This is a genomic window from Raoultibacter timonensis (genome assembly GCF_022845715.1).
Taxonomy (GTDB): domain Bacteria; phylum Actinomycetota; class Coriobacteriia; order Coriobacteriales; family Eggerthellaceae; genus Raoultibacter; species Raoultibacter timonensis.
The window spans coordinates 1,441,785-1,557,127 of sequence record NZ_AP025564.1 but is presented as its reverse complement, the minus strand read 5'-3'; the positions used below and the strand labels follow the sequence as shown (position 1 = coordinate 1,557,127).

Annotated in this window: 107 protein-coding genes and 1 tRNA gene (2 of these 108 cut by a window edge); 19 read left to right on the top strand and 89 right to left on the bottom strand. The window is 61.9% G+C overall.

What is annotated here, in order from left to right:
* The 12 genes from MWL89_RS06215 to MWL89_RS06160 form a co-directional block, all read right to left on the bottom strand.
* Positions 1–299: the start of an MFS transporter gene (locus MWL89_RS06215; protein WP_244412190.1), read on the bottom strand. Its footprint begins 958 nt before the window's first position; only the first 299 of its 1,257 coding nucleotides appear in the window; it begins with the start codon at positions 297–299; its stop codon lies beyond the left edge, outside the window.
* A 93-nt stretch (positions 300–392) separates the two neighbouring features.
* Complete coding sequence (locus MWL89_RS06210) at positions 393–1,622, bottom strand: MFS transporter (protein ID WP_244412188.1); 1,230 nt, start codon at positions 1,620–1,622, stop codon at positions 393–395.
* A gap of 46 nt (positions 1,623–1,668) precedes the next feature.
* Positions 1,669–1,965, bottom strand: a complete 297-nt coding sequence (locus tag MWL89_RS06205) for a zinc-ribbon domain-containing protein (RefSeq protein WP_102378514.1) — start codon at positions 1,963–1,965, stop codon at positions 1,669–1,671.
* 81 nt (positions 1,966–2,046) lie between these two features.
* Positions 2,047–2,388: an oxidoreductase gene (locus tag MWL89_RS06200; protein ID WP_102378515.1), complete on the bottom strand. Its 342-nt coding sequence runs from the start codon at positions 2,386–2,388 to the stop codon at positions 2,047–2,049.
* Between the two features lie 12 nt (positions 2,389–2,400).
* Positions 2,401–4,902, bottom strand: coding sequence for a molybdopterin-dependent oxidoreductase (locus tag MWL89_RS06195; protein WP_244412186.1), 2,502 nt, complete (start codon positions 4,900–4,902; stop codon positions 2,401–2,403).
* A 234-nt stretch (positions 4,903–5,136) separates the two neighbouring features.
* The gene (locus MWL89_RS06190; protein WP_244412184.1) at positions 5,137–5,586 is read right to left on the bottom strand and encodes a hypothetical protein; all 450 of its coding nucleotides are present in this window, start codon (positions 5,584–5,586) and stop codon (positions 5,137–5,139) included.
* A 130-nt stretch (positions 5,587–5,716) separates the two neighbouring features.
* Positions 5,717–7,219 carry an MFS transporter gene (locus MWL89_RS06185; protein WP_244412182.1) on the bottom strand — a complete coding sequence of 501 codons (1,503 nt, stop codon included), beginning with the start codon at positions 7,217–7,219 and terminating at the stop codon, positions 5,717–5,719.
* 160 nt (positions 7,220–7,379) lie between these two features.
* Positions 7,380–8,687 (bottom strand): trigger factor, encoded by a 1,308-nt coding sequence (locus tag MWL89_RS06180; protein WP_244412181.1) that lies wholly within the window; start codon positions 8,685–8,687, stop codon positions 7,380–7,382.
* Positions 8,688–9,057: 370 nt separating this feature from the next.
* Entirely contained in the window at positions 9,058–9,297 is a 240-nt protein-coding gene (locus tag MWL89_RS06175) for a hypothetical protein (protein WP_102378520.1), read from the bottom strand.
* Between the two features lie 114 nt (positions 9,298–9,411).
* Positions 9,412–9,639: a hypothetical protein gene (locus MWL89_RS06170; protein ID WP_102378521.1), complete on the bottom strand. Its 228-nt coding sequence runs from the start codon at positions 9,637–9,639 to the stop codon at positions 9,412–9,414.
* A gap of 8 nt (positions 9,640–9,647) precedes the next feature.
* Positions 9,648–9,983 (bottom strand): 4Fe-4S dicluster domain-containing protein, encoded by a 336-nt coding sequence (locus MWL89_RS06165; RefSeq protein WP_244412179.1) that lies wholly within the window; start codon positions 9,981–9,983, stop codon positions 9,648–9,650.
* Between the two features lie 15 nt (positions 9,984–9,998).
* Complete coding sequence (locus tag MWL89_RS06160; protein WP_244412177.1) at positions 9,999–12,323, bottom strand: molybdopterin-dependent oxidoreductase; 2,325 nt, start codon at positions 12,321–12,323, stop codon at positions 9,999–10,001.
* Positions 12,324–12,648: 325 nt separating this feature from the next.
* Here MWL89_RS06160 and MWL89_RS06155 point away from each other — a divergent pair.
* Positions 12,649–12,723, top strand: a tRNA-Thr gene (locus MWL89_RS06155).
* Positions 12,724–12,801: 78 nt separating this feature from the next.
* Here MWL89_RS06155 and MWL89_RS06150 read toward each other — a convergent pair.
* On the bottom strand, positions 12,802–13,536 hold the full coding sequence (locus tag MWL89_RS06150; RefSeq protein WP_244412176.1) for a hypothetical protein: 735 nt from the start codon (positions 13,534–13,536) through the stop codon (positions 12,802–12,804).
* A 594-nt stretch (positions 13,537–14,130) separates the two neighbouring features.
* On the opposite strand from MWL89_RS06150, the gene MWL89_RS06145 reads away from it, so the two are divergent.
* A complete protein-coding gene (locus MWL89_RS06145) occupies positions 14,131–15,258 on the top strand; it encodes a putative ABC transporter permease (RefSeq protein ID WP_244412589.1) in 1,128 nt (375 codons plus the stop codon).
* A gap of 79 nt (positions 15,259–15,337) precedes the next feature.
* Here the strand turns inward: MWL89_RS06145 and MWL89_RS06140 are convergent, their stop codons facing one another.
* From MWL89_RS06140 to MWL89_RS06110, 7 genes are all read right to left on the bottom strand, one after another.
* On the bottom strand, positions 15,338–15,547 hold the full coding sequence (locus MWL89_RS06140; RefSeq protein ID WP_102378526.1) for a helix-turn-helix transcriptional regulator: 210 nt from the start codon (positions 15,545–15,547) through the stop codon (positions 15,338–15,340).
* Positions 15,547–15,924, bottom strand: a complete 378-nt coding sequence (locus tag MWL89_RS06135) for a DUF6442 family protein (protein WP_244412175.1) — start codon at positions 15,922–15,924, stop codon at positions 15,547–15,549. The genes MWL89_RS06140 and MWL89_RS06135 overlap by 1 nt, the downstream gene beginning before the upstream one ends.
* A 248-nt stretch (positions 15,925–16,172) precedes the next feature.
* Positions 16,173–18,095, bottom strand: coding sequence for an FAD-dependent oxidoreductase (locus MWL89_RS06130; protein ID WP_244412173.1), 1,923 nt, complete (start codon positions 18,093–18,095; stop codon positions 16,173–16,175).
* Positions 18,096–18,320: 225 nt separating this feature from the next.
* Positions 18,321–19,217 carry a DMT family transporter gene (locus tag MWL89_RS06125; RefSeq protein WP_244412171.1) on the bottom strand — a complete coding sequence of 299 codons (897 nt, stop codon included), beginning with the start codon at positions 19,215–19,217 and terminating at the stop codon, positions 18,321–18,323.
* A 256-nt stretch (positions 19,218–19,473) separates the two neighbouring features.
* On the bottom strand, positions 19,474–19,929 hold the full coding sequence (locus MWL89_RS06120) for a DUF4624 family lipoprotein (protein ID WP_244412170.1): 456 nt from the start codon (positions 19,927–19,929) through the stop codon (positions 19,474–19,476).
* Positions 19,930–19,989: 60 nt separating this feature from the next.
* On the bottom strand, positions 19,990–20,427 hold the full coding sequence (locus tag MWL89_RS06115) for a hypothetical protein (protein WP_244412168.1): 438 nt from the start codon (positions 20,425–20,427) through the stop codon (positions 19,990–19,992).
* Positions 20,428–20,448: 21 nt separating this feature from the next.
* On the bottom strand, positions 20,449–20,889 hold the full coding sequence (locus MWL89_RS06110) for a LytTR family DNA-binding domain-containing protein (RefSeq protein WP_244412166.1): 441 nt from the start codon (positions 20,887–20,889) through the stop codon (positions 20,449–20,451).
* Positions 20,890–21,097: 208 nt separating this feature from the next.
* Between MWL89_RS06110 and MWL89_RS06105 the strand changes: the two genes are divergently transcribed.
* Positions 21,098–22,714, top strand: coding sequence for a putative DNA modification/repair radical SAM protein (locus MWL89_RS06105; RefSeq protein WP_244412164.1), 1,617 nt, complete (start codon positions 21,098–21,100; stop codon positions 22,712–22,714).
* Positions 22,711–23,562: a TIGR03915 family putative DNA repair protein gene (locus MWL89_RS06100; protein ID WP_244412162.1), complete on the top strand. Its 852-nt coding sequence runs from the start codon at positions 22,711–22,713 to the stop codon at positions 23,560–23,562. Before MWL89_RS06105 ends, MWL89_RS06100 begins: the two co-directional genes overlap by 4 nt.
* Before the next feature lie 4 nt (positions 23,563–23,566).
* Here the strand turns inward: MWL89_RS06100 and MWL89_RS06095 are convergent, their stop codons facing one another.
* From MWL89_RS06095 to MWL89_RS06040, 12 genes are all read right to left on the bottom strand, one after another.
* Complete coding sequence (locus MWL89_RS06095) at positions 23,567–24,733, bottom strand: radical SAM protein (RefSeq protein ID WP_341801949.1); 1,167 nt, start codon at positions 24,731–24,733, stop codon at positions 23,567–23,569.
* Positions 24,654–25,616: an NAD(P)-binding domain-containing protein gene (locus tag MWL89_RS06090; RefSeq protein WP_244412161.1), complete on the bottom strand. Its 963-nt coding sequence runs from the start codon at positions 25,614–25,616 to the stop codon at positions 24,654–24,656. The genes MWL89_RS06095 and MWL89_RS06090 overlap by 80 nt, the downstream gene beginning before the upstream one ends.
* Positions 25,617–25,653: 37 nt before the next feature.
* A complete protein-coding gene (locus MWL89_RS06085) occupies positions 25,654–26,580 on the bottom strand; it encodes a DegV family protein (protein ID WP_244412587.1) in 927 nt (308 codons plus the stop codon).
* A gap of 18 nt (positions 26,581–26,598) precedes the next feature.
* The gene (locus MWL89_RS06080; RefSeq protein ID WP_244412159.1) at positions 26,599–27,498 is read right to left on the bottom strand and encodes a DegV family protein; all 900 of its coding nucleotides are present in this window, start codon (positions 27,496–27,498) and stop codon (positions 26,599–26,601) included.
* Positions 27,499–27,582: 84 nt separating this feature from the next.
* Complete coding sequence (locus MWL89_RS06075) at positions 27,583–29,052, bottom strand: nicotinate phosphoribosyltransferase (RefSeq protein ID WP_244412158.1); 1,470 nt, start codon at positions 29,050–29,052, stop codon at positions 27,583–27,585.
* A complete protein-coding gene (locus MWL89_RS06070; protein ID WP_244412157.1) occupies positions 29,045–30,514 on the bottom strand; it encodes a regulatory iron-sulfur-containing complex subunit RicT in 1,470 nt (489 codons plus the stop codon). Before MWL89_RS06070 ends, MWL89_RS06075 begins: the two co-directional genes overlap by 8 nt.
* A complete protein-coding gene (locus tag MWL89_RS06065) occupies positions 30,480–31,622 on the bottom strand; it encodes a DNA polymerase III subunit (protein WP_244412155.1) in 1,143 nt (380 codons plus the stop codon). The genes MWL89_RS06070 and MWL89_RS06065 overlap by 35 nt, the downstream gene beginning before the upstream one ends.
* A gap of 6 nt (positions 31,623–31,628) precedes the next feature.
* Positions 31,629–32,408 carry a dTMP kinase gene (gene tmk / locus MWL89_RS06060; protein ID WP_244412153.1) on the bottom strand — a complete coding sequence of 260 codons (780 nt, stop codon included), beginning with the start codon at positions 32,406–32,408 and terminating at the stop codon, positions 31,629–31,631.
* A 27-nt stretch (positions 32,409–32,435) separates the two neighbouring features.
* A complete protein-coding gene (locus MWL89_RS06055) occupies positions 32,436–32,966 on the bottom strand; it encodes a fumarate hydratase C-terminal domain-containing protein (RefSeq protein WP_244412151.1) in 531 nt (176 codons plus the stop codon).
* Positions 32,967–33,091: 125 nt separating this feature from the next.
* Positions 33,092–33,940 carry a fumarate hydratase gene (locus tag MWL89_RS06050; protein ID WP_244412150.1) on the bottom strand — a complete coding sequence of 283 codons (849 nt, stop codon included), beginning with the start codon at positions 33,938–33,940 and terminating at the stop codon, positions 33,092–33,094.
* A 10-nt stretch (positions 33,941–33,950) separates the two neighbouring features.
* Positions 33,951–34,874 carry a malate dehydrogenase gene (gene mdh, locus MWL89_RS06045; protein WP_244412148.1) on the bottom strand — a complete coding sequence of 308 codons (924 nt, stop codon included), beginning with the start codon at positions 34,872–34,874 and terminating at the stop codon, positions 33,951–33,953.
* 119 nt (positions 34,875–34,993) lie between these two features.
* Positions 34,994–37,486 carry a DNA topoisomerase I gene (locus MWL89_RS06040; RefSeq protein WP_244412147.1) on the bottom strand — a complete coding sequence of 831 codons (2,493 nt, stop codon included), beginning with the start codon at positions 37,484–37,486 and terminating at the stop codon, positions 34,994–34,996.
* Positions 37,487–37,925: 439 nt separating this feature from the next.
* Here MWL89_RS06040 and MWL89_RS06035 point away from each other — a divergent pair, with 439 nt between their 5' ends.
* Complete coding sequence (locus MWL89_RS06035; protein ID WP_244412145.1) at positions 37,926–38,414, top strand: hypothetical protein; 489 nt, start codon at positions 37,926–37,928, stop codon at positions 38,412–38,414.
* Positions 38,415–38,798: 384 nt separating this feature from the next.
* Here MWL89_RS06035 and MWL89_RS06030 read toward each other — a convergent pair whose 3' ends face one another.
* From MWL89_RS06030 to MWL89_RS06015, 4 genes are read right to left on the bottom strand one after another with little or no spacing between them, the layout of a single operon-like run.
* A complete protein-coding gene (locus MWL89_RS06030; RefSeq protein ID WP_102379565.1) occupies positions 38,799–39,452 on the bottom strand; it encodes an amino acid ABC transporter permease in 654 nt (217 codons plus the stop codon).
* A gap of 2 nt (positions 39,453–39,454) precedes the next feature.
* A complete protein-coding gene (locus MWL89_RS06025; protein WP_244412143.1) occupies positions 39,455–41,146 on the bottom strand; it encodes an ABC transporter permease subunit in 1,692 nt (563 codons plus the stop codon).
* Complete coding sequence (locus tag MWL89_RS06020) at positions 41,139–41,912, bottom strand: transporter substrate-binding domain-containing protein (RefSeq protein ID WP_102379566.1); 774 nt, start codon at positions 41,910–41,912, stop codon at positions 41,139–41,141. Before MWL89_RS06020 ends, MWL89_RS06025 begins: the two co-directional genes overlap by 8 nt.
* Before the next feature lie 9 nt (positions 41,913–41,921).
* Positions 41,922–42,644 carry an amino acid ABC transporter ATP-binding protein gene (locus MWL89_RS06015; RefSeq protein WP_102378546.1) on the bottom strand — a complete coding sequence of 241 codons (723 nt, stop codon included), beginning with the start codon at positions 42,642–42,644 and terminating at the stop codon, positions 41,922–41,924.
* Between the two features lie 879 nt (positions 42,645–43,523).
* On the opposite strand from MWL89_RS06015, the gene MWL89_RS06010 reads away from it, so the two are divergent.
* Positions 43,524–44,189, top strand: coding sequence for an HAD family hydrolase (locus tag MWL89_RS06010; RefSeq protein WP_244412141.1), 666 nt, complete (start codon positions 43,524–43,526; stop codon positions 44,187–44,189).
* Positions 44,190–44,305: 116 nt separating this feature from the next.
* Here the strand turns inward: MWL89_RS06010 and MWL89_RS06005 are convergent, their stop codons facing one another.
* Together MWL89_RS06005 and thyX are read right to left on the bottom strand one after the other, a co-directional pair.
* A complete protein-coding gene (locus MWL89_RS06005) occupies positions 44,306–45,805 on the bottom strand; it encodes a DUF1385 domain-containing protein (RefSeq protein WP_244412139.1) in 1,500 nt (499 codons plus the stop codon).
* A gap of 1 nt (position 45,806) precedes the next feature.
* A complete protein-coding gene (gene thyX / locus MWL89_RS06000) occupies positions 45,807–46,487 on the bottom strand; it encodes an FAD-dependent thymidylate synthase (protein ID WP_244412137.1) in 681 nt (226 codons plus the stop codon).
* Positions 46,488–46,604: 117 nt separating this feature from the next.
* On the opposite strand from thyX, the gene MWL89_RS05995 reads away from it, so the two are divergent.
* Positions 46,605–47,504, top strand: coding sequence for a class I SAM-dependent methyltransferase (locus MWL89_RS05995; RefSeq protein WP_244412135.1), 900 nt, complete (start codon positions 46,605–46,607; stop codon positions 47,502–47,504).
* Positions 47,505–47,577: 73 nt separating this feature from the next.
* On the opposite strand, the gene MWL89_RS05990 is transcribed toward MWL89_RS05995, so the two are convergent.
* Positions 47,578–48,273, bottom strand: a complete 696-nt coding sequence (locus tag MWL89_RS05990; protein ID WP_244412133.1) for a flavin reductase — start codon at positions 48,271–48,273, stop codon at positions 47,578–47,580.
* Between the two features lie 10 nt (positions 48,274–48,283).
* Positions 48,284–48,982, bottom strand: a complete 699-nt coding sequence (locus MWL89_RS05985; protein WP_244412131.1) for an aspartate/glutamate racemase family protein — start codon at positions 48,980–48,982, stop codon at positions 48,284–48,286.
* Between the two features lie 227 nt (positions 48,983–49,209).
* Between MWL89_RS05985 and MWL89_RS05980 the strand changes: the two genes are divergently transcribed.
* Entirely contained in the window at positions 49,210–50,490 is a 1,281-nt protein-coding gene (locus MWL89_RS05980) for an MFS transporter (RefSeq protein WP_244412129.1), read from the top strand.
* An 8-nt stretch (positions 50,491–50,498) separates the two neighbouring features.
* Here MWL89_RS05980 and MWL89_RS05975 read toward each other — a convergent pair whose 3' ends face one another.
* On the bottom strand, positions 50,499–51,266 hold the full coding sequence (locus MWL89_RS05975; protein ID WP_244412127.1) for a hypothetical protein: 768 nt from the start codon (positions 51,264–51,266) through the stop codon (positions 50,499–50,501).
* A 103-nt stretch (positions 51,267–51,369) separates the two neighbouring features.
* Between MWL89_RS05975 and MWL89_RS05970 the strand changes: the two genes are divergently transcribed.
* A complete protein-coding gene (locus MWL89_RS05970; RefSeq protein WP_244412126.1) occupies positions 51,370–52,215 on the top strand; it encodes a DUF364 domain-containing protein in 846 nt (281 codons plus the stop codon).
* A 234-nt stretch (positions 52,216–52,449) separates the two neighbouring features.
* Here MWL89_RS05970 and rpmE read toward each other — a convergent pair whose 3' ends face one another.
* From rpmE to rpsB, 11 genes are all read right to left on the bottom strand, one after another.
* Positions 52,450–52,920 (bottom strand): 50S ribosomal protein L31, encoded by a 471-nt coding sequence (rpmE, locus tag MWL89_RS05965; RefSeq protein WP_244412124.1) that lies wholly within the window; start codon positions 52,918–52,920, stop codon positions 52,450–52,452.
* 280 nt (positions 52,921–53,200) lie between these two features.
* On the bottom strand, positions 53,201–53,581 hold the full coding sequence (locus tag MWL89_RS05960) for a desulfoferrodoxin family protein (protein ID WP_244412122.1): 381 nt from the start codon (positions 53,579–53,581) through the stop codon (positions 53,201–53,203).
* Positions 53,582–53,618: 37 nt separating this feature from the next.
* Positions 53,619–54,452, bottom strand: coding sequence for a prolipoprotein diacylglyceryl transferase (lgt, locus tag MWL89_RS05955; RefSeq protein WP_244412120.1), 834 nt, complete (start codon positions 54,450–54,452; stop codon positions 53,619–53,621).
* Positions 54,453–54,555: 103 nt separating this feature from the next.
* Entirely contained in the window at positions 54,556–54,777 is a 222-nt protein-coding gene (locus MWL89_RS05950) for a UDP-N-acetylmuramoylalanyl-D-glutamate--2,6-diaminopimelate ligase (protein ID WP_102378557.1), read from the bottom strand.
* A gap of 72 nt (positions 54,778–54,849) precedes the next feature.
* Positions 54,850–55,140, bottom strand: a complete 291-nt coding sequence (locus tag MWL89_RS05945) for a hypothetical protein (protein ID WP_102378558.1) — start codon at positions 55,138–55,140, stop codon at positions 54,850–54,852.
* Between the two features lie 46 nt (positions 55,141–55,186).
* Complete coding sequence (locus tag MWL89_RS05940) at positions 55,187–55,417, bottom strand: NifU family protein (protein ID WP_102378559.1); 231 nt, start codon at positions 55,415–55,417, stop codon at positions 55,187–55,189.
* An 81-nt stretch (positions 55,418–55,498) separates the two neighbouring features.
* Positions 55,499–56,998 carry an LCP family protein gene (locus MWL89_RS05935; protein ID WP_244412119.1) on the bottom strand — a complete coding sequence of 500 codons (1,500 nt, stop codon included), beginning with the start codon at positions 56,996–56,998 and terminating at the stop codon, positions 55,499–55,501.
* 33 nt (positions 56,999–57,031) lie between these two features.
* The gene (gene murA / locus MWL89_RS05930) at positions 57,032–58,303 is read right to left on the bottom strand and encodes a UDP-N-acetylglucosamine 1-carboxyvinyltransferase (RefSeq protein ID WP_244412118.1); all 1,272 of its coding nucleotides are present in this window, start codon (positions 58,301–58,303) and stop codon (positions 57,032–57,034) included.
* A 347-nt stretch (positions 58,304–58,650) separates the two neighbouring features.
* The gene (locus MWL89_RS05925; RefSeq protein ID WP_244412116.1) at positions 58,651–58,992 is read right to left on the bottom strand and encodes a hypothetical protein; all 342 of its coding nucleotides are present in this window, start codon (positions 58,990–58,992) and stop codon (positions 58,651–58,653) included.
* Between the two features lie 32 nt (positions 58,993–59,024).
* Positions 59,025–59,891: a translation elongation factor Ts gene (gene tsf / locus MWL89_RS05920; RefSeq protein ID WP_244412114.1), complete on the bottom strand. Its 867-nt coding sequence runs from the start codon at positions 59,889–59,891 to the stop codon at positions 59,025–59,027.
* A 79-nt stretch (positions 59,892–59,970) separates the two neighbouring features.
* Positions 59,971–60,852 (bottom strand): 30S ribosomal protein S2, encoded by an 882-nt coding sequence (gene rpsB / locus MWL89_RS05915; RefSeq protein ID WP_244412113.1) that lies wholly within the window; start codon positions 60,850–60,852, stop codon positions 59,971–59,973.
* 373 nt (positions 60,853–61,225) lie between these two features.
* Between rpsB and yihA the strand changes: the two genes are divergently transcribed.
* Positions 61,226–61,807: a ribosome biogenesis GTP-binding protein YihA/YsxC gene (yihA, locus tag MWL89_RS05910; RefSeq protein WP_102378564.1), complete on the top strand. Its 582-nt coding sequence runs from the start codon at positions 61,226–61,228 to the stop codon at positions 61,805–61,807.
* 135 nt (positions 61,808–61,942) lie between these two features.
* Here the strand turns inward: yihA and MWL89_RS05905 are convergent, their stop codons facing one another.
* A complete protein-coding gene (locus MWL89_RS05905; RefSeq protein ID WP_244412111.1) occupies positions 61,943–63,511 on the bottom strand; it encodes a response regulator transcription factor in 1,569 nt (522 codons plus the stop codon).
* A gap of 404 nt (positions 63,512–63,915) precedes the next feature.
* Here MWL89_RS05905 and MWL89_RS05900 point away from each other — a divergent pair, with 404 nt between their 5' ends.
* Together MWL89_RS05900 and MWL89_RS05895 are read left to right on the top strand one after the other, a co-directional pair.
* Positions 63,916–65,721, top strand: coding sequence for a molybdopterin-dependent oxidoreductase (locus tag MWL89_RS05900; RefSeq protein WP_244412109.1), 1,806 nt, complete (start codon positions 63,916–63,918; stop codon positions 65,719–65,721).
* Between the two features lie 11 nt (positions 65,722–65,732).
* A complete protein-coding gene (locus MWL89_RS05895) occupies positions 65,733–66,824 on the top strand; it encodes a molybdopterin-dependent oxidoreductase (RefSeq protein ID WP_244412107.1) in 1,092 nt (363 codons plus the stop codon).
* A gap of 62 nt (positions 66,825–66,886) precedes the next feature.
* Here MWL89_RS05895 and MWL89_RS05890 read toward each other — a convergent pair whose 3' ends face one another.
* The 13 genes from MWL89_RS05890 to hisZ form a co-directional block, all read right to left on the bottom strand.
* Entirely contained in the window at positions 66,887–68,194 is a 1,308-nt protein-coding gene (locus MWL89_RS05890) for an O-acetylhomoserine aminocarboxypropyltransferase/cysteine synthase family protein (protein ID WP_244412106.1), read from the bottom strand.
* A 1,045-nt stretch (positions 68,195–69,239) separates the two neighbouring features.
* On the bottom strand, positions 69,240–71,306 hold the full coding sequence (locus tag MWL89_RS05885) for a methionine--tRNA ligase (RefSeq protein ID WP_244412104.1): 2,067 nt from the start codon (positions 71,304–71,306) through the stop codon (positions 69,240–69,242).
* Positions 71,287–72,333, bottom strand: a complete 1,047-nt coding sequence (gene sppA, locus MWL89_RS05880) for a signal peptide peptidase SppA (protein WP_244412102.1) — start codon at positions 72,331–72,333, stop codon at positions 71,287–71,289. Before sppA ends, MWL89_RS05885 begins: the two co-directional genes overlap by 20 nt.
* Positions 72,334–72,462: 129 nt before the next feature.
* The gene (rho, locus tag MWL89_RS05875) at positions 72,463–74,394 is read right to left on the bottom strand and encodes a transcription termination factor Rho (protein WP_244412101.1); all 1,932 of its coding nucleotides are present in this window, start codon (positions 74,392–74,394) and stop codon (positions 72,463–72,465) included.
* Positions 74,391–75,071 (bottom strand): fructose-6-phosphate aldolase, encoded by a 681-nt coding sequence (gene fsa / locus MWL89_RS05870; RefSeq protein WP_244412100.1) that lies wholly within the window; start codon positions 75,069–75,071, stop codon positions 74,391–74,393. Before fsa ends, rho begins: the two co-directional genes overlap by 4 nt.
* 294 nt (positions 75,072–75,365) lie before the next feature.
* The gene (hisI, locus tag MWL89_RS05865; protein WP_244412098.1) at positions 75,366–75,680 is read right to left on the bottom strand and encodes a phosphoribosyl-AMP cyclohydrolase; all 315 of its coding nucleotides are present in this window, start codon (positions 75,678–75,680) and stop codon (positions 75,366–75,368) included.
* Between the two features lie 80 nt (positions 75,681–75,760).
* Positions 75,761–76,525: an imidazole glycerol phosphate synthase subunit HisF gene (hisF, locus tag MWL89_RS05860; RefSeq protein ID WP_244412097.1), complete on the bottom strand. Its 765-nt coding sequence runs from the start codon at positions 76,523–76,525 to the stop codon at positions 75,761–75,763.
* The gene (hisA, locus tag MWL89_RS05855; RefSeq protein ID WP_244412095.1) at positions 76,515–77,405 is read right to left on the bottom strand and encodes a 1-(5-phosphoribosyl)-5-[(5-phosphoribosylamino)methylideneamino]imidazole-4-carboxamide isomerase; all 891 of its coding nucleotides are present in this window, start codon (positions 77,403–77,405) and stop codon (positions 76,515–76,517) included. The genes hisF and hisA overlap by 11 nt, the downstream gene beginning before the upstream one ends.
* Before the next feature lie 4 nt (positions 77,406–77,409).
* A complete protein-coding gene (gene hisH, locus MWL89_RS05850; RefSeq protein ID WP_244412094.1) occupies positions 77,410–78,090 on the bottom strand; it encodes an imidazole glycerol phosphate synthase subunit HisH in 681 nt (226 codons plus the stop codon).
* Positions 78,090–78,683 carry an imidazoleglycerol-phosphate dehydratase HisB gene (gene hisB / locus MWL89_RS05845; protein WP_244412092.1) on the bottom strand — a complete coding sequence of 198 codons (594 nt, stop codon included), beginning with the start codon at positions 78,681–78,683 and terminating at the stop codon, positions 78,090–78,092. Before hisB ends, hisH begins: the two co-directional genes overlap by 1 nt.
* Complete coding sequence (gene hisC / locus MWL89_RS05840) at positions 78,680–79,756, bottom strand: histidinol-phosphate transaminase (protein ID WP_244452964.1); 1,077 nt, start codon at positions 79,754–79,756, stop codon at positions 78,680–78,682. Before hisC ends, hisB begins: the two co-directional genes overlap by 4 nt.
* Positions 79,749–81,071, bottom strand: a complete 1,323-nt coding sequence (gene hisD / locus MWL89_RS05835) for a histidinol dehydrogenase (protein ID WP_244412089.1) — start codon at positions 81,069–81,071, stop codon at positions 79,749–79,751. The genes hisC and hisD overlap by 8 nt, the downstream gene beginning before the upstream one ends.
* A 64-nt stretch (positions 81,072–81,135) precedes the next feature.
* Positions 81,136–82,830, bottom strand: a complete 1,695-nt coding sequence (gene hisZ / locus MWL89_RS05830) for an ATP phosphoribosyltransferase regulatory subunit (RefSeq protein ID WP_244412087.1) — start codon at positions 82,828–82,830, stop codon at positions 81,136–81,138.
* A gap of 955 nt (positions 82,831–83,785) precedes the next feature.
* On the opposite strand from hisZ, the gene MWL89_RS05825 reads away from it, so the two are divergent.
* The gene (locus MWL89_RS05825) at positions 83,786–84,427 is read left to right on the top strand and encodes a class I SAM-dependent methyltransferase (RefSeq protein ID WP_244412086.1); all 642 of its coding nucleotides are present in this window, start codon (positions 83,786–83,788) and stop codon (positions 84,425–84,427) included.
* A gap of 104 nt (positions 84,428–84,531) precedes the next feature.
* Here MWL89_RS05825 and MWL89_RS05820 read toward each other — a convergent pair whose 3' ends face one another.
* The 9 genes from MWL89_RS05820 to MWL89_RS05780 all read right to left on the bottom strand — a co-directional run bounded on the left by MWL89_RS05820 (position 84,532) and on the right by MWL89_RS05780 (position 93,260).
* On the bottom strand, positions 84,532–84,804 hold the full coding sequence (locus tag MWL89_RS05820) for a holotricin-3 (RefSeq protein ID WP_102379568.1): 273 nt from the start codon (positions 84,802–84,804) through the stop codon (positions 84,532–84,534).
* Positions 84,805–85,006: 202 nt separating this feature from the next.
* Positions 85,007–86,545 (bottom strand): Asp-tRNA(Asn)/Glu-tRNA(Gln) amidotransferase subunit GatB, encoded by a 1,539-nt coding sequence (gene gatB / locus MWL89_RS05815; RefSeq protein WP_244412085.1) that lies wholly within the window; start codon positions 86,543–86,545, stop codon positions 85,007–85,009.
* Entirely contained in the window at positions 86,546–88,036 is a 1,491-nt protein-coding gene (gene gatA / locus MWL89_RS05810; RefSeq protein ID WP_244412084.1) for an Asp-tRNA(Asn)/Glu-tRNA(Gln) amidotransferase subunit GatA, read from the bottom strand. It lies immediately after the preceding gene.
* The gene (gene gatC, locus MWL89_RS05805) at positions 88,036–88,347 is read right to left on the bottom strand and encodes an Asp-tRNA(Asn)/Glu-tRNA(Gln) amidotransferase subunit GatC (RefSeq protein ID WP_102378580.1); all 312 of its coding nucleotides are present in this window, start codon (positions 88,345–88,347) and stop codon (positions 88,036–88,038) included. Before gatC ends, gatA begins: the two co-directional genes overlap by 1 nt.
* Positions 88,348–88,518: 171 nt before the next feature.
* Complete coding sequence (locus tag MWL89_RS05800; RefSeq protein WP_244412083.1) at positions 88,519–88,824, bottom strand: type II toxin-antitoxin system RelE/ParE family toxin; 306 nt, start codon at positions 88,822–88,824, stop codon at positions 88,519–88,521.
* A gap of 8 nt (positions 88,825–88,832) precedes the next feature.
* Positions 88,833–89,255, bottom strand: a complete 423-nt coding sequence (locus MWL89_RS05795) for an AbrB/MazE/SpoVT family DNA-binding domain-containing protein (protein ID WP_244412082.1) — start codon at positions 89,253–89,255, stop codon at positions 88,833–88,835.
* 276 nt (positions 89,256–89,531) lie between these two features.
* Entirely contained in the window at positions 89,532–90,731 is a 1,200-nt protein-coding gene (locus MWL89_RS16305) for a response regulator transcription factor (RefSeq protein WP_279611961.1), read from the bottom strand.
* Positions 90,732–91,220: 489 nt separating this feature from the next.
* Positions 91,221–92,846, bottom strand: coding sequence for an FAD-dependent oxidoreductase (locus MWL89_RS05785; protein WP_244412081.1), 1,626 nt, complete (start codon positions 92,844–92,846; stop codon positions 91,221–91,223).
* A 207-nt stretch (positions 92,847–93,053) separates the two neighbouring features.
* Positions 93,054–93,260, bottom strand: a complete 207-nt coding sequence (locus MWL89_RS05780) for a P-loop NTPase family protein (RefSeq protein ID WP_244412080.1) — start codon at positions 93,258–93,260, stop codon at positions 93,054–93,056.
* A gap of 133 nt (positions 93,261–93,393) precedes the next feature.
* Here MWL89_RS05780 and MWL89_RS05775 point away from each other — a divergent pair, with 133 nt between their 5' ends.
* Complete coding sequence (locus MWL89_RS05775; protein WP_102378586.1) at positions 93,394–93,795, top strand: pyridoxamine 5'-phosphate oxidase family protein; 402 nt, start codon at positions 93,394–93,396, stop codon at positions 93,793–93,795.
* A gap of 40 nt (positions 93,796–93,835) precedes the next feature.
* Here the strand turns inward: MWL89_RS05775 and MWL89_RS05770 are convergent, their stop codons facing one another.
* Together MWL89_RS05770 and MWL89_RS05765 are read right to left on the bottom strand one after the other, a co-directional pair.
* Complete coding sequence (locus MWL89_RS05770) at positions 93,836–94,483, bottom strand: TetR/AcrR family transcriptional regulator (protein WP_102378587.1); 648 nt, start codon at positions 94,481–94,483, stop codon at positions 93,836–93,838.
* 112 nt (positions 94,484–94,595) lie between these two features.
* Complete coding sequence (locus MWL89_RS05765; RefSeq protein WP_102378588.1) at positions 94,596–95,558, bottom strand: DUF5692 family protein; 963 nt, start codon at positions 95,556–95,558, stop codon at positions 94,596–94,598.
* A gap of 193 nt (positions 95,559–95,751) precedes the next feature.
* Here MWL89_RS05765 and MWL89_RS05760 point away from each other — a divergent pair, with 193 nt between their 5' ends.
* From MWL89_RS05760 to MWL89_RS05750, 3 genes are read left to right on the top strand one after another with little or no spacing between them, the layout of a single operon-like run.
* Complete coding sequence (locus tag MWL89_RS05760; protein WP_102378589.1) at positions 95,752–96,066, top strand: PadR family transcriptional regulator; 315 nt, start codon at positions 95,752–95,754, stop codon at positions 96,064–96,066.
* The gene (locus MWL89_RS05755) at positions 96,063–96,728 is read left to right on the top strand and encodes a DUF1700 domain-containing protein (protein ID WP_102378590.1); all 666 of its coding nucleotides are present in this window, start codon (positions 96,063–96,065) and stop codon (positions 96,726–96,728) included. Before MWL89_RS05760 ends, MWL89_RS05755 begins: the two co-directional genes overlap by 4 nt.
* A complete protein-coding gene (locus MWL89_RS05750; protein WP_244412079.1) occupies positions 96,721–97,797 on the top strand; it encodes a DUF4097 family beta strand repeat-containing protein in 1,077 nt (358 codons plus the stop codon). Before MWL89_RS05755 ends, MWL89_RS05750 begins: the two co-directional genes overlap by 8 nt.
* A gap of 98 nt (positions 97,798–97,895) precedes the next feature.
* Here the strand turns inward: MWL89_RS05750 and MWL89_RS05745 are convergent, their stop codons facing one another.
* The 3 genes from MWL89_RS05745 to MWL89_RS05735 all read right to left on the bottom strand — a co-directional run bounded on the left by MWL89_RS05745 (position 97,896) and on the right by MWL89_RS05735 (position 101,585).
* Positions 97,896–99,020: an aldo/keto reductase gene (locus MWL89_RS05745; protein ID WP_244412078.1), complete on the bottom strand. Its 1,125-nt coding sequence runs from the start codon at positions 99,018–99,020 to the stop codon at positions 97,896–97,898.
* A 133-nt stretch (positions 99,021–99,153) separates the two neighbouring features.
* Entirely contained in the window at positions 99,154–100,902 is a 1,749-nt protein-coding gene (locus MWL89_RS05740) for an FAD-dependent oxidoreductase (RefSeq protein ID WP_244412077.1), read from the bottom strand.
* A 77-nt stretch (positions 100,903–100,979) separates the two neighbouring features.
* On the bottom strand, positions 100,980–101,585 hold the full coding sequence (locus tag MWL89_RS05735) for a cytochrome c3 family protein (protein ID WP_244412076.1): 606 nt from the start codon (positions 101,583–101,585) through the stop codon (positions 100,980–100,982).
* Positions 101,586–101,815: 230 nt separating this feature from the next.
* On the opposite strand from MWL89_RS05735, the gene MWL89_RS05730 reads away from it, so the two are divergent.
* Positions 101,816–102,022, top strand: a complete 207-nt coding sequence (locus tag MWL89_RS05730; protein WP_341801948.1) for a helix-turn-helix domain-containing protein — start codon at positions 101,816–101,818, stop codon at positions 102,020–102,022.
* Between the two features lie 72 nt (positions 102,023–102,094).
* On the opposite strand, the gene ychF is transcribed toward MWL89_RS05730, so the two are convergent.
* The 8 genes from ychF to MWL89_RS05690 form a co-directional block, all read right to left on the bottom strand.
* Positions 102,095–103,159 (bottom strand): redox-regulated ATPase YchF, encoded by a 1,065-nt coding sequence (gene ychF / locus MWL89_RS05725; protein WP_244412074.1) that lies wholly within the window; start codon positions 103,157–103,159, stop codon positions 102,095–102,097.
* A gap of 320 nt (positions 103,160–103,479) precedes the next feature.
* On the bottom strand, positions 103,480–104,214 hold the full coding sequence (locus MWL89_RS05720) for a response regulator transcription factor (RefSeq protein ID WP_244412073.1): 735 nt from the start codon (positions 104,212–104,214) through the stop codon (positions 103,480–103,482).
* Positions 104,189–105,883: an ATP-binding protein gene (locus tag MWL89_RS05715; RefSeq protein WP_244412072.1), complete on the bottom strand. Its 1,695-nt coding sequence runs from the start codon at positions 105,881–105,883 to the stop codon at positions 104,189–104,191. Before MWL89_RS05715 ends, MWL89_RS05720 begins: the two co-directional genes overlap by 26 nt.
* 91 nt (positions 105,884–105,974) lie before the next feature.
* Positions 105,975–106,685, bottom strand: a complete 711-nt coding sequence (locus MWL89_RS05710) for a TorD/DmsD family molecular chaperone (protein ID WP_244412071.1) — start codon at positions 106,683–106,685, stop codon at positions 105,975–105,977.
* Between the two features lie 207 nt (positions 106,686–106,892).
* A complete protein-coding gene (locus MWL89_RS05705) occupies positions 106,893–107,501 on the bottom strand; it encodes a 4Fe-4S dicluster domain-containing protein (RefSeq protein WP_244412070.1) in 609 nt (202 codons plus the stop codon).
* Positions 107,502–107,514: 13 nt separating this feature from the next.
* On the bottom strand, positions 107,515–110,142 hold the full coding sequence (locus MWL89_RS05700) for a DMSO/selenate family reductase complex A subunit (protein ID WP_244412069.1): 2,628 nt from the start codon (positions 110,140–110,142) through the stop codon (positions 107,515–107,517).
* Positions 110,143–110,817: 675 nt separating this feature from the next.
* Positions 110,818–112,200: a sodium-dependent transporter gene (locus MWL89_RS05695; RefSeq protein ID WP_102378601.1), complete on the bottom strand. Its 1,383-nt coding sequence runs from the start codon at positions 112,198–112,200 to the stop codon at positions 110,818–110,820.
* Positions 112,201–112,402: 202 nt separating this feature from the next.
* Positions 112,403–113,809, bottom strand: a complete 1,407-nt coding sequence (locus MWL89_RS05690; RefSeq protein ID WP_244412068.1) for a DHA2 family efflux MFS transporter permease subunit — start codon at positions 113,807–113,809, stop codon at positions 112,403–112,405.
* Positions 113,810–113,961: 152 nt separating this feature from the next.
* Between MWL89_RS05690 and MWL89_RS05685 the strand changes: the two genes are divergently transcribed.
* Entirely contained in the window at positions 113,962–114,855 is an 894-nt protein-coding gene (locus tag MWL89_RS05685; protein ID WP_244412067.1) for a LysR family transcriptional regulator, read from the top strand.
* Between the two features lie 125 nt (positions 114,856–114,980).
* On the opposite strand, the gene MWL89_RS05680 is transcribed toward MWL89_RS05685, so the two are convergent.
* On the bottom strand, positions 114,981–115,343 hold the end of the coding sequence (locus MWL89_RS05680) for an FAD-dependent oxidoreductase (RefSeq protein WP_244412066.1). The gene runs 1,347 nt beyond the window's last position; the window shows 363 of its 1,710 coding nt (coding positions 1,348–1,710); the start codon falls outside the window, past its right edge; it ends in the stop codon at positions 114,981–114,983.

The window sequence follows — 115,343 nt, the reverse complement described above, 5'->3', positions numbered from 1 at the left end:
GGGGCGAGACCGCCGACCAGGAGAAACGCCAAGGCGATTTCGGCGATGGTCTTCTTGTGCATGTACGACGTCAACACCCCCGCCAGCAACGTGGTGGGAATGCTGGCGAGCGAGGGAACGGCAAGGATCATCTGAATCCCTGCGCGGGGAACGTCCGGATACATCTCCCACAGCACGGCCAAGACGGAAGAAAACGCCGAGAACACGCTGTCGTATATGGCAAAAGCCCCAATAGGTATCAAGAAAAGCGCATGCTGAACCCGAAAATAGCCCGCAATGCTCCTCAGTAGCTCTTTCATTGCAGCCACCTCACTGACTAGGCAATCAAAATTGGATAATCGACTCGGCTCCCGCAAGCCGCATAAGCAAAGCGGTGCTTAGCGGGAGTGTTTTTAAGGGCGAGTCTCCCTCGTCCCGCTCGCTGTACCTCGGGAAGAGAAGGAGTCCGATCGTCTTTTCATGAACAGAAACAAAACCAGTGCGACGGAAACGAGTCCGAAGCAAACTATGTACATTGCAGCAACTCCCCAGGTCTGCATGATGAATCCCCCCGCAAACGGGCTCATGCCCATATTGATATCCGGCCCGATGTAAAACGTGTTGGACGCCCTTCCGAGCTCCTGGACCTCGGCGTTTCGCACCGCCTCGGCCTGCAGCGCCGAATACGCCGATCCCTGCCCGATGCCGACGAGCACCCCCGCAAGAGCGGCGGCGGCTACAGAATGCATAGCCACCAACACCGCACAGCCCACCAACTCGATGATCAGAACCGGTACAACCACGATACCGAACCCCTTCGTATCGCACAAGCGCCCCGCAAGCGGGCGGGCGACGAGCGCGGACAGGGCGTACAGCGTGAAGTACAGCGACACGCCCGCGATGCCCCGAGCATCCCCAACGGCGAGCAGCAGCGATACGTTGATGCCGTGGGGCACCCCGGACAGAGCGGCCATCACCGAATAGGGAATAGCCGGAACATACACGAAGTCGCGCAATCGAAACACGTGCGCGCCGACGCGCTTCCCCTGCTCCCGCATCGCCCGATGGTTCGTGCGAATGTCGCGCGGCAGTTTGAACAGCACCGCAAGCACAAGACCGACGGCGAACAGCACGCCTGCTATCATGAAGCAGTCGAAATACCCGACACGCGCCCCGATACCCGCAGCCACCGAGGGCGCGATGGCGCACGACGCCGTAGTGACGACGCCGACCCAGCCGACGGCTCGGCCGAGGAAGTCGTGCGATACCACCACGGTGACCAGCGAAACGACCACGGCTGATCGAAGGGCGAAGGCGACGCCCTGCAGAACGCGGAACAGGCCGATCCACCATACATCCGGCGCGAACGCGCACCCGAAGGAGGCGGCGGTAAACAGCGCCGCAGCCAGCACGAGCAAGCTAGTCTTGCTCAACCGGTCGGCGATCCATCCCGTAAACGGGCGCATAACCAGCGCCGAGGTTGCGACGAGACCCGCCACGAATCCCGCCGCGGCCAGCGATGCGCCCAGAAAAACCACGTAACTGGAGATGATCGGGTTCATCATATAGGTCGCAAACTGGAACACCGCTTCGATGAGCAGCAGATGCACGAATCGGATGTTCCACAGTTTGCCGGGATGCATGGTTGACGCCACCTCGCCTACGACCGCACCGAATGTTTCCGCAACGCTATTCCGAAGGGATCTTGGGAGCCGCGGGGGCACCCGGAGCCTTCGGGGCACCGGGCATCGCAGCGCTCGGGGCGGCGGGTGCGGGGGCCGCTCCCGCGACAGCGGAAAGATCGATTCCGCATTCGGAGCACTCCGTTGCACCCGCGATGTTCATCTCGCCGCAGTGCGGGCACTTGATGCGATCCTCGGGAAGTTCGACGCCGCATTTCACGCATTTCTCCGCCACAGCGGGATTGATCATGCCGCATGCGGGACACGTCTTCGGCGTCGATGCAGCTGCTGGTCTAAAACACATGGCAGTCCTTCTTTCTCTCGAACATGCGAGACTCGGCCGATGCCGGAGCAGCGGATAGCCCGCCACCCCGGCAAACCGACCCTAGGGAATAAGAAGCGTGGTCCTGCGATCGCGCTCGGCCATCTTGGCCGCCAGATCCTCGACCGGACCGTACTCGATGGCGCTCGCCAGGCAGTGGAGCTGGCAGGCGGGAATCTCGCCTGCGGCTACACGGTCGGCGCACAGGTCGCAGTACGACGTGATGAGCGGGTAGTACGTGTGCTCCCACGTGCCCTCCTCCATCAGCTCCCAAGGGCCCATGACGAGCATCTTGATGCCGAATTGGCCGATGGGGTAATCGTGTTCGTTCTTGCATGACACCTCGCACGAATGGCAGCCGGTGCACCAGTAGTTGTCAATGAGCAAGCCGTATTTCTGAGCCATGATTCCAGCCTCCTATTCGGCCATGAGATTCTGCAGGGCGGGATCGTTCTTGATGGAGCCGGGGAAGTTCTGAAGGCTCGGAAGGTCTTGCGGTGCGTGCTCGACGAGCGGCACGTGATCGGCCTTGCTGAGCCTGCCGATCATGCACTTCATCGGTGCGCCAAAGCCGTAGTGTCCGACGAGGTTGTTGGGGATGAGCTCGTTGATGTTCGACTTCCACACGCCGCCGATGTTCGGCTCGCTCATGTCCTCCTCGGGATACCACCAACCGTGGTCGGCCATGACCACGTTCGGCTTGATGATGGGCGTGATCTTGGCCTTCTCATAGCATTTGCCCCAGGGGTTCTCGATGCACACCCATTCGCCTTCGGTTACGCCGATCTCTTCGGCGAGATCGGGGTGCATGGCCACGACCGGATACGGCTTGATCTCGCGCAGCATCTTGGATTGGCGGTGCTCCGAATGGAACGACGCCCAGTTGCGCGCGCCCGTGGTGATGGTGATGGGGTACTCGTCTTTCCAGTTGGGATGCTCGTTCGTGTAATCGGCCATGAAGCGGGAGGCGGCGCAGGAATGCAGGTCGTCCGCATCGTCTTGCCAGTACTCGCTGAATATCGGCTCCTCGTAGTACGGAAGCGGATCGCCGCCGCACGCGGCGAACATGAGGCTGAACAGCTCGACTTTGCCCGTCGTGGTGTTGAAGCCGGGCTGCCCGTCGGGGCGCAGCATGCCGCGTTCGTACTTGCGGTATTCGGTCTTACGGCATACCTGCACGTGCTCTTTGAGGTACTCCCAATCGTGATCGAACCCGACCACCTTGGTGAGGTCCTCGGAGATGTAGCGCTCGATGCTTTCGACCTTGCTTTCGCCGTCCACGTAGAAGTTGTCGCGGAACGCCGGACGTTGAGCCAGGTCGTGAACGATCTCGAACTCGCTCTTGCAATCGCCCACCGGCTCGACCGCCTTCACCATGGCGGCCACGGGTCCGGGATGCTCGCCCATGAGCTGCGTGATGTAGCCGTCGTGCTCGAGCCAGGTGGCCAGAGGCAGGAACAGATCGCAGCACGAGGCGATGGTGGGATTCATGAAGATGTCCTGAGCCACCACGAAATCCATCCGCTTGAGCGCCTTGTGCCAACGGCTGGGCTGGGCGGTGTTGGTGGGTGCGACCGGATTGGTGTGCAGGATCCAGCAGAAGCGCACCGGATACGGCTCGTCGGTCTCGAGCGTGGGCAAGAACTCGTCGGGCACCGCCTTGCCGAGCAGGAGCTTGTAGATGGGATACACGTCGAGGCCGACGGTGCTGTCGCGCTGCTCCTGGGTTACCGGGTTGGGCGGCACGGTCTCGCGCTTCTTGCTGCCCGCCACGCCGTCGACGTTGTCGAACTGGTTTCCGCCGAAGTCGAGCGTGATGTTCCATCCGATGTTCGTGCCGCCGGGGATGTCGAGGTTGCCCGTGATGGCCACAAGGGCATACAGGCAGTGCACGCTCTGCACGCCGTTGGGGTTCTGGTCGTTGGCGAGGCCCATGTTGAGCCCCCACGGCTTTTCGGCCAGGCAGCGCGCGACCGCGCGGATGGTCTCGGCCGGAACCTCGGTCACCTCGGCCGCCCACTCCACCGTGTGCTCCATGACGCGCTCTTTGAACTCGTCGAAGCCGTAGCACCACTTCTCGACGAACTCGTGGTCGTAGAGATCCTCATCGATGAGCACCCGCAGAAGGCCGAAGGCGAGCGCCGTATCGGTGTTCGGGCGCAGCTGCATGTAGTGCAGCGCACGGGTCGACAGCCAGTTCACGCGCGGATCGACGTTGATGAGCTTGGTGCCCCGCTTCAGAAGCTCGATGATGGAGTGGCCCCAGGTTCCGTCGGGATTGGACCGCAGCGAGTCGCGGCCCCAGTTGAGCAGGTACTTCGGCTGCACGTACTCGGGATCGTCGTAGCGCCCGGGCAGGCCGTTGGCGAAGTCGTACTCGATGTAGCCCGCGCCGCCGATCATGGAGCATACCGTGTCGCGCGGAGCCATGCAGGAAAAGCCCGTCTGGGTATAGCACTGGTTCGTGGTCACGCAGATGCGGGCGGAGGTGTTCGTCATGTAGCGTCCCGCTTCGCGTCCGGTGCCGGTCAGCACCGTCAGGCTGTTCGGACCGTACTGCTCCTTGCATTTGTTGATCTCTTCCTCGATCTTATCGTAGGCCCAATCCCACGAAACGACCTTCCAGGCATCGGCGTTTCCGCGGTCCTTGGGGTCGCGGTACATCGGATGCACGACGCGATCGGGATGGTAGATCAGATCGAGCACACGCAGGCAGCGTACGCATAGGCGGCCCTTGGTAGTGGGATGATCGGGATCACCCTCGATTTTCACGCACTTGCCGTCTTTCACGTAGGCAAGCACGCCGCACCCCATGCCATGGCAGCCCGGAGGCGACCAGGGGGATGTACGGTGGACTTCGGTGCCGTCCTCGAGCACGCGTACCCGCGGAGCGGCATGTTCATCAATGTAAGTAGCCAACTCTGATACCTTCTTTCTGGTTTCTCGTCGTATTCGCATCGCCCCGAAAGACGACGCCCCTCGCCGAACACTCAGGCGGAGGCCTGAACTTTGCGCGCCTCCTGCGAAAGCGCTGCGTGCTCCAATGCCCGCGCATGCAATCCCCCTTACCCGATCGTTGGATCCGCCCCTCGTCCGGTACATGCCGCCTTGGCTGAACACGCACGCAAACGGTCGACGGCAGGTTTCAGATCATCAGAAAACGCCCATGGCGAACAGCAGCAGCATGATACCGACGACCGACACCGAGCAGCCGAGCAGGTGCATGAACGCAAACCGCTGCTCCCCCGATGTCACGTACATGGTCGGTTGCGCGGGATTGACGTATATGCAATAGGTCTTGCCATCGAGAAACGGTACGGCGAGCCGCCCGCGCCCCAGATAGAGATGGAAGAACACGTTCGCGCTCTTACCCTGGTAAGATCGGCCCTCGAATTCGTAGCGAAATTCGGGTACGGCAAGGACGAAAAAACCCGATAGCCTGTTCGACTCCGATTGGTCCCCCGGTTCCTTGCCGATATAGCGCGCAGGGGTCGCTTCCTGGCAAAAGTCGGTTTTCTTGGTAGCCACAACGTCCACGAACAAGATCGCACAACCCGCGAAGGTGACGATTACGGCGATTGCAAGGAGTATGGTGTCCATCATTTCGACCTGCTCTCATTCATCGATTGCCGCTGCAAACCGGATGCATCCTCGAATCGTCGGGATACTCCCGGCCGCCCGATCCGAATCCGGCAAAAAGGCGCTCAGCCGGATTCGGAAGTCGGGCACGAAGCTATTTGGCGTTGCGCTCAGCCAACGCCTCTTCCGCTTCTTTCATCTGAGCGGAGGTCAGACGATGCAGGAAGAAGAAGACGACGAAGCAGACGATCATGGCAATGGCCGGAACCATGAAGGTCATGAACGTGATGCCCTGGACCATGGCCTCGGATACCACCTCGACCGAAGCGCTGTATCCGATCGATGCCAGGCCGAAGCCGATGATGGCGCCCTGGAACATCTTGCCGATGTTCGGGCACCACTGGATCGTGCCCATGATGAACGCCTTGGCGCTTTCGCCCTTCTTGTACTCCTGGTAGGTGATGGCGTTGGCCATGCAGGAGAACTCGACGGCCATCATCATGTTGCCGCCGAAGAAGCTGACGACGATCGCAATCGTGAAGATCAACGTCGACGATGCGGCGCCGAAGTAGCCGAACACCATCGAAACGATGACGATGGCGATGCCGGTGAGGTACGTGATGCGGTTGCCGAGCTTGCGGGCTATCGCCTCGCCGCAGAACGTGCCGACCAGGCCCGCTGCGTTCGCAAGCGTCAGGCATCCGGCGTAGAGCATGGGCTGGTCGAACACCACGGTACAGTAGTACACGGCCATAGCGCCGAGCAGCATCGACCAGATGGCGCGACCGACTTCGCCGATGAACAGGCCCAATGCGGGAAGGTTCGTGAAAAAGTACTTGAGGCACTTCCAGATGGACACCTTCTCGATGTCGCTCTTGACCTCCTCGGTTTTCTCCCCGGCCTTCTTCGCCTCGTAGCGGCGCCGGCAGTACTCCTCGGTCGGATCCATGCCCTTGAACATCTTGAACAGGTAGACGTACGCGAGCACGAAAACGATGCCCCAGATGAAAGCCGTGATGGTGTAGCCGATAACCGTATCGGGGCGGGTGTTTGAGGCAACGTCGCCGCCGGCGAAGAAGATGATCATGGGCAGCGAAACCGCGGCGAACAGAAGCTTGATGATCAGGTTGCCCTGAGCTTTACGGGCGGACATCAGCGCACGGTCGGCCTCGGTCCTCGACGCGACCGTAATCATCGACGTCGCGGATATCATGAACAGGTTGATGAAGAACTGGCCGATAATGTAGCAGCCGCCGATCAATACGGCTTGGGCCACACTGCCGGTCTCGACACCGATCCAGGTCCAATCGGTCCAAGCGCCCATGATGAATATCAGAGCGCACACAGGTGCGAACAGCATGTAGGAGCGGTATTGGCCCCAGCGCAGCCACACGCGCTCGATGATGACGGCGGCAATGAACACGATGATCCATGCCATGAAACTCGATATGGTGGTCATGGTGCCCATCAGCGCAGGATCCATGCCCACCGCGTTCGTAAGGAAGTAGTTCCAATACGAACTCAGCATTTGATTCCACCCGGAGAAGAACATCATGCCGAGGCCATACATGAGTCCCATTTTCTGGGATATGGCGTTCGTGATCTTCCCCACAGCACCCCCCTGAGGCTCGGGAGCGGAAATCGTCGTATCGGTCATGTTTTAACCCCTTTTCCTCCTCGCACGCAAAGGTGCGATGCCTTCGATGTCAACTGCATCCTTTATGCGCACAGTCCCCGTAGCGCAAACCACCTCCCGTTTTGATGCCGAGATGCCCAGCGCCTCGAATGCGGCGGCTCGAACAAAACGCGGCATCGGATCAGTTTTCGACAATCATTGTTTCCATCAGCCAGGACAAGGCTTTCTTGCGGCGAATGCTCTCGCCGAGCGACGCCCTGAAACCGCGCCGCTCGAATTCCTCGTCTGACAGTTTGGCTAGAGCCTGGGGAAGTTCTGCCTTCGCTGCGGCGATCTCATCGTCCGTCTCCTCGATTCCCCGCTCGCGCGCCAACGCGTCGAGCGCCAGATTCTGACGGAGCGTCTCGGCCGCCTGCATGAACACGTGCATGGCGAACGCGTCTTTCGTGGTGCCGTGCTCGTCGCAGTATTCCTCGAGCGTCATGCCCTTGGCATCGATCGAATCGAGCGTCGATGCCATCAGCGAATCCTTCGCTTCCTGGTACATCTCGTCGGGAATAGTGCCGACGAGCCTCTTCTCGAGAGCCGACCGAACCCGAAGCACGAGCTCCTGCCGCTCGACTTTCCCCCTTTGCTGTTCCAGATCGGCACGAATATGGGAGCGGAAGCCCCCGAGATCGCCGAACTGGGGCAGCACGCGCTCGACCCACTCGTCGTCGACGACGGGAACGACCCGTTGCTGCACCTCGTACAGCCGAACCGAAGCCTCGTAGCGATCGCGTCCCCCGTCGGCGCTGCCGTCGGCCACGTCGAACGCGAATGCGCGCTCTTCGCCAACGGCCATACCGCAGACGTTGTCGACGAATCCCCGAGGTACGAGCCCTTCGGATATCTCAACGCGACGCCTCAAGCCCGAAAGGCTTTTGCAGGGCTCGTCGTTCTTCAGCATGTCGACGTCCATGAGCGCGAAATCGCCCTTGCGGACGTCCTCGTGATCGGCGCGCTGGAATTCGGCGCATTGCTGCGCGGAATAGGCTATCTGGGCATCGATGTCGCTCTCTTCTACCGCAACGACGGGGCGCTGTATCCTAACGGGCCCCGCATCGAGAAGCGAGAGTTCGGGTCGGGGGGTGAGATTGGCCGCGAAGGAAAAGGGGCAGCCGAAGGCGGGCGGCTCATCGGCATGAACGCCCGGTGCGAGCACGGTATCGATGCCGAGCTCGCGTACCGCTTCGGTCGTGAGCCGATTGAGAAGAAAGTCCCTGCTTGCGGCCTGAACCTCCTCGGCTCCGAGCGCCTCTTCGAGACCCGACGCCAAAGAGGTACGATCTTTTGCCATCGCGTCGATCCCCCTGACGCGCGCCATCAAACGGTAGAATTCATCGAGCAGTTCGTCGACCCGCGAGGCTTCGACTTCGATTGCTACCTCTATGCGCTGGCCGCCGTCCTTCTCCTCGGCAGCGAGCTTGGTGAACCCAGCTTGAACCATGATGACATCTCCCCTATCGATCCTCGCTCAACGCCCCGCGCGGCCGCACGCCCCTATGCGCACGGCCGATCCCGCCCATGTGCTACCTGGCGCCGGGAGCCTTCGGTGCGCCGGGTGCCGCAGGTGCGCCGGGCGCCTTCGGCGCTCCGGGGGCGCTGGGCGCGGGAGGGCGGCCGGGGGCGCCCATAGGGCGCGGCCCGCCCGAAGAGAGCTCGGTACCGCATTGCTTGCATTCCGTATCGAAGTAGCTGTTCTCAGCCCCGCACTTCGGGCACTGCTTCGTTGCTGTTTGCGCATCAGCCGGTCTAAAACACATAGAAGTTGCTCCTTACTCGCACCTGCTCGCACCGCTCTACGGCCTCTCGAGCATCTACTTGACTTTCTCCCCGTTTTTCTGGGCTTTGTAGTACCTGCCCAAAGGAACGATCTCTCCCCTCTCGGCGGGATCCTCATCGCCGACGAGGCGGTAGTACACGATCTCGGGCATCATCTCCACCTCGTTGAGCCACTCGTAGCGGTAGTACAATGCACCGTCGAGCAGATACGCCTCCACCGTCGATTCGGCGGCGAGCAGATCGGCGTACCTCTCCTTGATCTCCTGAAGCTCCATCACAGCCCCTTTCCCGCCTTGCCGGCTGGAGTCAACCGGCAAGGGCACTCGATCCAGCCATACCATCGGCGAAGCTGCGCCCTCGGCCGAAGGACTTCGGGCGCAACCCCTCGTCTACTTCAGCTTGTCGCCCTTTTGCGCCTCGTGGAACTCGACCGTGGTCACCTGAACGGGCTCGCCCGCGTCGTCGGTGATCTTGTTGAAGGTGATCTGCCCCGGCTCAGTGACCGGATCGGCCGCATCGTAGCGGTAGTACAGCGCACCGTCCTTGAGGTAGGCCTCAACGCAATACCAGTCGCTCACAAGCTCGCCGTACTTCTCTGCAACGTCTTCCCTGTTCATGTCTTCCCCTATTCCTCGCATGGAACGAACAACACCATGTGCGACGACGTCATCTGCTTCGCCAGCTCGTCCACCGGGCCGTATTGCATGCAGAGGCCCTGGCAGTGGTGCACGCACGTTGGCAGGCGGCCTTCCTTCACGCGGTCGGCGCACAAGTCGCAACGATCGGTCGGCGTGGGGATGAAGTTGAACTCCCAGGTGTCCTCCTTAACGAGGTCGGGACCCTGCTGGGTGAGCTTGATGCCCCATTCGCCCTCTTGGTATCCATGCTCCACCTTGCACGCCATCTCGCAGCTATGGCATCCCGTGCAAAAGTTGTAATTGATAAGCAAACCGTTCAACATGCCTCTTCCTCCCTTCTATCGATTCACGACTTCGAACTGGTTTCGTCCGATGTTTTCAGGCATATCGCCCTTGGGCTCGGTTCCGTCTTCGACCTTGTAGACCTTGCAGATCTGCGTCTTGTAGGACGATCCGTAGCCGGCTGTCGCCATATCGTTTTGGATGGTCAGGCAGTTGATGTTCGAATCGAACGCGCCGTACAAACCGTCTTCGAGCTTGCCGGAGCGCTCGGGGAACCACCATCCGTGCTCGGCCATGATCGTGCCGCGCAAGATGGCGTCCGACACCTCGGCCTTCTGCATGATCTTGCCCCATTGGTTCTCCAGATACACCCAGTCGCCGTCGCGGATGCCCAGCGCTTCGGCATCCTGGGTGTTGATCTCGCACAGAGGCCAGGGATGGAACTCGCGCATCGATTTGAGCTGACGGTGCTCGGAGTGGAAGAACTCCCAGCTGCGGCGGCCCGTCGTGAGCACGAAGGGGTATTCCTTCGCCTCCTCGGGTGCGGAGACGGGACTGCACGTAGGCTCCTTGAAGCTCGGCAGAGGATCGATGCCCGCCGAATCGTACATGGTGCAGTACAGCTCGATGCGCCCCGTGGTCGTGTTGAAGCCCGGCTGCTTGTCGAATCGCATGTCGCCCGTTTCGTACTTGCGGTACTGGAACTTCGGATACACGAGCGTCTTTTCCTGCAGCTCCTCCCACGTGATGTCGAACGGCATCGATGAGAGGTTCTTCATGACGTACTCGTTCATCTCGGGAACCGTGTCCCAGAAGAACATGTCGGGGTTCAGGATCTGACCGAGTTCGAGCATGATCTGCTCGTCGCCGCGCGCATCGCCCGCCTGGAGGATCTTGTTGATGGCCCGAAGCGGCGTGAACCAGGCGCGGATGCCCCAACGCTCGCAGCCCATGGCGATGGGCAGCACGATATCGGCGCAGCCCGCAGCCGTCGGCGTCATGAACAGATCGCATACGACCACGAAGGGAACCTTCTGCCACGCCTCGTAGACGCGCTTGGATTCTCCCGCCATGTTGATGAAGCTGTTGGTGGAGCAGAGAAAGCCCATCTTGATGGGATAGGGCTCGCCGGTCTCCATGGCCAGCAGGATGTCGTCGCCCATGGAGTGCGGGCCGAATCCGACCGTGCGCAGCGCGTACTTGCCGTCGCCGAGCCGCCCCTCGCGTACCTGCTTGCCCATGCCCTTGCAGATGTTCTCGCGGATGTCGGACTGCACGTGGCCGTACTTCACGTTCACGAAACCGCCGGGAACGTCGATGGAGCCCGTCAGGACCTCGACGGCCGCAACGGCGAGCGAGGCGCCTACGGCCCATTTCGTCTGATCGAGCGGCAGACCCCACTGCAGGGCTACCGTGCCGGCGCTGCCCAGATAGCGGGCTGCTTCGACGATCTTCTCCGCGGGCACCCACGAGATCTTCTCGACGACCTCGGGGGTGTAGGCGGCAGCGCGTTCGGCCAAAGCCTCCATGCCGTACACCCACCTGTCGCAGAACTCTTTATCGTAGAGATCCTCTTCGAGCATGACGTGGCAGATGCCAAGGGCCACAGCGGCATCGGTGCCGGGGCGAAGCTGCAAGAAGATGTCGGCGTGCGCAGCCATCCACGTGACACGCGTGTCGACGACGAACAGTTTCGTTCCGTGCTGCATGCAATCGACGATCCAGTGCCCGAAGAACCCGTCGGCGTTGGAAACGACGGGATTGCACGCCCAATTGAGAACCACGTCGGGCCGACGGTATTCGGGATCGTCGAAGCGCTCGGCGGAAAGCTGGGCGCAGTCGGCGATGAAATCGGAGCCGAAGATGGCGTTCATGGCCTGCAGGCGCGGCGTATAGCAGCAGTCTCCCGAAAGCATGCCCGCCGTATCGTTGGGGGTCTGGAATCCGGCGAATGCGAGCGAGGACGTCTGCCAGGTGGCGTTGCGTCCCGTGCCGATGCCGGTGACGATGGACTTCGGGCCGTATTCCTCGGTAACCTCGCGGGCCTTCTCGGCGATGATAGCGTACGCCTCGTCCATCGTGATCTCTTCCCACATGTTCTCGCCGCGCTCCCCCACGCGCCTGAGCGGATGGAGGATGCGGTCGGGATGATTGACCGCCTCGACCATGGCCAAGCAGCGCATGCACAGCCTGCCCTCGTTCACCGGTGAACGAGGATCGCCCTCGATCTTCACGAGCTTGTCGTCTTTCGTGTAGAACAAAACGTTGCACCCCTGATGGCAACCGGGGCCCGACCACTGGCAGCTGCGCGTGACGGTTACATCCCCCTCTTGCCATTGCCACTCTTCGCGATAGAGATCAGGATTCATTCCTTTTCTCATCAACACTCCCTTCTCTCGTCCCAAGCCGTCCTACCGCCTGCACGCATCTCGAAAAGCGCGGCGCCGACGGCCGATCAACCTCGCTGGGCAGCGATTGTATAGGGGAAGGGGGGCATACGAAAAAGTCAAATGTGCGCGCCCGATAGCGAAGGGGCGGCATAGGACGGCTTCCGATTCGCTTCGCCGCTCGAACCGGAACCCTATGGGAATCATTCCCAAACGGAATGGGTGCCATTCATGTGCGCAATCCCGCGCAGGCATCAGGCGTTTCCGCTTTTTCTTTCGGCCGGTTTGTCGTACAATACGCTTTCGCGTCCTCGGACGTGCCAGTGTGGCGCAACGGTAGCGCAGCAGTTTTGTAAACTGCGGGTTGCAGGTTCGAATCCTGTCACTGGCTCCACGGAGAAAAAGGCCAGCCGATCGATGCGGCTGGCCTTTGCTCGCACGGAGCCGATTGCTCCGAATGCGCCTTGCGGGCCTATGTCCAAGACTGGGCGAACACCTCGAACGTCTCGTACGCAGGGACCCCGTAGCCCAAAACGTCGAACGAGGTCGTGGATCCGGCGGCGAGGTTGTTCACGAAGCCGGAATACCCGCCCACGATCGCACCGGAGCCGTCGCGCAGCAAGACGCTCACCGCAACCATGCCGAGATCTTCATCCTCGAGAAGGCTCGTGATCTCACCGACGAAGTTGACCGTGCCGAAGCCGCTCTCCTGCGCCGTCGTCCCGCTGATCTCGAACGCATCCTCTGCGGCTTCGGCCTTCTGCCAGCTGCTTTCCGAAACGTTTACGCCGAACTCGACGGTTGCGGGAGCCGTGCCGGTACCGGCCTGCCCCGCCCATGCCACGCGCTGACCGGGCTTGAGCCCCATCAGTATCTGCTCGTCGGAAGAAACGACGTTGCCGTCGGCGTCTTTGCCGGTTATCTTGACGGCAGGGAACATCGCTGCCATATCTCCCTCGTTTTCGAGGACGATCCCGTAATGCACGTAGCCCTGATCGTCGACCGACCAGCCCGATTCGACGACGACCACCTCGTTTTTAGCTTCTTCCCGCTGTCCTGCGGATCCCTGGGCGGATTCCGTTTGCCCAGGGGCGCCCGCCGCATCGGACTGGCCTTCGGTTTCGCTTCCCGAGGAGCAGCCCGCAACCGCAAGAGCCAGCACGGCGGTGCAGCCGACCAGAGACGCTTTCTGAATTATTCCTTTCATGGGGTTTCCTCCAAAAGGTCATGCCGGGACGCATGATCGCTCGATCGTCTCCCGGCGAGATGTATCGGTACCGCCCGGCTCGTCCGGGCTGCTCATGGCTAAAAGCCCGATGCTTCAAAGACCAGAAACCCTCGAGTCCGAATCTCCCGCGGCGGCGTATCTTAATTCCTAGTTATTTACTAGTAATTTTGACAAGACACACCTTACCGTCGGGAAACCCATGATCTTCGCACGCGCCATGCGTTCCAGAGAACCTCCACCGATTCGCTCTTCCGTACTTCTGCCGAGGTACGATCCCACTGCGGAAGCGCGATCCGCGAGCTGCGCGGAGCATGCGCTTTGCCGTGTTTCGGTTGGCAAAACAGCACTGCCGTGATACAGTTTTCAGGATTTAAGTTACCTCTTGCAGAAAAGAACATACGCGACGAACGCAAAACGGTCGATCGGCCGTTTTGACTATGCAGCCATCGACAGGAGCACCGAATGCAGGATCACGACGCTCAACTTTCGAGCGAACACGACCTCGAGCCCGAAACCGACAACGTCCCGCCCGATCCCGATGCCCCGCTCGACAGCAAGAAGATCCCCATCCTGATGAAGGTGTTCGGCGTCCTCTGCCTTCTTGGCGGTATCGCGGTTCTGCCGATCATCGGCCTGGTCTGCTTCGTGATGGTCGAAGCGTTTCAAGAGGGCGCGTTCTCCGACGACTCCATCGTCTCGAACATCCTGTTCTTCGCCCAGATAGGTTTCATGGCGGCGCTTACCGTGCTGTTCATCGTGCTCGGAGCGAGGCTCCTGCGCAACAAGCGGCGCGGAGCGCGCCAGACCGCCGAAGCGCTCATCGTGCTCACGATCCTCATCGTACTGTGCGACATGATGCTCTTCGGCCTGAACGAAGACGATATCTTCTACGCCGTGGTCCTCGTCGTACTCATCGCGCTTTCGAGCTACGTCGACCCCTCGCTCGCCGAGGAGCGAGAGCTGCAGCGCAAACTCCGCCTCATGGAAGACCGCTCGCAGGCAGAGCTCGGCGACCAAGCCGGCCACGATCTTTCCGGCAAGGGCTTCATCACCCTGAACTTCTTCAACGTCTTCTGGATTTTCGTCGTGTGCTGCGTGCTCGGCCTCATCCTCGAAACGATCTACCACTTCATGCTGTTCGGCGGGTACGAAGACCGCGCAGGCCTTCTGTTCGGCCCGTTCTCGCCCATCTACGGGTTCGGCGCCGTGCTCATGACCGTCGCCCTGAACCGCTTCCACGATAAGCCGATCATCCTGATCTTCTTGGTGAGCGCGGTCATCGGCGGTGCGTTCGAGTATCTGACGAGCTGGTTCATGCAGTTCGCCTTCGGCATCGTCGCCTGGGATTACACGGGAAGCTGGCTTTCGATCGACGGCCGCACGAACGGCATGTTCATGATCATGTGGGGCATCCTCGGCGTGGCATGGATCAAGCTGCTGCTGCCGCAGATGCTCAAAGTCGTGAATCTGATTCCATGGAACTGGCGCTATGCGGTGACGACGGTGGCTGCGGCGCTCATGATCGTGGACGGAGCCATGACGCTCATGTCGCTCGACTGCTGGTACGAACGGGAAGCGGGCAGAACCCCCGACACCCCGATCGAGCAGTTCTTCGCCGATCATTTCGACAACAGCTTCATGGAGCACCGCTTCCAGAGCATGTCGATCGACCCCGACAACGCCACCCGTACCGACCGGTGATGCGCCGGACCCACCGCGATAAGAATGCAGGGAACGGCGACTTCGCGGGCCGCCGTTCTCACGTTTCGGGCACAGGGGATCAATCGAAGTAGAACAGCTCTTCGAACTTCTTGTCGAGCGCGATGCAGATGATGAGCGCGAGCTTGGCCGTCGGGTTGAACTGCCCCGTCTCGATCGAAGAGATCGTTTGGCGCGACACGCCGATGAGCCGGGCGAATTCGAGCTGCGAGTACCCCGCCTCCTTACGTGCGGCAGGCAGGTTGTTCTTGAGGATGAGCTTGTCGTCCATCAGATATCGATCCCGTTCAAACGCAGGATATAGGCAACCAGGAACAGCAGCCCGCCGAGGGCAAAGATAATTCCACCTGCCAGATGCGCGCGATAGCGCGAATAGCGGAAGTACATGAGAAACGTCGCCGAAGCGCCGAAAAACGCCAGGCCCATGATGTCGTTTGCAGGCTGGCCGAACAAAAACGATTTCACCTGAGCGTATACGACCGCAATCGCGAACGTGACCCACATACCGACCGATGCCGCCCGGGTCTCGTTCTGCCTCTCGCGCTCATCGGCAATGCCGTACTCCTTGCGGCTCTTCTCGAGGATCTCTTCCTTATCCATGAACGCCTCCGATCCCTGCACCGCGGGCTCGTGCTCGACCGGTGCCATTCTGCCAAGTTTTCTTGACATAATGGAGTATAGCTCGTGCCAAGTTTACTTGTCAACTAAAGGAGCTGCCGCGTGAGAAGCCCGGATTCTCAGGGTCGAAAACGCTTCGCGCAGAAAAACCCGGGGGTTCGGTGCGGTTTTTTCTGCACAGCCCACCGGTACGCGATCCGGCGCAGGAGGCCGCCCGCCGATGCCGCGCGCCCGTCGGGTGCGGACGGCCCGACGGGCGCAATGCTGCCGCCGATCAGCTATCGAGCGGCTATCGCCGTTCCCGCAGCGAATCCGTCGGCCATGCTGCCGACGCCGCAGATGTCCTGGCGCGTCTCTCCTGCCGCATACAGGCCGGGGATGGGCGATCCGGCCTCATCGAGAACCTCGTGCGTGCTCTCGTCGGTGGACAGGCCGCCGATCGTGATATGGGCGGCCCACGTTACCGGCGACGCAAAGAACGGCGGCTCCTCGACCGAGCTCAGTTCGGTGAAGAGGTAGCGGCCGAATTCCTCGTCCTCGCCCGCGTGCACGGCCTCGTTGAACGCCTCGATGGTCTTGACGAACGTCGCCTTGTCGCAGCCCATCTGCTCCGCCAGATCCTCGAGCGTGTCCGCCTTGTAGAGCAGGCCGCGGCGCAGCAGCGTTTCCTGCCGCTCTTCGGAAGGATAATCGCTGCACTTCTTATCGCAGACGAAGAATCCGAGGTTGTCGGTCTGTTCCATCATCGCCGCCGAGATCGTGAAGCGGTCGGTGGTTTCGTCGACGAAGCGGTTTCCGCTCTGGTTGACCACCGGGCTGTCGCCGAACGAGCCCATGATATCCTCGAACGAGAAGTTCACCGGATCGTTGAACGGGAAGAGCATCTGGTTGCCCATGTCCACCACGCCTGCGCCGAGCTTGGTCGCCATCGCGATGCCGTCGCCGGTGTGCCCGTTGACGTTGGTGGTCGGAATGGTGCTCTCGGGATAGGGCCACTCGGTATTGTATTCCTTGAGCATAGCGGAATTGCCCGAGAACCCGCCCGATGCAAGAAGCACGCTTTCCGCCTTGACGGTGTAGGTCGATCCGTCCTCGGCGGTCGCCTCTACCCCGACAACGGCGCCGTTCTCGACGATCAGGTCGGTTGCGGCCACGGCAAGGTATATCTCGACATCCATAGTGCCGTTCGAAATGACCTTGTCGTAGAAATCGAAGTAGCCTTCGCCGTTGACGCCCTCGGCAGGACCCGACCAACGCGGATACTGGTATCCCGTGATCGCGAACGTGGGGGTGATCCACTCGAATCCGTTTTCGGTCATCCACTCGTTGAGCGCCGAGATATTGCGCCCCACGGGAAGGTACGACTCGACGGGAAGACCTTCACCTGCCGTAACCGCGAAATCGAGCGCATAGTAGTTCGGCGAATCGAACAATTTCGTAGCGCCCGACGCCTGATGAGCCTCGAACTCGTCGCGTACGGCCTGCACCACTTCGGGGTTCGACGACGCCGCGATGTCGCTCGCTAGAACGTCGGCCACGTAACGCTCGAGCTCGGGCGTCATGTCGGGGCGAGCGCTATCGGGGGCCGCCAAATACTCGAGGTATCCGCCCGACACGAGGCAGTTGCCGCCGATGTTCGAATTCTTCTCCAGCACGACAACGCGCTTGCCGCCCTGCGCCGCCGCAATGGCGCCGCCCATGCCGGCGGCTCCCGCGCCGATGACGACGACATCGGTTTCAAGGTCGACGTGCTCGCTGCTCGGCTCGGGCGCCCCCTTTTTCTTGAGGGCGGATACGTTGCCGCCCGCCTGCTCTGCGCACGAGGCAACCGCACCCACGATGCCCATGCTCGTAAGCGTCGACCCCGTAACCGTATCGACTCCCAGCCCCTGGGCTTCGAGAATCCGCTCGGGCATCTTCTCGAGAGCGGGTTGCGCGATGCGCGCCGTATCGCCGTTTTTCACGATGCGGATTTCGGCGATGGAATCTTCAGTGAAATCGGTTTCGACGACGATGGCGTCGAACTTGCCTTCGGCTTCGCCCGTATACGTGCCCGCAGTGAATCCACCTGCCTTGCCGCTCTCCCCCTGGGCGCTCGGCGCGCAGCCGGCAAGGCCGAACACGGCGAATTGAACGCCCGCCACCGTTGCCGCACCGATAAACGCACGGCGGCTGATTCCCGTCGAAGCTTTTCCTCCCATTGCGATCACTCCTTTCGCGGCCGCATACCGCGGCTTGTGCATTGACGAAAAGAGCCTAGCCCTGCACGGGGAAAAGCAGTACACCCCTCTGGGGGGTATTTGCATATACGCTGGTCAATTGCCTGAATACGATTTTGAGCAACAATTGGCGGTGACGCATCGGTGCCGTCGCGAACGCGGTGATGCAAGCCGGCTGGCGGTTCGATATGAGCGAGGGAAGATATCCTACTTCGCAGAGCCGGCATCCGGCGCGGCGTCGATTCGCTTCTTCCTGCCAACGAGCTCGCCGAACGCCGCTCCCCCGAGGATGAGGGCGGCACCGACAACCTGCACGAGGGCGAGCTGCTCGCCGAGGAACACCGCCGAGAACGCAAGCGCCGACAAGGGCTCGAGGTACCCGAAAATCGAAACGGTCTGCGCGGACAGATGCTTGATGGAGGAGAAGTACCAATAGCAGCCGAGGCCGGTGTTCACCACTCCGAGAAACAGGATCGGTGCGATGCTCTCGGCAGGGATCGAGATCTCGCCCGTATGGTTCGCCACCGTGAACACGAAAACCGACACGCAGGCGAACACGAGCTGCCACAGGGAGTTCTCGATGCCGGTCACGCCTTCGGCCAGCTTGTTCGCTATCACCATGACGGCGTACATGATCGCCGAAAGGACGCCGCACGCAAAACCCCATGACGATTCCGCCGAAGGCGGCGCAAACCCGTTCACGCACACCATGCCTCCGAGCACGGCGGCGAACCCCGCAACCAGGGCAAGGCTCATCCGCTCTTTGAACACCACAGGGGCAAGCGCCATGACGATAACGGGGCCGCAGTAGTACAAAAGCGTCGAGACGCTCACGCCGACAAGCCGGTAGGCCTCGAACAGAAGCATCCAGCTCGCACCCATGGCAACGCCCGAAACCACAAGGCAGGCAACCTGCTTGCCGCCGACGCGCACGATCTGCATCTTCCTGCGGCTCACGGCGAACACGACCGCAAGGAACAAAGCGCCAACGAGCGTACGGGCGAGCACGATCTCGTAACTCGGCAGATCGATCATGCTCGCAACGATGCCGTTCGTGCCGAACAGCACGAGGGCGGCGAAATATGAGAGGTAGGCGCGATTCATCGGTTCCTTTCGGCTCCCGCTCGAAAACGGAATAACGCTGAACATGATACCCGACGAGGCGCGCGCGGAACGCAGATGCACCGGTTTTACTGCACCGCATCGAAACAACAGTCGCCAGACGGCGATATCTCCCCTATATGTTCCGCCCATATGAATCAGGCGCTTCTCGATCCTGCAAACAAAGCACGCAGCCTCACGGCTTTGCCGAGCCGGGTGCCGGGCGAATCCAAGCTGCGCTCGCCCGACACGCACGGGATTATCGCAGAGGCTTCGCTCTCTCCCGAACGAAGGCGCCGTCGAAGGCGATCCCCAGCGTAGCATGGTGCATCTCTCTCCCGATAAGGCAGACGACGTATTCGTCTGCCGCCCTGAGGTCTTCAAGCGTCACGGAAAAGGTTTCCGATTCAACGTCGCCCCGCCAGGCGTTGCTCCATAGGACTTCGTTCGTCCTGTTGTTCTTTATCTCTAAAACCACGCTGCCGCCATTCGCCTCCAACGTACCTTCGGCGGTTAAGGCATCGAGATCTTCAGAGACGCAGAACAGTTTTTCGTTAACGAAGGGATCGGCCTCGTCATAGTCCCGATCCAATTCCAGGGTGATGGTCTTTTCGTTTCCACCATTCGCATCGGGAGCATGGGGGCCCGCATCCGAGCATGCCGTCAGACAAGCTATGCTCATCAACACGCTGCAAAGAACTGCCATCTTCCTCATGCAACCAACCCCGTCTAGTTCGATGCGCCGACGCGTCTTTCTCGCCTAAGGCAGGCAAGCTCACCGCTTCTCATCCGCCGCCCGGCGCCGGTAGGCCTCGAGCGCCTCTTGGTAGCCCCCCGCGACTCTCTTGAAGTGGACAGTATAGCCTATCGATATCACCGCGAACAGGACGAGGAAGATGGCGAAAAACGATACCGCGTACTCGATATCCCGGGGAAACCAACCCGCGAACCACCCGCACAGATAGATCGCCGGTGCTGCAGTCAGGGCGAATCCCGCCAGCCGCACCGCATACCGCATCCGCTTGAGGATAAGGCCGCTGAACCAGAACCCCTGCAACAACGCTGCAGCGAACGCTGCAACCAGCATGCCGACGCTCATGTCGAGGCCTCCGCTCGGACCTGCGAACGCATAGGCGAACGGCAGGCTTGCAACCATGATCGCCGTGAACACCACGCAGGCGGTAACGACGACCCTCCCGAAAAACCGTTTCATTGCATTGCTCCTTTCACGCGGCTAGAATGCGCCGATCTTCCGCTTGATGGCACCCGAGTACTGGCGCGATACGATCACCGCTTCGCCGTTGTCCAGCACAAGCTGCAACCTCGCATTGAAGTCGGGCTTTATCGCGCGCACCTTCGAGAAGTTCACGATCGTCTGCTTGGAAATGCGCACGAAATCGAGCGCAGAAAGCCCGTCCTCGATCTCGTAGAGGCGCAGAGCCGTTTCGTACACGCCCTCGGCGGTATAGACGAACACCCGACGATCGACCGCTTCGGCGTAGAGGACCTGCGTCGCGTCGAGCAGATGGGTGCTTCCGTCGCGTTTTCCCACGAGCCGCCTGTCGAACGCCTCGAGGTTCGCGACGATGCGCCCGACGCGCTCGTCCACGCGCGGGCAGCGGATGTCGACATGGATGTCATCGAGTTCCCGCTCTTCGTTTATGGATACCTGCACGGTTTCCGCCTTTCGATCCGATCGCATGCGCCGTTCGAGCTCCGAGCGGCACAATCCAGTATCGCGGCCGACGCCGTACCGGGCAAGCGGATCTGCGCATCCTGCACGAAGACGCGCGCAAGTTGCATGAAAGCAGGCCGGGAAACCTTGACAACGAACATTCGTTTGCATACCATAACACGAACAAACATTCGTTTCAGGGAGCCGCATGGACATCGCAGACAAACTGGAGATCCTCGCCGATGCGGCGAAGTACGACGTCGCCTGCACTTCCTCGGGCATCGACCGCGATGCGCAGAGGGGCAAGCTCGGCAACACGCTGGCGGCGGGCATCTGCCACAGCTTCTCCGCCGACGGGCGCTGCATCACGCTTCTGAAGGTGCTCATGACCAACGTCTGCGTGTTCGATTGCGCCTACTGCGTGAACCGCTGTTCCAACGAAGTGGCCCGCGCCGCATTCAAGCCTCGCGAGCTGGCCGACCTCACGATAGGCTTCTACCGCCGCAACTACATCGAGGGCCTGTTCTTGAGTTCGGGTGTCATCAGAAGCCCCGATTACACGACCGAGCTCATGATCCAAACGCTTGAGATCCTGCGCTTCGAACACGGCTTTCGCGGCTACATCCACGCGAAGGCCGTGCCCGGCACCTCGCCCGAACTGGTCGACCAGCTGGGGCACCTCGCCGATCGCATGAGCGTCAACATGGAGTTGCCCTCAAGTCAGAGCCTGCAGCTTCTGGCCCCCGAGAAGAACAAGCAGAACATACTCGCCCCCATGAGGCAGATCAAGGAGAACATCGCCGAGGACAAGGATACGCGCGCCATCATGCGCAAATGCACCACCTATATGGCCGAGTGCAAGCCGAAGAAGAAGACCCGCGCGTTCGTGCCCGCCGGCCAGAGCACCCAGATGATCATCGGCGCCACCCCCGAAAGCGATTTCCACATCCTCAACCTTTCGGCATCGCTGTACCGCACGCTCTCGCTCAAGCGCGTGTTCTTCAGCGCGTACCTGCCTGTGAACGAAGACGCCCGCCTGCCCGCCAACGATGCGATCGAGCTCAACCGCGAGCATCGGCTCTACCAGGCCGATTGGCTTCTGCGCTTCTACCAGTTCGACGTGAACGAGATCATCGACGAAAAGCATCCGTTTCTTGATCCGCTGCTCGACCCCAAAGCGAACTGGGCTATCAACAACCTCGACAGCTTCCCCATCGAGGTGAACACCGCCCCCTTCGAGATGCTTCTGCGCGTTCCGGGCATCGGCGTGCGGGGTGCAAAGTCGATCGTTCGGGCCCGCAAGCGCTCGACTTTGCGCGAGCCCGAACTCCGCAAGCTCGGCATCGCCTACAAGCGGGCGCGCTACTTCATCACCTGCAACGGCAGCTACGCAGGCACCGGCGCCGATTTTTCGCGCGAGGGGCTGCGTGCGCAGTTGGCCGCACCCATCCAAGGGGGGCGTCACGGTCGCCGCGCCGACAAGGCGATCCCCGGACAGCTGAGCCTGTTCGAACAGGTCGACACGACGAAGCCGAAGATCATGCGACCGGGCGAGTGCCAAAGGTTCGCAGCGTCGACGGACGCGGCGAGCCTCGCCGACGCCCCGATGTCCGCAGCAAGCCCTGCAGAAGCACGGGCGCTCCCGCAGGCTTCGGCAGACCCCCTCGCCACCTCGATCCCGGAATGGTTCGCTCCGGCGGTATCGCGCCAGCCGAAGCCGGACGCATCGCCCTCCCGTATCGCCTCGCCTCGGTGGGATTCCGGCAGCATCGCCACGCAGGGTTTCGCCGGCCGCGAGCGCGCCGTCGCGAGCGTGCGCGCATGACCGATATCGCCTACACCTACGACGGGTCGCTCGAAGGCCTTTTGAGCGCCATCTTCACCGCATACGCAAGCAAGGAAGACCCGAGCGATATCGCCCGTGCCGAAAACCTCCAACCACGGCTCGGCCAAGAGGTGCGCGACGTGGAGACGAGCATGGAGCTCGCCCTGCGCGTGCAGAAGGGCATCTGCCGAACCTGCGGACCCATCGCGTTCGATGCCGTGAAGAGCACCTCGCTTTCCGACGATCCCGCTACGGGAAGCATCGTCTACCGCTTCGTACGCTACGCCATGGCCAAGCACAAGCCGCACGACTGCGCGGGATGCACACGGAGGATGCGCTGCGGGGGACTGTGCACGCGCGGGCAGAAGAACAGCGCCTTGAACGACATCGCCCATCCGTCGGTCGCGCCGTTTCACGAGCTCAACCGCACGGTCTACAACGAGCGGCACCGCATGATGCAGTTCTTGCGCTTCGAGCATATGGAAGGCGACGTATGGTTCGCGCAGTGCAACCCCCTGGCCTCGGTCGTGCCGCTTCTCATGGATTGGTTCGCAGGCAGGTTCAACACCCAGGCGTTCATGATCTACGACGAGGTGCACCGCATCGCGGGCGTCTACGAGGGAAAGGATTGGTACCTCGTCAAAACCGACGAGCTCGTGCTGCCCGAGCGCTCCGCCGAGGAACGCGCAATGCAGGCGGCCTGGAAGCGCTTCTACGACACCGTCGCCGTCGAAGCGCGCTACAACCCCGAGCTGCGCCGCCAGTTCATGCCCAAGCGCTTCTGGAGGAACATCACCGAGATGAAGGAAACGCTGCCGGGAAGGGAAATCGCGGGATCGCGGCGCTAGGGCCCTACACCCCGCTCCCGTCGAAAGCGGGAACGAAGCTCTCGAGGGCGGCTTCGCCTTCCTGCCAGAAATACTCCTCGATGCCGAGCTCGTCGGCGAAGTCGAGCAGCGCCTCGTAATCGGCATCGCCCACCCGCTCGTTCAACTCGGGATGATCGGGAAACGTGCGCAGGGGCGTATATTGGTTCATGAGGCTGAGTGCGATCGATGCGCCGTAGCGCTCGGCAAGAAACGCCACGAGATGCCGCGAATCGTCAAGAAGGCCGGGCAGCATCATGTGCCGCACCACCACCCCGCTCGCCAGAACGGGGCCGTCCTCCCCCGCAACCTCGCGGTATTCTGGCGCCCCCGCCTGCGCGACCATTTCGTCGAGGGCGGAAGCGGCGACATCGCGGTATTCGGGCGCATGGGAATAGGCGCGGGCCGCCCCGCTCGACCAGTACTTGAAATCGGTCAGATAGACGTCGACGTAACCGGCAAGCGACCGCACGGCGGCCACCGTTTCGTAGCCCGAGGTATTGTATACGATCGGAAGCGCGAGCCCCCGCTCGCGCGCCGCATCGATGGCGTGTTTGATCTGGGGAAGGTAGTGGGTCGGCGTAACCAGGTTGATGTTGAGCGCACCTTCGTCCTGAAGCTCGAGGAATATCCCGGCAAGCCGCTCGGCCGTGATGCGCTTGCCGGCCCTCCCAGCAGCGATCTCGTGATTTTGACAGTACACGCATCGAAGCGGGCAATGACTGAAGAACACGGTTCCGCTTCCCGCGTTTCCGCTGATCGGCGGCTCCTCCCAGAAATGGAGCGCCGCGCGCGCGACGACGAGGCCGTCCTCCGCCCCGCAGATCCCGCGCTCCCCCGAAGACCGCCGCGCTCCGCATGCGCGGGGACAGAGCATACAGCGCTCGGGAGCGCTCGGGGACGGATCGAACCCGTTATCGGCTTGACGGGCGATCGCCGACGAATCGAATTCGCCGTCGGCTTGACGGGCGATCGCCGGCGGTTCGGGGATGCGCGAGGAACCCGCGAGAAGACGATCGCCGCCGAATTCGTTGATATCGCCGTTTTCGGGCAAGGCTGCCGTACGCCGCAAGCTAGTTGGCCGAATACCCGCCGAAGCCGCCGGGATACTCGTCGTGATGATGGTGCTCTCCGCCGCAATCGCACTCGTCATCGTCTTCCATGTCGCCGTACGCCTGCTCGGCTCGCGTCCAGTCGAGGCCCTGCGCTGCGCAGGCCGCTTCCTCGCCGTACACGAGGCTGAGCGTCGAAACCGCCATATCGGTACCGCCGATGACCGCCAACAGCTCGAGCAGGTGCAAGCCGGCTTCGGCTCCCGGCAGGATAAGATCGATATCGTCGGCAGCCATGAGCGCGGCGGAAAGCTCCGCCATGCAGATGCGCACCGAATATTCGCCCATGAAGCGCTTCTCGACTACGGCGCCGTAGAGCCGCGCCGCCGCCTCGGTGATGAATCCCTGCTCTCGGGCGAAACGGAATGCGCCCGAGCTCTGCGCGCCCGAGGCGCGGCACAGCGCATCGGCCTCCATGACCGAAACGAGCTGGGATGCGGTATTGAGCGTGAGCGTCGCGCGGGCTAGCTGCGCCGACCCGGGCGTACCGGTCGGCTCGACCGTGCCGGCAAGCGCCTTGAGCATCGGTGTGATTTCGGCGATCTCCGCTTCGTCTTCGGATGCGACGAAGCAGATGAGGTTCGCGGCGTCGGAGTAGGCACGCTCGATAGTCGCATCGCGCACGGCGAGCGGCGCTTCGATGGCATGCAGTTCGCTCACGATGGCAACGGCGTTGAGCTCACGCGCGAAACCGGGCGTCGAGGGGCTCAAATCGACGAGCCAGGCCCCTTTCCCCGCGATCTGCACAAGTCCTTCGGAATCGAAGTACACGTCCTCGAGATCGGTCTGCGAAGCGCAGAACGTGAAAACCACGTCGGCGGAGGCGACATCGCAAGCGGCCTCGTATCCGGCTTTCACCAAGTTGTCGGCCAACACGGCCCCGATAGCGGTATCGCCCGCGAACACAAACGTCTTGCCCATCATCGCACCCCTTACATCGCTTCGACCCGATAGCCGAGCGTTAGTTTCCCTTAACCCTACGCGCGATCTTATCGGCAACCGACATTTCCTCGCGTTGATCGTATCCCCAGAATACCACGGCGATCATCCCCGGGCCGACATGACTGCCGATAACGGGGCCGATAAAGCTTTCCAGAAACAGGATGCTGTCGTCAACTTTGGATAGCATGTCTTTGAGCCGCTCGGCATCTTTTGGGCAGTCCGAATGCGCTATGACCACGCATTGGCCGGGGCTTTTCGATGCTACGCGCTTCTCATAGTAATCGACGAGCTGCTTGATGCCCTTCTTGCGCCCACGGGCGACGCCCGACAGGGTCAACTTGCCTTCGCAGTCGATGGTCAACAGCGGTTTCACGTCGAGCTTCGAGCCTGCATAGGCTACCGAACCCGGTATGCGCCCGCCGCGTCTGAGCGATTCGAGATCGTCGACCATGAACTCGGCATCCACGTAGTTCAAAGCCTCTTCGGCCCACTGGGCGAGCTCCTTGGCCGTCAGCCCCTTGTCGCGCTGCCGTATGGCTTCGTAGACGAGCAGACCCTCGGCAACCGAAGCGAGCCTCGTATCGACGATGTAGAGCTCGGCATCGGGATTTTCGGCCTTTACCTGATCCATCACCATAGCGGCAACGTCGAAGCTGCCCGAAAGACCGCTCGAGAAGCTCAAAAACACAGTCGGGATACCGCTTTCGACGGCGCGCCCGAACGCCTTCTGCAGCGTCGCCACGGATATCTGGGCAGTCGAGGGGGTTTCCCCGTCCCTCATCGCCTGGAAGAAATCGTGTGCGCTCGTGGTCTGGTACAGGTCGTCGGCATGCTCCCCGTCGCTCATGATGTAGGGAAACTCGATGAGGTCGATGCCTTCGCGGTTCACCACCTCGAAGGGAAGATCGCAGCATGAATCGATGATCAGATTGCACTGGTGCTGCATGCTACACATCGCATTCTCCTATTGTACGCACAGCGACTGGACGGAACCGTTGATTTTATTCTGCAAAGCCTGCTTGCATTCGTAGGCGATGCCTACGGCAGGACCCACATGCAATCCGATGACGGGACTCACGGGAAGCACGCGCACCGACGAGCCGACGAGCGGCTCGATAACGTTTTTCGCCCACTCCAAGGCAGGCGTTTTGTCGCCGATGTAGTGGACGACCACGTTCTTGAGCCCGTGCGCCTCGACATCGTCGAGAAACGTCTGGACGATCTTCTCGAGCGCCTTCTTACGCGTGCGCACCTTCGCGAACGTCGTGGCGCTCCCGTCGCGCACGGTAAGCACCGGCGAGAGCTGGATGAGGTTGCCGAGCAAAGCCGCCGCACCGCCGATGCGACCGCCCTTCTGCAAGAACGTAAGCGTTTCGGGAGTGAAGAGGAAGCGGCTCGCCTGCATCGATGAGAGCGCCGAAGCGGTGCACGCATCGAGATCCCCTCCCGCCGCCGCAGCGTCCGCTGCGGCGAGAACCGCCCAGCCTTCGTCGAAGCCGCACGAGGTGGAGTCCACGATGCGATAGGTGAAATCGATATTGCGCGCTTTGACGGCACGGGCGGCGCGCAGAGCGCCGTCGAACGTACCCGAAAGATGCGACGAGATGAAGATGCCCAAGACTTCGTCGCCCGCCGAAGCGGCGCGCTCGAACACCTCTTCGAGCGTGTGCTGCGAAGGCTGGCTCGAAGTGGGAATGCTGTCGATCATATCGTAGATGTCGGCGTAGAACTCGTCGAGGTCCATCGCGGCATCGGCGTACTCGACGCCGTCCCTGTTGACGTAGAGCGTCACAACCTCGACCGGCTTGCCAGCAAGCATGTCAGAGGGTATCGATGCTACCGAGTCGGTGATGATCTTGATCATGGTATCCTCTCGTCTTCGTCTGCAACCGCCCATCGAACCTCGGACCGGGGTCCGAGGTTCGATGCGCAAGCGCTTCCCCTAAAACTACTCAAAGCCCCGCAATTGCACAACCAGATTGTTTCGACGCTCAAAAAGACCACATTCCAGACCGACGGGGTAAGAATGCGGGTTGAGCATGCGCTTCTGACTCTCATCGAGCGTGGCCACTTGGGCGAACGCGCGCTCGCGAGCGCTCATGGCATCGCGGTCGCCCGCCTCGAGCACGGCCTTCCCCGAGCGCGCGAGAGGCGCAAGCAGCGTTTCAAAGCGCTTGCCCGAAAGAACCTTGCGTCGCAGGCTATCGGAGGGGTCGACGATGAGCTCCCGTTCGGAAACGCCATGGTTCGCGTCGAATACCATATCGCCCGCAAGGCGCCCGTCTTCATGGTAGTAGCGCCGTACGTCGAGTACGCCGGGAACGGTGAGCTTGGCCGCCTGTTCGGTGATCTTGATGCGATCGCGCCATACGGCCTCGCCTGCGTTCTTCGTAGCAGACAGCTTGTACACGCCCCCGAGCGTCGGTTGATCGTAGGCGGTCGCCAACTTGGTGCCCACGCCGTACGACGTAACACTCGCACCCTGGTCGCGCAGCGATTGGATCGTGTACTCGTCGAGATCGTTGGAAAGCACGATGCCGCAGTCGGACAGGCCCGCTTCGTCGAGGCGGGCGCGCGCCATCTTGGAAAGCCACGCAAGGTCGCCCGAATCGATGCGGATGCCGGCGAGCCTATCGCCTCGCTCCCGCATCTCGAGACCCACCGTTACGGCGTTTTCGATCCCTTGCTTCACATCGTAGGTATCCACGAGCAGCACGCAGTTCTCGGGCATCGCTTTCGCATAGGCTCGAAACGCCTCGAGCTCGGACGAGAACGACATGACCCACGAATGGGCGTGCGTACCCGAAACGGGGATGCCGTAGAGCTTGCCCGCAAGCACGTTGCTCGTCGAAGCGCAGCCGCCCACAACGGCAGCCCTGCTCGCCCAAAGGCCGCCGCCCGCACCTTGGGCGCGGCGCAGCCCGAACTCCGCCACCGGCGCATCGCCCGCCGCAAGGCAGACGCGAGCCGCTTTCGTTGCGATAAGCGTTTGGAAGTTCACGCAATTCAGCAGGGCCGTCTCGAGCAACTGGCAATGCATGATGGGACCCATGACGCGCACGAGCGGCTCGCCTGCGAACACGACCGTGCCCTCGTGCACCGCATCGATGTCCACATCGAGCTCGAGCGCGCGCACGTACTCGAGAAACGCGGGGTCGAAGAGCATCCCGGTGCCCGGAGCCGGCAGCGATGCGAGGTATTCGATATCGTCATCCGAAAACGAGAACGTCTCCACCATTTCGGCGAGCTGAGCCATACCGCACGCTATCGCGAACCCGCCCTTGAACGGGTTTTCGCGGAAGTACATATGGAAGCAGGCCATGTCGTCGGTTTTGCCGGACTCCCAGTAGCCCTGCGCCATCGTCAGCTGATAGAGGTCGGTCAGAAGCGCGTATTCGTAGGATTCGCCGCTATTCATTGCCGCCTCCCGCAGGGTTTCCTCCTTCGCCGCTTCCGGCCTTGTGGCTGCGCCGCCTCGTCTTGCGATGGGCTCCTTCGCCCCCGTCCGACTGAGTGCGCTGTTGCTGCTTGGGCGCATTCTTGGCCTGCGCGCCTTCGGCGTTGCGCAGGCCCGAGGACTTCTGCCCGGGACGGGGACCCTGACCCTGGCGCTGACCCTGCTTGTTCGCTTGGCGCTGGCCTTGCTTCTTGGGTTGCTGCCCCTTGTTCTGGCTTTGCCCTTGGCTCTGGTTCTGATTTTGGTTCTGGCTCTGGTTCTGTCCGCGCCCCTGGCCCTGCTTCTTTCTCTGACCCGAACGCTTCTTCTGCTGTCCCGATCCGCCCTGCTTCTTGGCTTCGCCCGCCGAAGATTCGCCATCGGCGCCCACCGTCGTCGAACGTCTGCGGCGCGGCTTGCGCGTTTCGGGTGCCGGCTCGGAACCCTTGCGTTGCTTCGATGCGCCCGAGCGGCTCTTGGAACCCTTCGACGATTTGCGCGCCTTCGCATCGCCGAGCTTGTCCTCGCCCGTGAAGTGCGGCGTGATGAGCAGCGAATCGGTAAGCGCATCGAGCACCGTGCGGTTCGCGTACGCGTCGAATACGTCGGCGCTCACCGAGTTGGGCCTCGTAGCGCCGTCGATCGTATCCATCTCGGCAAGCGGGATCTTGACGGTTTTACCCTCCTGGGTACGCAGGCTCACAAGTTCCTTGGGCATATCGAGCTCGACGACCTTCGCCGGCCCCTCGGGTGTTTCGATCATCGCGTTCTGTTTGGGAGCGCGCGACTTGAACTCCTTGTACGCATCGAACTCGTAGCGCAAACAGCACATGAGGCGGCCGCATACGCCGGATATCTTCTGGGGGTTCAGCGAGAGGTCCTGCTCCTTGGCCATGCGGATCGAGACGGGGCAGAACTCGCCGCCGAGCCGCTTGCAGCACAGCTCCTGGCCGCAATGGCCCAAGCCGCCCACCATGCGGGCTTCGTCGCGCACGCCGATCTGGCGCATGTCGACGCGCACATGAAAATGCGAGGCGAGCTTGCGCACGAGGTCGCGGAAGTCCACGCGTTCTTCGGCTTCGAAATAAAATACGGCCTTATCGCCGTCGAGCAGGTACTCGACCGACACCGGATGCATGTCCTCGCTCGCCTCGGCGGCCATCTCCTTGAACACGGGCAGGGCCTCGTCGGATTTCCGCTGCATCTCAGCGGCCTTCGACTCGTCTTCGGGGCTTGCGATTCTCACCACGGGCTTGAGCTCGCTTTTGAGCTTCTTGATATCGGCTTCGTCGACTTCGATGATGTCGTCGGCGGCATGGCCGAATTCGGTGCCGCGAGCCGTTTTCACAACGACCGGGTCGCCTTTGCCGATCTCGAGGTTCTGCGGATCGAACCACAGGGTCCTCGGATTATACTGCAGCTTTATGGGTGCTACCCGTACCATAGAGGGTACTCCTTATCTCGAACAGCAACGCATCGAGGCATGTTTCAGGTGATACATTATACGTCAACGCCCTGTCGGCTTCGACGCAGGCCGCAAGCGCCGCCGCAGCACGAGCCTCGTCGGTCCTCGCAGCGGCCTCTTCGATGCTTGCCCGCACGTCGGCGTTGATGACAAGTTCGGGCACGCCCGCGCATACCGCCAGCACATCGCGGAGCCACGAGCGTATGATGGCGGTCATCTGGCGGAGCGATTCGAAGCTCTTCGCGGTGAGGGCCCGCTTGTTGCGCGCTTCGATCTGCCGGATCGCCGATTTCGCAAGGAAGTCGGCGGATTCGGCGAGCTCCTCCTCCTGAGAGGCGCGCACCACGTCGAGCGGCGCCTTCGCACGGACCACAAGATCCTCGGCGTAGGTGAGAACGTCCCAATCGTCGGCAAGCGCAAGCGACGAGAGGACCTCGAGGATGCGGGACCGAAACGTCATGCGCTCGTTCGATTTCAGAAACTCGATCGCCTTGGTGATCGAGCCGTCGCAGGCCTGTATCGCGATCTCGGCGGCCATCTTCGTGGCCCCGGTGTTCTGCACGAGGATGCCCGCAGCCTCCGTTGCCGGAATGTGGCGAAACGGCACGACCTGGCAGCGCGACACGATGGTCGGAAGCACGCTTTCGCGCGTGCGGCCCAAGAGGATGAGCACCACGTCGTCGGGAGGCTCTTCGAGCGTTTTGAGGAACGCGTTGGCCGAGGAGGATCCCAGAAGATCGACGCGGTCGAGAATGTAGACCTTCTTGTGCGCGCGGATCGGCGCGAGCGACGTATCGGCCACGATGTCGCGAATCTGATCGACCAGGTAGCCGCCCGCACCTTCGGGGGCGAAGTAGCGCACGTCGGGGTGCTTCTTGCGCATGACCCGCTGGCAGCAGTCGCATTCGCCGCACCCCGTTTGGCTGCAGAGTATCGATTGGGCGAACGCATAGGCCGCAAGCGTCTTGTTCGATCCGGCGGGACCGGTGAACAGGTAGGCATGGCTCACCTTGCCGCCCGCTATCGTGGCGCGCAGAAACTCGCGCACCTGGGGCTGGCCGAGTATGTTCTCGAACGCGTCAGCCATATCCGATCACCGCCCGCAGGTCCGCTCGGCTTCGCGAGCAGGGGACGCGGATGCTTTCTTATTGCCGTAATAGCCCTTGTCGATTTTGCTGAAGAACGCCGCATCGGCCACTGCGGGATCGGCCATCCATGCAAAGATGTCGGACAGCTCCGAGAACACCTTGCGTGCCGTATCCGACTTCCTGTCAGCCGAAACCACGATGCGGATGCGATCGGGTTCGGAGGCGGCTATCTCCATGAAGCCCGCGTTGACCTCGGAGTGGAACGCTCCGCCTTCGAGCTCGAGTCGATCGGCTGCGCTTTGGTGCGTAGCGCGCTCCAAGCCCTTCTCGGCAGAATCCCCCACGGTGAGCAGGATGGTACGATCGGGATGGACGCCCTGGCAGGCGAACTCGTTGGCCGATTCCACAAACGAACGGTCGAGCCCACGGCCGAACACCTGGTAGGCGATCGTCGAATCGTAGAACCGATCGCACAGCACCACGGCGCCCCGCGCAAGCGCAGGCGCGATCACCTCCGAGACGATCTGGGCGCGAGCGGCCTCGTAGATCAGCAGCTCCGCCTCGTCTGACAACGCGGCGTTTTCGGGGTCGAGCACGATGGAGCGAAGCTGCTCCCCGACCGCCGTGCCGCCGGGTTCGCGCAGGCACAGCACTTCGCGGCCATGCTCCTCGAGCGCCTCGGCCAGAAAGCGGATGTGCGTCGATTTACCGGCGCCCTCGCCTCCCTCGAACGTTATGAAGATGCCGGGGGCATGCGCCCCGTCCTGTTGTTTCCCTTGTTCCACGAATGCGTTCCTCTTGTAAACCGCTGATTACAGCGAATAGATGTCGTTGCCGTGAACGTCGATGCCCACGAATACGGGAAAGTCCCTCACCACGATGCGGCGAAGCGCCTCCGTTCCAAGTTCATCATAGCTTATGGTTTCCGAACTTTCCACGCAGCGCGCCAGAAACGCGGCAGCGCCGCCGCACGCCACAAAATAAACGGAACCGGTCTCTTTGCAGGCTTCATGTACCGCTGCCGAGCGCACGCCCTTGCCAACGGTTGCCACGATTCCCGCCCGATGCAGGTCGGGAGCTGCAAAGTCCATACGCGAAGCGGTTGTCGGCCCCACGGCACCGAACGGCCTGCCCGCAGCCGGCGGCGTGGGGCCCGCATAGAAGATCGTCTGGCCGGAAAGCCCGTAGGGAAGCGATCCCCGTTCCTCGAGTTCGGCGATAAGGCGGATGTGGCCGGCGTCGCGCAGCGTGTACATCGGGCCGGACAGCTTGCAGGCATCGCCCGCGTTCAAGCTTGCAGCGTCTTCGCGAGCAAGCGGCAGCGTCAGGTTCCTATAATTCATACGCACCTCCGCATAACGGGCTTTTGACGATATGCGCGCCGCCGCATGGCAGGTTCCTACAGATCAACGGTGCACCTCCGCATAACGGGCTTTTGACGATATGCGCGCCGCCGCATGGCAGGTTCCTACAGATCAACGGTGCACCTCCGCATAGCCGAGCATCCCATGTTGATCGCAAGGGGCAGCGCTGCAATGTGGCAGGGAGCCGTCTCCACGCGTACGGCGAGCGCCGTATGCGATCCGCCGAGCGCGCCGGCTCCGATGCCGGTCGCGTTGACGGCGGCAAGCAGCTCCCCTTCGAGAGCCCTCGTCTCCTCGTCGGGGGCGTCCGCATCGATCGGCCTCATGAGCGCGCGCTTCGCGAGCCCCGCCACCTTGTCGAACGTCGCGCCGATGCCGATACCGATAACGAGCGGCGGGCAGGCGTTGGCCGCCTTCTCCCGCACGCAGTCCACAAGCGCGTCGACGATGCCCGCCCTGCCCGCCCCGGGAACGAGCATGACCACACGGCTCGCGTTGTCCGAACCGCCGCCCTTGAGCATGATGTGCAGCCGTGCGACGCCGGGTTCGGAAACCGGATGGATATCGGTGAACGCCGGGGTGTTGTCGCCCGAGTTCGTCCGATCGAAGATCGCGTTTCCGACAACCGACTTGCGAAGCAGGGCCTCGTCGTAGGCACGGGCGACCGCATCGTCGACACCCGCGAGCACGTCGCCCGCGACGAGCACGTCGGGGCCGATCTCAAGGCTCGCCCACACCGTCCCGGTGTCCTGGCAAAGGGGCACCTGGTCGCGCTCTGCAATGCGGGCGTTCTCCACGAGCTGGTCGAGCACGATGCGCCCGCGCGGATCGCCTTCCGCCTCCCGCGCGGCCTTAAGACCGGCGAGCACATCGGGCGGCAGCACGCACGCAAGGCGCGGGATGGCCGCGTATACCGCATCGGCCACCTCGTGCGCTGTGATGGTTCTGGCCACGTGCCGCTCCCTATTCGGGCAGGTTCGCAAGGCCCGCGCGCACGCTCTCGGCCGAAGCTTGCAGGCTCGCGAGCTCGTCGTCGGTCAGATCGAACTCGACGATCTCCTCAACGCCGTTTTTGCCGAGGCGGGTCGGGATGTTCATGTAGAGATCCTCGATGCCGTACTCACCGTCGATGTAGGAGCACACGCTCATGACCTCTTTGCTGTCCGTCAGGATGGCTTCGACCATCTTGGCGATAGAGGCGCCGGGCGCATAGTAGGCCGAGCCGGTCTTGAGATGCGCCACAACCTCGGCACCGCCCTTGACCGTGCGCTCGACGACGGCTTCCACGTCGTCTTCGCTCATGAGTTCGGTGATGGGCGTGCCCTCGACCGTCGTGTAGCGCGGCCAGCACACCATGCCCTCGCCGTGCGCGCCGAGCGCCCAGGCGACCACGTCTTCAGGCATGCAGCCGAGCTTCTCGCACACGGCGAACGAAAGACGCGAGGAGTCGAGCACGCCGCCCATGCCCATGAGGCGATTTACGGGCAAGCCCGACTTCTTGTACGCAAGGTACGTCATCACGTCGAGCGGGTTCGTCACGCAGATGTAGACGGCATCGGGAGACGCCTCGAGCGCAGCGTCGATGACCGAGGACATGATGCCGGCGTTCACGCCGAGCAGATCCTCGCGCGTCATGCCGGGCTTGCGGGCGATGCCTGCGGTGATGACCACCACGTCGGAATCCTTCGTGGCCTCGTAGTCGTTCGTGCCGGTAACGGAAACCGTGAACTTCTCGACACTGCGCATATGCATCATGTCGAGCGCCTTACCCTGGGGCAGGCCCTCCGCGACGTCGACGAGCACGACGTCGGCAAGGTTCTTCGACGCGATGATGTGGGCCGCCGTCGCTCCGACGTTGCCTGCTCCGACAATGGTTACCTTGGGCATATTGTATCGCTCCTCTGGGTTCGTGTTGCCAACAGCCGTCAGGGCGCATGCCCATGACGAGAAAGGCGGAAGCACCAAAGCATCCGCCTTTCGGTTCTTATCGATACAGAATTGTACCGCTATTTCTTCTTCGCGGTGCTCCTCTTCGTGCCCTTTTTCGCCGAAGCGCCCTTTTTCGCACCCTTGTCCTTGTCCTGCTCCTTGCCCGGGCAGTCGAAGTTCGGGCAGAGCTTCCAGGGGCCTCGGTTCGTCGTGACGATGACCATCGGCGCGCCGCAGTGCTCGCACACCTCGTCGGTGGCGGTGAGCTTGCCGTACTGCGGCAGCGGATAGCCCGTGTTGCACTCCTCGTAGTTCTCGCAGCGGATGAAGCGCTTCAGGGTGCGCGGGTTCTTCTGCGCGATGAGCTTCGCGGTCTTGCCCGCCGCCTTGCAGGCAGGGCACTCGCCCACCTCGACGTCGGGCTCCTGGTTGGTCTCGCACGCAGGATCGATGCAGAGCGTCCGCGGCTTCGAACGGAATGCGGTCACCTTGATCTGGGGCATGCCGCACGTCGGGCACGGCTCCTCGACCGACTCCACCTTGCCCTTGGGCACCGGGTAGGTCACGTCGCAATCGGGCCATCCCGAGCATCCGATGAACATCGAACGGGTCTTCTGCGATGCGCGCAGCTGCAGATCCTTGCCGCATTTCGGGCATTTCCCGATGTAGGCGTCGGCGGCCACCGCATCGGCGAGCGCCTCCTTGACCTCTTCCGAATGGGGAATCAGCTCGCCGAGCTGCTCGGAGAGGAGGTTACGCGAGTTGGTGACGACCACGTCTTTCGAGGTCGAGCCCGCTGCGATGTTGTCCATCTCGCTTTCGAGCTCAGCCGTCATCTCGGGATGCGTGATGTGCGGCGCGAACTTGTCGAGCGCGTCGCAGACCGCCATACCGAGCTGCGACGGCTCGATCGGATCGTTCATGATGTACTTGACGGCGTAGAGGCGCTCGATGATCGAGTGGCGGGTCGATTTGGTACCGAGCCCCAAGCGCTCCATCTCCTGGATGAGCTTGCCCTGGCTGTAGCGCGCGGGCGGCTCGGTCTGCTTCTTAGTGCATGTGGCGCCGCCGAACGCGATCGACTGGCCCTCCGCGAGCGCGGGCATCTGCTCGTCCTTCTTGAGGCCGTAGGGGTAGATGGCGCGGAAGCCCTGTTTCACGAGCACATCGCCGCGGCCGACGAACATCTCTCCCCCGACCTCGAGGCCCACCTTGGTACCCTCGACGACGGCGGCTTCGGACAGCGTGGCCAGAAAGCGCCGCGCGATGAGGTTGTAGAGCTTGTACTCCGCGGCCGGCAGATCGTCGGGCGTCGCCGAGTTCGTGGGGTAGATCGGCGGATGGTCGGTCGTTTCCTTCTTGCCGCGCGTCGCCGTGAGCTTGCCCTTGGCGAGCAGCTCCTTGCAGTACGGCGCGTAGGCGGGGTTGCCCACAAGGTTCTGCACCGTCTCAGCCAGATCGAGCGATGAGGGATACACCGTGTTGTCGACGCGGGGATAGGAAATGTAGCCGTCCATGTACAGGCTCTCGGCGATGCGCATCGTGCGCGCGGGCGAGAGCCCCTCGGCGGAGGCCGCCGCCATGAGCGAGGTGGTGTTGAAGGGAGCCGGGGGCGCAACCGTGCGCTTCTTCTTCTCGATGGACGCCACCACCGCCGAGGTCTTGCCCTCGATGTGGGCCATGACGGCCTGCGCCTCGGATTCCACCTTGAAGCGGGCGGTTTCATGGGGCGCCTCGAACGCATCGTCGCCTTCGCCGAACGCTCCCTTGATGACCCAGTAGTCTTCGGGGACGAACGCGAGCCGTTCCCGCTCCCTCGCCACGATGAGGGCGAGCGTGGGCGTTTGCACGCGGCCCGACGAGCGCACGTTGCCGTAGCCGGCGAACTTCACGAGCGTGAGGTAGCGCGTGAGCACGGCGCCCCAGATAAGATCGATGTCCTGACGCGACGCACCGGCCGACGCGAGGTCGGTGTCGAGCTCGACGAGGTTCGAAAACGCGGTGGTGATCTCCTCTTTGGTGAACGCCGAATAGCGGGCGCGCGAGACGGGTGCGGTCGAGTTGACCTCCTGGATGCAGGAGAGAGCATCCGAACCGATCAACTCGCCCTCGCGGTCGAAGTCGGTGGCGATCACGATGGAATCGGCCTTCTTCGCAAGGTTCTTGAGGCTGCGGATGATTTCCTTTTCCTTGGGGAGCTTCTCGATGGGTGCGTACACCAGATACGGCAACGCCTCCATCTTCCACGCCTTGAGCTCGACGCCGTCGGTCGTGAAGGGCTTCTTTTTCTTGAAGGGCGGTTTGGCGAGCGTCGCAGGAATCGCAGCGGGGATAACCTCGCCTTCCTCGGTCACGCCCTGCCAGCCCTTGGTTTTCTTGTACACGAGCGACGGCGCGAAATCGGGTTCGAGGATATGGCCGCGCAGGCCGATCGTCACCCATTCCTCCCCGTTGAGCTCGAACCGATAGACCGGCGTCGAATACACCTTATCGGCTTTAGGTTTGCTCGCACCGAGCAAGTCGGCGATTTTCTGGGCCGCGTCGTTCTTCTCCGTTACAACCAGCTTCACGCGGTTCCTCCTGTTCTTGCGGCCGGATACCGTCCGGCGCTCTCGTCCACACGATGCCCCATTCGTTTATTTACGTGTGCGGGGATGGTGCTCGCTTCGGTCCGGACACGCCGATTCCGATCGAATCTGGACGGCGGGTACACCAGCGGAGCCAAAACAGTTTGTTAGCATACACGATTTTCGAGCCGTGTGACAGCATTGTTTTTTATCGGGTAGTTTTGGTTAATCCGTAGAGATGTTGTCCGCACCCGTTGAAGATACGGCGCACATTTCGTGGATCGCTCCATTTTGGATTACTCTAGACGCACGGGAAGCCGTCGACCTGCCAAACACAGCCAGAACGCATCCCGGAAACAACAGCAGCATCGACGACGTATACATGCACTAGCGGCGGCACCCGTCAGAAACCGTACAGGGCCGGACCCGAAAGGAGCACACCGTGAAAAAAGTCATCGCAGCTTTCACCGGGCTTATCATGCTCCTCATCGTCGGCATCCTCGTCATCGTGTTCGTTCCCTCGGTGGCCTCGTCCGACGAGAACGACCCGCTGGCCGGCGTGAAGGCCGCCAGCATGAACGCCTTCATCGACATGAGCGGCCTCAAGGACAAGGCAGCCAACGCCCTTCACGACAACCTCGACACCATCTCGGCAGCAACCGGCTTGAGCGAGGCCGATTGCGCGCAGATCGTCTACAGCCTCGACATCCAAAACTGGGAGGCAGCCGTGCTTCCGAACAGCGCCGAGGAGATGGGCTCGCTTTCGGGCAGCTACGCCGGCCTCGACGGCACGATCACCTACTACGACGATCCCGAGTACATCACCGTCAACGCCTACGGCCAAAACGTCACCATGAAGATCCCCGAAACGGCACAGGCCTACCTCCCCTACCTGCAATACGCCGAGCAGTACCTCGACCAGGCGGCGTAGGCCCCGATCGTCACCCCAACGCGGCGGACGCGGCGCATCACCTGCGGCGCACCGCTCGCAGTCCGCCGCCCATCACCAGCCGCCTGCCGCGCACCGCTCGCTGTCCGCCGCCCATCACCAGCCGCCTGCCGCGCACCGTTCGCTGTCCGCGAAGGGCTTTCGTGCGACGATTTTACACGCAAAATCGCTCTTTCGAAAATCGCGACCAGGCTTTATGCCGTCAGAGAAGGTGTTTTCACATTCGAAAACATCGCACGAAAGCCCTTCGCGGACATTGGCCGAAGCCCAGCCCGCACTCGGTAGGTGGATACGTGCAGAAACGCCAAGCACCGCCCGGAATGCCCGAGCGGTGCTTGGCGACTGGCTTGATTCCAGGCAGCGCGGCTAGCTCGTGCGCTCCCTTTTGAGCTTGCGCTGGTAGGCGCGCACGATCTGGGAGAGCGTGAAGCACACGATGAAGTACAGCACGGCCATGATGCCGAAGATCGCGAAGATCTGCTCGGTTGAGTTGTAGCTGTTCATGAGGATCATGCCGCGACCCATGAGCTCTTGGACCGCCATCGCGCCCCAGAGGAAGCTCGTATCCTTGATGGTGGTCACGAACTGCGAGAGCAGCGCGGGAATCATGTTGCGCAGCGCCTGCGGCAGGATGATGAGCACGTAGGTCTGCACGATCGAGAAGCCCTGGCTCTTAGCCGCTTCGTACTGGCCGAACGGCACACTCGCCAGGCCGCCGCGCACGATCTCGGCAACGCTCGCACTCGTGAAGAGCGTGAACGCGAGCACCGCTGCCCCGAGCGGCGGCAGCTGGGCCACGAAGAACGTGAACATGATCCACAGAAGCAACGGCGTGTTCTTGAAAATCTCGATGTACACCGTCGCGATGGCTGAGAGCACGCGGTTGTTCGAGGTACGCATGATCGAGATGACCGTGCCGAGCACGATGGAGCACACGATCGCGATGGCCGAAATGACGAGCGTCATGCCGAGGCCCTGCAGCAAGAACCGCATGTTGATCCAGGTAAAGAGCTCTGCCATAGCTACCTCGCCTCCCCTCGTCCGTCGGTGCCGCGCGATGCAGAGCCGCCGTCGCCGCCGTGCGCGGCAGAACCGCCGCCGTTATCGGCGCCTTCCGCACTCGCGCCAGAGTCGCTGCCGCGTGTGGCTGGTCCACCCGCGCCAGAGCCACTTGCGCCCTCGCGGCCAAAGAACGCGTCCTCGGGATCGGTGCCCGCAGCGTCGATCGGCTCGACGTCGCGCGCGTTCTCGCCGTCGCCCGACTCGGCTGTGCCGCTCGGGCTTTCGCCCGCGTCGCCGCCGAGGCTCTCATGGAGTCTCTCGAGCGTTGCGATCTGGTCGGCGAGAAACTCGTTGTCGCCGAACGCTTCCTCGCCGAGCGCCGCCTCTTCGGCAGCCTTCGCCGAAGCCGCCTGCGCATCGGTGATCTTCGGAAGCGATCCCGAATCCTCGACGGCGGCAGCGGCCTTCTTGACGGCCTCCTTCGCCTCGGATACCACCTGCGCGGCTTCCTGCTTCGCGGCCTTCGCCCGCTCGGCGGCCTCCCGCGCAGCCCGCTTGTTCGCCTCGGTGCGCTCCACCGAGAGCGCTCCTTTGGCCATGCGGTCCGCGAGCGCGTCGGCAACCTCGGGGTTGTCCGCCGCCTCCTGGACGATCTTCTTGGCCAGAAGCTTGCGCTTGGCGCCCGTGCGCCCGGCCTTCGTATGGGTCTTGCGGCGCATGCACGCTTCGTCGCCGTCGCACTCGTCCTCGATCTGCTGCTGCAGCTCGCGTCCGATCTCGTCGGCGATCTCGGCAGCTCGCCGCCCGGTGATCGGATAGGCGCGGCGGATCGAATCGGGGTCGTTCGGATCGACGATCACGTGGAGCGGGTGGCGCGGCGAGGGGGCCACGACCGCAGGCGCGATGTCGACGGTCTCATGCATCGTCTGGATGCCCGCCGCCAAGCTCTCGGCAGCCGTATGGCCGGTGATGTCGTGCGAGCCGGGCGTAACCTCGGTGGGGTCGGTGGCCAAGTGCTCGGTCGCATCGCCCGTGGTCACGTGCTTGTGCGAGCGAGTGCGCCGCTCGAGGTACAGCGCCAGGCGCGAAAGCGGGAAGCAGATGATGAAGTACAGCACCGCCGCCACCAAATACACCGGGCCGTAGTAGCTCGTCGATCCAGCGAACGAGTTGGAGAAGTACATGATCTCGCCGCCCACGAAGAACGCCAGAATCGAGGTGTTCTTCACGAGGTTGGCGGCCTGCACGGCCAAAGGCGGCAGGATGATGCGCATGGCCTGGGGCAGGATGATGATGAACATCGATTGCCAGTAGCTGAAGCCCTGGCTCTTCGCCGCCTCGAACTGCCCGCGATGGATCGACCCGATACCGCTTCTCACAACCTCGGAGATGTAGCCGCCGTGGTAGATGCCGATGGCGAAGATGCCGATGTACATGGTGGTCATGTTGATGCCGATGAGCGGCAGAAGCGCGTAGAACACGAACGCCTGCAGAAGCAACGGCACGTTCTGGACCACTTCCACGTAGACGCGCGTGATGGCACGCAAAGGCGCAAAGCGGGAAACCGATAGCACGCCGAAGATCACGCCGAGCGCAAGCGCCAGAATGAGCGCGAAAAACGATATGAGAACCGTCGTGCCGAAGGCCGAGAGGATCTCGGGCCAACGGGCGAACAGCGCCTCCCATTTGAACGGTGCGAACGCATCAAGCATCTTCGAGCCCCCATTTCTCTTCGAGGGCGGCAAGGGTGCCGTCGTCCATCATGTCCTGGAGCGCATCGTCGATCTGCCCGGCCAGCTCGGTGTTGGTCTTCTTGGTGGCGATGCCGTACTCCTGCGGCGCGAACTGCGCGTCGAGCAGCATCGTCGAATCGTCGAGATAGCCCATGAGTATCGAACGGTCGACCGAAAACGCGTCGACGCGCCCCGTCACGAGCGCGATCTTGATCTCGGGGTAGGTGGCGTACTCGGCGAACTGCATGTGAATGCCGATCTCGTCGCCCGCCTGGGTGAGCTTGTCGCGCGTCGTCGCGCTCGAAGCCACGCCGACGGTCTTGCCGTCGAGGTCGGCGAGTTCGGTAATGCCCGCATCCTTCTTCACGAGCACGCCGATGTGGTCGGTGAAGTACGGCTGCGAGAAGTTGTAGCTCTTCTTGCGAGCCTCGGTGATGGTGAAGGTGGCGAGCGTCGCATCGAGCGTGCCGTTGTCGAGCATGATGCCGCGGGTGGTCACGTTCACGCCCGTCACTTCGAGCTTGTTCGGGTCGCCCTTGATGCGGGCGGCGAGCTCGCGGGCGATGTCCACCTCGAAGCCCTCGATGTTGCCCGATTCGGGGTTCTGGAAGCCGAAGCCCGGCACGTCGATCTTAGTGCCCACGCGCAGCACGTCACCGCTCGCGCATCCCGCAAGACCCCCGCCGACGGCTATGGCTCCTGCGGCGAGCGCCGAAAAACGTATGAAATCTCTCCTGGTCAGCATGCGCATCACCTAGAGAATCTTCGACAGGAAGCTCTGGATGCGCTCGTTGCCTGTCTCGTCGAATATATGGGAGGGGGTGCCCTGGTCGACGACCAGTCCGTTCTCCATGAATACGACCTTGTCGGCCGCCTCGCGCGCGAGCCCCATCTCGTGGGTAACCATCACGATGGTCATGTTCGTTTCGGCGAGCGATTTGATAACGTCGAGCACTTCTTGCACCATCTCGGGGTCGAGCGCACTCGTCGGCTCGTCGAGCAGCATGATCTTGGGATGCATGTTGAGGGCGCGGGCGATGGCCACGCGCTGTTGCTGGCCGCCTGAAAGCTGGTCGGGGTACTTGTCGACCTTGTCGGAAAGGCCCACGCGCTCGAGGTAGGCGCGACCGGTTTTCTCGGCCTCCGCCTTATCCACCTTGAGCACCTTCACGGGCGCGAGCGTTACGTTCTCGAGCACGGTCTTGTGGGGATAGAGGTTGTAGCTTTGGAACACCATGGCGACCTCGCGCGCCAGCGCGCGCGAATTCACCTTGCGGTCGGAAAGGTTCATGCCGTCGACGACGATCTCCCCGGAATCGGGTACCTCCAAAGCGTTGATGCAGCGGATGAGAACGCTCTTGCCCGAGCCGGACGGGCCGATGACGACGACCTTCTCCCCCTCTTCGACCTCGAGCGAAACGCCTTTAAGCGCCTCGACCCTGCCGAAGTTCTTCGTAATGTTGCGAACTGATATCATGGTTGCTCCCGTACACTCGTCCGACACGCCCGTATGGCGAAACCGCCGCAATCGCGGCAGCCGCCTCCAAACGCGGCATGCCGCCAAACAGCGAAAATGCATGGACGTATTGTAGCGCTGCAAGGGAACACGTTTGGTAACGGCGGCTTGACGGTTACGTTGCCGAATCGGGACGCCCCCGATGCAGACGCTGCTCAGGGACCCCTTCGCTAGCTCCCGTTGTCGATCTCCCGTCGTTAAGCCAATGCTGATACAGTCCTCATCGGCGCGCGGCGACGGCGGTTTTCGAAAAATCACCCACCGTTGCAAACCGCCGCCGACGGCCCCGCAACGCCCGAAAGCGATCTCGCGCTTCGAAAGGACGTACTCCGATGGCGGTTTAGCCGCGAGATGCCCGAATCTGGCAGAAAATTCGACCTGTGTCAAAATATAATAGGGTAAGTATCTGCCACTCACGACATGCAAAATTTGCGACCAGGCATTTCTCGAAGATTTGCCGTATCGATAGCAAGGTAGCTGGTTACATAATTGACACAGGTCGAATTTTCTGCCAGATTCGCCTTTGCTGCACAGCCAGAACCGGCACGCGTCCGTTCGACGCAGTAAAACGCCAGCCAACCACCAGCTGCCCCGCATAGGCGATCCTTGCTGAACGGCGGACGGCCCCAACGCCGCCGAATCCGCACCGTTGCCGAGACACGTACCCGCACAGCACCGACGGCAACCCCGCGCTGCAAAGATCCTGCGGGCGCCCGCCGGTTCCAGCGCGGTGGCGGGCGCTCTCGGACGGCAGCGCCGATCGAGCTCGCGCAGCGTCGATTTTGCGGATCGGCGCCCTTATCGTACAATGCGAAAGGTCGCACCGAGGGAAGGATGGCAATGGTTAAAGCGGTGTTCTGCGATTTCTACGGTACGCTGGTCCACGAGAACGGACCGAAGTCCTACGAGGTTATCAACCGCGTCTTCGAAAGCGGGAACGCCGAGCGCGCCGAAGACGTCGTCAGGTACTGGCATCGTTCGTTCCACCAGCTTATGGACGAGTTCTCGGGCGACGCCTACCGCCCGCAGTACGAGCTTGCGCTCAAGAGCTTCGAGGAGACCGTCGAGCGCTTCGATGCCGACGAGGATCCCGTCGAACTGTGCGATCTCATGGTGGAGCACTGGTGCGCGCCGCCGCTGTACGACGACGCGAAACCCTTTCTCGAAAGCGTCGATGTGCCCGTGTACCTCGTCACCAACAGCGATGACAAATACGTTAAAGCCGCAATGGCCGCCCACGGCATCGCGTGCGCGGGCGTGTTCACCAGCGAGCAGGCGCGCTACGCGAAGCCCGACCCGCGGATATTCCGCTACGCCCTCGATCAGACCGGCTTGAAGACCTACGAAGTCGTCCATATCGGCGATTCGGTCGACGGGGACTACCGCTGCCCCGCCTCGCTCGGCATCGAACCCATCTGGCTCAACCGCGACGGACTGCCCGCCAAGAACGCGGCGCGCTTCGCGAAAGACCTCGCCGAAGCGCGCAAGATCGCCTCGTACATGTAACGGACGCCGTCAGACGCGAGCCCTCGCTTCCGCAGCAGCCCGCGCGTCGCACGGGTTTTCCCGCAGGCAAACGCTCACCGTCGCATGCGAGCTTTGCGCGATGGCGAACCCGCATGTCAGGCACGAGCCTCCGTCACCCAGTCCGCCGCCATCTCGCGCTCGGGATCGGGCGAACCCGCATGCCAGGCGCGAACCTCGGCAGGCTCCCGCACGGCAACGGCTTCATCCGCCTGCTTGCTTTCGCTCGGCACCGCCTCGCCCTTGAGCGCGGCTTCCTCGGCCTGCTCGCGCTCCAGCACGAGCTGCATGGCCGCGATAGCGCATTCGATCTGACCGTCGTCGGGCTCGTTCGTGGTGAGGTACTGCATCTGCATGCCCGGCCACAATATGACCTTCACGAGCGGGTTGTCGGGATGGCTGCCCGCCCATTTCACCGTGATCTCGTAGGAGATGCCGGCGATCACGGGCATGAGCAGGATGCGCACGAAGATGACCAGGATGAGCTTCGGCGCTCCGTCGGGTACACCGAGCGCGGCGATGAGCGCGTTCAGGGGCGTGATCGTGTACACGATGATCGCGATGACCATGACCATGATGAGAAACGCCGTGCCGCAGCGCACGTGCAGGCGCGGAAAGCTCCGCGCGTTCTCGGGCGTGAGGGGAAGGCCGTGCTCATAGCAGTGGATCGTCTTGTGCTCGGCGCCGTGGTAGCCGAACATGCGCTTGATCTCCCCCATCCGACCGATCAGCCAGATGTAGAATACGAACACCGCCACGCGCAGCAGGCCGTCGACCACGTTCCACAGAAGCGTGTTCTGATCGTACTCGCCTACGATGAGGTTGGTGATGAAGGCGGGGGCCACGATGAACAGCACGACGCCGAGCACGAGTCCGAGCACCATCGAGATGGCCATCTCCTTCTTGCCGAACTCGACCTCCTCGTCCATGAACGACTTCTTCTGCTTCTCGTTCGGCTCGGAAAACTCGCCTTCGAGCAGCGCGCCCTCGGCGGCGGCCATCTCCTCGGCGCGCCTTTCGCGCTCGCCAGCCGACTCCTCGATGTGCTCGACCTTGAGCTCGGCCTGCGCGCCCAAGGCGTCGATCATCGTATCGGGGCGTCCGAAATCGTCTTTCCAGGAGAAGGGTTTTTCGCCGTCGGCACCGAGCGGGACATCGGCATCGGATGTTACATCCGCCTTCGCCTCGGCGGCGCCGGAGGCCATCGTGCCCGAGGATTCCCCGTCGGCCTCGGCGAGCACCGCCGCCCGAGCGGACTCGTCACCTGGGATCGCCTGGCCGGTTTCCTTCTCGTCGGGCTCCTCCGCGAACGCGTGGAGCGCGGCGATCTCGAGCGCCTTGTAGCCGAGCACGAGCGACTCCACGAGCGCGCGGCACCCGCGCACGAGCGGCTTGTACATCCAGCCGTTCTTCTGCTTGCCCGAATTGAGATCGTGCTCCTCGGTGTAGATGTCGCCGCCCGGCTCGCGCACGGCGACCGACCAATTGTACTTGCCGCGCATCATGATGCCCTCGATGAGCGCCTGGCCGCCCACGTGCGTCTTGAGCGCGCCGTCCTCCTTGAACGCGCGCGAAAGATCGCTCTTCTTTTCGGCCATGTTAATCCCTCGTTACGCGCGGATAGGGGTTTCCGCAGGTCATTTTACCCTCGGGACACGCTCCGCGGATGCAGGGCGCACCGGCGTCCATGAAGATGTAGGGCGCGGTCGGCTTCGCGAGCGCGAGCATCTCGTCGGCCATCGCGCGTATCTCCCACTGCGCGCGGTTGCAGCAGCGCAAGCCGAAGAAATGCAGAAGCTCGCGCACGTTCATGGTGATGACGATCTTCGTCTCGGCGGCGTTGGGCAGAAGGTAGCGCGCATCCTCGGCGGGAACGCCCGCTTCAAGCAGCTTCGCATAGGCCTCAAGCGACGCGGCGATGGCCTCGTCGAAAACCCGCTCGGTTGCAGCGTCGGCGGCAACGCTCTCGGGCTTGATAACCGACAGGCCCTCGGTGTACTTCACGTAGCGTTGGCTTTGCTGATTGAAGCTCGCGATACGATGGCGCACGAGCTGGTGGGTCAGTGCACGGGACACGCCGTCAACGGCGAACGTGTAGCTGGCGTGCTCGAGCGTCGAGAAATGACCGCTCTTCATGATCGTCGAGAGCACGCTTTTCACCCGATCCTCGGGCATGGTTTCCATGAGCTCCGACGCGCCGACAGGCGCATAGCACAGCCGCGCCGCCGTTGCGATGGCGCGCTCGGGATCGGGGGTATGGTAGAGAAGCTCGACTTGCATTAGCTCGTACGCTCCAATCGGTTCGAGAGATTGTTCGGCCGCCGAGAGCGCGAACCGAATCGCAGTTTGCTAGTATAGTACTTGAACTTGGATGCTCCGTACGGCGAAAGGGACCCCATGACGCAAAACTTCACACCTCTGCTTTCCACGACCGACTGGAACGAAGAATGGAAGCGCCTGCAGATCGCTCGACGCAAGGCGGATAACTCCGCGTATTGGGACAAACGCTCGAAGACGTTCTCCACCAAAGACGCCCCGAACGCTTACGTCGACCGCTTCCTCGAACTCGCCCGCATCGAGCCGGGCGAAACGGTGTTCGACATGGGCTGCGGAACAGGCGCGCTCTCCATTCCCCTCGGACGCGAGGGCCATAAGGTGGTCGCCGCCGATTTCTCGCAGGGCATGCTCGACATACTCGACGAAGAACTCGCCGAGAAAGGCATTGCGACCGTGTTCCCCAAACTCATGAGCTGGGAGGACGACTGGGAGGCACACGGCGTGCGCGAGGGTATGACCGATGTGGCCATCGCATCGCGCTCGATCGCGGTATCGGACATGAAGGCCGCGCTCATGCGCCTGACCTCGGTAGCGCGCCGCCGCGTGTGCATCACGCTCTCGACCGGCTCTTCGCCGCGGATGGACGAGCGCATCCTTTCGGATATCGGTGTGAAAAACGAGTTCGGCAACGATTTCCTCTACGCGTTCAACATCCTCGTCGGCGAAGGGATCATGCCCGAGGTGAGCTACATCAAAAGCACGAGAACCGACACGTTCGAGAGCTTCGACGACGCCTACGACGGCTTTTCGCGCATGGTGCTCGACGCGGTGTCCGACAAGGAGTCGCCCGAAACCTCCGCAGCGCTCGACCGCCTTCGCACATGGACCGAACAGCACCTCGTCGCCAATCCCGAGGCGGGCGAACCCGACAAGAAGGGCATGCCGCAAAAGCCGTTCAAGCTCGATTGCACACGCATCGTAACCTGGGCGTTTCTTGCATGGGACACCGCTCGTCGATAAGATGCAGACCGCTTGCAGGCCGCCCGGAAGGCGGCCTGTCTTTCCCAGACGATCTTCAGCTCGATCGGACGGCCTACAGCTCGATTTTCTCGAACAGCTCCTTGCCCACCCCGCAGATCGGACAGGAAAAACCATCGGGCAGCTCGTCGACCTCTTCGACGTGGCCGCAGATGGTGCACCGCCACCCGTAGCGGATTTTCGGAGCGTCCTCATGCGCGTCGGCATCGCCGGAGGCAGACGGGGGCACGGCGTCCCCGATGCGATCGGCTATGAAGCTCGATGCCTTCGGCGGCGTTTTCCCGCCCTTGACCGCATGGTAGTACGCGTACGTCATCGGTTCGTCGTCGGAAAGCCGCTCCGCTTCGACCACGGTTCCGATGAACAGCATATGCGTGCCGAGATCGACCGAATCGGTCACCTCGACCGAGAAGCGCGCCACCGCCTGCTCGGCGATGTAGGGGCAGCCCGAGGCATCCGTTTCGACCGCGAACGGCTCGAACTTGTCGACATCGCGGCTGCAGAAGAAACCGAATTTGCCGATAAGGTCCATCGACGCGTCTTGAGACAGGCTGACCGCCGTGTACCTGCCGGCCTGCTCGATGATCGAAGCGGTGTGGTTATCCTTGTTCACCGCTACGCTCACCTGCAAAGGATCCGAGGTAACCTGGGTAAACGTGTTCACCGTACACCCCGCTCGTCCACCGTCGCCATGGGAAGCTATGAGATAGAGCCCATAGGAGATGCTGCGAAACGCGTTGACGTCAATCATGCTGGTCCTTTCAATTCTCTTCGAACAAAACGTCCATGATCCTCTCGATATGGAGCCGTGCGGTATCGAACAGGGGGACGGGTGCCGATGCGCCGTCGTACATGAGCGGAAGCTCCGTGCATCCGAGAACCGCCGCTTCGATGCCCCGCTCGTCACGTAGGGCTTCGAGTACGGCGTCGATCGCGCGCTTCGATTCGGCACGCACGATGCCGAACTCGAGCTCGTCGGCGATGATTCCGTCGATGCGGATGCGATCCTCCTCGTTCGGCGACACAACTTCGATGCCATGACGGCGAAACGCCTCTTCGAAATAGGGATGCGCCATCGTGAACCCCGTGCCCAGCCAGGCGATCCTGCCGATCCGCTGAGAGGCCGCAGCGTCGCATGCGGTCTCGACGATGCTGATGAGGGGAATGCGCGAGCGTTCCTGCAGCCTATCGAACACCACATGGGGCGTATTCGACGCGAGCACCGCAAAATCGGCTCCGGCCGCTTCGAGGCTCTCCAACCCTGAGACAAGGTATTCGACCAGTTCGTCAAGCCTATCGGACTTGCACAAACCAACGGCTCGGTACATGTCGAGCGCCTCGATGGTCAGGCGGGGAAACTCGTCGGCGCCCATACGCTCCCTGTAGCGCATGGCGATTTCCCTGTAGTACATAAGCGTCGATTCGGGACCCATTCCACCGAGTATTCCGAGTTTCTTCACTGCTGCGCCCCCTTGCGTGCCCGCCGGCAATCCGTCGTTTATTCTATCACGAACCGAAGATATTCCTTTAGGTGCTAAGTCTCTCATCTGCCCGTTTACCGCCCATGAAGAAATGGTGTCTTTATGGTGATCGGCAGATTGCGCGGCGTCGGCGCAACGTTTCGCTAAAGTACCTCCCTTGTAATCCCCTAATCGGGTCGCGTTCTATGAACAGGAGGAGATGTTCTATGAACCTGAACCGGTGGCTCGTCCAACCACAAAAATACCTCGGACCCATCGGGCTCGTCGCCCTGCTTGTCGTCACAAGCCTCGTGACGCCCCTTTCGCTCGACATGTACACGCCCGCCGTGCCCCATATGACCGAGTACTTCGAAACCGACGCGGGCACCGTCAACCTGACGCTTGCGGGATACTACCTCTTCTTCGCAATCGGCCTGCTCGTCTTCGGGCCGACAAGCGACCGCTACGGCCGCAAGCCCGTGTTGGTCGCCGGCATGGTCGCCTACACGGCGGCGAGCGCCCTGTGCGCAATGGCTCCCGACATCTGGGTGCTCATCGGCATGCGCGTCGTGCAGGCGCTCGGGGCGGGAGCGGTCAGCGCCGTTTCGACCGCCATCGTCAAGGACGCGATCATCCCCGAAAAACGCGAAGCGATCCTCTCGATCGTGCAGGTTATGTTCGTGGTCGGACCCGTGCTCGCACCGGTTATCGGCGCGCTGATCCTCCAGGTTGCCGATTGGCACATGACGTTTTGGGTTCTCTCGGGAATCGGACTCGTGTGCGCCGTGCTCGCTCTGCTCTACCGAGAAACGCTTCCCGCGCAAGCGCGGTACCAAGGTACGGTTTTCGGCAGCATCGCGCAGCTCGGCACCGTCGCCAAGAACAAGGGCTTCACTTCGTTTCTGTGCATCGTCGGGCTGTACAACCTGCCGTTCATGGCCTACATCGCCGTAGGCTCCTATATCTACATCACGTTCTTCGGGTTGAGCGAACTCGAGTACAGCTACTTCTTCGCGATCGCCGCCCTGCTCACCGCCGCAGGACCTCTCATCTGGCTCAAAGCGTCGCGCTATACGAGCACGCGGCGCTTCACGACGATCATCATCGCCGTCGCGTTGGTTTCCGGTGTTGCGATGCTTGCGCTCGGCGAGCTATCGCCGTACCTGTTCTGCGCGACGTTCCTCGTGTTCGCCATCACCGAAGCGTGCGTGCGTCCGTACAGCACGAACGTCCTCCTATCCCAACAGGAAGGCGATACGGGTGCGGCATCGTCGCTCATCAACTTCGCCCATACGGCGATCGGGTGCGTCGGCATGGTGCTCGCCGTATTGCCCTGGCCGAACTTCATCGTCGGCGTGGGCGCCATCATCGTGCTCTCGATGGCCGTCGCGGGAATCTCGTGGTTCGCGCTGCTGCGTTCGGGTATTCCGCTCGTCGGCGTGAAGGACGCCGACCCCTCGGTGCCCGCCCATCCCGCTGCCGCGAGCCAACAAAGCCGGCAACGTTAGCCGGCGAACTACCCCCGATCGGCAGTTTGCACCCGATCGGCAGTTTGCCCCCGATCGCAGGCGCGCATCGAAAAGGCCGTCTCGACGGCTGCGCGGCCAGCTTCATCGGGAACGATGACGCGCGGTGCACCCCAAACGGGTTCGAAACGCTGTTCTGCCTCGCCGACGAGCCAGTCGCGCACTACGACGAGGGCGTGGGGAAACCGCGGCGTCGGCCCCTTGTCGAGCAGGCGCAAGGCCGCTTCGAGTCCACCGCCCCGGCCACCCTGCAGCTCAAGGCGGCCGAGTTCGTCGACCACGAGCAAACCGCATGGCGCCGCCGATTCCGATGGCGCACCCCCAATCGATTCGGACTCCGAAGCCAACGATTCGAAATGCGCGTTGACGCACGCGAGCGCGTCATCGAAGATCGCCCAACCCAGAGAAGCCCTGTCGCTTTGCGTGGTGGCCTTCGAAAGACCGGCAGCGCCCACCGTCCCCGCATCGTCGGCCACCCCTGCCCGAAGCGCATCGCTATGCGAGCGGGCAAGCGAATCCCTCCGCATGGCAAAGCGCACGCGATCGCCTCCGGGAAGCAGCACGTTGTCGATCCCGATCTTCTCGCGCTCGGGCGCGCCGCCGTCAAGCGCGGTTTCCGTCGCCGCATCGGCAACCCGCCATACGCCGGGAGCCAGCACGCCGCAGCAGGGCACGCCCTGCTCGGCCATGGCGGCAACCAGCCGTTCGAGCCAGCGGGTCTTGCCGGTTTGCACGCCTCCCGTCAGGATAAAGAGCATCGAAGAGTTCCTCTCGCATCGTTTTCGGAGTATTATACTGCATTGGATACAATGCGCCTTGCTCATGCCGGCGCTCAGCACAACGAAACGACAGGAGAAACCGATGGGCTGCCCCGAAAAAGACTGCTGCGCCTCAAACCTCACCCAGACCGATATCGCCTTTCCGGGCACCTACGACCATGCCACGCCTTGGAAGTTCTACAACCATCTGATCGCCCGCATCCCCGACGATATCCACGTTACCGACTACTGCCTGGGCACGCATTGGTCCTACGTCGAAGCCGAGTGCGGCATGGGCGTAAGCTTTACCTGCAAGGGAGGAGCACGCCGTTCCTACACCTGCGATTTGAGGGGAATGCCCCTCAAAACCGTAGCAGAACTCTCGAAGTCATGGTGCTTCGAGGAGGCGTCGCTCGGGGTGGCCGCGCTCAACGCATGGTATTCGCGTCCCGAATTGCTCGACCCGCTCGGTGCCGTGTACGACGAAGCGGTCGAACTGCCCGACGGCACCACGCGCAAGATGGACGCCTTCGAGGTGTACCTTCCCCGCATGGAAGGCAAGAAGGTTACCGTGATCGGGCACTTTCCCCATGTCGAGCGCATCGGCGAAACCGCTGAGCTCACCGTGCTCGAACGCAATTGCTCCCAAGCGCTCGATACGCCCGACCCTGCGTGCGAATACGTGCTCCCCTCGACCGATTTCGCGTTCATCACCGGTGTCACGATCATCAACAAGACGGCGCCGAGGCTGCTCGATCTGACGAAGAGCGCCGCAACCGTCATGGTCGGCCCGAGCGTCGTAGCCTCGCCCTTCCTGTTCGACTGGGGCGTGGAAGCCCTCGCGGGCAGCGTCGTTGCCGACCCCGAGAAAACGCGCTTTGCGGTCATGTCGGGGGCAGGCAAGCTGTTCGGTGAAGCACTGCAGATGATGACGGTGCGCCGCGCCTGACGAAAAGCCCGTCGGCCATCGGTTGCGCGCACGCGCGCAACCCTTTTCGCTCACCCGCAATTTCGCACCTGATACGGGTGTTCTCGCCCTACGCCTGCACGGAGACGCGCTACCATGGGCTCGCCCCTGAAACAACGAACGCCGACGGACTCAACCGTCGGCGTTCGTTTTCGTGTACCGTTAAGTACCCGAGGCCTTCAAGCTCGGAGCTTGAAAGAACCAGTCGAAGTGCGCTTACTCAGCGGCTTCCTCAGCAGGAGCGGCTTCAGCTGCGGGAGCTGCCTCGGCTTCGGCGATGGCTGCCTCGGCTGCCTCTACCTCGCCAGCTACGGCTTCCTGCTCTGCCTTGACGGCGTCAACTTCGGCCTTCTTGGCAAACTCGGCTGCGCGCTTGGCCTTTTCGGCTGCCTTCGCATCGCGCTCGGCCTTCTTGGCGGCTTCGGCCGCCTCGATAGCTGCCTGGCGCTCGGCCCTCTTTGCCGCCTCGCGTGCTGCCACGGTTTCCTTGGCGGAACCGAACTTGTCGGCGAAGCGCTGGACGCGTCCACCGGTATCGATGAACTTCTGCTGACCGGTGAAGAACGGGTGGCACTTGTTGCAGAGGTCGATCCTCAGCTCGGGCTTGGTTGAGCGGGTCTGCCAAGTGTTCCCGCAGCTGCACGTAACCGTGCAGTCCATATAATCCGGATGAATTCCCTGTTTCATTGGTTTCTCCTTTACGGGCCTTGGTTTCCGACCAAGGCGAAGACAAGCTTTCATATAATATCACAAGCGCGACCGATTGCGCTCAGCGTTTCCCTCGGATGCCCATTCGTCGTTTTCCATCACAAAGCCTGCATACAGCGCAGAGCGGCGAGGCTCCCTCGAACAGCAAAGCCGACAGCCCGAAGGCCATCGGCTTTCATGCACGCGATTCCGTCCGGCGCTTTCGCCGGACGTCCTTTCGCCCGTTACGGCAGCACCGCAGCGAGCAGGATCGAGCTGCTTACACCTCGGCAACCCACAGACCGTGGAGGTTGCAGTACTCGTACACCTTGAGCGGCTTGTCGCCCTCGGCGATGGCGAAATCGGCCACGGGAGCGCTTTCGGGGGTCAGTTCGGCGATCTGGTAGCCGTTCTCGGTCACCAGGCAGATGAAGGTGATGTAGTGCTCCGGGGTCATGGGATGCAGCACGCTTCCCACCTGCACATGAACGTTCGCACCATCGATCTTCACATCGGGCACATGCTTCTCGACCGCCGCATCGACGGTGTTAGCGGTGAGCTCTTCCATCTTCTCGCCACAGCAGACCAGCGGTACTCCCGAATCAAACGGCTTCACGGCGATGTTTCCGCAATGGGTGCAATGATAGAACTTGACGTCCATGGTTTCCTCCTCGGTGGTTTTCGTCTTTCTTTATATGCTATTCTACTGGTAGCAATTCTGGAAGTCCCTGCTGGGGCAGCTTCATCTTAATCGCATAAACCAGCACACCGATACCCACAAGGATCAGGGGCACCGAGAGCAGTTGGCCCATGGTGAGCCATCCGCCCCACAGATATCCTAGCTGCACATCGGGCTCGCGGACGAACTCGATGACAAACCGAAAACAACCGTACATAATGAGGAACAGACCGAGGAACGTGCCGCGGCGCCGAGGAGGCTGCTTGCGCGACAGGAAATAGAGTACGGCAAAGAGGATCACGCCCTCGAGCAGGGCTTCGTACAGCTGCGACGGATGCCGGGGCATCGTTCCCGCGCTGCCGCCGAACACCACGCCCCAGGCAACATCGGTAGGCGCGCCCCACAGTTCGCCGTTGATGAAGTTCGCGCACCTCCCGAAGAGCAGGCCGATCGGTGCGCCGATGCACCCGAGATCGGCAAGCGTCAGGTACGGGATCTTCGTGAGCTTCGCCGCGACGATGCCCGCGACAAGCGCGCCGATGAGCCCCCCGTGGAAGCTCATGCCGCCATGGTTGAACGCAAGGATCTCAAGCGGGTTCTTGAGGTATTCGCCGTTGCCGTAAAACAGCACGTATCCGAGCCTGCCGCCGATGATCACGCCGATGATCACGCAGAACATAATCGTAATGAGCGAATCGGCATCGATGCGGACCTTCCAGCGCTTCGAGACCCGGTACATCACGAACGCAGCGCATACGAAACCGAGTACATAGGCTATCCCGTACCATCTGACCACGATGGGCCCGAACGAGAACGCTATCGGATCGAGGCTTTGATAGATGTCGTTGAGCATGCATCCTCCATGAAAAAGCGCCGCTCTCAAGCGGCGCGCCGTCGCATTTCACCGTTTCGCCGACGCGTATCGCGCAAGCGCATCACGCCGAAAAGAGCACGTCCTACTCCCCCGCGCCCATGCCCGCGCCTACCTCGATGGCCGCGAACCTGATCTCCTCGCGCAGCTGGGCGGGGATCGCATGAACCGAGGAAACCGAGGCACCGCAATGGGGGCAGCGCAGCGAGAACAGCGCCGTATCCTTCCTCAGCACCATCATGGAATCGTACTTGCATACGTCGAGATCGGTTGCCTTGCAAGCGGGACAGGTCAGGTTATCCGTCATCGATCTCACTGCTCCTCCCGTTCGCCGTCGCTGCGTGCTGTGCTCTCAAGCACATTGTAGCAGAACGATCGATCAGAGAAGGAAACGGTTGGGATTTCCTTGACGCGGAACATCGCTCGCGCGGTCGGCGAGCGCCGGACCCCTCGACAGGAAGAACTCGCAGAAGCGGCAGACCTCTTTGACCGAGGCCTCGTAGTCGAGTTCGGGATTGAGCAGAAGCTCGAAATCGGTGGCTACGGCATGCGTCTCGCGATGGCATGCTGCATAATGACAGTCGGCAGGGCACGGCTCGCCCGGTTGGTTGTGAGGGCATCGCGATTGCATCTCGTCGTCGCAGCCCCGCATCTCCCAGCATACAGCCATGTTCCTGCCGACCTTTCTCGTTATATCGCTCGCGGTAGCCTTCGGGCTACATCGCGGGCACTACCTTGGTTACGCCCGGCACGCGCTCCTTGAGGATGCGCTCGACGCCGTTGGCAAGCGTCATCTGCGACATGGGGCAGCCCTTGCAGGCACCCTGCAGCTCGACGGTCACAGTGCCGTCCTCCGCAACGTCGACGAGCGAGACGTCCCCGCCATCGGCCTGGAGGCTCGGACGGATGAGCTCGAGCACTGCGGCCACATCGTTTTTCTCTACCATGATGCAAATCCCTTCTTCGAAGAATGTTCCGATCGATTGTAGCATACCGCAAGCGCTGCGCTTCGCGATGCGGCAAGCGGATCAATTCAGCGGCTGCCAATCCTTTCCGAGTACGACGAGCACATCGGTCTCGAACGTGTAGAACCCGTTCGAGGCGATGGCTCTGCCCGCCCCCAGATGATTCACGATCGATTCCGCCGCTTCCTTGAAGTTGTTATCCTGGTAGACGACCAGCGTTTCGTTGTATACGTACTGGTCGGCGTTGCCGGTTTCGGTTACATTGAAGCCGCCTTCGGCAAGCGCGTCGCTCATCTGCTGCGCGCCGCCCGTGATGCCCGAGCCGTTTCGCACGGTGACCGTGAAACTCGCGGGATCCACCGTCGGCCCCTCGCTCTCTGCCGGCGTCGGATCCTCTCCCGCTTCGATGGCGGCGAGCATGGCCGTCCACTCGTCGTCGGAAGCGATGAAGTACTCCTGGCCCGTCGACGAGCTCGTAAGCTGGTATCCGGGCATGCGAACCGCATGCACCTGCGTCAGGTCGATGCCACGCAGCGAATCGATGAGGCCCATGGCATCGGAGGCGGAATAATCGGTGCGAACCGTTCCCGCAATCGTATCGAGCGTGGGAACGATGCTGAATGCATTCGTATCGAGCAGCTTACCCGCAAGCGCAAGAACGACCTTCTGCTGGTTCTCCGCACGTGCCTCGTCACCTTCCGCGAAGTTGAGCGCGCGGCACAGCGTGAGCACGGCATCGCCGTCGAGCGTTTGCTCGCCGGCGGGGATGTAGAGGTCGCCCGCGTTCGGGTCGTCGACCTCCTGGCTCACGTCGATCGTCAAACCGCCGAGGGCATCGACCAGATCCCCGAGCCCATCGGCATCGGTTTTGATGAGGTGGGAAACGCTCACGCCCGTATAGGCGGCAACGGTTGACACGAGGTACTCGTCGCCGCCGAGAAGCTGCGCCTCGGCTATGCGGTGCACGTTTCCGTCGCTCAAGGATACCTGCGCATTCGCGGGTATCGACACGAGCGAAACCTGCTTGTTGTCGGAGTCGATGCGGGCGAGCATGAGCATATCGGGGCCGTCGTAAGCCTGCCCCGGCTTGGAAAACTCCCCGACGAGCAGCACGTAGGGCGCCTTTCCCTCTGCGGGAGACACAAGTGCGCCTTTGGCGTTCGAGTCGCCGAGTCCCATCTTATCCGATACCGATCCGAAGTACGCGGCAACGCCGACGCCGCCCGCCACGCAGACAACGAGCAGTACGACAGCGACTACGATGGCAATGCCCCTGATGCGCGCCTGGCGCTGTATACCGTCTGCGAACCCCCGGCTCGAAACGCGCTTCGAGTACGCGGAATCGCTCTCGCGCGTCGAAGTGCTGGGCAGCACGTGATCGACGACGCCCCGCTTGGCGCGCGTTGACTTGCGGGGGTTCGAGAACTGAACCGTTCCCCCGTTAACGCGGTTGGCGGTCCGTCGGGTGCCCGACGGCACGTGAGTGCCTATGGTCGCATCGCGCATCTTGCGCGACGTGCGGTTCGAGTGGGAAGCTGAAACCTTCCTCGGCTTGTACGCCATACGATGGTCCTAACGTCTATGGCAGACGGGTTCTTACGAAAGAACCGTCCTTACGACATCGGCTCCGAGCGAACGCAGCTTGCCCACGTAGTCTTCGTAGCCTCGGTCGATATGGGATATCTCGTGTACATGGGTTTCACCCTCCGCCGCAATGCCCGCGAGCACGAGCGCAGCACCGGCGCGAAGGTCGGTCGAAGAAACCGGAGCGCCCTGCAGCCGCTCTACGCCGCGGACGAGCGCGTGATGCCCTTCGATCGTGATGTCGGCACCCATGCGGACCAACTCCGATGCGAACATGAACCGGTTCTCGAATACGTTTTCCGATATGACCGAGTTTCCTTCGGCAAGCGCCGCGAGCAGCATGAACTGCGCCTGCAGGTCGGTCGGAAACCCGGGATGGGGCAAAGTCTGGATATCGATGGCTCCGATGGGGCGGGTACGCGAAACCGTAACGGCGTCGCCGTCTACCTCGATATCGCAGCCCATTGCCTCGAGTTTCATGAGAGCCATGCGCAGAAACGACGGATCGATACCGGTAACCGTAACCGGACCGCCGACGAGCGCCGCGCCCGCAAGGAACGTGCCCGCTTCGATGCGGTCGCCGACGGTGGTGTGCTCGCATGGATGCATCGACGAGAGCGGTACGCCCTCGACCTCGATGATCGACGAGCCCGCTCCGCTTATGCGCGCGCCCATCGCATTGAGCATGTTCATCAGATCGACGATCTCGGGCTCGCGCGCGGCGTTTTCGATAACCGTGGTTCCCTCGGCCACGACCGACGCCATAACCATGTTCTCGGTAGCGCCGACGCTCGGGAACTCGAGGACGACATGGGCACCGTGCAGGCCGTTCGGTGTAGTAGCCTCAAGAAATCCGTGCTCGATCTCGAAATGCACGCCGAGGGCCTCAAGGCCGATCATGTGCATATCGATCTTACGCGCTCCGATCTGGCAGCCGCCGGGCATGGCGACACGCGCGCGCCCGAAGCGCCCGACGAGCGGGCCGAGCACCGATATGCTCGCGCGCATCTTCGATACGAGCTCGTAGGGAGTCTCGTATTTCGCGATATCGGTCGCATCGATGGTGAGGGTATGGCCGTCGCGCTCGACGGTGGCGCCGAGACGCCTGATAACGTCGGCCATGATGTTGATATCGGAGATGAGAGGCACGTTGTGCACCACCGAAACCCCTTGACCGAGAATCGCCGCCGCAATGAGCTTGAGCGCCGAGTTCTTGGCACCGGATACGGCAACCGTACCCGCAAGCGTTGAGTTTCCCCTGACGATGATGATTTCCTCTGGCATAACCCCGTCTTTCTGCTTGGAATAGTCCGTATCCACCATAAAAGAAGGCACGCGCATGCGCATGCCCTACCATCGAACATCCACAACGAAAGCAGAGGGTTTCAACGTGCGGTTGCGCGCGACCGCACGGCTACGCGCACGGTCGCGAAACTCGACGAATGCGCTGCGCCGCCGTCGGCCCCTTCGGCGGTCGCCAGCTCCTTCGGCGGTCGCCAGCTCCTTCGGCAGTCGCCAGCTCCTTCGGCGGTCGCCGACAGGTGTATTTCGTAAAATCGCCTAACTTTGGCTGAGATTTACGATTCTGACCCGCAAAAGCTGGTTTTCAGACGCATCCGAAGCCGATAACTTTATGCGCCTGCGCAGAACCGCAGGTCAGAAATACCGTATCTTACCTTCAGCGGATCAGAATCGAAAATCTCAACCAGAACCGGACGTATTTTCGGAATTTTCCGAAACCACCACGGATCGCCACCGGCAATCCGGCGATCCGGCGAACCGGCGATCCCGCAGTCCGACGGTCCGGCGATCCAGCAATCCGACGGCTCAAGGTGCCGAACGGGCGCCTTGCGGTGGCGCATGCAGGTCGAAGCAGCGCGAACGCGCGATACGGGATACGGGATGCGCAGGCGGGCGCCGCCACCGGAATAAAAAACCGGCGGCACAACGGCCGCCGGCGTTCGAATCGACATACAGCGCTCAAGCGCTGCGTTTCGCCTAAGAGCTACTCGGCATCCCCGAGCACGAAACGGGTGAAGTTTGCGATCTTGATCTCGCCGCCCAGGTTCTTGGCAACCTCGGCAGTGTACTCGGACACGCTCTGGTCGGGGTTCTTCACGTAAGCCTGCTCGGTGAGCGTGTTCTCCTTGAAGAACTTCTCCAGACGGCCGGTCGCCATCTTCTCCTGAATGGCCTCGGGCTTACCGGACTCGGCGGCTTGGGCCATGTAGATGGACTTCTCGTGCTCCACAACGGCCGGGTCGACGGCGTCGCGGTTCGCGGCAACGGGGCACGCAGCCGCTACCTGCATGGCGACGTCGCGGCCGTATTGGGCGAACTCGGCCGACGTGGGATCGATGCCCTCGACGTCGAACTCGACGAGCACGCCGATCTTGCCGCCGCCGTGGATGTAGGACGAAACGGCGCCGGCCTCGGCAACCGCGAAGCGCGAAAGCTGGATGTTCTCGCCGAGCGTGTGGATAGCGTCGGTGACGACTTCTTCCACCGTCTCGCCTTCGGCGTCGGCGGCCTTGAGAGCGTCGAGGTCGGCGGGCTTGGCGGCAAGCGCGGCCTTGGCGATCTTCTCGGCATAGGCCTTGAACTTGTCGTTGATGCCGACGAAGTCGGTCTCGCAGTTCAGTTCGATAACGGCACCCGATTTGCAGTCGTCGGAGACGATGGCCATAACGGTGCCCTCGTTGGTGGCGCGGCCGGCCTTCTTGGCAACGGCAGCGAGTCCGCGGGTACGCAGAACGTCGACGGCTTTCTCGATTTCTCCCTCGGCCTCGACGAGCGCCTTCTTGCACTCCATCATGCCGGCGCCGGTCATCTCGCGGAGTTCTTTAACCATAGATGCTGTGATCTCAGCCATGGTGGTTTCCTTTCTCGATCAAACGGTGCGCGGGTAGAGCCCGCGCTCTGGTCGTATCGTTTCGGTCGTGCAAAGCGCGTTACTCGGCAGCCTTTTCCTCGGCAACCTCGGCGGCAGCTTCGGCCTCGACGGCAACCTCGACAGCGGCTTCGGCGACAACGGCGTCGGCAGCGGCCTTTTCGACTGCGGCTGCAGCCTCGGTTTCGGCGATGGCTGCAACGGCTTCGGCCTCAACGGCAGCTCCCTGAGCGTCGCCCGCCATATCGGCTACGGTCACCGGCACAACGCCGCCGGCGATAACCGCGTCGGCGATGAACTCGGCGAGTAGGCTGACCGAACGGATGGCGTCGTCGTTGGCAGGGACGCCGTAATCGACGTCATCGGGATCGCAGTTGGTATCGAGCGTGCCCACGACCGGGATGTCGAGACGACGGGCCTCGTGGATCGCGATGGCCTCGCGGTTGGTGTCGATGACGAACACGGCCTCGGGGACCTTCTTCATGTTGCGGATGCCGTTCAAGTTGGTCTGCAGCTTGGCGAGCTCCTTGCGAAGCAGGATCTGCTCTTTCTTGGGCAGAAGCTCCATGCGACCGTCGGCCTCCATGGCCTCGAGCTCCTCCATGCGGGTCACACGGGAGCGGATGGTCACGAAGTTGGTGAGCATACCGCCGAGCCAGCGGGCGTTCACATACGGCATGCCGCAGCGGTTCGCCGCATCTGCCACAGCCTCTTGCGCCTGCTTCTTCGTGCCGACGAACAGCACGGTGCCGCCCTTGCGCGCGGTTTCGGAGATGAAGGTGTAGGCCCTGTCGAGCCCGATGAGGGTTTGCTTGAGATCGATGATGTAGATATCCCCGCGGCTGCCGAAGATGTACGGCTTCATCTTGGGGTTCCAACGGCGCGTCTGATGGCCGAAGTGGCTGCCTGCATCAAGCAGCGATTTAATGCTGACCTTAGTCATGTTCTCTCCATTCGTTAGTCCTCTGCGCATGGTCATCCCCAGTCCCGCAGCCTTTTCGAGGTGGCCACTGGCGGTGCCGGGTCGCATACGCATGTGTAATTAGAAACTTGCAAAGTATACCACCGATATACGGGAATGCAAGAGACGACATGCGGACGACACGTGCGACGCAGAAACTGGCGCTGCAAGCACACGCGGATAACGCGAGAATGGAAGCGAAGTTGACGGAAATCCGCGCCATCCGCGCTTTTTCGACGATACGCAACCGATGCGCATGCGACCCCGAAATCCTGTATCATAGAGCACGGTACAGGACACGGCCGCCAAACGGTCGAGGCGAGCACAAGAGCGCGCAGACAGAACAGGGTTTTACATGAACTACAACACCGCAGCATTCAAAGCCGCCTACGGCACCTCTTCGCAGCTGCCGCCCTCGGAGCATCCCGAAGTGGCGTTTGCGGGGCGTTCGAACGTCGGCAAATCGTCGCTTCTCAACAAGCTCTTCAACCGCAAGGCTCTCGCAAAGGTCTCCTCGGTGCCGGGCAAAACCTCGACTATCAATTTCTTCTCGGTCGACGACGTCGATTTCGTCGACTTGCCGGGATACGGATTCGCCAAGGTTGCCAAATCGGAAAAGGCGCGCTGGTCGGAGCTCATCGAAGGATACTTCAACCAGGAGCGCCGCTTCGCCCTCGTGGTTTCGCTCATCGACATCCGCCATCCTGCAACCGATCTCGATGTGGGCATGGTCGAGTTTTTGAGCGAGACGGGACTCCCCTTCATCATCGCGCTCACCAAAGCGGACAAGCTTTCCAACATGCAGCGCGGCAAACAGGTCGCAGCGCTGCGCAAGCAGCTCCGCCTGCCGAAAGACCACGTGGTCATCCCCTGCTCCGCCGAGAAGGGCACGGGCATCGACGAGCTGCGCAAGCGCATCGAAGAAGCCGTCTCGTAAACAGCCCGCACACCCCGGCCGCCCGGCATCGCGAAGCGAATCCCGAAGCGCCAAGCTGCCGCCAGGAGCCCTGCGGAGGCGCGCCAACGGCAGTCTTGCGATGGTGCGAAGCCCCGCCTACAGCGACCGAGAAGCTTAGGTGCGGCCCCCTTGCCAGATGAGGTCCATCATCTCCTGACGGTCATGGACTTCCATTTTCGCGTAGATGTGGCTCACATGCGTCTTCACCGTGCTACTCGACAGCACGAGCTCGTCTTGGATGAACGCACGCGTGCGCCCTTGGGCAAGCAGCACGAACACCTCGGTCTCGCGCGGCGAAAGCGCGTAATGGCTCGCCATGGCCAGGCAGGTGTCGGTTACGGTCTTCGTGAGCGGCGGACATGCCGAAGCGCCGGCAGGCGAAGCGTCGAATCCCGCGCCGCCGACAGCGCCGGGGGCGGCATCGGCAACGGCTCCCGCAGCTTCGACGGCAAACGCCCCCGCAGAATCGCCCGTGCGACGTTTGCCGCCGAGCCACGTCACGTACATGGCGACTATCACGGCCACATAGGTGACGAGCAGAACGAAAATGTTGTTCATGATATCCGAGCTGCCGAGAATCAGGACCCACGCGATGGACGCCGCCGCGTATATCGTGCCCGAGATGCCGATGACCCGATACGAAGGCGTGTCGAGGGCGTCGAGCGCCGTGATGACGACCGTCCAGAACAGCAGGTGGGCGAACAACTCGTCGATCTGGATGACATCGGTCAAAAACGGCAGCGATTCGCTGTCGGGCGTCGCCTGCAGGGCGACGACGAACAGGCCGACCAAGATGAGCAGCATCGCCGGCTGAAAGCGCATGGTCAGAGTGAAGTCCGCCATGCGGATGAGCGCAAAGTACGCGAACGCGACAAGGAAGATCGCCGGCACGATGAAGCCCATGAGCCATGGCGTCGAGAGCGATATGTTCGCGTTGGTGTTTCCCCATACACCCAGATAGCTTACCGATCTGATCACGGCGAGCAGAATGGCCGATACGGCCATCATGATGTAGGTGTTGCGGCGAAACGTCTGCGATGCGGGCATGACCGTTTTCGGTTTAGCGCGTACGCCGTATACGGTGCGCACCTTCGGCGTTTCTTCGTTTCCGACGGCGTGCTCGTCGTGCTCTGCGTCGGTTCGGGCCAGCGCGCATGCGACCTCGAACACCAGAGCCGAGATGATCGGCAGCGAAATGGCGACAACCACCTGCCACTCGGGGCCCATGAGCATGCTGAGCGCGAACAGGATCGGGAGCTTGACGATCAAGCCGCCCGTGACCGACCACACCGCGCACGAGAACCCCTGCGTGCGGGCGAGCATAAGGTTGTAGCGGGCGACGAGCCAAAAGTACCCGATCCCTGCAACGAACAAGCCGCCCACGGCAAGGGCGCTCGGATCGAAAAACGTCTGATGGTACGAGAGGCCGAAACAGGCCGTGCCGAATGCCGAAAGAAGCGGAAGCACATAGCGCAGCACCCGATCGGACCGTTTGAGGGTGCGCGGAACGACCACGTACAAGACAGAAATAACCAGAATGCCCGCCAAGAAGAATATACGGGGATTGACCCATGCTTCGATACCGACAGCCGAAGACATGAACCCCATCGTGTGGCCCATGAGCGTACACCACACGAGATTGAGGCCCAACCCAACGGCCGCGAACACCGCACACCTATTCATATGCACACCGCGCATGCGCATTCGCCTGCTACTCCCTGCCTTCCAACACATCCCTCGCGCCGCAGCTCAACCCGCCTTGCGCATCGTAAACCATTATGGCACGTTGCCCATCCCCGCGCATCATAAAACGGCGCCAAGAAGGCAAATTCATCCCTGTCGTTCGGCGGACCCGAACATCGCCCAAAGTGGCCGATGCATCGATGACCTGCATTTATCAAATCGGACCTTTAGGTGATGGCGTGCGTCGCCCAACGTGAATACCATCAGATTCAACCCATAGGCGCAAAACAAGGCAACGGAGAAAGGAGGCAGACGCCACGGGTTCAGGACGAAGCGGGTTGAAACGGCCGGCCATGCAAACCGAAGCCGAATCCGCATACAAGGAGTAGAGAGAAAGGGGACCTATGTCAGTCAAGAAGCGACTCGTCATCACGACGATGTGCTTGGCATGCACCTTCTGTCTGATCGCAGGCTGCTCGCCGAGCAACGAAGCGCAGCAGCCGTCTTCGGGCGGCAGCGAGCCAGGCGATACGAAACCGGCATCCGAAGAAAGCCTCACGCCCGATCAACAGGCGATCATCGACGGCGCCGAAGGCACCACCAACGAAGACATCAACGAGGAGCTCTATCCCGGCAAAGAATACCTCAACGGCCTGTGGGACCGCTGGGATCAGATAGCCGAGGAATACGCTCCCGAAATCCGCACGCTCCCGAACGGCCAGATGGTGCAGCGCACGCCCACCGAGTACGAGGTCAATCCCGACGCTTGGCAAATTCAAGCGGGCAGCAATTCGTACAACACGTACTGGCTCGACGCGGATAACCGCGGATGCGAATCGTGCCACCCGGACATGAACTCGCTTTTGAAGAACCTGCCCTACGAGCATCCCGTCGCGTGGAACGACGAGCTCGACAACAAGACCACGCTGCAGCAGTGCCTGTTCTGCCATTCGTACGCTCCCGGCTACATCGCCAAGCAGTACGAGTTCGGAACGCTCATGCACGGCATCCACTTCGGCACCCGCAACAAGACCGAATTCGCCACCGAATTCCAGGGCGACTGCATGTCCTGCCACAACGCCACCGAGAACGGCGAAGGTCTGGAGCTGTGGGACCTCACCAAGTACGACCGCCTCTGGGGCATCAACAAGGTCGCCGACGTTCAGGGCGATTTCAAGATCGACCAGGAGAAGACCCAGGACCAAGACGGCGTGTTCTCCTATGACTGGATGCACGCGTACTACGACAACATGCGTCATGGCGCAGGCGTAAACGGCCTGAACCTCGAAATGCCGCAGAGCCTGTTCGACGAATGGACCATCACCGTTGCGGGCAACGTCGAAAACGAATACACCGCCAAGCTCCCCGACCTCATCAAAGAGGCCGAAGAAGCGGGCGTCGTAGTCGAGAAGACCTCCAAGATGGTCTGCAACTGGAACCCGGTCGGCGGCGGCGGCGTGACGAACACCGAGATCACGGGTATTCCGGTGAGCTGGCTCATCGAAAAGGCCGGCGGCTACAAAGACGATACGACCGGCGTGCGCGCCCTTCGCGCCGACGGCAGCTCCAAGCGCGCCTTCCCGAAGGACAAGGTCGACAGCGACGAAGCGCTGCTCGTGTACAAGATCGGCGGCGAGTACCTCGACGCTACGCGCGGCTACCCGTGCACCAATTGGGTCGAGGGCGTCGACGCCCAGATCAACTCCAAGCAGATCGACACCTACGAGGTGACCAGCGAGGACATCGACTACACCGACAAGTGGGCGGGCAATCCCAACGGATGGCAGAACGAGGCGAACGTTCCCATGAACAAGCCGAACGCCACCATCTTAGGCGTGCCCGACGGACTCGTCGTCCAAAACGGGCAGCCCTTCACGTTCGAAGGCTACGTCGACGCCTACGACGAGAAGATCGCCTCGATGGAGTTCTCCATGGACGGGGGCGTTACCTGGACCAAGTACGATCTCGGCGATACCGACCGCAACAAGATGGTCTGGTGGAGCTTCACCTACACCCCCGAGCTCGAAGGCGCTTACTGCCTCACGGTGCGCGCCACCACCGAGAGCGGAGCGGAGAGCTTCGAGACCCAGACCGTCATGATCAACGCCAAGGACAAGCTGCCTGCGGCCGAAGAGACCACGGTTCTCACCTCCGGATCGCTCATCCCACCGAAGGTCAGCGCCGAAGCCACCAACGAGGAAGATAAGTAAGGGGGACCACGATGTCATTCAACACACCGAAAAAGATCGCAGCGGGTGTGGCCAGCTCCGCCCTGCTTCTCTTCGGAACGGCTACGGCCATCGCCTCGCCGATCCAGCAATCGCAAGACGGCGCGCAAAACGCCGAGCCCCAGGCAAACACCCACACCGTCGGCGACCGCGAGATCGTCGCCCGTTGGATGGGCGAAGAGGAAAGCCCCTACGTGAAGGTGGCGAACGCCCAGGGCGCCTTCGCCTTCAACCAGGAGGGCGTGACCCCCAACGACGAGCTGTTCAACATCTTCGGCGCCGCGCTCACGAGCATGTGCTCGAAGCCGGCGGCCGAACTCGCCGAGGAACAGGGCGGCGTTGCCAACTACTACGTCAACGTGGGCGGCAACATCAAGAAGAACTTCACGGTGAACGTCGAAGACCTCTCCGACGACGTCAGCGATCAGGCGATGATGGCCTGCTCGTGCGCGACGGGGTCTCCCTTCGGGCAGGTCGCCGTCATGGGCGTGCCGCTTTCCGCCGTAGTCGAAATGGCCGATCTGGAAGACGGCGTGAACACGGTAACGGCCTACGGCGCCGACGGATTCGGCCAGCCGCTTCCGCTCGAATACGCGCTCGAGAAGAACGCACTTCTGGTCTACCAGGTCAACGGCGAGGAGCTCACCACCACGGGTTCGGGATCGAGCCTGCAGCTGTTCATGCCCGAAACCGTTGCGCGCTACTTCACGCGCAGCATCGTGCAGATCGAGCTGACCCAGGAAGAGCAGGTGCCCGACGTACAGCAGGTCGATCCGACGTACCGCAACAAGATCAACATCATGAACAACGCCGACGAGTGCCTGTTCAAGGCGGGCGACGAGATCACGTTCGAAGGCGTGGCCGACGATCTGGGAAGCCCCATCACCGCAATCGAGTTCTCCTTCGACAACGGAGCCACCTGGACGAGCTGCGAAACGGACGGCGCAACCGCCGACAAATGGGTGAACTGGCAGTTCACCACTTCGTTTGACGAGACGGGCGACTACCGCATGACCGTACGGGCGAAAACCGCCGACGGCGTGGTATCCCCCCTCGAAGCGACGCTGACATTCGAAATCGCGTAAGCGGCACCGCTCGCCCGCGCTGCAACAGGACCAAGCGCAGCGCGGGCGGCGACCCCAGGACCCTATGCCTTCGCAAGCGCCCGATCGATGTCTTCGATGATATCGTCGATGTCTTCGATCCCCACCGAAAGCCTCACCAGATCGCTTCCCACGCCAGCCCGCTTTAGCTCCTCGTCGGAAAGCTGCGAATGCGTTGTCGAAGCGGGATGGATGACGAGAGACTTCGCATCGCCCACATTCGCAAGATTGGAGAACAGTTCGAGGCCTTCGATGAAGCCGATGCCAGCCTCCCGCCCGCCGACCACGCCGAACACGACCACGCCTCCGAAGCCGTTCTCGAGCACCCGTTTCGCAACCTCATGCGACGGGTGGCTCTCGAGTCCGGGATACGACACCCATGCGACCTTCGGGTGGGCCTCGAGGTGGCGCGCGACGTCGAGCGCGTTGTCGCAGTGGCGTTGCACGCGCAGCGAAAGCGTTTCGATGCCGAGGCCTATCTCGTGCGCCGAAAGAGGAGCAAGCGTCGGGCCGAAATCCCGCAGCATCTGGGCGCGTACGCGCAAACCGAACGCCACGTTGCCCAAATCGGGAACAGCGCCGAACGCTTCGCTGAAAACCAGATCGTGATAGCTCGCATCGGGCTCGGAAAGCGTTGGGAAGCGATCGCTCGCCCAGTCGAACGTCCCCGCATCGATGACCGCGCCGCCGAGCGAAGTGCCGTGGCCGCCGATCCACTTCGTCAAGGATTCGAGAATGACAGACGCCCCGAGCTCGGCAGGTCGGCACACGTACGGCGTTGCGAACGTATTGTCGACGAGCAGGGGGATCCCGAGGTTGCGACCCGCTTTTGCAATGGCCGGAATGTCGGGCACGTCGAGACGGGGATTTCCGATGGTCTCGAGATACCACGCCTTCACGGCTTTGCGGCCGTCGGCCGATTCGACCGCATCGGTCTCCTCGGCGAAACTCTGAGCATCGGCGTGGACGAAGCGCACCTCGATGCCGAGGTTTTTGAACGTATGGAGGAAGATGTTCCATGTGCCGCCGTACAGCGAGTCGGATGCGATGATGGTATCGCCTGCCCTCGCCACATTGAGCAGCGCGAGCACTTCGGCCGCATGGCCCGATGCGACGGCAACGCTGTAGCTCGCGCTGTGGAGCGCCGACAGACGCTTCTCGATGGCTTCGACGGTGGGGTTGGTCAGCCGCCCGTAGATGTTTCCGAACTTCTTCAGCGCGAACAGATCCGCTGCGTCCTGCGCGCCGTCGAACGCGTAAGCGGTCGTTTGGTAGATGGGAAGCGCCCGAGCGTGGGTTCCGGGATCGGGGCGGGTGCCCGCATGGATGGCGAGCGTATCGAATTTCGTCATGACGATTCTCCTTGTATGCGTATGCGGATGATGGCGGCCGCGGGGCCGCGGGAGCGGTGCGCGCAGCGGGTGCCGTCGAGCCGACGTAAAACCCGATTGCGAGCCGAAGGCCGCCCGCAGGGCGGCGGGTGCGGTGAGCCCAGGCGGCTCTCATCGCGCAGACGACGAGTCGAGAGCCTGGGCTAGAGCATGCGCATGACGCATAACGAATGAGGGGCACGATGCGCGGCAGCGCAAAAGAGCCCACCGTCGAAGCATCTGCCGCCTATGCCGAGTCTGCAGAAATCTGTTTCGAAGGCGGTGCCCGACGGGAGGCCAAGCCAGCCGAAGCTGGTTGCGAAATCTCCCCGCAACACGCTATGTCGATTCGTCCCGTTCATGGTGATCATTAATCATAGGTATTAACTATGATTTGTCAAGAAGAAATGTTCGGCACGCGCCGAAGAACGACGAGGCGCCTTTCGGACGCGCCCCTGCCGTAACGTCGCGCCGCCTCCTGCGTCACCCGGTTCCGGCTCGGGGCGAGAGGGATCCCGGGTCTGCACACCTCCGCCGGTCGCGTTGCGCATGGAGGCTTCCGGACTCCGCTGCGCACGTTTTTGCCCTTTGTGTTGCATTCGGTGCCCACAGGCAAGCCGGTCGGCAGTCCGGAGCTGAAATCCAAGCCCCAGACAATCCGACGGGAAGCTGCAATCAGGCATTTTGGAAACGGCTGGAAATTACGGCACCTGCCAGCCAAAATCAGCCGTAACGCTACGGCAAAAAAGTGTCGATCGGACCGTTTCCACCGCAAGGAGCGCAGCCGGCGATGCGCTGCGGGGCGTCTCTCGACGGTCTCGCGCCGTAGGGCTGTCGGCATGGCGGTTTCCTCCCGCTGTTGCCCGCGACGTTTGGCGGACATCGCCCAAAAGCTGCCGCAAGCGAGCCTGCTTTCGGTGGATTTCCCCCATGCAAGCGAAGGGCGCCCGGGGGCGCCCTTCGCACTGTTTCCGCATATCCGCATTATGCGTTGGGCGCTCAGGATGAGCGCGCCTCCGGCTTCCGCCTACTTGAACTGGCTCGGGTGCCGTTCGAAGAAGTCGGTCCGAGGCGGCAGCTCGCGGATGCGATGGCGCCCTTCGGTGATCTCCCCCGCTCCGCACAGCTCGGCATTGTCCTCGAAATCGTAGTTCCAACTGAAGAACTCGTCGAACTCGAAGCTCAGGTAATCGCAGATCTTCTCGGTTCCAGCGGGTACCACCGGATGCATGAGCAGCGTCGCGATGCGCAGGAGGAAGAAGCAGTCCACGAGCACCTGGCGGCGTTCGGCGAACAACTCGTCGGCCGCTGCACCCCGAACGTCGCCGTTCTCCTCAAGCGCCGAAGCGGCGTTCTCGACCTCGCGGATCCGCTCGGTCCAGTACTTGTTCGACCAGCGGATGTACTCGTCCATGATCGACATGATCGTATGGAGTTCGGCCTTGTGCATGGTGAAATCGTACGCGGAAAGCGTCGCATGCACCTTTTCGACCGCCTCGGGCGACACGGTACCGATCGGCATGTAGCCCTCGAAGTTCTTCTGCGCCTCGTAGAAGCAGCTGCGCGCCAAACGGTTGAACACGTTGGTGAGCAGCGCTCCCTCTTTGAGCACCGGATCGGCCGCACGCGGATCGTCGCGTTTCGTCTCGTCTTGCTCGAACGGTTTGGGCTTGAATCCCACCGATTTTTGGTCGAGACCGAGTGCGAGGAAGTGGGCGCGAAGCTGCTCGGGCGTGTAGTAGTCCAAAAGCTCGTCGGCCGTCGGAGGCTTGACCGCGCCCGACGACGATGCCTTCTTATCGCCGAACAGGATATGGTAGTTGGCGATGAGCTGCGTCTGCCGAAGCGGATGCTCGGCAATGCCGGGCTTGAGGATATCGCCCGGCCGGATGGCCTCGAACAGCGCCGGCTGGGCCACGCCGTAGAAGTACAGGTTGTCCTGCCCGATGAACTGGTACACATGCGCGTCTTCCGAGCACCAGAAATCGCGCCAGCTGCCGCGCGGCATACCCATCTTGTCGCCCGCGGCCATCGTGAACGACATGGGCGCCCACAGGCTCTCGGGCCAGCACCATACGGTGAGCCCCTCGAGGCCGTCGATGACCGGAGCCTTCACGCCCCATTCGATGTTGCCCGTGATGCGGAACGGCGTGAGCGTCTTGCCCATGCGGAAGCGCAGCCCCGCACGCGTAAGCGCTTCGCGCGCCGCATCGCGGTCGTCGATGGTGGCGAACTCGATCTCGAAGCTCTGCTTGCCCTTCTCGGCCTCGCGGTACGAATGCACCGGCAGCTCGTCGGCGATGGCGAGGTACTCGTCGTACGCCTCGTTCTTGATGTAGACGACGGGCGGAGCCAAGAACTCCTTCACCGTGTTGTACACGACGGGGCGTACCTCGGGATCGGCTTCGAGTTCGGCTGTACGGGCGCGGAGGAACCCGGCAAAGGCGGGCAGGTCGAAATACCAGTTCTCCACGGGTCTCATCTCGGGCGTAACGCCGGTGATGGACGATTTGGGAGCAATGAGGTCTTCGGGGGCGTACTGATGCCCCAGATCGCATTCGTCCGCATAGGCGTGCTCGCTCTTGCAGCCCTGCACGGGGCAGCGGCCCATTACCTGGCGGCCGTTCAGAAACGTCTCCGCCTCCGGATCGTAGAACTGCAGCGTCGCGCGCTTATGCAGATAGCCGTTCTCGTAGAGCTTCTCGATGAACGCCTCGCTGATCTGCTGATGCACCTCGCCGGAATGCCCCATGCCGCTGCCCTCGTAGATGGACAGGCTGATGTTGTAGGCATCGAGCGTCTTCTTCTGCGCATCGTGGTTTCCCTGCACGTACTGAGCGATCGTTCCGTCGAATTCGCCCGCCTCGACGAGCTTGCGGTACCCCTCGTTGATGGGCGAACCGAAGCAATCGGTACCCGAGATGAACCGCACGTTCTCGGCCCCGATACGGTCGCGCAGGAAACGGGCGTAGCAGTCGGCCGGCACGAACACGCCGGCTATGTGTCCGAAATGGAGCGGCTTGTTTCCGTAGGGCATGCCCGCCGTGACAACGGCACGCTTGGGCCAGCTCGGTTTATCGGGTGATGGCACCATCGAGTCCCAACTCCTTCAGCGCAGCGGAAAGGTCATCGGTCGAAGAGGAGGATCCGAGGATATCGAGCAGATCCATCATGTCGAGCGATGAGTTGTTCTGCAGGGTAACGGTGGTGTACGCCGTGACGTTTGCCAGTTCGGCAGCTTTTTCCACAGCGTCTTCAAGCGTGCCGATCTCGTCGGCGAGCCCGTTCTCGACGGCCGTCATGCCGGTGAAGGTGAGCCCGGTCGCAAGAGCGCGGACCTCCTCGACCGACATGGAGCGGCCCTCGGCGACCGTCTCGATGAACGTCTCGTTGATCTGGTCGACCATATCCTGGTAATAAGCGCGCTCCTCTTCGGTGAGAGGACGGTTGCCGTAGCTCGAATCCTTGCTGTCGGCCGAGGTGATGTCGTCGATGCGGATACCGAGTTTCTCGTAGAGACCCGACAAGTCGGTGATCTGCATGGCGGTGCCGATGGCGCCGATGGAGGTGGTCTTAGCCGTGAAGATGTAATCGGCCTGCGACGAGATCTCGTAGGCGGCGCTCGCGTTCATCGAGGCGCTCGAAACCACGACGGGCTTGGAAAAATCTTTGAGGTAGGAAGTCATCTCCTCGCCTGCCGTCGCCGTGCCGCCGCCCGAGTTCACGCGCAGTACGATAGCCTTCACATGCGGGTTGTTCTCCGCCTTGTCGAGCTGGGCCTTGAGGCCCTCGGGGCTCGACGTGGTGCCGTCGTACTGGATCGTCCCATCGATGTTGATGATGCCGACCGCATCGCTGGTCAGGTAATCGACATCGCTGACCGTTGCGCCCGACAGCGAGGAGAACGAGCCTACCGAGGAGGTGAACATGCTCGTGCACGAGATCATGCCGACGATGATTATCGAGAATATCGCCAAGATGGCCACCAAGCCGACGATCCAGCCCTTGCCTTTTTTCGGCGGCTCGGGCGCGTAATACGGGGGTTGCGGCTGGGGATAGCCTTGGGGCTGCTGCTGAGGCTGCTGCCACACCTGCTGCTGCCAGTTGTTCTGATCGGACATGCTGTCTCCTTATCGTCCGCCTGATCGTCTTCCCAAAGGGAAGAAACCGCGCAGTGCATGCGCGGTTTCCATTATATAAGTCGGTGCGACGACCCTTCGTTACAGAACCTTTACGGTATCGGCTTCGTCTTACAGTTCGAAGTTGTCGTCGGACTTGTTCATCTGGGCCTTTTTGGCCGTGCGCAGCAAGAACTCCTGGTTCGTGCTGGTCTGCTTCAATGACTTGATCAGCATGTCCATGGCCCGCTCGGTGCTGTTCATGTTCGCAAGGATGCGGCGTACGGCCCAAATGAGCGGCGCCTCCTGCGGCTCGAGCAGCAGATCCTCTTTGCGCGTACCCGAAGAGACCGGGTCGATTGCCGGGAAGATGCGGCGGTCGGCCAGGCTGCGATCGAGCCTGAGCTCCATGTTGCCCGTGCCCTTGAACTCTTCGAAGATGACCTCGTCCATCTTGGACCCCGTTTCGACCAGAGCCGATGCGAGGATGGTGAGGCTGCCGCCGCCTTCGATGTTGCGGGCGGCGCCGAGGAAGCGCTTGGGCGGATAGAGGGCGGTCGAATCGACGCCGCCGGAGAGGATGCGCCCGCTCGCAGGCTGCGCGAGGTTGTAGGCGCGCGCCAGACGGGTGAGCGAATCGAGCAGGATCACCACATCGGCACCGTCTTCGACGAGGCGCTTCGCACGCTCGATCACGAGCTCGGAAACCGCGATGTGGTTCTCGCAGGGCATATCGAACGTCGAAGAAATGACCTCGCCTCGGATGGATCGCTCCATATCGGTTACTTCCTCGGGGCGCTCGTCGACGAGCAGGCACATGAGGTGCACTTCGGGGTTGTTGGCCGAAATGGAAGCCGCAATATCCTTGAGAACCGTGGTCTTGCCCGCCTTCGGGGGCGAGACGATGAGGCCGCGCTGGCCTTTTCCGATGGGGGCGGCCAGATCGATGACGCGTGCCGTGATGGTGTTCTTGCCGTGCTCCATCCACAGACGCTCGTCGGGATAGACCGGCGTGAGATCGGCGAAGCGAACACGTTTTCCGAGTTCATCGGGTGATTTTCCGTTGATCGAGAGGATCTTCTGCACGGCGGCGTACTTCTCGTTCTCCCGCGGGGGACGGGTCTGCCCCACCACGAAATCGCCCTTGCGCAGCCCGTTGCGGCGAATGGTCGAAAGGCCCACGTACGCATCGGTCTCGCTCGGCAGGTAGCCCTGCGTACGCAAAAATCCGTAGCCGTCGGCGAGAATGTCGAGCACGCCCTTGACCTCGATGAAGCCTTCGGCCTTGACGCAGGCCTCGTACACCTTCTCGATGAGGTCGGCTTTCAGCAGACCACCCACGTCGAGGCCGAGCTCCTCGGCTTTGGCGCGCAGCTCGGCAACCTTGAGCTTCTCGATATCCTCGCGCGTCGTCTGGGGAACGGCGGGTTCGCGGTTCGATCCCTGATGCTGGCGGCGCTGCTTGCGCTGATTGGCGTTGCTGTTGCTGCCGCCGTTCTGCTGGCGGTTGTTCTGCTGCTTGTTGTTCTGCTTGCTCTTGTTCTGATTCTGGTTGTTGTTCTGCTGTTTGTTGTTCTGGCGGGGCCGCTGGCGCTGCGAATCCTGTTTCTCGAAGGACTGGCGCTCGGCCTGCCGATCGGGCTGTCGCTCGGACTGCGAGCGCTCGGCCAGCTGCTCTTCGGGTTGGCTTTCGGAGGCGGGCTTCTCGGCGGCCTGCTTCGCCGCCCTCCTCTTGGGCGCGGGGCGCTTCGCTTCGTCGGCGGCCTGCTCGGCAGGCGCTTCGTCCTTCGGCTTGGCAGCAGTGCCCGTCTCTACGACTACGCGTTTTGCGCGCGGTTTGCGAACGGGTTTCTTCCCTTCGCCCTCGGAGGCGCTTCCTGCTTCGGAGGCTTCGGGTGCTTTTGCGGGCGCCGGGGCTTTCGCCGTATCGGAGGCTTGTTGCTCGGCAGACGCCGGAGCCTCGGATGCGGCTGCCGTCTTGCGTGCGCGCGGCTTGCGCTTTGCCGGAGCTTTTTCTTCGGCGGGAGCAGCCTGATCGGCTACGGTTGTTTCGGTATCACTCATGCGTTTTGAACTTTCTCCCAGTCTTTCATGAAGGCATCGAGGCCTCGATCGGTAAGCGGATGGGCAACCATCTTCTTCAGCACGCCGAAGGGTACGGTGGCGATGTCGGCGCCCATGAGCGCCGCCTGGGTCACGTGGTTCGCGCTGCGGATGGATGCCGCGATGATCTCAACCTGCTCGCCGTTAACGGTGTCGGGGGTGAAATCGTAGTTGTTGATGGCGGCCACAACGTTCTCGAGCTGGCCGAGGCCGTCTTCGGAAATGTCGTCGAAGCGGCCGACGAAGGGGCTGATGTAGCGGGCGCCGGCACGCGCGGCGAGGATCGCCTGCGGAACGGTGAAGCACAGCGTCATATTGACGGGAATGCCCTCGGCGGCGAGCGTATGGGTTGCGGCCAGGCCTTCGACCATGGTGGGAACCTTGACGACGACGTTGGGGGCGATGGCGGCCAATTCGCGGCCGTCGCGCACGATCTCGTCGCGGCTCATCGCAACGCTCTCGGCCGACACCGGCCCGTCCACGATATCGCAGATGCGCTTGATGTGGTTATGGAAATCGGATAGCTTGCCACCGACACGCGCGTACAGCGAGGGGTTGGTGGTCACGCCCGCGAGCGCACCCCAACTCGCCGCCTCTTCGATCTCGTTCAGATCAGCGGTATCCAGAAAAAACTTCACCTGGGTCCTCCTTTAATTCAGGCCTCAAGACATACGGCGCGGCGAAACGCGCTTTTTTCATAATGGGGTTTTGATCTTTGAAAATAGGCTTTCTTTCAAGAGATATAAGAACTGCGACTCATGGTAGCGTATGTGGCCTGCGCTTTCAAGGGAGTTTTTCCACATGAGCGCGAAAGGGCACGGGACGCAACCTGCGCGCAGCCCCTGTGCGCGAATCGGGTTGGCTCGCATTCGCGTTCGCCGTATTCGCGTTCGCCGCAATCGCAAAAGCGGCCCGCGTCAGAACCATCGAGCCTAGAACGCCCGATAGAAGCAGGTGCGCTCGCCGGTATGGCATGCGGGGCCAGCGGGGTCGACGAGTGCGAGCAGCGTATCGGCATCGCAATCGTAGCGGAGCTCGACGAGCTTTTGGGTGTTTCCGCTCGTGGCACCTTTGTGCCAGAGCTCTCGGCGCGAGCGTGACCAGAACCACATGGTGCGGTCCTCCATGGTGAGGGACAGAGAATCGGCGTTCATCCATGCCATCATGAGCACCTCTCTGGTTTCCGCATCCTGCACGATGCAGGGAATGAGGCCCGCCTCGTTGTACTTCAGTTCCACCGCATCCATATCGATCCCTTCGCTTGATGTTGCCGCACGCATCTGCAGCAGCTTCAACCCGTAGCCGCGCCTGCGCAGCTTTGCCCGGCCTACAGCCTAACCGGAATACCCTGGCTCGCCATGTACTCCTTCACCTGGCGAATCGTCAATTCGCCGAAGTGGAACACACTCGCGGCGAGCACCGCGTCGGCCTCGCCCTCGATGATCCCCTCGGCGAAGTGCTCGATCGAGCCGACGCCGCCCGAGGCGATGACCGGGATGTCCACGGCGCGCGCCACCGCGCGGGTGAGCGCGCAGTCGAACCCGTCGCGGCTGCCGTCGCGGTCCATGCTGGTGAGCAGGATCTCCCCCGCCCCCCTGCGTGCGGCCTCCGTCGCCCATTCGACCGCATCGATGCCGGTCGCCTTGCGGCCTCCGTGCACGTACACCTCCCATTTGTCGGGGTTGCCCGCACGCTGCTTCGCGTCGATGGCGCACAGTATCGCCTGCGTGCCGAACGCCGCAGCTGCAGCGGTGATGATCGAAGGATCGGCGACGGCGGCAGAGTTGATGGATACCTTGTCGGCGCCCGCAGCGATCATCGTGCGGATATCGGCAACGCTGCGAAAGCCGCCGCCCACGCAGTACGGCAGGTGCAGCTCCTCGCTTGCACGGCTGGCCAGATCGACCGTGGTAGCGCGATCGTCGCTCGTCGCCGTGATGTCGAGGAAGATCACCTCGTCGGCCTTCTGCTCGTCGTAGCGCTGCGCGAGCTCGATGGGATCGCCCGCATCGCGCAGGTTCACGAAGTTGACGCCCTTGACCACGCGGCCGTCCTTCACGTCCATGCAGGGTATGACACGCTTAGTGAGCATCGAGGCCACCTCCCCTCGCATCTTCGGTCGATCCGTCGGCGCCCCCGACGCACGTCGCGGGCTCGTGAGACGAGCCTGCCACCCGACCGGCTACGGCCGTGTCGAGCGCAATCCCGCACGGGTTCTCGCCTGCGCGCATCGCCTCAAAGGCCCTCGTGGCCGCCTCGCATGCGGCCACCGCTTCGGCCACGTCGAGCGTGCCCTCGTAGACCGCGCGGCCCGCGATCACGCCCTCGATGCTGCCGGCGACCTTGCCGAGCCGCTCGATGTCCGACAGGTCGGCCACGCCGCCCGAAGCGGTTACGGGACTGCCGAACACCTCGGCCATGCGGACGTAGGCGGCCTCGTCAATGCCCGTCTGCATGCCGTCGCGCGCGATGTCGGTGTACACGAGGTGCTTGAACCCGACGCTCGCCACCTGTGCGGCAAGCTCCTCGGCGGGAACGCCCGCGCCCTCGCGCCATCCCGAAACGGCCACCTCGCCGCCCTTGGCGTCGATGCCGGCCGCAAGCATGCCCTGATAGCGGGCGATGGCCGCCTCGGCGAATGCGGGATCGGCCACCAAACTCGTGCCGAGCACCACGCGGGAAACGCCCGCCTCGTAGAGCCGCTCGATCGTTTCGAGCGAACGGATGCCGCCGCCTACCTCCACCTTGAGCAGCGTCTTTCTCAGGATGCGCTCGATGATGGCGATGTTTTCGGGAACGCCCGATTTGGCCCCGTCGAGATCGACCACGTGCAGCCACGTCGCACCCGCCTCCTCGAAGCGCTGCGCCTGATCGGCAGGATCGTCGTTGTACACGGTCACCTTCGCGTAGTCGCCCTTCGCAAGGCGCACTGCGCGCCCGTCGAGTATATCGATCGCGGGAAGCAGATACATGGGATCACGCGCCTTTCGAGTGCTGAACGATGCTGACGAAGTTGCGGAGCAGAGCCATCCCCGCATCGGAGCTCTTCTCGGGGTGGAACTGCACGCCGAACGCGGTTTCGCGGTAGGCGACCACGCTCGGGAACGACACCGAATGCGTGGTGGTCGCCACCGTGCAGGGGGTGTCCGGCGCGATGAAGCTGTGGGTGAAGTAGAAGTACTCGCCCGAGGGTATGCCCGCAAGCAGCGCTTTCGGTTCGGCGTCGTCGTACTCGATCGAATTCCAGCCGACGTGGGGCACCTTGTAGCTTATCCCCTGCTCGTCGGTGCGCGGAAGGGCGCTCGCCACGCCCGGCAGCACGGAAAGCCCGTGCGCGTTGTCGGCCTCGTCGTCCTCGAAATCGGTGCCTTCGGTTCCCTCCTCGAACATGAGGTGGAGCCCCAAGCATATCCCCAGAAACGGCACGCCCGCTGCGATGCGCTCGCGCAGGGCCGCCGTCTGCCCCATACGGTGCATGGTCGATGCGGCGTCGGCGAAGGCGCCCACGCCGGGCAGCACGATGGCATCGGCGCGCGCGATCTCGACGGGATCGGCGGAGACGAACGCTTCGGCGCCCGCGCCCCGCAGGCCGCGCTCGACGCTCATGAGGTTGCCTTTGCAGTAGTCGACAACAACGACGCGTGGCCGACCCGCCATCACAGCGAGCCCTTCGTCGAGGGGAGTACGCCCGCGATGCGCGGGTTGATGCGCGTCGCATCGCAGAGAGTCCGGCCGCTCGCCTTGAAGGCGGCCTCGACGATGTGGTGCGCGTTCTCGCCCGAGACGCTGCGGATGTGCAGCGTCACGCCCGCGTTCGTGGCGAGCGCGATCATGAACTCCTTGGCGAGCGTCGTGTCGAACGTGCCGATGATCTCTATCGGCAGGTCAACCGCGTAGTGGAGCTGACCGCGCCCCGATATGTCGCAGGCGGCCAACACGAGCGCCTCGTCCATGGGTACGTAGCTCGAGCCGAACCGCACGATACCCCGCTTGTCGCCGAGCGTCTGCGCGAACGCCTGGCCGAGCACGATTCCCACGTCCTCCACGGTGTGGTGCGCGTCGACCTCGATATCTCCTCGAGCCCGCACGGTCAAGTCGAACAGACCGTGGCGACCGAAGGCATCGAGCATGTGATCGAAGAACGGCACACCCGTCTCGATGTCGGTCACACCCGTCCCGTCGAGGTTCAGCGTAAGCGCGATATCGGTTTCCTTGGTGGTGCGCGTAAGGGAGGCGATGCGATCGGTCATGCCTTCCGCCTTTCTATCAGAACCTCTTTCAATGCGGTTAAGAACCGCTCGTTTTCTTCGGGCGATCCCACCGTGACGCGAAGGCAGTCGGTCAGGTGCTCCGCAGCCGAGAAGTCGCGTACGAGTATGCCGCGATCGTAGAGCGCCCGCCATACCTCGCCGGCGCCTTCCGCCCTGAACAGGATGTAGTTCGCGTCCGACGGATACGCCTTGACCTCGGGGAGCTTGCGCAGCTGCTCGATGAGGCGGGCGCGCTCCTCGATGATCGAGACGATCCCGCGCTCGAAGCTCGCGCGGTTCTCGTACACGGTTTCGGCGATGATCTGGGAAACGGCATCGACCGAGTAGGGTTGGCGCACCTTGATGAACTCGGTGACGATGGCCGGATCGCCGAGGATGTAGCCGAGCCGCACGCCCGCGAGGCTGAAGGCCTTGGAGAACGTGCGCAGGATGACGAGGTTCTTGTGGCGGGCAAGGTAGGGCCGCATGGTCATGCGGGAGAACTCGAAGTACGCCTCGTCCACCATCACGAGCGCGTCGGTGGCGTCGAGGAGCGCAAGCAGGAACTCTTCGCTGGCAAGCTTGCCGGTGGGATTGTTCGGACTCGCAACGATAAGGTAGTCGATGCCGCCTTCGGCCACACGCGCGAGTACCGCCTCCTCGTCGATCGAATGGTCGTCACGGCGCGGGATGTTCACGATTTCGGTGCCCGTCAAACGCGCGTTCTGCTCGTACACCGAGAATGTCGGCGGGAGGTTCAGAAACGTGCGGCCGGGGCCGCCCCAGGCGAGCGCGATGTTGAACAAGAGCTCGTCTCCCCCGTTGCCCAAAAGCACGCATTCGCGTTCGAGCCCGTTCGCCTCGGCGATCCTGTCGCGCAAACCGTTGGCCAGCGGATCGGGATAGCGGTTGAAGCTCATGGCCTTGAGCCGCCGGTTGATCTCGCGGCGCACCTCCTCGGGCACGTCCTGCGGGTTCTCGTTGGCCGAGAGGTACGCTTCGGCGGGAAGGTACTTCGGATCGTAGGGCACGAGCGGCGCGATGCGCTCGCACGACGGTCTGACGTTATTCATCGGCATCTTCGATTCCGTACAGGTTTCCGGTCCTCATGAGGTTGCACCTGAGTTCGACGCTCTTCGCATGCGCCCACAGCCCCTCGTGCTCGGCGATGGTCATCACCGCCGATGCGTCGTTGGCGAGCGCAGCGGAAGAGTACTGGATGACGCTCGACTTCTTGACGAACTCGTCGACCGAGAGCGGCGAGGCGTAGCGGGCGGTTCCGCCCGTCGGCAGCGTGTGGTTCGGCCCCGCGACGTAATCGCCCACGGCTTCGGGCGTCCAAGCGCCCAGGAAGATGGCTCCCGCATTGCGGATCATGCCGAGCAGGTCGAACGCATGGTCCATGTGGATCTCGAGGTGCTCGGGCGCGATCACGTTGACCGCTTCCATCGCGCTCGGGATGTCGGGGCACACGACGATGAGGCCCTGGTCGGCAAGCGATGCCGTGGTGATCTCGGCGCGGGTCGACGACGCCAGGTGCTTCTCGACCGCCGCCTCGACCGCATCGGCGTACGCTTCGGAGAAGGTCACGAGATAGCAACTCGCGAGCGGATCGTGTTCGGCCTGGGCCATGAGATCGATGGCGACGAGCGCGGGCTCTGCCGTCTCGTCGGCGACAACGCAGACCTCGGAGGGGCCTGCGATCATATCGATGCCCACGTCGCCCGAGACGATCTTCTTGGCGGCGGCCACGTACGCGTTGCCGGGCCCGGTGATCTTGCACACCGGCTCGATGGACTCGGTGCCGTAGGCAAGAGCAGCCACGGCCTGAACTCCCCCGACCGCGTAGATCTCGGTGACGCCCGCGATGCGGCACGCTTCGAGGATGGCCGGATCGAGCTTGCCGCTCTTGGTTGGCGGCGTCACGCATACGATGCGCTCGACGCCCGCCACGGCGGCGGGAAGCGCGTTCATGAGCACCGAGGAGGGGTAGAGCGCACGGCCGCCCGGCACGTAGATGCCGACCGACTCGAGCGGCTCGATCTTGCTGCCGACGAGCGCGCCGTCCGCGCGCACCGTGAACCAGCTCTGCTGGCGCTGGCGCTCGTGGAAATCGCGGATCTGGGCCGCTGCTTGGCGCAGGGCCTCGGCGGTCTTCGGATCGACGTCGACGATGGCTTCGTCGATCGCCTGCTTCGAGATGCGGAAATCCTCGATCCTCACGCCGTCGAACTTCTCGGTGTATTCGCGCAGGGCAGCATCGCCGCGCTCGCGCACATCCTCGACGATCGAGGTGGCCGCAATGAGCGCATCGGCGTTGAACGCACCGGTGCGGTTGAGGTATCGGCTTTTAAACTGGCTCCCAGGCTGCAAGACGATCCTGCGCATGGTTCCTCCTTATCGTATCGGCCCCGCGGGGCCACCCTATTGTAGCGAATCTTGCAGCGATGCTCTATCGAAGCGATCCTTGCAAGGCTTCAGTCAATTCCACGATGCGCGCATCGATGCGGAATGCGCAGGCGTTTGCGAAGAAGCGGGCGGTCGAGGCGAGCACCTCGTCGACGATCGCAAGGTTGTTCTCGCGAAGCGTCGTGCCGGTTGCCGTGATGTCGACGATCCGCTCGGCCATGCCCGTCAGCGGTGCCAGCTCGATGTTTCCGTGCAGCTTGACGATCTCCACCTGCATGCCCGCCCGCCTGTAGTAGGCGCTCGTGATGTTGGGATACTTCGTCGCGACGCGAATGGAGCCCAAGCGCCGATAATGCTCCTCGACCGAGGGGCCTGCGCCCGCGGGCTCGGCCACCACGAAGCGGCAGGCGCCGAACTTCAGATCGACGAGTTCGACCACGTCGGGATCGGCTTCGAGCAGCGAATCCTTCCCGCAGATGCCGCAGTCCGCCGCGCCGAGCGCCACGAACGCGGGCGCATCGGTGGGACGCACGATGATGAAGTCGACGCCGGGATTCGAGATGATGAGCTGGCGCCCGGGATCGTCGAGCCCCGTCGTGTCGAGCCCAGCAGCGGCGAGCGCCGCGATCGTGTCGGCGTTGAGCGACCCCTTGGGAACCGCGATGCGCAGCGGACGCTCAGAAAGCGCCTCGGCGGCAGTCGCAGGTGCGCTCGGGTCAGCGAGGGTTTCCGCAACGTCGGCGGCATCTACCGGCCGGCAAGCCGACGGAGCCGAGGCCTGAGCCGCCATCACCTGTTCGAGCGAGAAGGCGAACCCGGCTGCCGGGCGGCTCTGCCCGTAGGCCGCGAGCATGTTGTCGTAGCGCCCCCCGCTTCCGAGCGGAGCGCCGAGCCCGGGCGCGTAGGCTTCCACCACGATGCCCGTGTAGTAGTCGAACGAGCTCATGACCGAAAAGTCGACCACGATGCTCTCGGCCAGCCCCGCATCGGCAAGCAGATCGTAGGTTTCCTCGAACGCATCGAGCCCGTCGATGCAGCCGAGCGGAGAAACGAGCGAGCGCACCTCGCCGATGGCCTGCTTGCCGCCCCGAATGCGCGGAAGCGAGCGGATGGCGTCGGCAAACGCCGGAGCAGCCGTCCCATCGGCGCACAGGACGTCGAGATCGACGAAATTCGACGCGTGGTAGGCCTGCAAGACGAGTTCTCTCCATTCGGCGGGCGCACCGCTTCGCTCCAGGAGCGCGCGAAGCACGCCGACCGTGCCGATGGCCAGCTTGAATCCCCCGACGCCGCACGTACGCAGCGCTTCGGCCAGCAGGCCGACCATCTCGGCGTCGGCCGCAGGGCCGCTCTCGCCGATGCACTCGATGCCCATCTGCGTGAGCTCGCGCGCCGCCGCCTGCATCTCCGACTCAGCCTCGCGGAAGACGCGCTGCGTGTAGCGGAACCGAAACGGCCCGGGCTGCCCCTTGAGGCGCGTCGAGCACATGCGCGCCACCTGCAAGGTAACGTCGGGCCGCATGGCGAGCAAGTCGCCCTGGGAATCGAAGAATTTGAACGGAGCAGCGGGCATCCTGCCGCCCGCCTGCAATACGTCCATCACTTCGAGCGTCGGCGTTTCGATGGGCACGTAGCCCCGCTCGTCGAAGCAGCGCTGCACGCTGCGGGTCATTTCCTCGCGCACGCGCGCCTCGTCGGATAACACGTCCCTGAACCCTGCCGGGGTGACGAAATTCATGTCTCGTTCCTCTGTCCGTTCGTTTATACCGATGTTCGCCGTATGCCGCCCTACGGGCGATCGGCCATCGGATATCATCGTATCTTCCAATTCTACCTGCAACGATTCCAATGCGGACCCCGCACGCCCATTCGGCACGATGTCGTCATGTTCCGAAGCACGCCACGCTGAAGCGCGAAACGCGGCACGCCGTCGCATCGAGCTCCGGGTTGCGATGCGTGCCCAGGTTGCTGCAGGCGCTCCGGGCCGCTTCGCATTCTTCACGTTGCCCAATGTACTTTAGCACAGTAGAGTAGTAAAGCAACATGTTTTTTCATCCGCTACAAAACATCCAAGCTCGCAAGGAGCACTACGGTCGCTTTCAGGGAACGCCGCTCTCGGAAACCGAGCAGCGTGCGCCTTGCGCACCGAACCCGAGAAACCTCCACGCTCTCGTTCCGCGTGTTTTTCACGAAAGTGTTGCACTTCGCGAGAGTGCCAGCGGCCTTCGTTCTTTTCCCTTCCCAATAACGCCTGGTCAGTGCGCCGCAGAGTTTTTGCTCGCAGCCGCAGGTTCCAGCCGGCGCCCTTCGACCAGCTTCGAAGACCCCAAAACGCAACACAACGAGGCTTTTCCCGCAAAACAGCCAAGGGCCGCATGGTGCGCCGAGAACTCAGCTCCGTCCACGCCGCACCTGGCTCACCCCACATCGCCCACGCCGTGCCGCCCACGTCGCACCGCCTGCGCCGTCCCGGCTCGCCCTGCGCTGGGCACGCTGCCCCGGCCCGCCCAGCGTCGCGAACCTACGCCACACCGCAATCGCAGCCTCAAAAACGCGGCATCGGGGTTCGAGAACGCGCGTTCCATTCGATCGACGCCGAAGAGCCGAGCCTGAACCATGCGAGCGAATCCAGCAACCGGACCCGAATTCGGTATATACTAGTAATTATCCTGAAAATAGATAAAAGGAGAGCCATGGAGACCGAGGGATTCCCCTACGACGAAATCGCTGAGAAGTTTTTCTCGCCCATCTACCCCGTTATCGCCGAAGCCATCCTCGAAAAAACCGGCGTCGGCAGCGGTCGGCTCCTCGATCTCGGATGCGGAGGGGGGCATCTGGGATTCGAGCTGCTGAAACGCGGAAACTATTCCACCGCAGTGTTCGCCGACGCCAACCCTGAAGCGCTGAAAGCGACCGAGCGGCGCGGATTCGAACGAGGCTTCGGTTCCGTCATGAAAACGAGCCTACAGGACGCCTGCGCGCTCGACCTGCCCGAAGAGAGCTTCGACCTCATCGTATCACGCGGCAGCATGCCGTTCTGGGATGATCAGATCGCAGCGTTTTCGGGCATCTACGACCTACTCGCCCCCGGCGGCTGGGCGTACATCGGCGGCGGCCTCGGCAATGCGCAGCTCGGAGACGAGATCAAACGCGCGATGGCCGAAGCCCGGAATGCAACCGGCGGCGAAGGGCCGCGCTGCTTCGACAGGAAGAATTCGAAGGCGCTTGCCGACGAAGAGTACCGTGCGCTTTTCGCACATACCGACGCAGATCTCGTCATCATCAACAACGATGACGAGGGCCACTGGATCATCCTGTCGAAACCGACCGCGTAAGCACGGGGAAAGACGGGCGAGCGATCTAAACGGCAGCGGCTCCGCATCGATCGGAGCCGCTGAAACAGCTTTCGCGGATGCGGACTCCGCTGCGATAGACGAGCCTACATTCCCATCTGCATGGTGATCTGCCACATGTTCCACGACATGTAGACGCAAAAGGCCACGTAGACGGTGGCGATGATCTTGATGGCAATATGCCAATCGCTTCTCCAGCAGATCACAATGCCAACCGGCCAGAAGATCAAAAGGAAGAAGACGATCCAGAACGTCTGCTTGGACCATTTCTTCTCGTTCGGATCGCGCATCAGATCGTTGGCGTCTTTTCGCTGCTCTTTGTGCTGCCAATCCCCCGCCCTGCGGTTTCCATCGGTCATGTCGAGCTCCTCCTGCGATCGATCTGCAACTCTTCCGCAAATCGTATCGCGTATCGCACGGGGCGCCCGAAGCGCCCCGCATTCGTTGCCTTCCCGTAATCTAGCGCCGTCGAAACCAGCGAATCGAACGGCGCCCGCCGCGATCGCCGCATCCGCCATTGCTTCCCGGCAAACGCGCCGGCGCAGGCAAAGCCAACCGTGGCTAGCCGAGCTTCTGAGCCAAAAGCTCGTTGATGACCTTCGGGTTGCCGGCTCCCCGCATCTCCTTCATGCACTGGCCGACGAAGAAGCCGATGAGGCCGGTTTTTCCCGCCCTGTACTGCTCCACCTTGTCGGGATTGTCGGCGAGCACCTTGTCGACGACAGCTTCGATGGCGCCCGTGTCGGACACCTGCTTCATACCGCGCTCCTCGACGATGGCCGCCGGGTCCTTGTCCTCGTCGATGATCGCCGCAAACACCTCTTTGGCCTGCTTGGACGACACGGCATCCTCGGCAAGCAGCTTCACGAGCGCGACGGCGCGAGCGGGCGTAAGAGGCGTCGCGGCCAACTCGACGCCGTCGTTGGCGTTGAGGTAGCCCGTCACGTCGTTGATGATGAGGTTCGCAAGCGGCTTGGCAAGCGCTTGGTCGCTTGCCTGCGCCATGCATTCCTCGAAGAAGCTCGAGGTGCTGCGATGCTCGACCAAATGCCGGGCGTCGTAGGCGGAAAGGCCGAAATCGGCCTCATAGCGCGCGGCCTTCTGATCGGGCAGTTCGGGAAGCTTCGCCCGCACGCGCTCGATGAACCCGTCGGACAGGTCGTAGGGAGCAAGGTCGGGTTCGGGGAACAGGCGGTAGTCGTCGGCCGTTTCCTTGACGCGCATGACGATCGTGCGCTTGGCCGACGGGTCCCAATGGCGGGTCTCCTGATAGATGATGCCGCCTTCTTCGAGCACTTCGGCCTGACGGCATATCTCAAAGGCGAGGCCGTCGTGGAGGTTCTTGAAGCTGTTCATGTTCTTGAGCTCGGTTTTCGTGCCGAGCCCCGTCGATCCGCGCCGGCGCAGGCTCACGTTGCCGTCGCAGCGCAGCGACCCCTCCTCCATCGAGCAGTCCGAGATGCCGAGCGTCAGGTAGATCTGGCGGAGCTTCTGCATGAACAGGCGCGCCTCTTCGGGCGTGCGCAGATCGGGCTCGGTCACGAGCTCAATGAGCGGCGTGCCGCAGCGGTTGTAATCCACGAGCGAATGGGTTGCACCGGCAATGCGCCCCTCGGAGCCGCCGATGTGGTTCATCTTGCCCGCATCCTCTTCCATGTGGATGCGCGTGATGCCGATGTGCGCGGTGTAGCTGCCCGCCTCGGTCGCCTCGGGCAGATCGATGCGCTCCTTGGCCGCCGGCCCGTCGACCTCGAGGTCGAGCCAGCCGCGCATGCAAAAGGCAACGGGGCCCTGGGTGGTCTGGAAGTTCTTCGACATGTCGGGGTACATGTAGTTCTTGCGGTAGAACATCGAGCGCTTCTCGATGTCGCAGTTGGTTGCCAAACCCGCAAGCACGATCGACTCGATAGCCGCCTTGTTCGGCACGGGAAGTGCACCGGGCAGCCCTAAGCAAACCGGGCAGGTGTGCGTGTTCGGATCGGCACCGTATTCGAGCTTGCAGCCGCAGAACATCTTGGTTTCGAGCGTGGTGAGCTCGGCATGGACCTCGAGGCCGATCACAGCCTCCCAATCTTGCAGGACTTCTTCGAGCTTCTTCATTTAGGCACCTGCCTTACCGTCGGCGAAAGCGGGGGCGATGCGCTCGATCTCGTAGCAGGATTCGAGCGCAGCCGCCACGCGGAACATGTTCTGGTCTTTGAACTGCGGTGCGATCAGCTGCACGCCGACGGGAAGGCCCGTGTCGGCACCGAGGCCCACCGGCAGGCTCATGCCGCCGTTGCCCGCGATGTTGATGGAGATCGTGAACATGTCCGAAAGGTACATCGACGTCGGATCGGATACCTCGCCGAACGTGAACGCGGTACGCGGGGAAACGGGAGCCAGAATGCATTCGACCTTCTCGTACGCCTTCGCGTAGTCCTCGGTGATGAGCGTGCGAACCTGCTGGGCGGGATAGTAGTACTTGTCGTACACGCCCGCAGACAGGAGGTAGCTGCCGAGCATGATGCGGCGACGGGACTCGGGACCGAAGCCGCCTGCACGGCTGGCCTCGTACTGGCTGCCGAGGTCGGCATGCCCGGGATCGCAGTATCCGTAGCGAACGGAGTCGAACCGCGCGAGGTTCGAGAACGCCTCGCAGGGGCCGAGCACGTAGTAGGCGCTCATGGCAGCCTGCGCGTTCGGCAGATCGATCTCGACGAGTTCGGCACCGAGCTTCTCGAGGTTGGCGGCGGCCTCCTCGACCTTCGCCTTCACCTCCGCGTCGAGGCCCTCGGCCTCCATGAACGCCGGCACGATGCCGATCTTCATGCCGCGCACTCCCTGTTCGAGGTTCGCGGTGAAGTCGGTCGTGATATCCTGGCTCGTGCAATCGAGCGGATCGCGGCCCGAGATGGCGTTGAGGGCGTACGCCGCGTCTTCGACGGTCTTCGCGAAGGGGCCCACCTGGTCGAGCGACGAGCCGAACGCGACCACACCGTAGCGCGAGACCACGCCGTAGGTGGGTTTGACGGCGACGACGCCGCAGAAGCTGCCCGGCTGACGAATGGATCCGCCGGTATCGCTGCCGAGCGTCACAGCCGCAAGGCCCGCGGCGACCGCCGCGGCGCTGCCGCCCGAAGAGCCTCCCGGAACGCGCGAGGTGTCCCACGGGTTTTTCGTGGGACCGAACGCAGAGGTTTCGGTGGACGAACCGAACGCGAACTCGTCCATGTTGAGCTTGCCGAGCGGAATGCCGCCCGCGGCAACGGTCTTCTCGACGCAGGTCGCCGTGTAGGGCGCCACGTAGTTTTCGAGCATCCGGGAAGAGCACGTGGTATGCGTGCCCGTCTGGTTCATGTTGTCCTTGAACGCAACCGGCACGCCGGCGAGCGGCCCGCATTCGGCAAGCGTTCCCGCGGCTACGGCCGCATCGAGCCGGGCGGCCTGCTCAAGGGCAAGCGCCTCGGTCGTTTCGAGAAACGCGTGGATAGCGGGGTCGACGGCGGCGATGCGCGCGATGGACGCCTCGGCGATTTCGCGAGCGGAGAACTCTTTCGCATCGAGGCCCTCGAGGATGGCGCGTACGCTCATTTCGGCGTAGTTCGTCATCAGCGATCGCCCCCTTCCCCGAGAATCGAGGGGATGAGGAAGCATCCGTCCTGCTGCTTCGGTGCGTTTTCGAGCGCGGTTTCCTGCGAGAAGCTCCCAAGCTCCTCGTCCTCGCGCATGATGTTGCTTAAGGCCCCGATCGGATGGAACGTCGGTTCGACGCCATCCAAATCGTACTCGGTGATGGGAGCCAGGCTCTCGATGATCTCGTTCAGGTCGACGGTCATCTGGGAAACCTCGTCGTCGGTGAGGCCGATCCGCGTGTAGGTCGCGATATCGCGCACATCCTTTTCGGTCACGTGTTGGGGCATTGGACTTCCTTCGCTTTTCCCTTGTGGAATTTCAGAAACGAGCGGCAAAAACATTCGCCGTACATGATAGCAAAGGGCGCGCGTCCGCAACACCGCGCAACCCGTTTTCGTCACAGAGGATTTACACGAGGTGTGCTGTTGGACCAATGCGGTTTGCAGACTTAGCTCGAATCAACCCATTAGCCGCTTGACACTCGCAAAAAGCCTTCGGGAGCGACTATAAAAACTCTCGCGAGAATCGACAAGAATAAAAACGGGCTCATCGAACTCTTCGTAGTACACGTATCTGATTCGATAGGACACTCCTGCAACATGAAATTCATACGTCGAAAAGCCCGCTAAATCGCCTGCCTTGCCATCGCCCGACAGGGGATCTCGCTTTACCGCTTCAATCCCCTCGACAACCTTCTCCTTGAGATTCTTCTGCCGTATCTTTTTCAAATCCTTTTGAAACGATGGCCAGAATCGATATTCCATATGAACGCCTAGCATCCAAAGGCGGATTCGAGGTCCGGGTTGACTTCCAGATCATCGAGAGACTCAAACACATGCTTGCGAAACGCGGCAGCACCCTCGCGAAGCACCTGCTTTTCGGCGGCCCACGCATCGACGAGTTCATCCCCCTCGAGGCCCTGCGCGATGAGCTCCCTCAAAATGAGCGCATCGAATTCGTCGTTGTCTGACAACTCGATAGGCTTCACCAAAATACCCTCGTCGGTGAAGGCAATGGTGGCGTACTCGTTGAAGCCCCCGTCCCCCAACCAGGCCTTCGGGATGCTCACCTGCCCCTTGCTCGATATCTTGCGAACGAGTGGTCGTACGACAGCAGCGCCCGGGGCCTTTTTGCCGCGAGCCTTCTTCGAGGCCTCTTTCCCCGAAGCCTGCTTCTCCGCTGCAGAATCAACCATCGCGCACCTCCATGGTAAACCGTTTACCTGTTGAACAGTTTACCACTCTTGCACGAACCGATCAACCGGCACCCAGTGCGCGCAGGACCCCTCGCAAACGCTGCTGGGATACCACCATGGGCTTGCAGAAAACCGACGGGTTCGAGCCTTCCGCTATACGAAAAGCACTGCAAACAAAACGCGCCAGGCGAGCTACCGCGATGCGGAGGCAAGCAACATGCCGACGACAACCCATCTTGCATCGTTTTTCGAGAACCCGCTTTACGGCGCGGATCGCTACCGAACAACCCCAGCACCCACCAGATCGATGACATCCTGGCGCGTATGCACATCGAGCTTTCGATAGATGTTGCGGGTGTGGGTCTGCACGGTTCGCTCGGATATGAACAGCATCTCTCCGATCCGCTTTGCGCTGTAGCCAAGCGCTAGGTAGTTGAGGATATCGAGTTCCCGTTTCGTCAGATCGTGTTCGCGAGCAAGCGAAAGGCATATCGCATGATGCGGAACCGCCGCACTGCACCCCTCGTCTGCATGAGGCCGGCCGTCGGCCGCCGAAAAGAGCATGCGCAGCGTGTTGCTTTGGCAGAATTTGATAAAGAACACGAGCAGCGAAATCAGCGACACCGCCCCGATTGCAACATCGATGGCCCGCGTGATTTCGGTCGGAAACGTTCCCAGCGCCTCGAAAACCGGTGTCAATACAACGTAAGCGAGCAGTTTTTCGACGGCGAGCATAGCGAAGAAAAACAACCCGAACGACTGCAGCGGAGAAAGACGGCTTTGATACGTCATAAGCAGCGCAATGAAAGCAAGGAGTATCGGGAAGCAGGGGCTGATCGCCGACATGACCGAAAACGCACTGAAGGCGGGCTGGCTGATCGCATCGGCGAAGAACAGCCCGAAAAACAGGCCGATCGAAACGCCCATGCTCGCTACCCAAAACGTTGTTTTTTCCTGGTAATGCTGCGACTCGCGCCACGACCTCACCGCCGCCGCAAGGATGACGGCTGAAAAAACGAGGAAGACGGCATAATCGACGAACGAGGACGTCGCCGCCATAAGCTGCCCGTCCGTCACGTGCACTTCGCGGCTTGTACCGTTCGCATAGCCTATCGCATGCGAAACAGCAAACAGCAGGTAAGCGATCAGAGGCGCTGTCCAGGCTTTAACGTAGGGAGCCTGCGATAGGGGCTGGAATTGCGAAGAGTCGGCATCCTCTTCGACAAGCCCGAGTTCGATCCAGACGAGCACCCCAGCCGCAAAGACGCCGCATACCGGCATGAAGCCCATAGACAGGCTCGATGCAACGAACGTCGGAGAAAGCAGGAATCCAAGAATGCTCGATGCCGCAAGAACGCTGACGGCATGGAACAGGCCCGTGGCATACACGATGCGCATGAGCATAACAGCCCAAAGCATCGATACGAAAAGCAGCGAGCACGCATAGCCCACCGTGGCCAAGCATCCGAACAGCAAAGCGACCGAGCCCCCTCGGCAGAGGGGGAAACCAAGCCCGAAAGGTATATGGTGGAAATAAGCGATAGTGCGGCGAACACCAACGCCGCCGTCCTGCCTTTCGCTAGATAATCGCCCAGCCTCCGATGAAACACGACGAAAGCAAGCGAGCCCGCAAGAAACACGATGAGAAACAGGCCGAAGAAAAATTCCGACAGATCTCCAAGCTGGTGAAACAGGGTAACGCGAAAAAAGGACCGCTGGTAGTACGGCCAGAGAAAGCTCAGACCGAGCAACGCGAGAACCATCGACCTGTTCGACCGAAGAAAACGAAGCATCCCATACTCCTTGCGTGCAGCGCCACCTCATTCACCTCTAGGATAGCACGTGCCCTTGCGCCGATCGAGCGAATGCGAACCGGAAAGCCATCCGCAGCAAAAGCCAAGGCGAAGACCCCGCAACGGGGATCTTCGCCCGCAGAACACGCGCCCTTGCGCGGAACCGGCAAGCTTAAGCGATGCCGAGGCAGTTCCTCGCTGAAATGCGTCCGAAGGCCAGGCATTCGCCGAGGTTTCCTGCGCCCTGGTACATGTTCGACCAGATCGATCCGAACTCCCCCGAACTGTACAGATGAGGGATGGGCTGACCTTCGAGGTCGAGGATTTCGCCCTTCGCGCTGCGGCGGGGACCGCCATCGGTGTTCAGCATGGTCGGTGGACAGAAGAGCGCGTAATACGGAGCGCCCTCAACGGGATTGAGCGTCGAAGCCGGGCGGTGGAAGTAAACGTCTTCGCCGTTTGCGCAGCACTCGTTCCACTGGGATACCGTGCGAACCAGCTCGTCTGCCGGAACCTCGATGAGCTCGGCTAAACCCTCGATCGTATCGGCGGTGTAACCCCAGCCGTCCATCGGGTCGAAGTCGATGGCCATCATCTTGTTATCAAGGATCGACTGGTAGCCTTCAGCATCGGTGATGAACCAGGTTTTTTCGGGCATGGGCAGGTGCGGCCACTCGCCGCCGAACTGCATATGCCCATGGCGCGAACCCACGTGCGTGGAGAGATCTCCCTCGGCGAACGTATCCCAGTCTTCGGCAACATCCTTATCCCAGTCCATGTAGAAGCGGCGGCCGTTGACACCGACCGTAATGCCCTCCTCCTTCGGGGTTCTCATCAGGCAGATGTCGCTGTCGATGGCGCTCATCGAAGTCCAAAAGCCTGCGCAGCTGTTCATATGCCACATATCGGCACCCACCTTGGCGCACATGGTAATGCCGTCGCCGTCGTTGCAGGCACCCGCAATCCGTCGCGCCCACGAAGCGCTCAGATAGTCGGCCTTCATCTGGGCGTTGTTCTCGAAACCACCACAGCACATGATAACGCCCTTCGTCGCTTTGGCGTATTTGCTCGAACTGCCGTCAGTGTATACGCAACCGAGGATCTCTTTCGTCTCGGGATCTTGCACAAGCGCTGTCGCGGGAGCGTTGGTCTTGTGAGTGATCGAATCGGAAAAACTGTTCTTAACCGAATTCATGAACAGCGTAACCTGGGTGTTGCCGCTTGCATTATCGGAATTCCAGCGAATGCGGCCGAGCGAATAGGCATGGGGCAGCTCGCTGTGCTCGGGATAGCAGCTCTCCCCCGTCCCCTCTTCGAAATACTCGGTGATGGTAACCTCGTCGTCGCTGTAGCCCGGCAGGCTCTTCAGCCAATCGAGGTTTTCGGCGATCCCCTCGGCAAACGCATCGATCACGTCGTCGGGCGTATTGTCCATCGCACCGCGCAGTTCGCGCACGTACTCGGCGAAATCGTCCTTTTCCTTGGTCCACAACACCATACCCGCCGCATAGGCGCTGTTACCGTTGCCTGTTTCAAGCGGACCCTTCTCCAAGAGCAGGCATTTCGCACCTTCTCCCTCGGTTGCCACGGTAACCGCAGACGCCATGCCGGCCAATCCACCGCCCACGACGATGACGTCGTACTCCTCATCCCAGTCGATTTCGTTCACCGACGCCGCCGTATCGTTGCCCGCCGTCGCAGCAGGGGCGCATGCTACCATGCTTGCCGCAGCAATGCCGCCGAGCACAACACCCGCCGTCTTGATAAAAGCGCGCCTTGATTGCAGTAATTCTTCCATGCTATCGCTCCCTCTTTGATGGTTTGCTTCCGAAGCCAGACCCGCCGATCCGGCTTCCCTCGAAACCAGTATCGGCGCTGAAGGAGCTACGTCGCGAGCGCCGAAATTACGTAATAAAGCCGCCTAAAACGCTTTACGCAATTTCTACTGAGCCCCCTGTTCTGGGGCTATGCTTGACAGGCGGAATCCACGTATACGGAAAAGCCGTTACGGCAACCGCTCCAGTATCCACGCATCGTTCTCATCGAGGAATCTCGCCGTCAGGGCCTTTCCCTCTTCTTTATCGCGCTGCACCCACCCCTCGGTCCAGCCGATGCGGTCGAAATGCAGTACCGGGCATGAGTACCGCTCGCCAAGCCGTTTTGCCAGCGTCGACTTCCCCGCTCCGCTATATCCGATAACCGCTGTCCTCATCGCTTCCCCCGATAGTCGATCGACGTCGCGCCCGCCGAGCGTGGCGCCAGCATGGAAAAGAACCGTTCCGAATATCCTTGCATGAGTATACAATGGACGAATGGATAGTATATCTGCACGAGAAAGGGGCACCATGGACGAAGTGCTGGCCTATCTGAAAGAGAACCCGACCTACTTCCTCGCAACCGTCGACGAGAACGGCGATCCCGATATTCGCCCGTTCGGCACGATTGCGAAGTTCGAGGACAGGCTCTACATCCAAACCGGCAATTCGAAAGCGGTTTTCGAGCAGATGAAAGCCCACCCGCGCATCGCCATATCGGCGACGAACGCAGGCGGGACGACGTGGCTGCGCGTGGTCGCCGATGCCGTGCAGGACGATCGGCTCGAAGCGCGCCAAGCGGTACTCGACGAGTATCCCGAGCTCCAATCGCTGTATGCAGCCGACGACGGCAACTGCGAAGTGCTCTTCCTCGAGAACGCCCAGGCAGCGTTCTGCTCGTTCACCGAGAAACCCCGCACCGTTACGTTCTGAGAACGCAGACGGCATACCGCACGCATCGCCCGCTTGCACATCAGCTTTCAAGCGGAACCATATCGAGGTGAAGCGTCTGCTCAACCACTTTCATGAGCGCGTCGTCGGTGATATTCGGATTGATCTTCACAAGTCCGACCAGCCCGAATATCACGACGCAGAACATTTCGTACACGAGCTCGATCTCGATTTCGTGATAGGCGGCGTATTCGGTGACGATGTGGGCGTTGATGCAATCGACCGTTTCGCGCACGGCGCGCACATCGAACTCGTCGCGCACCCCGAGCTCTTCGAGCACGCCTATCATCGGACGCGGACCGTTCGAATCGTAGAGGGCGCGGCGAAAGGCCGCGATGCACTTTTTGAGGGAGCCCGGCGTGTCGCCGAACTCGCGCGACTCGTTCCACACGATCACGCTTTCGACCAGATCTTCGACGTAATCGTCGAGCACGGCATCGGTTACCGCCCGCTTGTTCTCGAAATAGTAGTATACGAGCTCGCGGGTCACGCCCGCCTCTTCGGCGATATCCTTTACCGTAGTCGCCGCAACACCCTTCGTTTCGAAGAGCTTGCGCGCTGCGAGCACGATCTCTCCTGCCTGACCGCACATCCTTCTGCTCTCGGTGAGCGATCGGCCGCATTCGCTTCGAATCGGCTGATAGATGGTTTGCCGGTTTCCGAGTCGCATCGCATGCCCCCTCGCACCGAAACGGATATGGACCTGCCCGGGCAACGATGTCCGGGCAGGTCCATTATACGGTACAGGGTGTTGTTCGCGCTGTTCCACGGCAGCGGCAAGCCTATTCGTTCTCCTTGAGGACCCGCTTATACGCCTCGGTATCGGCGTACAGCTCGTCTTTGAGCGGATTGAGCCTGTTCTTGCGGATCTTGTTGAACTGGTAGACGGCAAGAGCGCCGTTCGCGGCGAGAGCCAGCAGGCTTACGATGAAGAACGCCGCGGGGTTGTGCGTCGTCGGGATGGGCGCGAGCACGTCGGCGAACTGCGGGACCGTCATGACGAACATGATCCAGAGCCCGAGCGTCTGCGCACGGTGCTGCAGCCACGCGCCCCTCTTGATGAAGAACGTCGGAATCGTGCAGGCGAGTAGAAGCGCAAGCCCGCAGTAGGCCGAATGGTCCGAGATGCAGTTGTAGGTGTAGGCGAAATTCCACAGGTCGTACGCGATGATCCACGCCCATATCATGTCGGGCCAGATCATGTCCTTCGACGAATCCTTCGAGATGATGATGCCGAACCATCCGCAAATCGTGAGGATGTTCAGGATGCCCGCAATGCCGTTCATGATGTTCCACGGGCCCGAGATCGTCCACAGGTTCTCGACCACACCGCCCGACCACAAGCCGAAGCTGAACACCTGGAAGTCGCGCAATACCGCTTCGGCGATGTTGACGGCAAGGATGAGCGGAGGGAAGCAGAGCGCCCACTTCTTCTCGTACAGATGATGGACCGTGCCGTCCTTGCCCCGCCACTTCACAAACCGCAGCGCAATGAACCCGAGACACCCCGCAAGCGCCGAATACGTTTTAACCCAGTTGAACCAGGTGCCGGTTCCGTACTCGTTGCCGGGAGCCGCTGTTTCGGGCCAGACGAAGATCGTCAGGAAGACGGGAACGACCGCAAAAAGGGCGATGCCCGCCCACAGCGATGTCCTTCCCAGCTCGTTAAAGGCCATCAAGGCGAACAGGACGAACAGCCAGATAACCCAATACGACATATCGGCAGCTTGGTAGAGAATTCCCATGCGAGCCCCTTTCCCTCATCCGCGCCTTTTCACGCGGTTTACGGGGTCAGTATAGAGAGCCGCTCCTTGGATTTCTTTCACACAGAGGCCTTGCATGTGAAAACATGCTCCCACGAAATCGGTTTATTCGCCGCAAATACCCGTTGACACAATATACTATGTGTCATATAGTATCTTGCGAAAGGAGGTATATATGGACGCACAACTGAAACGAGGGTTTCTCGACGTGTGCGTACTTGCCTCGATCAACCGTCAGGATTCGTACGGATACCAGATCGTCAAGGACGTGCCCCCGAGCCTGCACTTGACAGAATCGACGCTGTACCCCCTGCTCAAGCGATTGGAGACCGCCGGCATGCTGACGGTTTACTCCGTCGAGCACAACGGGCGGCTTCGCAAGTACTACCGCATCACCGAGAGAGGCATCGCCTATCTCAACGACTTTTTAAAGGAATGGGACGACATCGCAGCCGTCTACGAATATGTGAAACGAGGTGCCACCGCATGAACAAAGTCGAATTTCTCGCAGCGTTACGCCGCGCGCTCGGCAAGCTTCCCTCATACGAGGTCGAGCAAACGATCACGTTCTACACCGAGATGATCGATGACCGCATCGAAGACGGCATGCCCGAAGCCGATGCCGTTGCGGCGCTCGGATCGGTCGAAGCCATAGCGGCGCAGATCATCGCCGAAACCCCGGCCATCCCGAAAGCCATCGCGAAGGCCAATACCGGCTCGCGTACCCTGAACATCGTGCTTTTGGCCGTTTTCTCCCCCATCTGGGTACCCCTTGCGCTTGCTCTCGCCATGGCAGCGCTCATGGTCTATCTTTCCATATGGATGGTCGTCATCGCGCTCTGGGCCACCGTCGTGCTGCTGCTTCTGTGCGCGCCGATCGGCATCGCGGGCCTCGTCTGGTGCTACGTCAACGGGTATCAGCTTCCGGGCCTCTACATTCTCGGATGCGGGCTCGCGGGAACCGGCGTCGGTCTGTTCGCTTGGTTCGGCGTGCTCGCAGCAAGCAAGGGCCTCGTCAAACTCACGCATTCGTTCGCCCAATGGGTGAAAAGCCTGTTCGTTAAGCGCCGGGAAAACGGCGTGGAAGCAAACCGCAGAAGCGGCGAACCGTTCGATCCGCGCACGGCGGAAGGAGCACCCTACCATGTCTAATGCTCAGAAGATCACCCTCGTCGTCGCAACGGTTCTTTTGGTCGGCGGCCTCGGACTCTCCTTTACCGTACTCGCGCTCGCCGATTTCAACCTGGGCAACCTCTCCACCACCCGCGACTGGGTTGAGATCACCGATACGCTCGCACCCGAATCGGAGGCAGCGCACACCGAGATCGTCGTACGGGACGGCTCCGAGAACGTACGCGTCGAATCCACCTCCTCCGACTCGATCGAAATCGAGTACTGGGAGAACGACGGCAAGCGCTTCGAGGTAGCGGATAAAGACGGCGTGCTCTCGATCGAGGGGGTGTCGAAACCGGTGTTCAAGATATTCATGATGGATCTCCAGGATCGGACGACCGTCATCAGAATACCCACCTCCTACACCGGCTCCGTTTCCGTGGAAACGGCAAGCGGCAACGTGCGGATAGCGGATACCGCCCTCGCGGGTCGGGTAACGGTAAGGGCTCACAGCGGCGATGTGACCCTGCGCGGCATCGATGCCGACAGCATCGAGATCCAAACGTCAAGCGGACGCATCGAGGCAGACAGCCTGCGGGCGGAAGGCTTATCCGCTTCGGCCATGAGCGGCAACATCTCGATTACCGGCACCACGGCCACGAGCCTTGCCGCCAACGCGTCGAGCGGCGATGTGCGGATCGCCGATACGGACACGGTGTCGATGGGCGCAGGCACATCGAGCGGAAACATCGACGTATCCCGATGCTCGGGCGAGGTCATCGCGCTCGAAGCCTCGAGCGGCGATATCACAGCGCAGATCGAAGGCATCGAAAGCGAGTACGTAATCATGACCTCGTCTTCGAGCGGATCGATCAACGCACCTCGCGGCGCGCTCGATGCGGACAAGCATCTGTCGCTGGCCACATCGAGCGGATCGATTCGCCTCACGATGCTCGACGCAGCCGGAGAACCGTCGGATTCGCGAGGCGGCGAATCGCGAGGGGATTCGGACGGCTCGAGCCCCTCGGCACCGTCAGCACCCGAGGCACCATCGGCCCCCGAAGCTCCTGCCGCCCCGGCAGCGCCAACCGCGCGAGCGGCCGCCTAGCGGCATCAGCGCCAACCACGCTCGCTCGCAAACCCGCTGCAAGCAAAAGCGCCCGCCATCCATACCCCGATGGCGGGCGCTTCGCTAAGAAGCCCTGGCTATTCGAACGCCTCCGCGGCTTTCTTCAGCTCGTCGATGATCGCGATATGCTGCGGGCAGACGTCTTCGCATGCGCCGCACCCAATGCACTTCGACGCCTCCCCTCCCTCGGCGTTCCAATCGTAATTCTCCTGCGCACGGTATTCGTCGGCGAAGGCAATGAGGATGTTGAGCGAGGCGAGCGCCACGGGAATGCGCACGCCCTCGGGGCAGCCTTTGAGGCAGTAGCGGCAATCGGTACACGGGATGACGGGCAGCTTCGCAAGCGCCTCGCGTGCACGGTCCACCGCAGCGCGCTCCCCCTCGTCGAGCGGAGCGAAATCCTTCATGATCTCGACGTTCTGTTTCACTTGATCGAGCGTCGACATGCCCGAAAGCACGGTAACGATACCGGGAAGCGATGCTGCGAAGCGCAACGCCCACGAAGCGAGCGACGCGCTCGGATCGGCTTCGTTCAGGATGGCCGCAACGCTCTCGGGCAGCTTGACGAGCGAGCCGCCCTTGATGGGCTCCATCACCACGACCGGCAAACCTCGAGAGCGGGCGATCTCGTAGCATTTCCGCGACTCGATGGACTCGCTGTCCCAATCGGCGTAGTTGATCTGCAGCTGCACGAAATCGACATCGGGGTGCGCTTCCAGGATGCGCTCGAACTCGTCGGCTTTGTCATGGAACGAGAAGCCGAGGTTCCTGATGAGCCCGGCGTCCTTCTGCTCGCGGGCGAAATCCCACAACCCGTAATCCTCGAAGAGCGCCGATCTGCTTTCGCCGAGGTTGTGCAGAAGATAGAAGTCGAAATACCCCGCGCCGCTTTCGACGAGCGACGTCTCGAACATCGACCGAGCCTCTTCGGCATCGGCGGCCATCCATGCGGGAAGCTTCGTTGCAACCTGAAAGCTCTCACGCGGGTACCGCTCGATGAGCGCCCGCTTCAAGGCCGCCTCCGATTTGCCCCCGTGATAGCCGCGAGCCGTATCGAAGTACGTGAAGCCCGCACCCATGAACACATCGACCATCCGCTTAACCTGCTCGATATCGATGGTCGCGTTCTCGTCGCCCTCGATCACGGGAAGCCGCATGAAGCCGAATCCGAGCTTCGGGATATTCCCACCGGTATATGTCATCGCTGTTCCTTGTCTCGTCGAGAAAAACGCCTGTTTCGCACACACCGTATTGTAGGCGTTTTTGATCCGCGAAGGCAAAGGGCGGCTCCGAAAGGAACCGCCCAAGTATGCGCAAATGCCCGATGCCTCAGGTTTATACCGCTGTTTCACCCGCAGCATTCGCACCCGCATTGCGCGCTGCGGTGGTGTAATGCCCGAGGGAATTGTGGACGCGGCGCCAACCGAGCGCATCGCCCAGTTCGCCGGCTGCATACAGATGAGGGATGACCGGCTCCTCGTCGATCGACGAGACGGGAACGGTCGGGTCGGCAATATCGGCCCATGCATCGATGACTTGGGATTTCGTATTGACCCGTAAACCGTTTCGCTGCGTATGGCGAATGAGGCTCGCTTTCGCACCGTAGAACGGCGGCGTTTCGATCTTGCTGAGCGGGCCCGGCTTACCGAACGCCGAATCCTCGCCCGCGTCGGCATCGGCATTGTACGCGTCGATCGTCGCCTTGAGCGCCGCGGCATCGACGCCCATTTGGCTCGCAAGATCTTCGATCGTATCGGCTTTGGCGAGGCATGCGGGATCGAACATGTTCCCGGTCTTCGGATTCGGATTCTCGATCTGGTCCATCGGCCATTTCATTTCCTCGGCAGCTGCCGAATCGGCGATGAGCCACACGTTGCGCGGCTGGTCGAGAGCCAGATACGCGGCCATGAACGGCATTTCGGGGTTCTCCGAAAGCGCGCCCATGCCCTCGGGCAGCTTATCGGCAGCCGACGCCTCGTTGACGTAGCGCTCGCCCTTGCCGTTCACGATGATGCTTTTCTGGTACAGATCGGCCGTCCTCGAAAGGCCCTTGCCCGCCGCATAGTTCTCGTTGGTCGTCCAGTCGAGCGGATCCTCTCCCCAGCCCCAGTACGAACGCGCTCCGAAGAACAGATACAGATACGATACGAACGACATGTCGGCAAATGCCGCCCCTACCTTCGATGCGGCAAGATGACCGTCGCCCGAGCTGTTCACGTAGAGCAGGTTCTCGGCGGGAATGCCGCCGTCACCGTACGTGTCGGGCCCGACGATACGGGGATCCCAACCCGCTGCCATGCGCGCGTTATCGGTCCATGTACCGGTGCAGAGCACAACGCCCTTGGCGGCTTTAAGGTTCTTGATGCCGTCGGGCGTTTCAACTTCGACGCCGACGACCGGCCCATCTCCCTCGCGGTACACGCGCGTCATGCGGCTGTTGAGCAGAATCGGGACGTCGAGCTCGGCGAGCTTCTTCTCCCAAAGCTGCGTCCAGCAGATACCGCTGTTCGGCGTTCCCTTACCGCCTTCGTACACGCCCGGATTCGGATCGGGAGCAAGCCCGCGCTTCACGTCGCCGCCGAGCACGCCAGCGGTCATCGGACCCCAGATCATACCCAGGTCCTCCATCCACTTCACGGTATCCGGGCCCTTCTCGACGAGCATGCGCATGATTTCGGGATTGCCGCGGTACTCGCAGCTGCGCATCTCGGCTTCGAACCACGAATCGGCATCGTCTTGGATGCCCTCACGTTGCTGCACGACGTGGTTGCCTCCCATCGTGCAGCTTCCACCCGCGGTCATCCACAAGCCGCCTGCATGATCGCCTTTTTCGAGCACGACCACGTTCGCCCCTGCCTCAGCCGCCTCGATTGCCGCAGCCATGCCGACGCCGCCGCCGACAACGATAACCTCGTACTCCACGTCCCACGACGCGGGAACGCCCGCGCTTGCAGGAGCAGACGGCTCGGACGTCGCGCCCTTGGACGACTCGCTCGAGCACCCCGCCAGACCTCCCGCCGCAACTCCCGCTGCCGCAAGTGCGGCACCCGCCAAAAATCCCCTTCTTGTCACATCGCTTCCCATAATCTCCCCTTTCCTCGTTAGCTGCGGGCGGTTGCCCGCGAAACCCCTCGATGCGAAGCTACGGCTCCGATGCAGAGCTACATTTCCTCGTGGCACGTGTTGCATTCGAACACGTCCTCGTGATGGCACGAGAGGCACTTCGCCTTGGCGGTTTCAGCTGCCGTTCCGGGCGAGTGCATCTTGTGGCAATCGGAGCAGGCGATGGCGGTATGGTTTTCGGTTTCGGGAAGCGCATGGGGGTTTTCGACAAGCCCCTGCGAGTCGGCGAGCACCGTGCTTCCAGCCGTTTTCTCCGCAAGCTCCTCCTGGTCGTGACACGTCAGGCACAACGTATCGTCTACCTTCGTTTTCGTCAGGCGCTTCGGCATCGTCGACGACGGCAACGCCCCCTCATGCGCGCTCGCGATCGCCGCGTTATCCGCATGGCAGCTCGCACAGGTTTCGCCGTCTGCCTGGTGCACCGCCGCAGGATAGCCCGCCGTCGCCATCGAAGCCGCCTCCTCGGCGTGGCAGGTAGCACAGTCGGCATCCGCCGCCCAGGTGAATTCGACGTCCACCGGTGACGGCCGGTCCGACCTGCCCTCTTCGCTCGGCGCCTGAGGCGCGCATCCCGCCAGCGCAAGCGCCGCCGCGACGCAGGCTGTGCACAGCGCCAACCGCGCCGATCCCCTCGTATGCTTCATCAACCGACCTTTCCCTCTCGGCCATGCAGCGAAACCGCTGAACGCAGGCGCTGCATGGCCCGCACGGACAGCTGGGCGATATGCGCCGATCGCTCCCCTGCTTACGCGCATACCGCTCGTATCGATGTTGTATATAGTCATCAATACGGCGTTATTGTAGCACAGATTGTTGTATAGAATCCGTTGTTATATATAAAACAATTCCCCAGTATGGGGGAATGGATAAACGATTGCAGATAGTTTTAGGAACCCGCATCAAGGCGCTGCGCGCCGAGACGGGATTGAGCCAGGAGAAGTTCGCGAACAAGATCGAGATGGATCGAACGTACCTCGCCTCGATCGAATCGGGTTACCGCAACGTCTCGCTCCACAACCTGAAGAAGATCGCCGACGGATTCGGCCTCACGTTATCGGAACTGTTCGACGGCGTGGAGTAGCGCGCAGATGCCGCGAGGACAGCGGCCATCCCGTACCGTAAACACCGTGAAGATATAGCCGGATGGCGCTTCCTACACGTTGAACTTGAAGTGCATGACGTCGCCGTCGGCGACGACGTACTCCTTGCCCTCCTGGCGCAAACGCCCGGCTGCTCGGCAGCCCGCTTCCCCGTTGTGCTCCACATAGTCCTCGAAGCTCGCGGTTTCGGCTTTGATGAACCCGCGCTCGAAATCGGTGTGGATGACGCCGGCGGCTTGCGGCGCTTTCGCACCGATCGGAATGGTCCATGCGCGCGTTTCGGTCTCGCCGCTCGTGAAGAACGACTGCAGCCCCAGCAGGCGATACGCCTCGCGTACCAAGCGGGCGAGGCCGCTTTCTTCAAGCCCCATAGCCTCGAGGTACTCCTCGGCTTCTTCGGCATCGAGTTCGGCCAGGTCGGCTTCGACCTTGGCGCAAATGGGCACCGGCGCGCACCCGTCGATCTCGGGCAGATCGGCGCTCAACTGGTCTTCGTCGACGTTGGCGATGTAGAGCATGGGCTTCACGGTGAGCAGATGCAGGTCGTACACGCTCGCGATCTCGTCCTCGGTCAGATCCATGCGCGCCACGCGATGCCCGTCGTTGAGCCCCGCGAATACCTTCTTGGCCGTTTCGAGCTTGAGCGCGCCCGCCTTGTCGCGCTTGGCTTCCTTCTCGAGGCGCGGCAGCGCTTTTTCAACCGTTGCCATATCGGCCAGGATGAGCTCGGTCTTGATCGTTTCGACGTCGCTTTGCGGATCGACCCTGCCGGCCACGTGAACCACATCGGGATCGCTGAAGAAGCGTACCACCTCGCAGATCGCATCGGTTTCGCGGATATTCGCGAGGAACTGGTTGCCGAGCCCCTCGCCTTGCGATGCGCCCGCGACGAGGCCTGCGATGTCGACGAACTCGACGGTCGCGGGAACGAGGCGCGCCGGATTGTCGATCTTCGCGAGGGCGTCGAGACGGGTATCGGGAACCGGCACCACGCCCACGTTGGGCTCGATCGTAGCGAACGGGTAGTTGGCGGCAAGGCCCCCTTTGTTGGTAAGCGCGGTGAACAGCGTTGATTTACCCACGTTGGGCAGGCCGACGATTCCGATGGATAGCGACATTGAACAGGCTCCTTCTACGATAGCAAGAAGCCATTATAGAGGATTTGAATGCCGAGCTAAAGCGCAACCCCCGATACCTCAGATCAACACGCAAGCCGCAGGCAACCGGAACGCTCGCCCACGGGAAAGCAAGCCGCGAGGAGTACGAAACGACACCGTCTTGCAACCCGCACCCAACGAGGGCGGTGCGGCATGCGCGCATAGCGAGAAGAAGCCGCGGGTCGGACTCCGCAGCTTCGCAGACATCATACGATAGAATCGGCGGGCACGGCACCGTCGCGGGCCGACCGTAACGCCGCCGTAATCCAACGGGCACGGGATCAGGATTCGGTTCCGCTTTCGAACAGCGCACGATCGGCGATCTTGTAGCCCACGCGCCACACGGTGATGAGGTAGCGGGGCTTGGAGGGGTCCTCTTCGATCTTCTCCCTGATCTTACGGACGAACACGGTCACGCTGTTCGGGTCGGTGGCGTCCTTGTCGCCCCAGACGTGCTCCATGATCTGATCGCGTGTGAACACGCTGCCCGGATCGGATGCGAGCAGCTCTAAAAGCTCGAACTCGCGGGAGGAAAGCGAAACGGGCTTCCCCTTGAGGCGAACCTCGTAGCGGCCGAACATAAGCTCGAGATCGCCCACCTGATAGGATCGGTGCTTCTTGGGAGCGGGTGTGCGCTCCTCCTCGCCGGAAGACCCCTTGCGACGAAGATGCGCCCTCACCCTCAGCGACAGCTCTTCTGGCTGAAACGGTTTGACGAGATAATCGTCTGCACCCATCTTGAACCCGATGCTCTTATCGACGATATCGCCTTTTGCCGACAGGAACATGATCGGAATCTTTCGACCTTCGCCGCGTATGGTTTCGCAGATGTCGTATCCGTTCGTATCGGGCAGCATCACGTCGAGGATGAGAAAATCGGGGCGCTCGGCGCGCAGCATGGACAGACCCTCGGCTCCGTTGGCGGCGCAGCAGTACTCATAGCCGTCGCGCTCGGCGATCTGCCCGATGAGAACCTGAAGGCTCTCATCGTCATCGATCAGCATTATCTTCGTCATCGTTCTCCTCTGTATGCAGCTCGGCCGGCAGCACGACGCTAAACGTGCTCCCCTCGCCCAGCACGCTCTCAACCGACACCGCGCCGCCGAGCATGTCCGTCAGATCCTTCACGAGCGAAAGCCCGAGGCCGCTGCCCCCATAGCGGCGCACCGTCGACATGTTCTCCTGCTCGAACCTCTCGAAAATGAGATCCTGTTTGTCTGCCGGTATACCGATGCCGTCATCGATCACTTCGACGACAACGGTGTTTTCGCCCTCGTTGTAGCGTACGCGCACCTCGACGGAACCGTTCTCTGGGGTGAATTTTATCGCATTGCTCACCAGATTGACGAGAATGCGCCTTACCTTTTCCCAATCCGAAACGATGAGCGGCACATCGGGCGCAACGCGCGTCGAAAGGGCGATGCTCTTCTTCACGGCGAGAGATTCGCTCGAAGCCTCCACCATGCCGACCACATCGTTGATGTCGACGAGCTCGAGGTTGAGCTTTTCCGACCCCGCCTGAATGCGCGCCGTTTCAAGTACGTTATCCACCATTTCGAGCAGAATGCGACCGTTCTTGTCGATCTCTTCGAGCTGCTTGCGCACAAGCGCGTTCTCGGACGAAACGTTATCGGCCATCAGATCGGTGAACGCGAGGATCGAGGTGAGCGGCGTGCGCAGCTCGTGGCTCACGATGGCGAGGAAATCGGATTTGTACTGGTTCTCGCGCTTGAGCTTGTCGTTGACTTCTTCCACGTGGGCGCGCTGGCGCTCGAGCTCCTCATTCGCCTCGGAAAGCTGCATCGTGCGCTCGTCGACCTCGGATTCGAGGTTCGCGTACAAAGACGAGAGGCTCGTCGCCATGGCATCGAAGCGACCGAACAGCTCGTCGATCTCGCGCGTCGAGTACACCGGGTTCACGTCTTCGGGCACCTCGGGCGGCTCGCTCGGCGAACCGTCCGACATCTTGGCAAAGGAACGTTGCAGGCTCTCGAGCGGATTCGTTACCAAACGCGTGAGCACGACGTAGATGATAGCGGCCATGGCGAGCATGATTCCGAGAAAGAACAGCACGTTGTTCACCACGGCGGCGCGCATGCTCTCGAAGGGCATCTCGGTGGGGATGACGACGCTCACCGCCCCGGCCAAATCGCCGGTCTCCCACCCCTCTTTCGCATAGCCCGTGGGATCGATCTCGCCTTTCGGTTTGCCGTGGCATTCGATGCAGTGCTCGGTCACCTTCATGGCCGAAACGTAGCGAAACACCGTTTCGCCGTCTTCGGTTTCGTCGAACCCGTAGTACTCCTCGGTTCCCGATCCGTCGGCGAATTCGCCGAGCGCAGCCCTTTCGTACTCATCGGGCGCATTGTGGCGGTTGCGCGGCTCGGTGTTGGTGAAGCGGATCTTGTAGTCGTTGTCCTTCGAGAAGAACGCCGCCACTGACTTTCCCGCAATCGCGCAATGGAGCCCCTTGTACTCGTATTCCCCGTCGAGCGTGTAGTTGATCGTGTCCTGGTTGATGGAGATGAAATCCCACACGGCATCCATCTCTTTGACGAGCACCTTGCTCTCTTCGAGCAGCATGGATTCGGTCGCTTCCTTCTGCGATTCGTACGTCCATACGATATCGACGGCGAGCAGGACGAGCAACACCACCGACAGCATGCCGATGATCTTGGTTTTCATGCTGATATTGGTTTTCCGCCCAGCCACCATGCACCGCCTCGTCCGCGCTGCTAAGAAAGCGCATCCCTCGAATCCTGTGCCATTATACGGCTTACCTTGCAAGCAGGTAGGCAGCTTCGTCTATCTCGTCGGCAGCCCGCGCATCGAGTGCATCTGCGAGAGAGGCCACCGTCGCCTCGGCGATGCCGGCAACATGGCGGTAGAACGGCTCCCTCGCCCGTGCCTTCACGTTCTTTAGGTACACTCGTGCGAATACGAGCACGTGGTCGGAGAGAAACGTACGCGCATCGGCGAAAGCCCGCTTGGCGGCATCGTCTTCCGAAACGCCCTGCGCATCGGCGGCCGCACCGAGCAGATGGGCGAGGAATGCGAACTCGTATCCCAGATGATCGTCGGGCGTGCTTCCGAATTCGGGGACCTGCACCTCCCAAGCGCGGTACGCTTCGCGCACCTCGAGCGTCGTGGGGCCGAACATCGTGCGATCGTCGGTGCGGTAGACCGACTCGAACGGCGAGGTGTGGCTTGCGCCGACCATGTAGAACAGGTAGGTGTAATCCCGCTTCACAGCCGTCTCGAAATCCTCGCGCCCCTGCTTGTCGGCCGAAGCCAGCAGGTCGTGCAAACCCGTTGCCGCCTCGAGGGCAACCGCGGAAAACGGCTCTTCGAGCAGAAGCTCGCGCTGATCGATCAGCCGGCCGAGCAATTCGCCGGAAGGGCTTTCGGTAAGCATCGTCGAGCAGAAGTCGCAGAGCACACGGTACGCCTGCGCCGCATCGCCCGTCATTGCAGATTCGGTGGCCATAGGGATTCCTCTCGATAGACCGGACTGTCCAGATGATACCCCACAAGACGCCGATTACGAAGCAGGCGAAACCCTGCCCGCCGTCGCGCCGTCGGAGCACCGCACCTGCCGGGCATGGTGCCGCAGCAGGCAAAACGGCGGACCCCGACCGGGGATCCGCCGTCGGCTCGAAAACCGCCGCCCGCACAAGCGCGGGCGGCAGCGTTGCTAGTGGCTGATCTCGATCGGGTTGAGGATCTCGCCGCCCTTTTCGGCGTCGCGATGCAGCCCGATCACGACGTTCGCCGCCGTGCTGTCTTCAAGCGTGCCGATCTCGGAGTTATCGCCGTACTTCTCGCGAAGCTCCTCGATCTTGCCGAACTCGAGGGCGCGCACCGGGCACGCCTTCGCGCAGACCGGATCGGGCACACCCTCGGCGTTCTCGTCGCTGCAGAGCACGCACTTGTGCGAAAGCCCGTCGGCCAGCTGGACCGGGTGGTTGTACGGGCAGGTCTTCTCGCACGTCATGCAGCCGATGCAGACGTCCTTGTCGTTGTTGACGATGCCCGTCTCCGGGTCTTTCTGCATGGCCCCGGTCGGGCAGTTCGAAACGCACGCCGGGTTGTCGCAGTGGTTGCACGTGAGCGAGGTGTAGTAGGTAAACGCCGTCGAGGTGTAGGCCCCGTCGTCGCCCTTCTCCCACTCGCCGCCGCCGAATTCCCATACCTTGCGGAACTTCTGCGGCACCTCGAGATCATTGCGATCGAAGCACGCGGTCATGCACGCCTTGCAGCCGGTGCAGATATCGGTGTTGACATAGAATCCGTACTGTTCCATCGTTTACGCCCCCTTACGCCTTCTCGATCTTGCACAGATTGGAGTGGACTCCGTTGCCCTTCGAGATGGGCGTGGGCCTCATCGAGGTGAGCACCGAGATGCAGCCGCCCTTGTCGAGTACGTCCTTGCTTCCGAGGGTCTCGGGATCGCGCGTCTCGGGATCGTACCAGGCACCCTGCGGGATGGATACGACGCCCGGCATGATGCGCGGCGTAACCTTGGCCGAAAGCTGCGTACGGCCGCGCTCGGTGGTCACGACGACGTCGTCGCCGTTCTTCACGCCCAGCTCGGCCGCGTCCTGCTCGTTGATCCAGCACTGCTGGGGAGCAACCGATTTAAGCCACTCCACGTTGCCGTAGGAGGAGTGCGTGCGGGTCTTGGTGTGATGGCCGATGAGCTGGAAGGGATAGGTCGCCTTCGTCTCCTCGTCGCCGAAGCCCTCGACGTTGCTGTAGTAGATGGGAAGGCCGGTGATCTGGTCGCGTCCGTCGTCGGGGACGTAGCCGCCGCACGTGAGGTCCCACTGCTGGGAGAGGTTGTAGGCCTGCTTCGAGAACACCTCGTACTTGCCGGAGGGCGTAGCGATCTTCTCGGGTTTGGCGATGGCCGGCGTGTGGTCGTCGGTCTTCTTGAACAGCCCCTGCTCGCGGAATTCCTCGAACGTCGCCGGCAGATCCTCGCCCGCTTCGACGCCTTGCTCGTAGCACCACTGCACCCAATCGAGCTGGCTCTTGCCCTCGGTGAAATCGTCCTTGATACCGAGCTTGTCGGCGATGAGCGTGCAGATCTCGTAGACCGGCTTCGCCTCGAACAAAGGATCGATGGCGGCGGTTTCGCAGCACACGAATCCCGTCCATGCGGATCCGCCCGTGATGATGTCGTCTTCCTCGAACGCGGTCGTACCCGGCAGGATGATGTCGGAGACTAGAGCCGTGGGCGTAAGGTAGCAGTCCACCGTTACGATCATGCGCACGCCCGAATCTTTCTCGTCGGGGAGGTTGTAGATGCGCAGGCACTCGTTGATGTCGGCATGCTGGCCCATCATGACGTTCGAAGCGTAGTTCCAGATGAACTTGATGGGAGCCTTGAGCGTGATCTCGCCCGGCGTCTCGGCATAGGAGGTGGTGCCGGTCTCGTCGATGTGGCGCACGCCCCACGTGGCGTCGTTCATGGATTGGTAGTCCTCTATGGCCTGGTACCAATCGAAGAAGGAGACGCACACGTCGACGCCGTTCTTCTCGGGAAAGGTCGGGATCGCAGTGGCCACTTTGTAGGGAACGCCGCCCGTACCCTCTCGGGCGCCCGTGCCGCCGCCCGAGATGCCGACGTTGCCCGTCAGCGTGGCGATCATGGCGATGGCGCGCGCGTTGTTGCCGCCGTTGCTGTGACGCTGCGGACCCCAGCCCTGGATCGTAGCGGTCGGACCGTCGACGAACAGGTCGGCGAGTTCGCGGATGGTGTCGGCCGACACGCCCGTGATGGCCGCCGCCCATTCGGGGGTCTTCTCGCCCGAGCCGGCATAGGCGCCGGTGCCCATGAGGTAGGCCTCGTAGGACAAATCTTCGGTGATCTCGAGGGCGCCGTCCTTATCGAAGCCCATGAAGGTGGTATCCTTCGGCTCGGCTTGCTTCACGTCTTCGATGAACGTATCGCTGTAGAAGCCGACGAACTTGTCGCGGATGAACGCTTCGTCGAGCTTGCCGTTCGTATGCAGATAGTGGATCATGCCCGCAACGAGCGCCATGTCGGTGCCGGGATGGATGGGAACCCACTGGTTGGCAACGCCGACGGCGGTATCGGACAGATGCGGGTCGACGACCACGATCTTGGCCTCGGGATTCTGCAGGCGCACCTGGGTGATGAGGTACTGCATGGCCGAACCGCTCATGCGGGTGTTGGCGGGGTTGTTGCCGAACAGGATGATGTTCTTGGAGTTCACGAGGTCGGTCACTTCGTTGTTGGAGTACGCATCGCCGTTGAACAGCGGAAGCTCCCAGTTGATCTGACCGGTCGAATAATCGCAGTAGTGACGCAGGTAGCCGCCCCACAGGTTCATGAGGCGAGCGAACGCCGTCGAGTCGGGATGCCATGATTTGGCGACCGATCCGCCGAGCTGGCCCGTGCCGTACTGGATGTAGAAGGCATCGTTGCCGTACTCGTCCTTGATCTCCTTCATGGTGTCGGCGATCGTCTGAATCGCCTCTTCCCACGAGATCTCGTCGTACACGCCTTCGCCGCGCTTGGTGCCCTCGGCGCGCTTGAGCGGCTTCTGGACACGCGTATCGTTGTAGATGCGCTGACGGTTGGTGCGACCGCGCACGCACGAGCGCATCTGGTAGATGCCGCCCGGCTCGAAGTCGTCGGTACCGTCGTTGTCGTTGCCGACGCGCACGACCGTACCGTCTTTCACGTACATCTTGAGCGGGCAGCGGCTGCCGCAGTTCACATGGCAACCGGACCATGTGACGGTATCGTACTCGAACGTGGTAGCCGGTTCCTCCGTACTCGCCTTCTCGTCTTCGACATGAGGCGCGCACCCGCTGAGTGCTACACCTGCTCCGAGCAAACCGGACCACGCGAGAAACGAGCGGCGGCTGATTCCGGGCGACCGTAACGTCGACCCAGCGGCTTCCTGAACCATACTTCCCCCTTTCGGAGTTCCCGATGGGAACTTCTCTCCTCTATAGGTTTCTAGCCACTGACTAGTCTAAATACCCCGCCGCGGAACCTCTATGCCGCTTCCCTGCATTTTTCCTTATCGAAATGTTATAGAAATATTACCGTTGACAAGTAATGCACTCCCGATAAACGACGCTCGCGCTTTCAACCAGACTGCTGCACTCGAAAATCAGGAAACGCGGGACCCCGGGATCTCGGATCCCCAGGGCCTCGGACCACCGAAACCTCGGGGCCTCGGAGCACTGGAACCCCAGATCACCCGAAACCCCGGATTCAGAAACATCTGGAAACTCGGGGCCTCGGGAACACGGAAACCCCCCTTTCTGCATGTTTTTCTTCGTTGTGCTGCATTGCGAAGACGCCCAGAAGCAGCGGTCTCTTTCACCGCCTGCATAAGGCCTGATCACAGACTTGAGCCGCCCATTGCTAGAGCCGATATCGCCCCTGAAATCGCAATGCCGTCCATCGGAGGCGCAAAAACGCAACACAACGAAGAAAAACACGTAGAAACATAGCGTTTCAGCTCCTTGCGGAGTTTCGGCCCCTTGCGAAAAAGCGGGTGCCGACCGATGCCGGCACCCGCTTTCGAGTACGTTTCCATCCGCAGCCGCCGACCTTCGGGCAGCCAGCGTCAATACTACATGCTGAACAGGCCGAACTGCTGCGCAACGTACGCGACGAGGATCACGGTGACGAGCACGGGCGCAACGTACTTGATCATAACGGTCCATGCCTTCTCGAACCTGAAGGGGCTCGACTGCTTCACCTCGTCGACGATGACCTTCGGCTTGATGATCCAACCGACGAACACGCAGGTGAGCAACGCGGCAATCGGCATCATGACCGAGTTGGAAATGAAGTCGAAGAAGTCGAGCATCGAGGAGCCGGGGCCGAGCGGCTCGATGAACGAGAGGCCGTTGTAGCCGGCGTTGATGAACACGCCCGCCGCCACGATGACGATCATGACCGTCACGAGCGAACGCTTGCGCGACCAGCCCGCCCCGTCGGCGATGATGGACACGCACGTTTCGGTGAGCGAGATGGCGCTCGTGAGCGCCGCGAACAGCACAAGCAGGAAGAAGAGGAAGCCCACGATCGAGGCCGCTCCCCCCATGTCGTTGAACACGCTCGGCAGCGTGATGAACATGAGCGAGGGGCCTGCCTGCGAAGCAACCGCATCGCCTGAACCCATGGCGACGAACGCCGCGGGCACGATCATGAGGCCGGCCAGAAACGAAACGCCGAGATCGAAGCCGCCGATGCGCGTCACGCTCTGGGTCAGGCTGTCCTTCTTGCTGAGGTAGGAACCGTACGTGATCATGATGCCCATGGCCAACGACAGGCTGTAGAACATCTGCCCCAACGCCCCGATGACCAGCTCGGGCGAAAACTTGCTGAAGTCGGGCGTCAGATAGTACGCCACGCCGTCGAGCGCCCCGGGCATGGTAATCGTATAGATCGCTATCGCAACGGCCATGACGATGAGCGCGGGCATCATGAAGAGGTTCGCCTTCTCGATACCGCCCTTGACGCCGAGGGCCACGATGATGAACACGATGGCCATGAAGATGAGCATCCATAGGTAGCTCTCGGTGTTGCTCGTGATGAAGCCCGTAAAGAACCCGCCGCCGTCGGCAAGCGCTTCAGGACCGATGGTCAGATACGACGCGGTGTACTTGGTCACCCAGCCGCCGATGATGCAGTAGTACGGCACGATGATGAACGGAATCGCCGAGGTCAGGATTCCGATGAACGCGTACTTCTTGCCGAACGCCTTGAACGCGCCGATGGCCGACTGGCCGGTCTTGCGGCCGAGCGCCGTCTCGAGCAGCAGAAGCGATACGCCGAAGGTGAACACGAGCACCAAGTAGGTGAACAGAAACGTTCCACCGCCGTATTTTGCTGCAAGATACGGGAAACGCCACATGTTCCCCAAGCCGACGGCCGATGCGGCCGCAGCGAGGATGAACGCCCACTTGCCCGACCACGCGGAACGGGCGGGCTTATCCGAAGTTGTCATAACTCCTCCTGTGTCAGCGGCGAACACGCGCCGCAACCGGTACAAACCCCTGGGTATCGCATAGTTGCCGTAGGAAAGCGCCTTGGGCTAAACCATGCGGAACCCATCGCAGACGATCACCGCATCGAAAACGATGCGAAGACCTGCGAAATAAACTCGATAATTATAGTATAGAAATGCCTTGGGAGCGGAACAATCCTTTTCAGGCAGACGGCATCGGCTTGCGGGTCTGGCGTTTTCCCCTCACGAACAGAAGCACGCAGATGAACGCAACGGCGGCGAAAAGCGCCTGGATCGCGAACGATACGCTGAATCCGACCATGCTCACGTCGATGCTGCCCGCATCGACGGAGACGGACGTGACCACGGCCATCATGACCGACGAGCCAAGCGAGCCGCATATCTGGCGAAACGAATTCACGATAGCGGCGCCTTGGGGCACGTCTGCCCCCTCGAGATCGGTCATGCAGTAGGCGGTCATCGGCATGAGCACGAACGCGATGCCCACCATGCGCACCATGTACATCCCCGCGATCCACAGCGGGCTGATGTCCGATGAGAAGAAGACGAACGAGCCCGTGCCGACGACAAGAAGGAAGAAGCCGATCATACCGTTGAGCTTTCCTCCGAACCGATCGTACAGACGGCCCGTCAAGGGGTTGAGCAGCGGCATGCACAGAGCGCCTGCAAGCAGGATCAGGCCCGATTCCGTCGGCGTGTAGCCATGGATCTCCTGTATGCACAGCGGCACCTGCAGAGCCGAGGACATCATCACCGCCTGCGCGATGACCAGGAGCACGACCCCGGTGGCGAAGGTTCGGTTGCGGAAGAGGGCGAGCTTGAGATACGGGCGGTCCACGCGCAGCTGCCGGACCGCGAACACGGCAACGAGCACGACCCCGACAAGCGTGGGTCCGAACGCCCGAGCGTCGAAGAAGCCGAACTGCTCGAGACCGGTCACCCCCACCATGAACACGACGAGTCCGAACGTGTAGAGCAGCATCGAGGGCACATCGAGAACGGTGCGCTCGTGCTTGCCCACATCGCGAACCGCAAACAAAGAACCCGCCAAAGAGAGCAACGCGCCGCATCCGAGGATCGCGAAGATCGTGCGCCATCCGAGCATGTCGGTGATCACGCCCGAAAGCGTCGGCCCCACGACGGGCGCGAATCCGAACACGAGCCCGACGAGGCCGAGCGCATGGCCGTGGCGCTCCTTGGGATACAGCTCGAGCGCGATCACCTGCATGAGCGGCATCAGCACGCCCGTACCGCACGCCTGCATGAGCCGCGATGCGAGGAGCGCGCCGTAGCCGGTCGACAGGTAGGCCACCGCGCATCCCGCGCAGAACAGCGCCAGAGCGCCGAGGAAGAGCCGGCGCACGTTGCAGCGCGTGATGAGGTACGCTGAGAAAGCGGCCACGATGCCGAGCACGTAGATGTACGAGGTGGTCAGCAGCTGGCCGAGCGTCGCATTGATGCCGAATTCGTGCATGATCGTGGGAAGGGCGCTCGTCAGCATGCTTTGGCTTACCGATGCGAAAAACGTCCCCGTGAGCATGATCCCCAAGACGACCTTGGGATCCAACTGTTTTCTCAGAAGTGGCATGCCACGATCATACGCTTATCGGCACCGCCCCGTCAAAGCGATCCCAGCGAGCGGTGGCAGGGGCTTGCGAGAACCGGCGGCAACGAGCGCCGCCCGCCTGAGCGAAAAGCGATATACTGGCAAGAAAACGGCTGCGTTCGATATGGGGAATGATGGACGGCAGGACTCTCGAGTATTTCGCCCGCGCATACGAGGAGCATAACTTCGCCCAGGCGGCGAAGCTCATACCGATTTCTCCCCAGGGCCTCGCCAAAGCCATCAGATCGCTCGAAAAGGAGCTCGAGGCTCCCCTGTTCGACAACTCGACAGGCGCCCAGATCCCAACCGAGTACGGCGTGCGCCTCTATCGCTACGCGCTCGAACACCGCCAATCGATACGCGAGCTGCATGCGGATTTCGATACGATCCGACGCTCCCGCTCCGGAGTGATCCGCATCGGGGCCTGCATCGGCGTGATGGGCGTGGTCCCCTTCTCCGTTTTCGACGATTTCCAGGCCGCTTACCCCAACGTGCGAGTCGAGCGCGAGGACATCCCCGACTACCTGTGCGACGAGCGGCTTCGCGACGGGTACTACGACATGGCGTTCACGCTCTGGCCTTACGCGGACGAGTTCGAAACCATCGAGCTGTACCGAGACAGCCACTTTATCTGGATGGCCTCGACCGACCCGCTTGCGCAGAAGGACGCTGTCGCGATCGAGGACCTCGAGGGAAAGGCCCTCCACTCGGTCGGGCCCGAATACAAGGGGCACAACGAGCTGCAGAGGCTGCTCGAAAGCAAGGGCGTCCGGCTCGGGAAGAGCACCGTTTCGGGCGAGATGGACTGGCTGCACCATATGGCGGGGACGGGCGAAGGCCTCTCCCTCACCGTGCGGCACAAGGCAGAGCTGTTCGGCGACGATCGCTCGATAACCGCCCGCCCCGTGCCGGAGCTGCCCTGGCGGTTCGGCCTCTCCTACAAAAAAGGGCGCGCGCTGTCGGCGCACGAGAGGGCGTTCGCTTCGTTCTGCATCCGCCTCATGGACCAGGGCGCGATGCCGCGCTGACCGGCCGCACACGAACCCGAGGGCGCGATGCCGCCCGCAGCGCTTCGGCGCCGGGCAAGAACGCGGACGGGGCCGCCGCAGCGAACCGCGACGACCCCGCCTATAACCCGTATGCAGCAGCCCTATCAGGCAAGACCCGCCAGCACGCGTCCCACATGGTAGCCCCATGTCAAACAGCGTCCGTGGGAGTTGCCCGGCACGTTGATGGGATAGTCGACGGCGTACACGCTGCCCGAAGCGTTACCGACGGCGTACAGGCCTTCGATGGGCTGGTTCTCTCCGTCGAGGCATTGGAGGTTCCTGTCGACCTTCACGCCCCCGACGATCGTGAGCAGGCAGGCTCCGACCTTCGTCGAGTAGAAGGGCGGCTCGGCTACCTGGTAGAGGAATTGGGCGTCCTTGTTGAAATCGGTGTCTTCGCCCGCAGCGCACAGCTCGTTGTAGCGCTCGACGCTCGCCTTCAGCACGTCTGCGGGAGCGCCGATCTG

Coding starts and splice junctions, on each gene's coding strand:
- MWL89_RS06210 (WP_244412188.1), bottom strand. CDS start 1,622: ATGCATCCCGGCAAACTGTGGAACATCCGATTCGTGCATCTGCTGCTC.
- MWL89_RS06205 (WP_102378514.1), bottom strand. CDS start 1,965: ATGTGTTTTAGACCAGCAGCTGCATCGACGCCGAAGACGTGTCCCGCA.
- MWL89_RS06200 (WP_102378515.1), bottom strand. CDS start 2,388: ATGGCTCAGAAATACGGCTTGCTCATTGACAACTACTGGTGCACCGGC.
- MWL89_RS06190 (WP_244412184.1), bottom strand. CDS start 5,586: ATGATGGACACCATACTCCTTGCAATCGCCGTAATCGTCACCTTCGCG.
- MWL89_RS06185 (WP_244412182.1), bottom strand. CDS start 7,219: ATGACCGATACGACGATTTCCGCTCCCGAGCCTCAGGGGGGTGCTGTG.
- MWL89_RS06180 (WP_244412181.1), bottom strand. CDS start 8,687: ATGGTTCAAGCTGGGTTCACCAAGCTCGCTGCCGAGGAGAAGGACGGC.
- MWL89_RS06175 (WP_102378520.1), bottom strand. CDS start 9,297: ATGGAGCTTCAGGAGATCAAGGAGAGGTACGCCGATCTGCTCGCCGCC.
- MWL89_RS06170 (WP_102378521.1), bottom strand. CDS start 9,639: ATGAACAGGGAAGACGTTGCAGAGAAGTACGGCGAGCTTGTGAGCGAC.
- MWL89_RS06165 (WP_244412179.1), bottom strand. CDS start 9,983: ATGTTGAACGGTTTGCTTATCAATTACAACTTTTGCACGGGATGCCAT.
- MWL89_RS06160 (WP_244412177.1), bottom strand. CDS start 12,323: ATGAGAAAAGGAATGAATCCTGATCTCTATCGCGAAGAGTGGCAATGG.
- MWL89_RS06150 (WP_244412176.1), bottom strand. CDS start 13,536: ATGAAAGGAATAATTCAGAAAGCGTCTCTGGTCGGCTGCACCGCCGTG.
- MWL89_RS06145 (WP_244412589.1), top strand. CDS start 14,131: ATGAAGGTGTTCGGCGTCCTCTGCCTTCTTGGCGGTATCGCGGTTCTG.
- MWL89_RS06140 (WP_102378526.1), bottom strand. CDS start 15,547: ATGGACGACAAGCTCATCCTCAAGAACAACCTGCCTGCCGCACGTAAG.
- MWL89_RS06135 (WP_244412175.1), bottom strand. CDS start 15,924: ATGGCACCGGTCGAGCACGAGCCCGCGGTGCAGGGATCGGAGGCGTTC.
- MWL89_RS06130 (WP_244412173.1), bottom strand. CDS start 18,095: ATGGGAGGAAAAGCTTCGACGGGAATCAGCCGCCGTGCGTTTATCGGT.
- MWL89_RS06125 (WP_244412171.1), bottom strand. CDS start 19,217: ATGAATCGCGCCTACCTCTCATATTTCGCCGCCCTCGTGCTGTTCGGC.
- MWL89_RS06120 (WP_244412170.1), bottom strand. CDS start 19,929: ATGAGGAAGATGGCAGTTCTTTGCAGCGTGTTGATGAGCATAGCTTGT.
- MWL89_RS06115 (WP_244412168.1), bottom strand. CDS start 20,427: ATGAAACGGTTTTTCGGGAGGGTCGTCGTTACCGCCTGCGTGGTGTTC.
- MWL89_RS06105 (WP_244412164.1), top strand. CDS start 21,098: ATGGACATCGCAGACAAACTGGAGATCCTCGCCGATGCGGCGAAGTAC.
- MWL89_RS06100 (WP_244412162.1), top strand. CDS start 22,711: ATGACCGATATCGCCTACACCTACGACGGGTCGCTCGAAGGCCTTTTG.
- MWL89_RS06095 (WP_341801949.1), bottom strand. CDS start 24,733: ATGACGAGTGCGATTGCGGCGGAGAGCACCATCATCACGACGAGTATC.
- MWL89_RS06090 (WP_244412161.1), bottom strand. CDS start 25,616: ATGATGGGCAAGACGTTTGTGTTCGCGGGCGATACCGCTATCGGGGCC.
- MWL89_RS06085 (WP_244412587.1), bottom strand. CDS start 26,580: ATGCAGCACCAGTGCAATCTGATCATCGATTCATGCTGCGATCTTCCC.
- MWL89_RS06080 (WP_244412159.1), bottom strand. CDS start 27,498: ATGATCAAGATCATCACCGACTCGGTAGCATCGATACCCTCTGACATG.
- MWL89_RS06075 (WP_244412158.1), bottom strand. CDS start 29,052: ATGAATAGCGGCGAATCCTACGAATACGCGCTTCTGACCGACCTCTAT.
- MWL89_RS06070 (WP_244412157.1), bottom strand. CDS start 30,514: ATGGTACGGGTAGCACCCATAAAGCTGCAGTATAATCCGAGGACCCTG.
- MWL89_RS06065 (WP_244412155.1), bottom strand. CDS start 31,622: ATGGCTGACGCGTTCGAGAACATACTCGGCCAGCCCCAGGTGCGCGAG.
- MWL89_RS06055 (WP_244412151.1), bottom strand. CDS start 32,966: ATGAATTATAGGAACCTGACGCTGCCGCTTGCTCGCGAAGACGCTGCA.
- mdh (WP_244412148.1), bottom strand. CDS start 34,874: ATGCCCAAGGTAACCATTGTCGGAGCAGGCAACGTCGGAGCGACGGCG.
- MWL89_RS06030 (WP_102379565.1), bottom strand. CDS start 39,452: ATGGCAGAGCTCTTTACCTGGATCAACATGCGGTTCTTGCTGCAGGGC.
- MWL89_RS06025 (WP_244412143.1), bottom strand. CDS start 41,146: ATGCTTGATGCGTTCGCACCGTTCAAATGGGAGGCGCTGTTCGCCCGT.
- MWL89_RS06020 (WP_102379566.1), bottom strand. CDS start 41,912: ATGCTGACCAGGAGAGATTTCATACGTTTTTCGGCGCTCGCCGCAGGA.
- MWL89_RS06015 (WP_102378546.1), bottom strand. CDS start 42,644: ATGATATCAGTTCGCAACATTACGAAGAACTTCGGCAGGGTCGAGGCG.
- MWL89_RS06010 (WP_244412141.1), top strand. CDS start 43,524: ATGGTTAAAGCGGTGTTCTGCGATTTCTACGGTACGCTGGTCCACGAG.
- MWL89_RS06005 (WP_244412139.1), bottom strand. CDS start 45,805: ATGGCCGAAAAGAAGAGCGATCTTTCGCGCGCGTTCAAGGAGGACGGC.
- thyX (WP_244412137.1), bottom strand. CDS start 46,487: ATGCAAGTCGAGCTTCTCTACCATACCCCCGATCCCGAGCGCGCCATC.
- MWL89_RS05995 (WP_244412135.1), top strand. CDS start 46,605: ATGACGCAAAACTTCACACCTCTGCTTTCCACGACCGACTGGAACGAA.
- MWL89_RS05990 (WP_244412133.1), bottom strand. CDS start 48,273: ATGATTGACGTCAACGCGTTTCGCAGCATCTCCTATGGGCTCTATCTC.
- MWL89_RS05980 (WP_244412129.1), top strand. CDS start 49,210: ATGAACCTGAACCGGTGGCTCGTCCAACCACAAAAATACCTCGGACCC.
- MWL89_RS05975 (WP_244412127.1), bottom strand. CDS start 51,266: ATGCTCTTTATCCTGACGGGAGGCGTGCAAACCGGCAAGACCCGCTGG.
- MWL89_RS05970 (WP_244412126.1), top strand. CDS start 51,370: ATGGGCTGCCCCGAAAAAGACTGCTGCGCCTCAAACCTCACCCAGACC.
- rpmE (WP_244412124.1), bottom strand. CDS start 52,920: ATGAAACAGGGAATTCATCCGGATTATATGGACTGCACGGTTACGTGC.
- MWL89_RS05960 (WP_244412122.1), bottom strand. CDS start 53,581: ATGGACGTCAAGTTCTATCATTGCACCCATTGCGGAAACATCGCCGTG.
- lgt (WP_244412120.1), bottom strand. CDS start 54,452: ATGCTCAACGACATCTATCAAAGCCTCGATCCGATAGCGTTCTCGTTC.
- MWL89_RS05950 (WP_102378557.1), bottom strand. CDS start 54,777: ATGACGGATAACCTGACCTGTCCCGCTTGCAAGGCAACCGATCTCGAC.
- MWL89_RS05945 (WP_102378558.1), bottom strand. CDS start 55,140: ATGGCTGTATGCTGGGAGATGCGGGGCTGCGACGACGAGATGCAATCG.
- MWL89_RS05940 (WP_102378559.1), bottom strand. CDS start 55,417: ATGGTAGAGAAAAACGATGTGGCCGCAGTGCTCGAGCTCATCCGTCCG.
- MWL89_RS05935 (WP_244412119.1), bottom strand. CDS start 56,998: ATGGCGTACAAGCCGAGGAAGGTTTCAGCTTCCCACTCGAACCGCACG.
- murA (WP_244412118.1), bottom strand. CDS start 58,303: ATGCCAGAGGAAATCATCATCGTCAGGGGAAACTCAACGCTTGCGGGT.
- MWL89_RS05925 (WP_244412116.1), bottom strand. CDS start 58,992: ATGTCGATTCGAACGCCGGCGGCCGTTGTGCCGCCGGTTTTTTATTCC.
- tsf (WP_244412114.1), bottom strand. CDS start 59,891: ATGGCTGAGATCACAGCATCTATGGTTAAAGAACTCCGCGAGATGACC.
- rpsB (WP_244412113.1), bottom strand. CDS start 60,852: ATGACTAAGGTCAGCATTAAATCGCTGCTTGATGCAGGCAGCCACTTC.
- yihA (WP_102378564.1), top strand. CDS start 61,226: ATGAACTACAACACCGCAGCATTCAAAGCCGCCTACGGCACCTCTTCG.
- MWL89_RS05905 (WP_244412111.1), bottom strand. CDS start 63,511: ATGAATAGGTGTGCGGTGTTCGCGGCCGTTGGGTTGGGCCTCAATCTC.
- MWL89_RS05900 (WP_244412109.1), top strand. CDS start 63,916: ATGTCAGTCAAGAAGCGACTCGTCATCACGACGATGTGCTTGGCATGC.
- MWL89_RS05895 (WP_244412107.1), top strand. CDS start 65,733: ATGTCATTCAACACACCGAAAAAGATCGCAGCGGGTGTGGCCAGCTCC.
- MWL89_RS05890 (WP_244412106.1), bottom strand. CDS start 68,194: ATGACGAAATTCGATACGCTCGCCATCCATGCGGGCACCCGCCCCGAT.
- MWL89_RS05885 (WP_244412104.1), bottom strand. CDS start 71,306: ATGGTGCCATCACCCGATAAACCGAGCTGGCCCAAGCGTGCCGTTGTC.
- sppA (WP_244412102.1), bottom strand. CDS start 72,333: ATGTCCGATCAGAACAACTGGCAGCAGCAGGTGTGGCAGCAGCCTCAG.
- rho (WP_244412101.1), bottom strand. CDS start 74,394: ATGAGTGATACCGAAACAACCGTAGCCGATCAGGCTGCTCCCGCCGAA.
- hisI (WP_244412098.1), bottom strand. CDS start 75,680: ATGGATGCGGTGGAACTGAAGTACAACGAGGCGGGCCTCATTCCCTGC.
- hisF (WP_244412097.1), bottom strand. CDS start 76,525: ATGCTCACTAAGCGTGTCATACCCTGCATGGACGTGAAGGACGGCCGC.
- hisA (WP_244412095.1), bottom strand. CDS start 77,405: ATGTATCTGCTTCCCGCGATCGATATACTCGACGGGCGCGCAGTGCGC.
- hisH (WP_244412094.1), bottom strand. CDS start 78,090: ATGGCGGGTCGGCCACGCGTCGTTGTTGTCGACTACTGCAAAGGCAAC.
- hisB (WP_244412092.1), bottom strand. CDS start 78,683: ATGACCGATCGCATCGCCTCCCTTACGCGCACCACCAAGGAAACCGAT.
- hisC (WP_244452964.1), bottom strand. CDS start 79,756: ATGAATAACGTCAGACCGTCGTGCGAGCGCATCGCGCCGCTCGTGCCC.
- hisD (WP_244412089.1), bottom strand. CDS start 81,071: ATGCGCAGGATCGTCTTGCAGCCTGGGAGCCAGTTTAAAAGCCGATAC.
- hisZ (WP_244412087.1), bottom strand. CDS start 82,830: ATGAATTTCGTCACCCCGGCAGGGTTCAGGGACGTGTTATCCGACGAG.
- MWL89_RS05825 (WP_244412086.1), top strand. CDS start 83,786: ATGGAGACCGAGGGATTCCCCTACGACGAAATCGCTGAGAAGTTTTTC.
- MWL89_RS05820 (WP_102379568.1), bottom strand. CDS start 84,804: ATGACCGATGGAAACCGCAGGGCGGGGGATTGGCAGCACAAAGAGCAG.
- gatB (WP_244412085.1), bottom strand. CDS start 86,545: ATGAAGAAGCTCGAAGAAGTCCTGCAAGATTGGGAGGCTGTGATCGGC.
- gatA (WP_244412084.1), bottom strand. CDS start 88,036: ATGACGAACTACGCCGAAATGAGCGTACGCGCCATCCTCGAGGGCCTC.
- gatC (WP_102378580.1), bottom strand. CDS start 88,347: ATGCCCCAACACGTGACCGAAAAGGATGTGCGCGATATCGCGACCTAC.
- MWL89_RS05800 (WP_244412083.1), bottom strand. CDS start 88,824: ATGGAATATCGATTCTGGCCATCGTTTCAAAAGGATTTGAAAAAGATA.
- MWL89_RS05795 (WP_244412082.1), bottom strand. CDS start 89,255: ATGGTTGATTCTGCAGCGGAGAAGCAGGCTTCGGGGAAAGAGGCCTCG.
- MWL89_RS05785 (WP_244412081.1), bottom strand. CDS start 92,846: ATGGAAGAATTACTGCAATCAAGGCGCGCTTTTATCAAGACGGCGGGT.
- MWL89_RS05780 (WP_244412080.1), bottom strand. CDS start 93,260: ATGAGGACAGCGGTTATCGGATATAGCGGAGCGGGGAAGTCGACGCTG.
- MWL89_RS05775 (WP_102378586.1), top strand. CDS start 93,394: ATGGACGAAGTGCTGGCCTATCTGAAAGAGAACCCGACCTACTTCCTC.
- MWL89_RS05770 (WP_102378587.1), bottom strand. CDS start 94,483: ATGCGACTCGGAAACCGGCAAACCATCTATCAGCCGATTCGAAGCGAA.
- MWL89_RS05765 (WP_102378588.1), bottom strand. CDS start 95,558: ATGGGAATTCTCTACCAAGCTGCCGATATGTCGTATTGGGTTATCTGG.
- MWL89_RS05760 (WP_102378589.1), top strand. CDS start 95,752: ATGGACGCACAACTGAAACGAGGGTTTCTCGACGTGTGCGTACTTGCC.
- MWL89_RS05755 (WP_102378590.1), top strand. CDS start 96,063: ATGAACAAAGTCGAATTTCTCGCAGCGTTACGCCGCGCGCTCGGCAAG.
- MWL89_RS05750 (WP_244412079.1), top strand. CDS start 96,721: ATGTCTAATGCTCAGAAGATCACCCTCGTCGTCGCAACGGTTCTTTTG.
- MWL89_RS05745 (WP_244412078.1), bottom strand. CDS start 99,020: ATGACATATACCGGTGGGAATATCCCGAAGCTCGGATTCGGCTTCATG.
- MWL89_RS05740 (WP_244412077.1), bottom strand. CDS start 100,902: ATGGGAAGCGATGTGACAAGAAGGGGATTTTTGGCGGGTGCCGCACTT.
- MWL89_RS05735 (WP_244412076.1), bottom strand. CDS start 101,585: ATGAAGCATACGAGGGGATCGGCGCGGTTGGCGCTGTGCACAGCCTGC.
- ychF (WP_244412074.1), bottom strand. CDS start 103,159: ATGTCGCTATCCATCGGAATCGTCGGCCTGCCCAACGTGGGTAAATCA.
- MWL89_RS05720 (WP_244412073.1), bottom strand. CDS start 104,214: ATGACGAAGATAATGCTGATCGATGACGATGAGAGCCTTCAGGTTCTC.
- MWL89_RS05715 (WP_244412072.1), bottom strand. CDS start 105,883: ATGAAAACCAAGATCATCGGCATGCTGTCGGTGGTGTTGCTCGTCCTG.
- MWL89_RS05710 (WP_244412071.1), bottom strand. CDS start 106,685: ATGGCCACCGAATCTGCAATGACGGGCGATGCGGCGCAGGCGTACCGT.
- MWL89_RS05705 (WP_244412070.1), bottom strand. CDS start 107,501: ATGGAACAGTACGGATTCTATGTCAACACCGATATCTGCACCGGCTGC.
- MWL89_RS05700 (WP_244412069.1), bottom strand. CDS start 110,142: ATGGTTCAGGAAGCCGCTGGGTCGACGTTACGGTCGCCCGGAATCAGC.
- MWL89_RS05695 (WP_102378601.1), bottom strand. CDS start 112,200: ATGACAACTTCGGATAAGCCCGCCCGTTCCGCGTGGTCGGGCAAGTGG.
- MWL89_RS05690 (WP_244412068.1), bottom strand. CDS start 113,809: ATGCCACTTCTGAGAAAACAGTTGGATCCCAAGGTCGTCTTGGGGATC.
- MWL89_RS05685 (WP_244412067.1), top strand. CDS start 113,962: ATGGACGGCAGGACTCTCGAGTATTTCGCCCGCGCATACGAGGAGCAT.